This is a genomic window from Janthinobacterium sp. 61, from assembly GCF_002846335.1.
GTDB lineage: Bacteria > Pseudomonadota > Gammaproteobacteria > Burkholderiales > Burkholderiaceae_D > Janthinobacterium.
Window position 1 is genome coordinate 5604560 of the sequence record NZ_PJMQ01000001.1, and the last position, 112567, is coordinate 5717126.

The following is a 112567-nucleotide window of genomic DNA, read 5'->3' on the forward strand; positions in this document are numbered from 1 at the left end:
TTTGCCAGTGCTGCAGGTCGCCGTCGAGCATGGCGCCTGTCAGTTGCGCGTAGTCCATGTGGCTGGCAGGCGGCAGGCCCAGATTGGCCTTGAACGCATCGGAGCAGGCCATGCTGCCGCTGCCCAGGTCGATCTCCCACGTGCCCATGCGGCCGCCCTTCATGGCCAGGCGCAACTGCTGCTCCGTCTGTCTTTGCTGCGTCACGTCGCAATGCGAACCCAGCCATTCAACGATGCTGCCGTCGGGCGCCAGCACAGGCAGCATGCGCACGACCATATTGCGGTAGGTGCCGCTGACGTGGCGCAGCCGGTATTCCGCTTCGAACACGCTGGTCAGGTGCGATGGCATGACGTAAGGCAAGTTGCGGTCATCCGGATGCAGGGCATTGAGCCAGCCGCGGCCCAACAGTTCGGCCTCGGTCTGGCCCGTGAAGGCGCGCCAGGAAGGCTGGTCGGCATCGAACTGGCCGAAGGTTTTCGTGCTCCAGACGATGTCGCAATGGGCGCCCAGCAGTAAATGTGCGGCCTGGGCGGCGGCGATGGAGGACGGGACGGCATTGCTGGGCTGGCTCGGTTCTGGCATGGAGGCGATCGACGATGGTGCGGGGTACCGCCGCCGCACTGGGATGGGGCGGCATGGCAGCTCAATTCTGGCGATATTACAACTATTTTTACGCTCTGGGCTGTCTTGCAGGATGCCCATTCTGCTTTCTGCAGGCCACGAGAAAAAATCGCGTCCTGCGGAAAATCTTCGGGTGAAACAGCAAGGCAAGGGCGCTATTGTGGCTGAATAACCACTAGTCGGGCCATTATGTTGATGAATGAATATTTTACATAACAATATTCTTGCAGCGCATAAGGCGCTTGAATTAAATTGGCGCCTTACTCAAAAGTTGGTGTTCATCAGACATCCCAGAGATGCGGCCAGACCGCTGTCAGCTTGGACGACAGCCAGGGCAGAGCCAGTGACGCCAGGTGCGGAGAAACATCCGCTCGCGCTGCTGCACCGTGATGGTGCATACGATCATCCAGCGCCGTACATAAGCCGGAGACAAGTTGGAAGACAGATTTCGCAATTCTTTTTTAAACTTCTGGGAAACAACATGATCAAGATGTCCAAGATGCACCAGCGTTTGTGCGCCAAAAGCGCCGCCATGCTGGCACTGTCCGCTGCCTTGCCTATCGGCTCGGCGTATGCAGATGAAGTCGCTGCTGATACGACCCCTGCCGCCAGCCAGCTGGAAACCGTGACCGTGACGGCGCAGCGCCGCAAGGAAAATATCCGCGATGTGCCCGTCTCCGTGTCGCTGTTGCGCGACGAAAAGCTCGACGTGCTGGTGTCCGGCGGACAAGACATTCGCGTGCTGGCTGGCAAAGTGCCTAGCCTGAACGTGGAATCGTCGAATGGCCGCACCTTCCCCCGCTTTTACATCCGCGGTTACGGCAATACCGACTTCAACATCTTTGCATCGCAACCTGTTTCCCTGATTTACGACGATGTCGTGCAGGAAAATCCTATTCTCAAGGGTTATCCGATTTTCGACGTGGCTGGCGTGGAAGTGCTGCGCGGCCCGCAAGGCACCTTGTTCGGCCGCAATACCCCTGCCGGCGTGGTCAAGTTCGAATCCGTCAAGCCGAACCTGGACAAGGTTGAAGGCTATTACAACGTTTCCACCGCCACGCACAACACCAGCAATTTCGATGGCGCCGTCAACGTGCCGCTGAGCAAAGAATGGGCGCTGCGCTTTTCGACCCTGCGCCAGCACCGCGACGACTACGTCGACAATACCTTTACGGGCCAGAAAAACGCGCTGGACGGCTACAACGAACACGCCGAACGCGTGCAACTGCTGTACGCACCGAACACCATGTTCAATGCCCTGTTCAATGTGCACCAGCGCAATACGACTGGCAGCGCGCGCATCTTCTATGCCAACATGATCAAGCAAGGCACGAACGACATCGTCGATGGTTTCGACCCGAACAAGTCGTTTACGAATGCACCGAACTTCCAGCGCCTGCGCACCAATGGCGCCAGCGCCCGCCTGAGCTGGGACCTGGACGGCGTCAAGCTGTATTCGATCACCGGCTTTGAACAGGTCGGCAATTACGTATCGCATGGCGACATCGATGGCGGCACGCCGACGGGCCCCGGCTTCATTCCTTTCCAGGTTGAAACGGCCGGCGGCATCACCAGCGTGAAACAATACTCGCAAGAATTCCGCGCCGAATCGAAGAATGCCGGTCCGCTCAACTGGCAGGCTGGCGTGTATTACTTCAATGAAGATGCCAACGGTTTCACCGACAACTTCAATACCAACACGCATGTGCTGACCACGCACCTGGCCAGCCGCCAGAAGAACTCGGCCTGGGCAACGTTTGGTTCCGTCAACTACGCCGTCAACGATGACTTCATGCTGCGCGCCGGTTTGCGCTATACCAAGGACAAGAAGGATTTCAACACGGTGGAAGCGACCAACATCGTGCAGGTCAACCCGACCAGCGCCGATGTCAGCAAAGCCAAGGTCAACTGGGACCTGAGCGGTACTTACAAGTACAACAAGGACGTGAACTTCTACGGCCGTATCGCTACCGGTTTCCGCGCACCAAGTATCGCCCCAGCCAGCACCAGCGTGCCTGTCACCGTGGCCGATGCGGAAACGATCACCTCGTTCGAAGCGGGTATCAAGGCTGACCTGTTCGAGCGCCGCGCCCGCGTCGCTTTCAGCCTGTACAACTACCAGGTGAAGAACCAGCAATTGACGGTGGTGGGCGGCACCTCGAACGTCACGCGTTTGATCAATGCAGCCAAGACGAATGGCCGTGGCGCGGAACTGGAACTGGAAGGTTTTGTTACGCCTAGCCTGAAGATGTCCCTGGGCGGCAGCTACAACTTCACGGAAATCAAGGATCCTAGCCTGTCGATCGCCACCTGCGCCCAAACGCGTTGCACCGTGACCGATCCGCTGACCACGGGCAACCGCGCCATCATCGACGGCAATCCATTGCCGCAAGCGCCGAAGTGGACGATCACCGCCACGGGCCGCTATTCGATCCCGATGGAAAACGGCGAATTCTTCGTCTTCACGGACTGGGCCTACCGCAGCAAGATCAATTTCTTCCTGTATGAAGCAACCGAGTTCACCGGCAAGCCGATGCTCGAAGGTGGCTTGCGCGTAGGCTACACCTGGGATGCCGGCAAGTATGAAGTGGCCGCTTTTGGCCGCAACATCACCGATACCCAGCGTATCACCGGCGCCATCGACTTCAACAACCGCACGGGCTTCATCAATGAGCCACGTCAATTTGGTGTGCAATTCAAGGGCAACTTCTAATTGCCCGATACCAGGCGCCGGCCCTTGCGGCCAGCGCCTGCTTCAACCCGCCCGGTTTGCGCCGCGGCGGGTTTTTTTATGCCCGCTCGGGAAGCTGCGCCAGCCGCTGCGCCCAGGCGGGAACGGCTTGCCGCCAGAAGTCTTCCAGGCTCTCGGCGCGCACGTCGAGGCCGAGGAAGCGGGCAGCCGGCAGCAGTGCCGATGCCAGCAGTTCGGCGGCATGCGTGCCCGTGTCGAAGGCGAGGGCGCCTGTCTGCTTCGACAGTTTCTCGCCGCTGTCATTGTTGACGACAGGCACGTGCAGAAAGCCCGGATGCGGCAAGCCCAGCACATCCTGCAGATACAGCTGGCGCGGCGTGGAATCGAGCAAATCCGCCCCGCGCACCACCTGCGTGATGCCCTGTGCGCCATCATCGACCACCACGACCAGCTGATACGCCCAGTAACCATCGCCGCGCAGCACGATGAAGTCGCCCACTTCGCCAGCCAGGTCCTGCTGCTGCTGACCATGCCAGCGGTCGGTAAAACCATACACGGCTTGCGTGCCCTCTGGCACGCGCAGCCGAAGGGCTCGCGCTGCCTTGCCCGGCGCCAAGCCGTGGCGGCAAGTGCCCGGATACACGGCGGCCCCGCCCTTGGGCGTGCCCGCCTGCACCACTGAATCGTGGATCTCCTTGCGCGAACAGCCGCACGCATACACGAGGCCATTATCCTGCAACTGCTTCAGCGCTGCCTCGTACAGCGGCAGCCTGCGGCTCTGCCACGTCGCCTCGCCATCCCACGTCATGCCGCAGCGTTGCAGGGTGGCCAGGATCGCCATATCGGCACCCTCGACATTGCGGTCATAGTCCAGGTCCTCGATGCGCAATAGCCACGTGCCGCGATGCACCTTGGCATCGAGATAGCTGGCCATGGCGGCAACGAGCGAGCCCATGTGCAGGGGACCGGAGGGGGAGGGGGCGAAGCGGCCGATGTAGGGTGCGGTGGACAGGGACATACGGATGAAGGTTGTTGACAGTAGTGATACGTGCTGGTGTGGCTATGAGCGATGACGCATCCAAGTATCGTTCAGAGTGATTTTCAAGTCAAATTACGGCCCTGTTTCATATGTGGCCAGAAATCGCTGGCCGACTGTAGCAATAGCGAACACAAGCGTTTCGTGCGGCCGCAAGGTGCCATCGATGGTGTGTTTATTCAGCGCGACGTAGGCGCCTGCACCGTGCAGTAGCAGGGCGTCGGGCAGGGCCGCGCGCACGGACGGTACGCCATTGGCAAACAGGCGCAGGCTGGAAAAACCCGGTTGACCCAGATGGTACTGAGCGCTGCTGCTGGTGAATTGAATGCTGAGCAAGGCGCTGGCGCCAGCATACAGGCGCAGGCCGGGCGGCGCATTGATGATGGGCGAAAAGTGCCGGCGCGAAATGGCCAGCGTTGCCAGCATCAGGTCATACGCGCTGGCAAACTCGCGCGTGTACTGGCGAAACAAACCCAGCTCGCGCTCGTAATACGGCAATAGTTGTTCCACGGTCGCGCTCTCCGCCAGCTGGAAAGCTCCATGCTGGCATCAGGCACGAGCGTGGGTGTTGATGCGTGACAATGATTCTTAGAAATGGTACTCCGCGCGTATCATCGGCGTCTTCGCCGTCTGGCCCACATTGCCCGTGGTGGCGGGCGAGTTGCCGAACTTGTTCTTCCAGTACTGGTATTCCAGGCCCACGCGGAAGGTGTTCTTGGCGCTGCCCAGGGCCGCGCCCACGTCGTACATCACTTGCATGTCGATATTCGTTTCCACCGCCGTGTCGCGTCCCACTTCATCCTTGCCTTTGGAATCGATGAGGTTAAAGAAACCTTCGAACGAGAACAGCGGCGACAGGGGAATGGCCCAGGCGCCCGCCAGCATGGCGTGCGTTTTATACGTGTAGCGTCCCGTCACTTGCGAGATGGGCGGGAAGGCGCCGCTGGGGGCATTGCTTTCACGCAGCAACAGCAGGCTGGTATTGAAGAAGCCGGGCACGTCCCACATCAGCGTGGGGCCGGCCACCAGCATGCGCTTGCGCGAGTTGTAGCCGACGTCATTTTTCGTGTTGACGTCAAAGCCCAGGGTGACGCCGATGCCGCGCACGGGGCCGAACTTGATGTCGCTGCCGCGCACCTTGCCGATGTCGATGGTGTTGCGGTACACCAGGTACGCCTCTTGCGCGCCGGAAGTCTTGCCCAGTGCGCCAGGGTCCTTGCTGTCGGACAGCAGGAAATCCAGGTTGACGAAGTTGCTGCCGTATTTGTAGCCGCTGGCATGCGTGATCGCAAAGATGTTTTTCTTGATGTCGTCCGGATTGAACGGCTCGCGGTAATCATTGCCTGCGCGCCAGCTCAGCGCGGTATCGCTCCATTCGGCAGCCTGGGCGGTCGCGCCCACGCCGAGGGTAGTAGTGAGGCAGAGCAACAGACACGGTATGGTTTTTGGCACTTTCGGCTCCTGATGGCGGTGTTGAAAAACGGATATTCGGGATGGCAGGGGGCGTAGCCCGCATGAAGCGCTGCGATGGAACATATTGCGCACCGTTCAATCCATGATGCGAGCATCGCCGCACCGGACGATATGTATTTTCTGCATAGTTACTATCATTTTCTGCATATAATCATCGCACCTTCTCGCCCTTGCGGGGCAAGGCGGCTGCTGTAAAGCTGATAATTTTTTTCAAAATTGTATACAGGTGTTGTTTTTTTGCGGAAATAGAAATGCGCGCCGCCACGCCCGCCCCCAAGCGCTGCGGATGCCGATACGATAGAGACACCAGCTTGATTTATCCTACCGGCGACGATGCCGGCGACCATGCAGCGAGGCACGAAAAAAACAATGACGGCACGCCTGGAATTACACGACATCAGCAAGCGCTATCCGTCCGTGGTAGCCAATGACGGCATCCACCTGACCGTGGCGCCAGGACAGATTCACGCCGTGCTCGGAGAAAACGGTGCCGGCAAATCGACTTTGATGAAAATCATTTACGGTGCCGTGCAACCCGATGGTGGCCGCATCCTGTGGAATGGCCGCGAGGTCGAGATCGCCAACCCGTCGGCTGCGCGCGCGCTGGGCATCGCCATGGTGTTCCAGCACTTTTCCTTGTTCGACACGCTCACCGTGACGGAAAACATAGCCCTCGGCTTGCCCGCCGGTACCAACATGGCGGAACTGGCGCAGCGCATCGAAGCGACGGCGCGCCAGTACGGCCTGGACCTGGAACCGCAACGCCACGTGCACACGCTTTCCGTCGGCGAATGCCAGCGCGTGGAAATCGTGCGCGCCCTGCTGGCCAAGCCGCAACTGTTGATCCTCGACGAACCGACGTCCGTGCTGACGCCGGGCGCCGTGGAGAAACTGTTTGGCACCTTGCGTCAGCTGGCGGCCGAAGGCTGCAGCATCCTGTACATCAGCCACAAACTCGACGAGATCCGCGCCCTGTGCCATACCTGCACGGTGGTGCGCTCCGGCAAGAACGCGGGCGTGTGCGACCCATCGCAAGAGTCTGCGGCCAGCCTGTCGCGCATGATGATCGGTGCCGAGCCGCCCGCAGTCAAGCGCGTGGCGCGCACGCCCGGTGCCGTCATGCTGAGCGTGCGGCAGCTGGACTTGCCGAAGAGCCATCCGTTCGCCACGCAGTTGACGGACATCAATTTCGACGTGCGCGCGGGCGAGATCGTCGGCATCGCTGGCGTGTCCGGTAATGGCCAGCAGGAATTGCTGGCCGCCCTGTCGGGCGAAGACATGCGCGCGGCCCCCGCCAGCATCGTCCTGAACGGCACGCAGGCGGGACGCTTGCCGCCGGGACGCCGGCGCGCCCTGGGCTTCGGCTTTGTGCCGGAGGAGCGACTGGGGCGGGGCGCCGTGCCCGACATGGGGCTGGCCGACAACGTGTTGCTCAGCTTGCAGACACCAGCCACCATCCGCCATGGCTTCGTGCGCCACAAGGTCATCGCGCAGCGGGCGGCGGCCATCATCGCCCGCTTCCAGGTGAAGGCGGGCGGGCCGCAAGCGCTGGCGCGCAGCCTGTCGGGTGGCAACTTGCAGAAATACATAGTCGGACGCGAAGTCATGCGCGAGCCCACCGTGCTGGTGGTGGCGCAGCCGACCTGGGGCGTGGACGTGGGCGCGGCCGCGCAAATCCGCGCCGAATTGCTGGCGCTGCGCGACGCGGGCTGCGCCCTGCTGGTGGTATCGGAGGAACTCGATGAATTGTTCGAGATCAGCGACCGCCTGCTGGTGATGGCGAAAGGAAAAATTTCACCGTCCCTGGACGTGGGCGACGCCAGCGTGACCCTCGTGGGGCAATGGATGAGCGGGCTGTGGCCGCAGGAGGTAGTCCATGGCTAAGTTCGCCTTGCGTCTCGAAGCCCGTCCCACACCGTCGCGGCTCATGTCGTGGCTGTCGCCCGTGCTGGCCGTGCTGCTTACTGTGCTGTGCGGCGCCTTGCTGTTTCTGGCGCTGGGACACGATCCGCTGGCCGGCCTTGCCGTCTTTTTTGTGGAACCCTTGCGCGACGCGCACGGGTGGTCCGAGCTGGGCCTCAAGGTGGCGCCCTTGCTGCTGATTGCCGTTGGGCTGGCCATCTGCTTTCGTGCCAATATTTATAACATCGGCGCGGAAGGGCAGCTGACTCTGGGCGCCATCTGCGGCGGGGCGGCGGCCCTGTACCTGGACGATGGCGTGGGAAGTGCGGCCATCATCGGCGTTTCCTTGCTGGCCGGTATGCTGGGCGGCATGGCTTGGGCGGGCTTGGTGGCGTGGTTGCGCGACCGCTATAACGCCAGCGAAATTCTCGTCTCGCTGATGCTGGTCTACATCGCGCAATTGCTGCTCAGCTATCTCGTGTACGGCGTGCTGCGCGACCCGGAAGGGTTTAACTTCCCTCAATCGAAACTGTTGTCGGACGGTTTGCTGTTGCCGATGGTGATCAGCGATACGCGCTTGCACGTGGGCATCGTGTTTGCCTTGCTGGCTTCCCTGGGCGGCTGGCTGTACTTATCCAGAAGCATTTCCGGCTTCCGCCTGCGCGTGGGCGGCATGGCACCTGCCGCCGCCCGGTACGCGGGTTTTTCTTCGCGCAAGACTTTATGGTCGTCCCTGCTGATCTGCGGCGCCCTGTCGGGCCTGGCCGGCGCGTGCGAAGTGCTGGGGCCGATGGGGCAGTTGACGCCCACCGTGTCGCCCGGCTACGGCTTTGCCGCCATCATCGTCGCTTTCGTGGGGCGGCTGCATCCCGTGGGCGTGATCTTCTCCAGCTTCGTCATGGCCCTGTTCTATATCGGCGGCGAACTGGCGCAATCACGCCTGGGCTTGCCCAGCGCGATCACGGGCGTGTTCCAGGGCATCTTGCTGTTCGCCTTGCTCGCTTGCGATGTGCTGATCCAATACAAACTGCGCTGGAGAAAACATGGATAACCTGGCCCTGACGATAGCGCCCTTGATTGCCGCCAGCATCAATGCGGGCACGCCGCTGATGCTTGCCGCGCTGGGGCTGCTCGTCAATGAAAAGGCGGGCGTGGTGAACCTGGGCGCGGAGGGCATGATGCTGGTGTCGGCCATCACGGGCTTTGCCGTGGCTGTCAACACGGGCAGCCCCACCCTGGGATTTCTAGCGGGGGCGGGCGCCAGCATGGTCTTGTCCGGCTTCTTTGCCTGGCTGACCGTGTGGCTGGGCACGAACCAGTATGCGACGGGCCTGGCCCTGTCGCTATTTGGTGCGGGCGCGTCCACGTACATCGGCCTGAACTATGTGGGCAACAGCTTGCACAACGGCCGCTTTGGCATCCCCTTCCTGGAAGACATTCCCGTGCTGGGGCCGGCCCTGTTCCGCCAGCATGCGATGGTGTATTTGTCCCTGTTGCTGTGCCTGGCCATCGCCTGGTTTTTGTACCGCACGCGGGCGGGCCTGGTGCTGCGCGCGGTGGGCGAGTCGCCAGCGTCCGCGCATGCGCTCGGTTACCCCGTGCGCCGCATCCGCCTGGCAGCCGTGCTGTTTGGCGGCGCCTGCTGCGGCCTGGCCGGCGCCTTTTTGTCGCTTGTCTACACGCCGCTGTGGGTCGAGGGCATGGTGGCGGGACGCGGATGGATCGCGCTGGCGCTGACCACGTTCGCCACCTGGCGCCCGGCGCGCGTGGTGGGGGGCGCCTATCTGTTTGGCGGCATCACGATATTGACCTTCCATGCGCAGGCGCTGGGCGTGCCCATTGCGTCGCAACTGCTGTCGATGCTGCCGTATGTGGCGGCCATCGTCGTGCTGGTATTGATCTCCAGCAATGCCAATTACATCAAGCTGAACATGCCTGCTTCACTGGGCAAGAATTTCAATCCGGGCAGCTAGCCCGTACCGTGCCCAGGCGCGCCGTCACTCCCCCGCGGCGCGCTGTCTTTTTTATTTTCGATGGGGGGCCATCACAAGGAAAACCATGTCCAAGAAACTATTGTGCGCCGCCGTATGCAGTGCTGTTTTGATGCCTGTCATGGCCGCTGCACCCGCCACTGCGCCGCTGAACGTCGGCTTCGTGTATATCAGCCCCATCGGCGACGCGGGCTGGACCACCCAGCACGACCAGGCGCGCAAGGAAATGGAAAAGGCGCTAGGTAACAAGATCAGCACCAGGTTTGTGGAAAATGTGCCGGAAAGCGCCGATGCGGAGCGCGTGATCCGCGACCTGGCGCAAACGGGCAGCAAGCTGGTCATCACGACCTCGTTCGGCTACATGAATCCCACCTTGAAAGTGGCGAAGCAATTTCCCAATGTGAAGTTCATCCACCTGACTGGCTACAAGACGGCGCCAAACGTGGCCAACACCAACGCCCGTTTCTACGAGGGCCGCTACCTGGCTGGCGTGTTGGCCGGCAAGATGAGCAAGACCCATGTGGCCGGCTACGTGGCGGCATTCCCCATCCCGGAAGTGTTGCAAGGAGTTAATGCCTTCACGCGCGGCATGCGCAGCGTCGACCCGAAGGCGGAAGTGAAAGTGGTATGGGTCAATAGCTGGTTCGACCCGGGCAAGGAACGCGACGCGGCCATCACCCTGATGGGCCAGGGCGCCGACGTGGTCACCCACCACACGGACTCGACCGCCGTGGTGCAGGCGGCGGAAGAGAAGGGCAAGTTCGCGATCGCCTACCACTCTGACATGAAAAAGTACGGACCGAAGGCGCAGCTGGCTGCCGTCACCCACCATTGGGGCGAGTACTACACGAAGCAGGCGCAAGCCGTGCTGGACGGTACGTGGAAATCCAGCAGCACCTGGGGCGGCATCAAGGACGGCATGGTCAAGCTGGAAGGCATCAACGCTGCCGTGCCCGCCGATGTGAAACAGTTTGTATTGGCGCGTGAGAAAGACTTGGTAGCTGGCAAGCTTAATCCTTTCAGTGCGCCGATCAAGGATAACGACGGCAAGATGCGCCTGGACAAAGGCGTGCTGGACGATGCAGCGCTGACGAAGATGGATTATTTTGTCGAAGGCGTGGCAGGGAAAGTTTCCGGAAAGTAATAGGTTTGCATATAAACTTGCTGTAATATTGCCGGAAACGGGAGTCGGGCCGGGGATACATGCGCATTCCCGGCCTACCCATAGAGCAGAGCTTGAACAAGCCCGTACCGGAGATCGACCCATGGATAGACTGGAAGTATTCAAGATTATCGCGCTGCAAGCGAGCAAGGGCGAACTGACGTTCCCCGCCAACGTCAAGGCCACCTTGAAGCTTCAGGAAGCGCTGGACGACCCCGATTGCCATATCGAAGCGGCCGCACGGATGGTCATGGCCGAGCCGTTGCTGTCGGCCAGGGTCGTGGCCTTGGCCAACTCGGCCGCCTACAACCGTTCCGGCAATGAAATCGCCAATGTGCGCGCGGCCGTCTCGCGCCTGGGCTTTGCCACCTTGAAGTCGATGGTGGCGTCCGTTATCGTGCGCCAGCTGGGCAGCCAGATCACGGACCCGCAATTGCGCGCCAAGTCCGCCAAGCTGTGGGAACACACGGCCCACGTGGCTGCGTTGAGCCAGGTCATCGCCAAAAAGGTCACGCATGTGGACGTGGAAACGGCCATGTTCGCCGCCATCGTGCATGAAGTGGGCGGCTTTTATCTGCTGTCGCGCGCCGAGGAATATCCTGGCTTGCTCGACGACAACACGGAAGACTGGATCGAATACGGCGAAAAACTGATCGGCCGCGGCGTACTGCGCCAGCTGCAAGTGCCCGACATGGTCTTGCAAGCCGTGGAAGGCATGTGGCATGGCGGCAGCCCGTTTCCGCCCCGCACCCTGGGCGCGACCCTGGTGCTGGCCAATGATTTGTCGCCCGTGGGCTCGCCCCTGCATCCGCCGGAAAGCGCCGCGCGGCGCCAGGCGGCGGCGAAGATCGACTTCGGCATCGGCGGCAGCACCCTGCACACCATCCTCGACGAATCGGCCGAAGAGATCGAATCCCTGGCCGCGGCCTTGCTGGTCTGACGCTCTTCTTTCTGCTATCCCCGCCTTTGCTGCGGGGATTTTTTTCGTCCGCATTTTGATGCGCTTGCCCCATGGCATACAATCGCCGGCCCGGCTATCCGCCGGACCGCTTTCCTCCTCTTACCCAAAGGATTTTATGCAGAAGCTGTTTTCTTCCCTGGCCGCCACCGCCCTCGCTTCCAACCTGGCGCTGGCATTTTCCGCGCAAGCCGCCGCGCCTGCCGCGCAGGGCTTGCCCATCGTGCAGGAAGCGCCGCTGCGCGCCCACCTGGCCTTCCTGTCCAACGATTTACTGGAAGGCAGGGGTACGGGCCAGCGCGGCGCCGACCTGACGGTGGCTTACCTGGAAGCCCAGGCACAGATGGCCGGACTGCAACCCGTGCGTGGCAACAGCTACCGCCAGAGTGTGCAAATTGCCGGCGTGAAGTCCTTGCCACAAGACAGCAGCCTGCAAGCCGTGGCGGGTGGCAAGAGCGTGCCGCTGGCATTCGGCCCGGACTGGGTCTGGGCCACGGGCGACTCCGTTGCCGCACATTCCTTTGACGCGCCGCTCGTGTTCGTCGGCTACGGCATCACGGCACCGGAAGAGGGCTGGAACGATTTCAAGGGCGCCGATGTCAAAGGCAAGATCGTCGTCATGATGGTCAACGACCCGCAGCCGACCAGTGCCGAGCCGAGCCGCTTCGCTGGCAAGGCGCTGACCTATTACGGCCGCTGGACCTACAAATTCGAAGAAGCCAAACGCCAGGGCGCCGCTGGCGTATTGCTGATCCACACGAAACCGTCCGCTTCGTACGACTGGAGCGTGGTGCAGAACAGCTGGAGCGGCAGCGAGCGCTTTCAATTGGCCGACCGCACCGCCGGCACGCCGCTGCAGGGTTGGATTGCAGAAGATGCGGCGCGCCGTCTGTTTGCGGCCGGTGGCCAGGACCTGGATGCCTTGCGCGCGCAAGCGGAAAGCAAGGACTTCAAGGCCGTCGCATTGAATGCCAAGCTGTCGGGCGAGATGAAGTCCGCCGTGCGCAAGGTGGAGCAGTTCAATATCGCCGGCATGGTGCCGGGCACCGATCCGACATTGAAGGATGAAGCCGTCATTTACAGCGGCCACTGGGACCACCTGGGCAAGCAAGGGGAGACTGGCGACACCATCTACAACGGCGCCGTCGACAACGCTTCCGGTACGGCCGGCTTGCTGGCCATGGCGCAGGAAGCCGTGAAAAAGCCGGCGAAGCGCACGCAGATTTTCCTGTGGGTAGCGGCCGAGGAACAAGGCTTGCTGGGCAGTGCCGCCTACGCGGCTGACCCGTTGTGGCCTTTGAACAAGACGGCCGCCGCGTTGAATCTTGACAGCCTGAACTTTGTCGGCGCCACGCACGACATCGGCGCGCAGGGCAGCGAGCGCACGGAGCTGGGCGCCATGGCCGCTACGGTGGCCAAAGCCATGGGCATGCACATTGCTGCCGCGCGTCCTGACCTGGCCGGCGGCTACTTCCGCAGCGACCATTTCAGCTTTGCCAAGGCGGGCGTGCCCGCGTTCTCCATCAATGGCGGACGCGAGTACATCAAGGACGTGGCAGCGTCGAAAGCCAAGGCGGCCGCCTACGGCCCCCGCTACCATCAAGTGACCGATGAGTACGACGCCAGCTGGGATTTGTCCGGCATGACGCAGCAGGCGCAGTTCACCTTGAACCTGGGGCAGGCCGTGGCGAACGCCGCCAGGATGCCGGCCTGGAAGGCGGGCGATGCGTTTGGCAAGGCGCGTGAGCAGGCCGCGAAATAAGACGTGGTCCGTGCATACAATGTTGTCGGATTACGCGCGGCCTCGCCGCGCTAATCCGACCTACGTCTGTTCGCTTGGAGCAAGTGCGTAGGTCGGGTTAGCGCGCCAGCGCGTAACCCGACAACATTGTTGGCGCCGCAGCGCCGGATCAAGCCGCCCGTTCCAGCCTGCGCTGCGTATGCCGGTACTTGCTCCACACCAGCAGCATCAACAGCGGCATGGCGCCGCCCACCATGCATAGCGCGGGCCAGCCGCCGGCGGCGAAGCTGGCGCTGGCCAGCGCCGAGCCTGCCGAAGCGCCGATGAAGCCACCCGCGATGAAGACGGTGGTCACGCGCGCCCGCGCATGCGGCGCCAGTTTGTAAATGATGGACTGGTGCGTCACTTGCAAGCCCATCACGCCCATGTCCAGCAGGACTATGCCAATCAGCAATAGTACCAGCGAATGGGCGCCAAAGCCGATCAGGGCCCAGCCCGCGATCGAGGCGACGGCCAGCAGCCAGGTGGCCTGGCGCGCGTAGCCGCGGTCGGCCATGCGGCCCGCCGTATTTGCGGCAAAGGCGCCCGTGGCACCGGCCAGGCCGAACAGGCCGATCTGCATTTCCGAATAGTGGTAGGGAGCGCCGCTGAGCAAGAAGGTCAGGCCCGTCCAGAACACGCTGAAGGTGCCCAGGCCCAGGCCCGAGAACAGGGCGCGCTGGCGCAGCAGGGGTTCCTGGCGGATGATGTCGGCCAGCGAGGCCATCAGCTTGCCATATTGCAGCTTGCCACGCGGCGCTTCGTTCGGCAGGATGCGGCGCAGCATGACGAGCAGGGCGGCCACGACGATGGCGGCCAGCACGTAGACGGTGCGCCAGCCGCCGCTGATCTGCGACACGGTGCCGGAGACGGTACGCGCCAGCAAGATGCCCAGCAACAAGCCCGTCATGACGGTACCCACCATGCGGCCCCGGCTGTGATCGGGCGCATACGAGGCCACCATGGCCGTGACCACCATCAAGGCGCTGGCCGTGATCCCCATCAAGACGCTGGCAATGGCAAAGACGATGATGTTCTGACTGGTGGCAGCCAGCAGCAGGGCGCCTATCTTGGCGATCAGCATCCACGTCAGCAACTGGCGGCGGTTCAGCACGTCGCTGAGCGGCACGAGAAACACGATGCCCAGCACATAGCCGATCTGCGTGGCCGTGACCAGGTAGCCCGCTTGCGGCACGCTCACGCCAAACGAGGCGGCCAGCATGGACGTGAGCGGCTGCACGTAGTACAGGCTGGCGACGAGCACGCCGGCGGACAGGGCGAACAGCAGGATGCGGGTGGCGCTCAGCAGGGTGCTGGCGTCGAGGGAAGGGGGGACTGCAGGTTTCATGCGATACAGCTTTCGAGTGATGCTTTTGGATCAGCATGATAGCGGGGCTGCGCATTTCTTGCCGGGCGCGGCCGATTTTTGCGGCGTGGCGGTGGACAAGACAGCAGGCAAAAAAATCCCGGCGATCGTTGCCGACGGCCGGGAAAAGGGTATAGGGGGATATACCGAGGGAGGAAAATGTCCGTTACTGCTGCTGCGCCAACTCCGCATGCACCTGCGCCGTAATTTCATACGAGCGCAGCCGGTGCTGGTGCTCGAAGATCTGCGAGGTGATCATCAGCTCGTCGGCACCCGTTTCGGCGATGAAGGCGGCCATCTTTGCCTTCACCGTCTCCGGCGCGCCGATGGCCGTGCAGGAAAGGACGGAGTCGAGCATGGCGCGTTCCTGCGGGCCCAGCTGTTCCAGATAGCCGGGCACGGGCGGCTGCAAGCGCGACGGGCGGCCCGTGCGCAGGTTCACGAAGGCTTGCTGCATCGAGGTGGCGCGCAGGTGCGCCTCGGCATCCGTGTCGGCGGCAAACACATTGAAGCCCAGCATCACGTACGGTTTGGCCAGTTGTTTTGAAGGCTTGAAGTGTTCGCGGTAATACGCCACGGCTTGCATCATCATTTGCGGCGCGAAGTGCGAGGCGAAGGCGTATGGCAAGCCCAGGTGCGCGGCCAGCTGGGCGCCGAACAGGCTCGACCCCAGTATCCACACGGGCACTTTCGCGCCCTTGCCGGGCACGGCCAGCACGCGCTGGCGCGGCTCGTCGGACATATAGTCGATCAATTCCAGCACGTCTTGCGGAAACTGCTCCGCGTCGGACTGCAGGTCGCGGCGCAGCGCGCGCGCCGTCGTCTGGTCGGAGCCGGGCGCGCGGCCCAGGCCCAGATCGATGCGGCCCGGGTGCAGCGCTTCCAGGGTGCCGAATTGTTCCGCGATGACCAGCGGCGAGTGGTTCGGCAGCATGACGCCACCGGCACCCACGCGAATGGTCTTGGTGCCGGCCGCCACATGGGCGATCACGACCGCCGTGGCGGCGCTGGCGATGCCGGGCATGCCGTGGTGTTCGGCCAGCCAATAGCGGTTGTAGCCCCAGCGTTCGCCGTGCTGCGCCAGGTCCAGCGTGTTCTTGAATGACTGGCTGGCGTTGCTGCCTTCAGCGATGGGCGCGAGGTCGAGTATGGAAAATGGAATCATGGTAGCGATATCGGGACGTGGTGGAAAATCACAATGGACGATTTGTCTATCCCCTGATGCTGGCAGGGTCACCCTGGACAGCGTGGCGGGGAAGACAGGCTGCGCACATGATAATGCGAATCGGGAATTTGCGTACTGATCGGTAAAAAACTCATGCTGATTGGAAATCGGTGCGGGCGATGCTAGAGTGGGCCTCCCCACTTTATGCACCCCGCCATGTTCAAGAAACCCCTCCTGCTGTCCCTGCTAGCCCTGATGCTGCAGCCCTCCGTTCACGCCGCCCCCGTCAGCTTGCAGGCGCAGGACACGGCACGCCATGCGCTGGCCACCTATCCCGAAGCGCTGATCGCCAGCCTGGCAAAAATGGTCAGTTTCAACACGGTGGCCGATCCGGCCGTGCCGTTTGCCGACAATCCCCAGCACACGGGCTTCAAGCGCTACCTGGCGGCCGAGGCGCAGCGCCTCGGTTTCGACTTCCACGATCATGGCCACGTACTGGTTATCGGCATGGGCAAAGGCAGCGAAAGGGTGGGCGTGATCACGCACGGCGACGTGCAGCCCGTCAATCCCGCCAAATGGGCCCGCTCACCGTTCGAACTGGACCGTACCAGCGAAGCTGGAAAACTGCTGGGACGGGGCACGGAAGACGACAAGGGCCCCATCGCCACGGCCCTGTATGCGATGAAAGCCATCCAGGACAAACAGATACCGCTGAACAAGCGCATCGAGCTGTACGTCTACATGGCCGAGGAATCGGACTGGGAACCGTTGAAACAGTTCTTGAAAACCCACACGCCGCCGCAGGTGAACATCACCATCGATGCGGAATATCCGGTGGTGACGGCCGAGAAGGGCTACGGTTCGATCAAGCTGGCCTTGCCGCCGCGCACGGCACTGCCAGCCGATGGCGGCCCCGTGCTGACGCGGCTGACGGGCGGCTTTTTCGGCAGCCAGATTCCGGAAGATGCAAGCGCCGTCATCGCGCACGCTCCGACGGCGCTGGAAGCGGCCATCCGCGCCCGTGCGCAGGGCCAGCAGGGCATGCGCTACAGCTATGCGCGCGCTGGCGACACCCTGACGGTGACGGCGCTGGGCGTGTCGGCCCACTCGTCGAAACCGGAAGACGGCGTCAACGCCATCAGCATGCTGGCCGACGCGCTGGCCGTGCAGCCTTGGCAGGGTACGCAGGCGGCCGACATGCTGTCATTCCTGAATGAACTGGTGGGTACGGGCATCTACGGCGAGCGCTTTGGCCAGATCGCTTACCGCGACGGTTTCATGGGGCCGATGACGGTGGCGCCTACCGTGCTCAAACAAGATGGCAGCACGCTGGAACTGAACATCAATTTGCGCCGTCCGCAAGGCAAGACGGCGGCCGTGCTGCAGCAGCAGGTGACGGCCGCCTTCGATGCCTGGAAGGCGCGGCGCCAGGTGCCGGCCGCGCTGCAGGTGCAGATCGGCGAGCCGTGGCTGCAGACGGGCGCGCCGCAGATTCCCACTTTATTGTCCGTCTTCGAGCATTACACGGGCATGGCGAATCCGCAACCGGTGGCGATTGGCGGCGGCACCAATTCACGGCTGTTTCCAAACGCCGTCAGCTTCGGCCCGGCCATGCCGCACACGGTGTATACGGGGCATTCCGAACACGAGTTCATCACGGAAAAACAGCTGCTGCTGAACTTGCAGATGTACACGGCCGTGCTGATCGAGCTGGCGAAATAGCTGCTTGCAAAAATAGAAGGAAGTCATAGACTGCAAGCCTGAGACGAATCCAGGCGCCGAACTTTTTATGCGCATGCCGGTCTTACGTCTGTATGCAGGAAGGGAGCAGCTATGCATGAACAACATGAGGCCCGGCAGGCGCCAGGCATGCCAGGCGGGGTGGTGCCGCGCCTGAACCCGAGTCAGGAGTGGTCATGAACTGGCCGCTGGAAATGGAAGTGGCGCACAAGCTGGCGCAGATGCGGGGCTGGCTGGAACAGGAGCGTGCCGGTGCCGTGCGCCTGCGCGGCGTGGACTGGTTTGCGTGGGCCACGGCGGGCGCGTCGAACAGCCATAGCCATACGGCCGAGTGCGGCTGCGCGGAAGTGCTGGTGACGCGCGACGCCGCCTACATCCTGACGGACGAAGCCGAAGCCATGCGCATGCGCGACGAGGAAGTGCGCGGGCCATGGACGTGGCAAGTGTCGCCCTGGATGCAGCCGCAGTTGTATGAATTGCGCGAGCATTTCGTGCAGCATGCGGCCGGTGGTGCGCCTGTATTGTCCGACCGGGCAGGCTTGCACGAACGCAGCCTGCCCGTGGCCTTGCGCGAAGAGCGGCTGGTGCTGCTGGAATCGGAGCAGCAGCGCTATCGCCAGGTCGGTCAGCTGGCCGCCGGGGCCGCCGCCGATGCGCTGCGCCAGGCCCGCCCCGACTGGAGCGAGCAGGAACTGGCCGCCGCCTGCGTGCGCGCCCTGTGGCTGCGGGGCTTGCAGGCCGTACACGTGCTGGTCAGCGGCGAGGCGCGCCAGCACCGGTATCGGCGCGCGCCCCCGGCCCAGCTGGTGCTGGGCAGGCAAGCCGTGCTGGCCCTGTGCGCACGGCGTTTCGGCCTGTGCGCCAGTCTCAGCCGTCAACGGCGCTTCGGCCCCGCGCAGCGTCGCGTTGATGGCGCGGCGGTGGCCATGGACGATGCCGATGCCGCCATGCTGGCGCTGGAAGCGGTGGCGCTCGACGCTTGCGAAACGGGCCATACGCTGAGCATGGTGTATCACGCGCTCGACAGCGCCTACGCGTATGCAGGCCAACCCGACGCAGTGCGCACCAGCAGGCAGGGCGGCATCCATGGCTACCTGGCGCCCGAAGTGGCGGCCGGCGCGCACACGGAAATCATCCTCAAGCGTGGCATGGCGCTGGCCTTCCACCCCAGCCTGCCCGGCAGCACGGTGGAAGACACCTTTCTGCTCGACGGCAAGCAATTGCACAACCTCACGCACGACCCGGCCTGGCCTTCGGCCGTGGTGCAGGGGCGCAGCCGGCCGCTGACACTGGCCATGGCCTGATGCGGCCATGTGCGCAGCGGCAAGCATCGGCAAGCCCCGGCATCGATCAATAGCGCTGCATCATGCCTTTTGCATGCTGACCCGGTCGTCGATCTGGAAGGCGAACCGGGTATTTTGCGTGAAGGTGCGCGTCGTGCCGTCGTCCAGGTGCAAGGTGACGCGGTACAGCCCATGCCCGCCACCCCCTGCGTGCTGCCGCCCGCGTGCATGCCAGGCAGGTCGGCAGCAGCGTTGTTTTCAATCTCAGCTTGGTCTGCTCATGGTCGAACACGCAGGATCGTCACCTGCGCTGATACGGATGGCAGCGATTGCTACATGAAGAGCATGGCGGCGCAGGGATGTTCGGCAGCCGTCATGAGCGATTGAGCTAGATCAAGCGTCTCATTGCTGTGCTTGGTATAAACGATGCTGGTAATCACTAGGTCGTGTGCCTGCACGTTTCCTCACTGTTGATTCGGGAGAAAAAATGTCATCTGGTCCTACCGCAAAACTGATCGATGAGTTGGTGCTGGCCGTAGTCGGCACCGCGCGCGATGCCCGTGCGCGCCATGTACTGGCCCAGGCCTTGCATGGTCTGGTGCGGCTGGCGCGTTCGGAGCACTTGCTGGACATGCAGCGTGATGCTGCACGCGCCGTGAGCGCCGGCAGCCGGCGCGAGACGCGCGCCCTGATGCGGCGCCTGGGCACGCGCAGCCAGGGGCAGTTGCCGCTGGCATTGCAGGATTGCGAAGCGGACCGTGCCTGACTGGCTGGCATTGCCCCAGTTCAGGTTCCAGGCTGCGCTGCGTCCTTGCCGAGGGCGGCGACGACCATTTTTGGCCAGAGGAAACACAGAGGCAGGCAGACCGCCGCTGCGGCCGTGATATCGACCACCCAGTCGCTGACGGCGCCATGGCGGTAAGGCAGGAAACTCTGGATGAATTCGTCCAGCGCGCCCATAACCGCCACCATCAGCACCGACAGCAGCGCCCGGCGGGTCATGCCGCCGCCCATGCCGCTGAACAGGATCAGGGCCAGCACGCCGTAGCCGAAGGAATGCAGTACGCCGCCCGAGGCATATTGGCCCACGTCAGCGCGCATGCCGGGTATGTCGCCGATCAGAATCACCAGCGAGTACAACACCAGGGCCGTGCGGTAGCGCAGGCGTGCGTGGCGGTCGGCAAAACAGAGTTCAAGCAAGGGTGCAGGCATGATGCGTCAGGACGGTGGAAAGGCAGTCACAATATCATGTGCATGGCGGAACCTTGTGTTTTTGCGCAGGAGCTTGTCTTGCAGGCAAAAAAAAGGCCCGCGGGGACGCGGGCCAAAAACCCAAATGAGTGGGTCAAGAGTTGAGAGTTGCTCGGTACTTACCATGTCGCGCACCTTGCCGGTGCCCGCCACGGTCATGAAAGGGGAGTGGTGTGCCATCGCAGCACACCTGTCTGTAGTCAGGCATATCGGTTGCCTGTACAGCAGATGAAGCAAGTATAGGGGGCGAACATGACGGGCTGATGACACGCCGCAACATTTTTTTGCGACAGGCAGAATGACTGGAAAGATTGGGTGGCATGGCAAGAATGGCCATGTTTCATGAGTGACAGCAAAAAAAAAGCCCGCTGGTGAAAGCGGGCTTAAAACTATTTTCTTGGAGGAGAATAGTGGAGACAGGTGCATTATGCTGCGTTGCACGATATGTGTCTAATGATCTTTTTAGATATGCGTTATTATTTTTTTATATAACTCCCTTGTTTCCCTCTCACTCCTTCACGGCCACCGTGTAGTTGAGCGCCATGCGTCCGCCATCGACATAGATGGTCTGGCCCGTCATGTAGGTGGCGTCGTCGCTGGCCAGGAAGGCGGCGATGCCGGCCACTTCTTCCGGCTCGCCGCAGCGGCCCAACGGCGTGCGCGACAAAATCGTGTGGCGCGCATGCGGGCTGGACAATACCGCCTGCTTGGCCAGTTCCGTCAGGATGGTGCCCGGCCCGATGCCGTTGACGCGCACGCCATGCGGCGCCAGGTTCAGGGCCATGACCTTGGTCAGCTGGTTGATCGCGCCTTTCGACACCACATAGGGCACTTGATTCGGGATCGCCAATTCCGCATTCACGCTGGACATGTTGATGATGCAGCCGCTGTTGCGCTTGACCATCTCGCGCGCTACGGCCTGGCCGCACAGGAACATCGATTTCAGGTTGATGCGCATGACCCTGTCGAAATCGTCTTCGCAGACATCGAGGAAATCGGCCGCGTGCGTGACGCCCGCATTGTTGATGAGGATATCGATGTGGCCGAACTGGGCCAGAGTTTCCTTCAGCATGGCATCGACGTCTGCCTTCTGGCTCACGTCGGCGCAAAAGAAGCGCGCTTGCGGGCCGAGGGCGGCCGCTGCCTGCGCGCCTTCTTCCTTGATGTCGACCAGCATCACTTGCGCCCCTTCGGCGATCAGGCGGGTGGCGCACGCCAGGCCGATGCCTTGCGTGGCCCCCGTGACGATGGCGGTTTGATTGATCAGTTTCATGCGGTCTCCTCGGCGGTATTAGGGGCCGCGCCCAGCTCGCGCGGCAATGGGCAGATTTTAATCCCTGGGCAGGAATTAGAGGAGGATGGGTTCGTTCGGTAACTGGTTGCCACGCGTGCCGCTGGCGGGGAAGTGGCTTTGCAACAAGGTATTCAGCTGCTGCAAGGCATCGAGCGTACTATCATGGAAATTACCCTCCTTGAAGCCTCCCGTCATGATGCGGCACACGGCTTGCCACTGTTCCGGCGTGACGCGCCGGCCCACGTTGCGGTCGGCCACGATATCGACCTGGTGTTCGGCCAGGTTGATATAGATCAGTACACCAACGTTATCTTCCGTATCCCATACACCATACTGGGCGAACAGTTCGCGTGCCCGCTCGCGGTTGCTCACGCCCTGGTAGGCCATGCCGGGTGTCAGGGCCGCCTCAACGATCAGGCGTACTTCCGCCTGGTGCATCGCCTCACCGTCGGCAATCGTCGTTTCGATGGCTTTCAGCGTGCGTTCAGGAAATGCCTGGCGCGCCGTTGCCGGCGTGCCGCGCAAATGCTTCAAGGCGCGTCCGCAGCGCTGTCCAAAGGTCAGTTGTTTCGTCATTACCAATCTCCCGAGGCGCCGCCGCCGTCAAAACCGCCGCCGCCGCCACCGAAACCACCGCCGCCACCGCCACCGCCAAATCCGCCACCGCCGCCGAAGCCGCCGCCGCCACGGTTGTTCAGCGCCTGGCTGAGGATGCTGCCCAGCACGACGCCCGTGGCGCCGCTGGACCAGTTGCTGCCGCGCTGCAGCCGCGTAGGTCCGCCGCGCGAGCGGAATACGGTCAGCAAGACGAGAAAGCCGAAGAACAGCAGCGGCAGCCAGAAGGTCAGGCCGCCCGCTTCCACGGTGGCCGGAGCCTTCTGCTGTGCGGGGGCGGGGAATTGCTCCTGGTTCAGCAGGGTGGCAATCGCGCCAATACCAGCGACCAGGCCACCGTAATAGTCATTTTGCTTGAAATGGGGCGCGATCACGTCCTGCAGGATGCGTTTCGATTGCGCATCCGTCAGCACGCCCTGCACGCCGCGCCCCGCTTCGATACGCAGGCGGCGCAGGGACGATGGATTGTCTTTCGCCACCATCAGCAACACGCCGTCATCGACGCCCTTGCGGCCCAGCTTCCAGGCATCCGTCACGCGGATGCTGTATTGCTCGATGGCTTCCGGTTCCGTGCTCTTGACCAGCAGTACGGCGATCTGGCTGCCCGTCTTGGCTTCGTAGTCGGCCAGCACGCCTTCCAACGCCGCTTTCTGCTTGGCGTCGAGCATGCCGGCGTTATCCGTCACGCGCGCCGCCAGCGGCGGCACGGCTTGCAAGCCCTGTGCGCTGGCGGGCAGGCTGGCGCACAGCAGCAGTGCCATCGCCAGCGCTGCCAGAGAAGACCAGGCTTTCATCTTATTTGCCGAAGTTGACGGTTGGCGCGGTCGAAATGGATTTTTCGTTTTCCACCGTGAACGAAGGCTTGACCTTGTAGCCGAACATCATGGCCGTCAGGTTGTTCGGGAAGCTGCGCGCATGCACGTTGTAATCTTGCACGGCAACGATGTAACGCTGGCGCGCCACGGTGATGCGGTTTTCCGTGCCTTCCAGCTGCGACTGCAAGTCGCGAAAGCTCGTATCGGCCTTCAAGTCAGGATACTTCTCGGACACCACCATCAGGCGCGACAGGGCCGACGACAGCTGTCCCTGCACTTGCTGGAATTTTTCGAACGCGGCCGGGTCGTTCAGCACTTCGGGCGTGATCTGGAAACTGGTGGCGGCGGCGCGCGCCTTGGTCACCGCTTCCAGCGTTTCTCGCTCGTGCGTGGCATAGCCCTTGACGGTATTCACCAGGTTGGGGATCAGGTCGGCACGGCGCTGGTACTGGTTGACCACTTCGCCCCAGGCGGCCTTGGTCGCTTCGTCCTTGGTCTGGAAGTCGTTGTAGCCGCAGCCCGTCAGGATACCGGCCAGGACGGTAACGCTCAGCGCCAGGCGCAGCCATTTGGTGAATTGATTGGTGATTTGCATGATGGGTTCCGTGCAGAGTAAAAGGGATGAGGCAAATATACCTGAAACGGCCCGGGATGTCGGTTTAATAAGCGCAGGCCGCCGCCCCTGGGGGGCTGTCTCCTGTCTTGTAAGGCCCGCGCCGCGTTACAATATGGGGTTTGCAACTGAATATAGAGAAGGTGTGCCGTGAATTTCATCAATAAATTATCCGCCGCATGGACGGCCAATAATTCCCTGCTGTGCGTGGGACTGGACCCCGACCTGGCGAAACTGCCGGCCGAACTGCGCGACTTGCCCGATGGAATCACCACCTTTTGCACGCGCATCATCGACGCCACGGCCGACCTGGCCTGCGCCTTCAAGCCGCAGATCGCGTATTTCGGCGCGCTGGGCGCGGAAAAGCAGCTGGAAGACATCTGCCGCTACGTGCGCGAGAATTACCCGCATATCCCGCTGATCCTCGACGCGAAACGGGGCGACATCGGCGCCACGGCCACGCAATACGCGCGCGAAGCGTTCGAGCGCTACGGCGCCGACGCCGTCACCGTGAATCCCTACATGGGCGAGGATTCGCTCGATCCCTACCTGGCGTGGAAAGACCGCGGCGTGATCATCCTGTGCCGCACCTCGAACCCGGGCGGCTCGGATCTGCAATTCCTCGACACGGACGGCGTGCCCCTGTACCAGCGCGTGGCGCGCCTGGTGGCCGAGAAATGGAACAAGAACGGCCAGTGCGCGCTCGTCGTCGGCGCCACCTTCCCTGAAGAACTGGCGCAAGTACGCGCCATCGTGGGCGACATGCCGCTGCTGGTGCCCGGCATCGGCGCCCAAGGCGGAGATATTGCCGCCACCGTCGGCGCGGGCCAGACGGCGAACGGCATGGGCATGATGATCAGCTCTTCGCGCGCCATCATCTACGCCACGCCGCAAGCGGGCGAAGACTTCGCCGATGCGGCGCGCCGCGTGGCAATCGAAACGCGCGATGCCATCAATCAACACCGCGCGTCTGATGGTGTCTGACATAAGCTACTGCGCGTCGCGATTTGCGGCCGGCGATGCTCACTGTGCGATCAATCAACACCGCGCAGCGTAGGTCGGATTAGCGGCGTAGCCGCGTAATCGGACACCAGCACGCTCGGGCCAACAATGTTGTCGGATTACGCGGGGCTTTGCCCCGCTAATCCGACCTACCCGGCCTGGTCCTTCAGTCGCGCATGGGCGCCACCATCTCCGCATAGTCGTACAGCTCACCGAGAATCTCTTCTCCCCGCTCATCCACGGACTCCGACAGCACGTCGATTTCCGTAAACAGCATCTCGATGGTGCGGGCGCCGCCGTCGCCGTCGAACAATCGGGCGGCGCGGTGCTGTTCCCAGCGCAGGCTTTCCGCTTCGCTCAGGGTTTGCGGGAAATTGCGGGCGCGGTAGCGGAACAGCAATTCCTGCAAGCGTTCGTCGGCAAACGAGGGGCGGGCCGTGGCCAGCTTGGCCGGCGTATCGCGGCGCAGGGATTCGAGCAGGCGGCGGTCGTCGTTGCTGACGAAACCATTGTACAAATCTTCATCCACATCCAGGGCGACATTCGCGCCCGGGCGCTGGAACACTTCGGCCCAGATCGCCTCCATGTTCGGCGCCGTGGCGGCCAGCTGCGCGTTGGCGCGCGCCGCTTCCACATCGATGCCCCATTGCGCGGCCATGGCGGGCGACAGGGTTTTCAGGTTGCCGACCAGCATGGGCGACTTGTTCAGGTGCACGCTTTTCACGGGCAGGCGCGTCATGCCTTCCGGCATGGCCTCCTTGCGCGTGAACAAACGCGTACGGATGGTGTCGGCATCCAGATTGAACAGTTCGCGCGGATCGTAGGCGCAGTCCCAGACGAGAATTTCATTTTTATTGCTCGGGTGCGTGGCCAGCGGCCAGACGATGCCCAGGCAGCCCCGTTCGGCGGGGAACATGCCGGACACGTGCAGGAAGGGCTGGCGCTCGCCGGCGGCCAGGTGCATGCCCATTTCACTGGCGACCCTGTCTTTCTTGTGCAGGGCCAGGCAGAATTCGAACAGTTTCGGCTGCCTTTCACGGATCAGGCGGGCCAGGGCGATGGTGGCGCGCACGTCGGACAGCGCATCATGCGCCGCTTCGTGGGCCAGGCCATTGGCCTTGCTCAAGTGTTCCAGCCTGAAACTGGTCTGGCCATCGTCGCGCTTCGGCCATTGAATGCCTTCCGGGCGCAGCGCGTGCGTCATGCGCACCACGTCGAGAATGTCCCAACGGCCGCAATGGTTCTTCCATTCGCGCGCATACGGGTCGATCAGGTTGCGCCAGAACAGGAAACGCGTGACTTCATCATCGAAACGGATGGTGTTGTAGCCCACGCCGATGGTGCCCGGTTCCGAAAAGGCCGCTTCGATGGTGGCGGCGAACTGGTGTTCGGGCACGCCCAGCTGCAAGCATTGCTGCGGCGTGATGCCCGTGATCAGGCACGATTGCGGGTCGGGCAGGAAGTCATTTGCAGGCTGGCAATACAGCATGATCGGGTCGCCGATCTCGTTCAGGTCGGCATCCGTGCGGATGGCTGCGAACTGGGCCGGACGGTCGCGGCGCGGCTGGGCGCCAAAGGTTTCGTAGTCGTGCCAAAGGAAAGTCTGGGTAGTCATTGATGGTCGTTGATGGTCGTTGCTTAATTGGTTATCCGGGCCGCTAAAAGTGCCACTGCTACAGTTTTCTGAAAACCTGCCGATACTACACGAGAGCATGGTCATCATTGCGTTTCCCGCATGGTGGCATATATTGCCCGTTCAAGGAGGTCTATCGTGTCAATTCCCATCGCCGCAAGCGGCAATTCCACCCCTTCCGTGACTTCCGTCAGTACCGGCGTTGCCGGCAAGGACGATAAAGTCCAGCAAAAGGACGGCGTCAAGACTGAAATGAGCGTGAATGACCGCAGCAAGCTGCAGTTGAACGCCTCCATCATGCAGGCGTCGCTAAATGTCTCGATCGGTTCGGAAAACGAGCCGCTGGCGCTGCTGTACAAGACGGCCATCACGAATATCAATGAAGCGCTGAAGGGCCAGTACGGCGACGACGCCATCCAGAACGCAGCCTCGCAGGACAATAGCGCCGAGGCGACGGCAAGCCGCATTGTATCGCTGTCGACGGGGTTTTTTGACGCGTTCAAAAAACAGAACCCCGGCCTTGATGACGATACGGCCCTGACCAAGTTCATGGACACCATCAGCGGCGGCATGGAAAAAGGCTTCAAGGAAGCGCGCGACATTCTGGGTGGCTTGAAAGTGCTGAATGGCGATATCGCCGGCAATATCGACAAGACGTATGAACTGGTGCAAAAGGGCTATGCGGATTTCATCGCCGCGCACAGCAGCAAGAAGGATGAGACCGCCAAGCCGGCCGACAGCAAGGCCAGCTGATCCTTATTACGCCGGAAGCGCCGGAGAAAATGTCCAGGGCGAGGCGCATTGCCGAAGGCAGTACGAATGTACGACGAGGCAATGCAACGACGCCATGGGCTTTTTATCAGGTGCTTACGCGGTTGCGCCCGCCGGCTTTGGCGCGGTACAGCGCCGCATCGGCCGCCGCGATCAACGCTTCGTCGTCCTGTTCCGCCTCCAGCCTGGCCACGCCGAACGAGCCCGTGATGTGCGGCAGCGCGCTGCGCATGTCGGCGAAGATGACGGCGTGCTCCATGCGCTCGCACAGGCGCTCGGCCACCCGCAAGGCGACGTGTTCGTTGGTATCTGGCAAGATCACCATCATTTCCTCGCCACCATAGCGCACGGCAAAATCCGTGGGCCTCAGGGCTGCGCCCAGCACTTGCGCGGCGATGCGCAGCGCCTGGTCGCCCGCCTGGTGGCCGTGCGTGTCGTTGAAGCGCTTGAAATGGTCGAGATCTATCATCACCAGCGACAGCGGAGAGTTGCTGGCGTGAGCGGTGATGATCATGTTCGGCAGTAAATCGGTCAGCCAGGCGCGGTTGTACAAGCCCGTCAGGCTGTCGACCATAGACAGCTGGCGGTAGAATTCGCCCAGTTTCTGGCGCCTGCGCAGCAGGGCATTGGCGGCGCGGATGCGGAAGGACAGCAAGCGCAGCAGGTTGCGCGCCAGACCGTTCGATTGTTCGATCAATTCCCAGACGACGGCCGCGTCGATCACCAGCAAATCGGTTTCTTCCAGGGCAGAAATGGCGGCCAGGTTGCTTGCTTCATCGAGCACCGATTGTTCGCCCACGCTTTCGCCGGGCAAGACCTTGCTGACGGTGCCGTCATCCATACCCGTGTGGGTGTCGGCCGCCACGGCTAGCGAGCCGCGCAGGACGATGTACAGGCTGGTGCCCTTGCTGTCGGCAATGGCTTCGCCCGCTTCGAGGCGCATGACGGGGCAGGGCGCCAGCATGGCGGCCGTCTGGCTATCCGCAGCATCGCAAAATAGCTGTAAATCGCCGATGTTGCAGCCTGAAGCGCCGAAGTTGCCGATATGTTCCACAATCATACTTTCAAAAAGCCGACGCGCGCGAGCAGCGGGACGGTATCTTCATGATAGCGTAAAGCGGCCTTGGCTGTAACGGCAAAGGCTTGCTTGATGTCACTTACTGTGGGAAATACGACAATTATTTCAATGTCGCGTTAATCAGCGGGAATGCTGATGGTTTTGGCATTGTTGTTGCCGCGCGCGAAAGGCGGGCCGGATGTGCAAAGGCAGCCTTGAACGGCTGCCTTGGTCACTAGAGTACTGCGGTGGGTGGAGTTACTCGGCGGTTTCTTCCGCTTCGGCCGTATCGATCACGGCATTCTTGCCGGTGGCGTGGCGCTTGCTGTCTTGCAGGCGGCCCAGGGCGCTATCGATGGCACGTTTCAGCTTGTCGGTGGCGCCGGCCACGGATTGATGCACGGTGGCGTTCTGTTCGGTCACGGCAATCGGCTGATAGCCAGCAACGCGAGCTTCCATGACGCAGCGGATATCGTCGGCGCCGCCTTTCGGGCCGTTCGTATCGCTGATGTGGACTTCGATGCGGGTCAGGTTGTCGCGGAAGCGGTTGAGTGCGCTTTCAAGTACGGATTGCACATGTTCGTTCAGTCCAGCGGTGTTGGCGATGGTGCTGTCGGTATGAATATTGATTTGCATATGCTTACTCCTGTCAATTCAAAAAAAACCCATCTCAGGCGCCATGCACGGCAGCGGTCTATTCCACTGCGGGGGCGCGTCGGCGCCTGGTTCTTGCCTCATGCACTTGATCTCTGTGCATGACTTATCTTACTCCAGTTTCCACAATTTCAAGGGGTCTGCACGATTAAGATGCGCTTAACCCTTCAGCCAGATCAAGTTTCCTTGTGGAATCTTTTTGCCCTGCTGCTTATCCATTGATCAAGCCGGCGGCAATATTGATGGACAGTCCCAGCACGACCAGGTTGAAGAAAAAGCTCAGCACGGATTGCCCCAGCACGATCTGCCGCATCGATCGCGTCTGCACGCAAACGTCCGACGTTTGCACGGCCACGGCGATGGTGAAGGAGAAATACAAAAAATCCCAGTAATCGGGGTTTTGCTCGTCGTCGGGAAATTTCAGGGGACGTAGTGCGGGGTCGGCCTGGTAATACAGGTGGGCATAGTGAAAGCAGAACAGGGTGCCGACGAGAAACCAGGAGCCGACCAGCGTGAGGATCGTCAAGCCGTAATGCAGCGCGCGCTCGTCCGGCGCCATGTCTTTCATCGACGACAGTTGCGAGACGATGGCCACCAGGCTCATCACGGAGGCGACGGACAGGGCCGACAGGACCGTGGCGGCCCGCTCATCCTGGCGCGCCGCCATCACCTTCACCTTGTGATGGTTGGCGCGCATCATCATCCAGGCCATCGTCGCCAGGTAAAACCAGACGGCGACGTTCCACGCCGTCAGCAAACGCGTCATCAGTTGCCAGGACGAGGGCAGCAACAGGCCGGCTGCCACGCCGATGGCCGTGGCCATGCTCAGGTGGGGGCGGCTGCGGATGAAGCTGCGCAAGGGAAACGTGATTTTCATGGTGCGAGTTGGTCAGTAGCGATAGCGCATCTTAGCGCTTAGTGTGCGCTCGCGGTCGCCGTTCTGGCAGCCGCTTCCTTTTCGTGGTGGGGGAAGCGGTCCATGCGTGACAGCACGGGGAACAGCACGGCCCAGATGCCCGTCACGGCCAGGGTGGCGGCGCCGCCGAAGAGCACGGCGCGCACCAGGCCGAACCAGCCAGCCGTCAGGCCCGATTCGAATTCGCCCAGCTCGTTCGAGGCGCCGATGAAGACGGCATTCACGGCGCTGACCCGGCCGCGGATCTCGTCAGGCGTCTCGAACTGCACCAGCAGGTGGCGGATGTAGACGCTGACCATGTCGCCGGCGCCCATCAGGAACAGTGCCGCCAGCGCCAGCGGGAAATAGCTGGTGCTGCCCAGCACCAGGGTGCCCAGGCCGAAGACGGCCACGCCGCCGAACATCCAGGCGCCCACGCGGCGCGTGATGGGAAAGATGGCCAGCGCGATCGAGCACAGGGCGGCGCCGGCGCCCGGTGCCGTGCGCAGCAGGCCCAGGCCGCTGGGGCCGATATGCAGCACGTCATGCGCGAGCGCCGGCAGCAGGGCCGTGGCGCCGCCGAACAGCACGGCGAACAGGTCAAGTGAAATGGCGCCCAGCACGATGGGTTTCGACCAGACGAAGCGCAAGCCTTCGAGCAGGGTATGCCAGCTGACGGGTTCGCGCTTCACCACTTGCGGCGCCGGCGTGGTGGCGCGCATCAGCAAGACGGATACCACCAGCAGCGCGGACGAGATCAAATACACCACCTTGGGGCCGAAGTAATACAGCAAGCCGCCCAGGGTGGGGCCCAGGATGATGGCCACGTGCGAGCTCGATGAGCTGAGCGCGACGGCGCGGCTGAAGTGCTGCGTGGGCACCATGTTTACCAGCACGGCTTGCGTGGCCGGCATCATGAAGGCGCGCGCGCTGCCGAACAGCACCAGCACGGCAAACACGGGCCAGACGATGGAGAGTCCACTCAGCGTAAAGGCCAGCAGGGCCAGCGCGCAAGCGAGCTGCGCCGCCAGGCACCAGGCGATGATGTTGCGGCGGTTGTAGCGGTCGGCGACATGGCCGGCCGGCAGGATCAGCACGAGGAAGGGGGCGAACTGCGCCAGGCCGATCAGGCCAAGGTCGAACAGGCTGCCCGTGATCTGGTACACCTGCCAGCCGATGGCCACGCTTTGCATCTGCACGGCCACCGTGCCCAGTACGCGGGCGGACAGGTAAAAGGCGAAATTGCGGTGACGCAAGATACTGAAGCCGTTGCCGGCGGACGCGAGGGACATGAGATTTCCAGGGAGCAGCGGGGAGGGGGCAGCGGATGCCGCACCAGCAGCCCCCGCTGTCTGGATGCCTACTTGGCCAGGTCGGCTTCGGTGGTGAAGGCGTCCGCGTAGAACTCGTCGGCTGGAAGTTGACACAATTGCACGAAATCGCGGTTGGCCGACTCCACGACGATCGGTGCACCGCAGGCATACACCTGGTAAGCGGACATATCTGGCAGGTCGGCCATGACGGCCTGGTGCACGAAGCCCGTGCGGCCGCTCCAGGCGTCTTCCGGCAACGCGTCCGATACGACAGGCACATACGTAAATTGCGGCAGGTCAGCGGCCCACTGGCGGCACAGCGCATCCATGTACAGGTCGTGCGGGCGGCGCGCGCCCCAGTACAGGGTGATCGGGCGCGGGGATTGCTCGTTGATCATGTGTTCGACGATGGCTTTCAACGGGGCAAAACCCGTGCCCGAGGCCAGCAGCACGACGGGCTTGTCGCTGTCTTCGCGCAGGAAGAAGGTGCCCATCGGACCTTCGAAGCGCAGGATGTCGCGCTCTTTCATGCTGCCGAACACCTGGTCGGTGAACAGCCCGCCCGGCATGTGGCGGATGTGCAGGCTCACGGGGCCACCGTCGACGGGCGCACTGGCCATGCTGTAGCTGCGGCGCTTGTTGTCGCGCAGCATGATTTCGATATACTGGCCGGCGCGGTAGTGCAGGCGCTCGCTGGCCGGCAATTGCAGGGTCAGCACAACGACGTCAGGCGCGACTTTGTCGATGGTGGTCACGCGCGACGGCATTTTCTTGATCGGATAGTCGCTGCTGCCTGCCACTTCGCGCGCCTGCACCACCAGGTCGCCCTGGGGCACGGCGCAGCACAGCAGCGAGTAGCCGGCGGCCGCTTCATCTTCCGTCAGGGAGCGGGCCTGGTAAGGCTTATGCTGTACATTGCCGGACACGATCTTGCCCTTGCAGGAACTGCAGGCGCCGCTCTTGCAGCTATACGGCAAGCCCACGCCGGCGCGGATCGCTGCCGACAGAACGGTTTCGTCCGCTTCACAGCTGAATTGGTGGCCGCTGGGCTGAACAGTAATTTGAAAAGTCATACAATCCTTGAGATGAAAAATATGTTAATGCACTCTTTGCGCAAGCCGGTGGGTTTGCCGCGCCTGCTGATCCTGGGCTGCGGCGACGTCGGCATGCGTCTGCTGCCCCTGCTGCGCGCGCGTTTTCGCGTCTTCGCCGTCACCAGCCAGCCGGCGCGTTGCGCGCAGCTGCGGGCGGCCGGCGCCGTGCCCATCGTGGCCAACCTCGACGACCGCGCCAGTCTGAAGCGGCTGGCGGGACTGGCGAGTATGGTCGTGCATCTGGCACCGCCCCTGTCGTCGGGCTTGCTGGACCTGCGCACGCGCAATCTGGTCGCCATTTTACCCGAGCATGCCCGCATGGTGTATGTGAGTACCAGCGGCGTGTATGGCGATTGCGCCGGCGCCTGGGTCGATGAGACGCGGTCGACAGCGCCGGCGAATGCGCGGGCGAAGCGGCGCGTGGATGCGGAGCAGGTCTTGCGTGGCTGGGGCGCGCGCCGCGGCGCCAGCGTGGCCATCCTGCGCGTGCCGGGCATTTATGCGCACGACCGTCTGCCACTGAAGCGCCTGCGCGAAGGCACGCCGGCTCTGGCCGCTGGCGACGACGTGTACACCAACCATATCCATGCCGATGACCTGGCGCGCATCATCGAACGGGCCTTGTGGCGGGGCAAGCCGGGACGCGTGTATCACGCCAGCGATGACAGCGAACTCAAGATGGCGGACTATTTCGATGCCGTGGCCGATACGTTCGGCTTGCCGCGCCCGCCGCGCCTGCCGCGTGCCGAGTTGCAGCAAGTGGTCACGCCGATGCTGCTGTCGTTCATGTCCGAATCGCGCCGGCTGCACAATACGCGTCTCAAGCGCGAGCTGGGTGTGTGCCTGCGCTACGCGCGCGTGGCCGATGCCTTGCAGTCGCTGTCCGACGATGTGGCCGGCATCGGGTAAAATGGCCGGTTATCTGCGCACTTTGCTGGGCCGGCGCGCAGCGCGCCGTTGCGGCGGTGCGCCATTCACTTAAGGACTACAGCATGAGCACCCTCACTTACGAAGAATACCTGGACGAGGTCACCACCGTCCTGACGGAACTGTACGACCTCGACGACGATGCCGCCATCAAGCTGGTCGTGGCGGCGCAGGATGCCGAATTTTTTGTTCCGCACGATGCGCATGAGGAAATGCGTACCGCCGAGCAAGCCAAGAAAGATGCGGTCACCCTGTTCGAGCGCAAGCAGAATCGCCAGCAAACGCAGGAAAAACAGCAACAGCGCGTGCGCCAGCAAAAGAAATAAGGGCGGACCATCGGCTGCCTGGCCGCTGGCGCAGGGAACAGTGCGGGCTTCGGCGCAATGCCGGGGCTTGGCCATTTGATGCAGCGCAAGGGCATCATGGCGAACTGGCGATATGCTGAGCAAAGTCGTCACGCGTCCAGGTTATTTGTGGTGGGTTCTACGCAGCGCGACGCTGTTACCCGTCAGTAGGAGCGAGCCATGCGAACTGCGAGTTACCCCAGCAAGGAACAAGTACGCGCCTACATGCGCGGTCGCGAACATGCGCTGCGGCCACCGCCACCGCCCGATGAAATTCGCCGGCAACTGGCCTGGTGCCGCATGGATGCCTTCCCGGGCGCCTGTTTGCTGGCCATGCCGGTCGACGTGGCCGCGCACAGCTGGGTTTTATCGGCCGACATGGCCCGCCTGAGCACCCTCATGGCCATAGCTTGGCTCATGCACAGCGGTGTTCCTCATCGTAAAAATTGATGACTTGCAGCAAATTTTTCCGATTTGAGTTATCCTCTAGCACATTCCAAGTGCGTCAATTCTCTTCAATTATCACAATTTTGCTTTAAGTTACGCAAAAATCAACAATAGCGTGTATTATATTGTTTGTGGCTTAAAAGCCGCATAAGTGATGGCGCTTTTTAGTGTGTTTACCCTGAATTATTGCAGAAGAGACATTCGGTTTCTTTATGCATTAATACAACAAGTACGGATTTTTGATCATGTCTCTCAAACAAATTACTTCTTTGCCTACCTACAACCCGAATCGCGTCCTCGATGCGATCATCGACAAGCTGCAACTGAAAAACGATGCCGCCTTGTCGCGAGCTCTGGAAGTGGCGCCACCTGTTATCAGCAAGATTCGTCACAACACCTTGCCGATCGGCGCCACTATCCTCATCCGCATGCATGAAATCAGCGATTTCAGCATTCGTGAACTGCGCGAGTTGATGGCTGCCTAAGAGCGCCTGACAGACGGTAAACTGAGAGGTGCCGTCTGCGTAAGTCAGGCTTGCCGCGTGCGGCAGCCACAGCTGTTGTCTGCTTTTCTAATGCGGGTCGCGGTTCAGTACCGGACGATCGACATAGAAACGCCCCCTTTCCAGGCCAGTGGTGGACGACTTGACCACCGCTGCGGTCAGTGAGGCGGGCGCGCTGGAAAATGCGGTGTTGGCAGCCCCGGTCGCGCGGCCCGAATACGCCGTCGCCTGCACCGCCGCACTGGAAAACGCCGTTTGCACGGCCCGGCCCGAGTAGGCTGTCGCCTGCACTGCCGCACTGGAAAACGCCGCTTGCACGGCCCGTCCCGAATACGCCGTTTCTGCGCGGATATAATCTTCCCCGAACGTTTGCTCATACAGCTGCTTCATGCGCTCGCCCACGCGCTGGTGCGCCGCTTCGTCATCTTCGCCGCGCAAGCCGATGTACGGAAAGTGATGCAGGAAATAACCGAAGACCTGTTCGCAGTCCGCTGCATATTTCAGCGTGTCGAGGATGTGGTAATGCCAGAAGGTATCGACGTCCATCAGCGGCGCCGTTTCTTCTTCCGGAAACTGTTTCATCAGGATCAGGAAGCGCCGGTATTCGAACTCCACCGCATTCGCCTTCTCCAGGCTCCATCCTTCGCCTGACTCCCTGTGCATCAGCTTGACTTTGATCGCGTCCAAATTCAAATCAGCAATTGCCTTGAAACTGTCGTTCGTATCCATGAATGTCCTTTGGTAAAGAGCGTTGTGGGAAATACGGTGCAACAAGGGAGAGTGGTGGGTGTGTCCTCCTTGCAAGTAGTCGAGGAATGCCTGGTCCCTGGCGGGCAGGTGCCAAGTTGTTCTACATCAATATTGCATTTAATGACAAAATACGCAAGCTGAGCTTGCTTCATGCGGGACGTGCCTGTCAGGCGTTGACCCGGCTGTCTTCCTGGTAGGGAAATGCGGTGGCGTCCGCACCCAGCGGCACGCTGACATGCACGCTCATGCCAGCACCGGGGCTGCTTTCTATGTAGAAAGTACCTCCCAGTAGCTTGATGCGCTCCTCGATCCCCACCAGCCCAAATGAGCCCAGCTTGTTGCGTCCATCGATGGCCGCGCCCACGCCGTTGTCGCTGACGCACATCGACACGGTATCGCGGCACTTTTCCAGCTTGACTTGCACGCGGCTGGCATTGGCGTGCTGGGAGATATTGCTGAGCGACTCTTGCAGGATACGGAACAGGGCCGTGGCGCACTGGTCGCTCAAATAAATATCGTGATGGCTTTCGCTCACTTCGCAGGCGATGCCCGTGCGCTGGCGAAATTGCGCCACCTGCCATTCGACGGCCGCATTCACGCCGAGGTCCAGCACGGTTGGACGCAAGTCGTTGATGATTTGCCGTACGCTTTTAATCGTGGCGTCGATCTGCTCCAGGGTCGATCTGGCGCGGGCGTTCAGGCGCGGGTGACGGCGCTGCGTGCGCGAGGCCAGCATGTCGGCATCGATGCGCAGCACCAGCAGGTTCTGTCCCAGGTCGTCGTGGATTTCGCGCGCGATGCGCTTGCGCTCTTCTTCCTTGATCTGGTCGGCGTGGGCTGCCAGGCGGCGCAGTTTCTGGTGCGACAGCTGCAGGCGGATCTGGCTGGCGCGCAATTCCTCCGTCATGCCCGTCGCCAGCTGGATGGCGCGCCGGCGCGACGACGCCAGGGTGTGAAACAGCATGTACAGCAGCATGGTGCTGGCAAAACCGGTCAGCAGGGCCAGCCACGGCAGGAAGGCGCCGAAGCGCGTGTACAGGTCGCTCTTGCGCACACTGAACAGCGCTTGCCACGCGCGGCCATTGTGGTCGATCAGCATCGTGCTGCTCAGATACCGCCCCGAGTTGCCGGGCAGCCACCATGGTGCACGCATGCCCCACGTCGTGCTGTCGAAGATGGGGCGCATGTCGTGCGGCAAGTCCAGCTGCTCGCGCGCTTGCGGGCCGATATCGAACAGGGTCAGGCGGACATTGCGTACCGGCATGTCGGCCAGCGCGCTGCGCATCATCGTCACCAGATCGTAGCCGACGCCGACGGAACCCTGGTAGGCCGCGCGCCTTTGCCCCACCGTGCCGGTGGGCATGCCGAAGCGGTACACGGGCATGCGCATGGCCATGCCCGTCAGCTGCGGCCGCCCTTCCATCGGCACGGGCACGCCGGAATTGCTGATCTGCCCCGTATCGCGCGACTGTGCCAGCGCTTCGGCGATCAGGGGCCGCGAAGCGATGTCATAGCCAAACTTTTCCGGGGCGCTGGCAATCGGTTCGAGGTATACCATCACGGAGTAATGGGGGCGCGGCCCGGGCGGATGGATGGCAAACGCCGGATAGCCATCGCGCCCGGGCGGATGGTCGTGCTGCATGGCCGCTTCGAAGGCGGGGCGCTGCGACTCGTCGAGTTCCCGGCTGTAATTGAGATTCATCACCCCCGGATAGTTCTGTTGCAAGTCCATGTTCGCCACGTAGCGGTGGAATTGCTCGCGGCTCACGTGTTCGTTGGCGTGGAACAGGCTAGCCGTGCCGCGCAGCAAGTTGGCATACGACTTGATGCGCGACGCGATGTTTTTCTGGGTAGTGCGCGCCAGATTGTTGAACAGCTCGCTGGCATCGTTTTCGATCGACAGCGAGGCGGCCATGTAGAACAGCAGGCCCACCAACAACGACACCACGAAACCGAGCAGCCAGAGCGGTCTTTTTTCAGCAGATAAAGGGTGTTTGCCGGCAGTAGTAGACATCGCCATCCGCATCAGGAAGAGGAATCGGTGCCGCCCGTGTGCTGGAGGCTGTACCAAGTTGCACAAGCACTAATGACATTGCAAATTGTTCAATAGCTGCCTAATATACAAAATTATCGTGAATGTAGTCAACAGGCAATATTTCGCTGGTGACTATGTTGCTGAAAAGAAAAAAACCGCCGAAGCGGTTTTTTTGTGAGCAACATGACGGCTTATTTTGCCGGCTGCCAGCTGTCTTTCAGGGTGACGATGCGGTTGAAGACGGGCTTGCCAGGCTGGCTGTCGACCCGGTCGGCCGCGAAATAGCCGTGGCGCTCGAACTGGAAGCGCTGTTCCGGCTGGGCCAGTTCCGCGCCCGGTTCCAGCCAGGCTTGCACCACTTCCTTGGCCAGCGGATTCAAGGCCAGCTTGAAGTCCTTGCCGCCCGCGTCCGGCTGCGGGTCCGTAAACAGGCGGTCGTACAGGCGCACTTCGGCGGGAATGGCCGTCGGCGCGCTGACCCAGTGCATATTGCCCTTGACCTTGTAGTTGGCGCTGCCTTCCGTGCCCGACTTGCTGTCCGGGAAGTAGGTGCAATGCACGGCAATGACCTTGCCGTCTGCATCCTTGTCGTAGCCCGTGCATTCGATCACATAGCCATAGCGCAGGCGTACCTTGCTGCCCGGCTTGTCGGCTATCGGTGGATACAAACGGAAATAGCCTTTGTTCGGCACTTCCATGAAGTCGTCTTCCTCGATCCACAGCTCGCGCGAGATGGGGAAGGTGCGCAAGCCCCGTTCCGGGAAGTGCGGATGCACGGGCGCCGTGCATTCCACGCTCTCGTTTTCAGGGAAATTGTCGATGATCAGTTTCAACGGACGCAGCACGGCCACCGTGCGCGGCGCCTTCGGGTCCAGGTCTTCGCGCAAACAGCCTTCGAGAACGCTGTAGTCGATCCAGCCGTCGGATTTGGTCACGCCCGTGCGTTCGCACATCAGCTGGATTGCTTCCGGCGTGTAGCCCCGGCGGCGCATGCCCACCAGGGTCGGCATGCGGGGGTCGTCCCAGCCGTCGACGATTTTTTCTTCTACCAGCTGGCGCAGCTTGCGCTTGCTGGTGACGATGTAGGTCAGGTTCAGGCGCGAGAATTCGAACTGGCGCGGCACGGGCTGCTGGAAGAAGCCGCCGGCCGACAGGGTTTCCAGCAGCCAGTCGTAGAACGGGCGGTGGTCCTGGAACTCCAGGGTGCAGATCGAATGCGTGATGTTTTCCAGCGCGTCCGAGATCGGGTGCGTGTAATCGTACATCGGGTAGATGCACCAGGCGTCGCCCGTGCGGTGATGATGCGCATGGCGGATGCGGTAAATGGCCGGGTCGCGCAAGTTCATGTTCGGCGAACTCATGGCATCTTCGCTCATCTTCGCGCGCAGAATGTGCTCGCCATCCTTGAACTGGCCCGCCTTCATGGCGCGGAACAGGGCCAGCGACTCGTCGCGCGGACGGTCGCGGAATGGCGAATTCTTGCCAGCCTGGCCGAAATTGCCCCGGTTGGCAGCCATGTCTTCGGCGCTTTGGCTGTCCACATAGGCAAAGCCGGCCGTGATCAGGTATTCGGCCATCGCATACAGCTGGTCGAAGTAATCGCTCGCGTAGTGCAGGTGGCTCTGGCCATCGGCATGCTTCGGTTCCCAGTCAAAGCCCAGCCATTTCACGCTGTCCATGATGGTGTCGACGTATTCCTGTTCTTCTTTGGCCGGATTGGTGTCGTCGAAGCGCAGGTTGCACTGGCCGGCGTAATCGCGCGCCAGGCCAAAGTTGACGCAGATCGACTTGGCGTGGCCCACGTGCAGGTAGCCGTTCGGCTCTGGCGGAAAACGCGTGATCACCTGGGGCAGTCCGGGACGCACGTGGGCGCCGGCAGCCAGGTCGGCTTCGATGATGTTACGCAAGAAATTGGGCGCCAGCGCTGGCGCGGCGGTATTCGGTTTATCGTTGCTCATTGATCAATGCGGAAGAGTGACAGTAAAAAGCATTTTACCGTACCGCAAGCGCTTTATAAGCACGTATTTGACCCCATATCCCAGCATGCAAGGGACGCGGGCGCCGTTCTATAGGATAATCTGCCTTTAATTAGCAAACAAATCGTGACCCCGGAGCCATTTATGGAAAATTTATATAACGTCCTCGGTGTCGCGCCCAATGCCAGCGACGATGAAATCAAGAAGGTTTACCGTTCGCTGGCCATGCGCTTCCACCCCGACCGCAACCAGGCCCCCGGCGCCGAGGCGCGCTTCAAGAGCGTCACCAAGGCGTATGAAATCCTGGCCGACCCGGCCAAGCGCGCCGAATACGACCAGAGCGTGAATCACCGCATCATCATCGATCCGGAAGCGGAAGCCTATGCCTTGTGGTGTGGCGTGTTCCGCCTGCATGGCACCGTCCTGCCGGCAGATTAAGCCTGCTGGCGGCCGCCCGGCCAGCCCGAATGATTTGAAAAACAACAAACAATGGTGCTTTTGCTTTTAAGTAAAAGTGCCGCGCATCACATTGGAAAGCACAGCATGAGAAGAGTACACCCTGAATTCGCGTACCAGTCGCGCGAGCTGGAAGGCCAGATCGATGGCATCCTCGGCGACCCGCCTAACCGCAAGAATTATAAAAGCATGGTTGATGCGCTGGTCAGCGAGTACGCCAGCGGCGGCGGCATCGAAGACGTGAACATGCTGGCCTTCGCGCTGGTCGATCACATTACCTTCAGCGACCCGAAAGGCTTGCTGGCCGAAAGCGAAGACTACGAGTTTGGCGACCCGGCCCGCGTGTTCTCCATGGCCGCCTGCGCCGCGCCGGAAGCGGCCAAGATGTACGCCGCCATCGAAGAGAGCTTCCCCGACCTGGCCCGCCAGGCCATCATCACGGCATTTTTGCACAAGAATCCGCGCCTGTGGGACGACGACGACCAGTCGCTCGACCAGCTGGCTGCCAATGACGACGGCGACGACGATCACGACGAAGACGAAGCCACCGACGATTTCGCCCAGATGTTTGACCAGGATGGAGATGACCATGGCCGATAACAAGGATGAACAAAAAAGCAACCTGCCCGCGCTGACCAAGCAGGTCACGGAATTGGTGCTGTCCGGTTCGCTGGGCCACGCCGAGCAGGCGTTTGCCGACGCGGCCGACCAGTATGGCGATCTTGCCGTGGTGGAAGTGCTGAGCGCCATCCCGCCGCAAGTGACGGCCCTGCACCTGGCCGGCTTTGACGGCGGCAAGATGTCGCTGGCTACCTTGCTGGTACCGCCGAAGGCCTGGGCCGACAGCCTGGCCTTCATCGCCGCCACCTGGAGCGACGACCAGATCGAGGATGATCCGGAACGCATCGCCGAGTCGCTGTTCGCGCACATCCACGGCGTGGTGTTTTCCACCGACGATGCCGAGCGCCGCCGCGAGCTGCTGCTCGAAGCGTCCGCCACCGACTGGGGCGCCACGGCGTTCGCCATTCTGTTCTCGATGGCGCCGAAGGAAATCCTTGAGGTGGCGGGTGAAATCGTCATCAAGGGACCGTATGTGACGGGCGTGACGTCGTCCGACAACGACGTCGTGCCGCTGGCTATTGAGCTGGCGCAAGCGAATGAAGACGGCTGGGACCGTTCGCTGTTCGAACTGTTCCCCGACTTCCGCCACAGCGCCGACCTGGCCGATGCCGAATACTCGGACGACCCGGACGAAGAACCGACCATGTTGCAGCGCAGTACCAAGGAATTGCTGTACCGCCTGCGCAAGCAAGTGCCGAGCACGCGCAGCGCACCGCGTTCCAGCACGCGCCGCAGCCTGGGCACCGGTATTTTCTCGTAATGAAAGCAGGGAACGTCTAATGCTGCCAGCAATTGTTGTAGAGAATCTTCCGCGCCTGGTGCGCGCCATCAAGCTGTTGCCGAACGACCCGCGCGAGGATGCGGCGCTGGACCTGGCCGATGAATTGACGGGCATCACGGCCATGGTGGCCGAGAAGTTCACGAATGAACGCACGGCCGACGGCATCCAGAAAGCGCTGTTCCTGACGGTGGGTGGCGTTTCGCTGGGCCTGGAGCAGGCCGTCACACATGAAGGCGACCAGGCCGCACTCGATTTCCTCGTCGAGCATGGCGCCGAGCACGCGTTCCAGGTGGGTTTCCGCCTGATCAAGGAGCTGTCGCAGTTGCCGGAAGACGCTCTTGTCGGTGAGTACGACCAGGACCCCGTCTACCTTGCGCGCCGCCTGCGCGAGCTGTTCATCGATATTTGCCAGGCCGACCCTAACCAGAACTGGGCCGGTTATGAAAAGTACGCGGTGCAGTTGCAACAGCGCAAGGAAGTGCAAGCCGTGGTGCGCCTGGCCAGCTGGCTGCGCCGCCACCACGACAACGGCCCTGTCAGCGATAGCGACTTGAATGCCGAGGGCGTCATTGCCGTGGCCATCATCTTCGCCATCGAAGGCGGCGGGCGCATCATGGCGCGCACGGGTCAAAAGGAGTTTGAACGCTTCGTGCGTTCCGTGCGCAAGAACAAGCCCGACTTCGAGGAAGGCTGGGCCGCCCTGGTGGCCAAGGTGCCGGTGCAGCATCACCCCGTGCTGCTCGACCGCATAGAATCCTACCGCCGCAGCTGTACCGTGGTGCATAAAATCCTTACGCGGGCCAGCATGAAAAGCCTGTTCGAGGACCTGGAAAATTATGCGGGTTCCGAGCTGGACGCGGATTATTCGTAATCCAACGCTGTTGTCGGATTACGCGGCGGCTTCGCCACCGCTAATCCGACCTACGACTCAACGTAGGCCGGCATGCGCCGGCCTATTCTTTTTCCTCCAGCGCCGCTGCCTCGGCCAGTTTGACAAACGCCGCCACCAGCGGCGACGATTCTTCTTCCCGTTGTGCCAATAACAAGCTGGTGCTCGCCTGCGGATCGGCGATGGGACGGTAACACACGCCATCCATGCGGATGCGGTCGAACGAGGCGGGCAGCACGGAAATGCCGCAGCCGGCCGCCACCAGGCCGATGATGGTCGACGCTTCGCCCGCTTCCTGCGCTACCTGGGGCACGAAGCCGGCCGCCTTGCACAGGCGGAAGATCTGCGGATAAATCCCCGTGCCCGCATCCTTGGGATACATGACAAAACTTTCGCCCGCCATGTCGGCAATGGCGATGGCATCCTTGGCCGCCAGCGCGTGGGCAACAGGCAGCACGAGGAACAGCGGGTCCTTGCGCAGTTCCGTCAGGCGGATATCGTCTGGATACGTCGTTTCCGGCGGGCGCACGAAACCCAGGTCCATCGTCCTGCCTGAGATCGCTTCGAGCTGATGCAAGGTCGCCATTTCGTGCAAGGTCAGGGTGACATGCGGGAATTGCTGGCGGTAGCGGTTGATGACGGTGGCGAAATACGGCGTAAATGGCGTGGAGAAGGTAAAGCCGATGCGCAATTCGCCCGCTTCACCCCGCTGCGCCCGCCGCGCCGTGACGGCCGCCTGTTCCGACAGAGCCAGGATGCGCCGCGCATCATCGAGGAAGAGTGCGCCCGCCTGCGTCAGCCGCACGGAGCGCTTGTTGCGCTCAAACAACTGCGCACCCAGTTCCCCTTCCAGCGCCTGGATCTGCTGGCTCAGCGGCGGCTGGCCGATATGCAGCCTTTCGGCCGCGCGCGTGAAGTGCAGCTCTTCGGCGACGGCGACGAAGTAACGCAGGTGGCGCAATTCCATTGTATGGTCCGATTCAGTAATCGTTTTAAAGTATGAGTTGGGCCTTAAATATATATTGGACGATATGAGTTGGCAATCCTAAGATGAAAACTCGCTTCTCTTTCGAAACATGGCCATGTCTGATTCATCGCTTGCTTATGCCTCCGCCGCCACCCCGGCGCTTACGCCTGTTGCTCCGGCCGCTCCCGCTCCCCGTTCTGCCATCGCCAAGGGGACGGCGGAATTCAAACGCAGCAACCGCGCCCTGTTCTTCGGCGGCTTTTCCACTTTCAGCTTGCTGTATTGCATCCAGCCCCTGTTTCCCCTGTTGTCGCAGCAGTTTCATTTGACGCCGGCGCAAAGCAGCTGGTCCTTGTCCGTGTCGAGCGGCTTGCTGGCCATCTCGCTGGTGCTGCTCAGTGCCGTCTCGGACCGCATCGGCCGCAAGCCGCTGATGGTGGCGGCTATGTTTTCCGCCGCAATACTCACCATTCTGTCCGCGTTTGCCCAGGATTATGCGCAACTGCTGGCCATCCGCGCCGCGCTGGGCGTGGCCCTGGGCGGCATGCCGGCCGTCGCCATGGCTTACCTGGGCGAGGAAATCGAGGGGCCATCCTTGGGCCTGTCGATGGGGCTATATATTGCCGGCAGCGCGTTTGGCGGCATGTCGGGACGCTTGATCGCCTCTTTGCTCAGCGATATCCTCTCGTGGCGCTGGGCCCTGAGCGTGCTGGGCGTGGCCGGTGTGCTGGCGGCGTTAGAGTTCTGGCGCAGCCTGCCCGCATCGAAAAACTTCGTGCCCAGTACCAAGGGGTGGAACGCCTTGCCGCATGCCATCAAACAGCATTTTTCCGACCAGGGTTTGCCGTGGCTGTTCTGCCTGGCTTTCGTACTGATGGGGTGTTTCGTCAGCCTGTACAACTACATCGGCTACCGCCTGCTGGCCGCGCCATTCGGCTTGCGCCAGAGTACGGTTGGCTTGCTGGCCTTTTTGTACCTGATCGGCATCTTCAGCTCCGTCTGGGCGGGCCGTCTGGTGGACCGCCTGGGGCGCCGGGGCGTGCTGTGGATCATGCTGTCGGTGATGCTGTCCGGCATTTTATTGACCCTGTTTGATTCCCTGCCGCTGATCGTCATCGGCATGGCGCTGGCCACGTTTGGCTTTTTTGCCTCGCACTCGATCGCCAGCAGCTGGGTCAGCCGCCGGGCGCGCGCGCCGCAGGCGCTGGCCTCGGCCTTCTACCTGCTGTTCTATTACCTGGGTTCAAGCCTGATCGGTTCCGCCTCGGGCATGATGTGGGGCTTCGACGGCTGGACGGGCGTCATCATCATGCTGGGCCTGTGCCTGGGCGGCGGCGTGCTGATCGCCTTGCGCCTGCGCCATCTGCAGCCGCTGGGCGCGCGCGAAGCGGTGGGCTGAGGCCGCTATTTGGGGCAGTTGCCGATCATCGTTTCCCCATTCTTGCCCGCGCGCGTGGTCACGCACAAGGTGCCCAGCGCGCTGGTGATCTTGTAGGTGCGGCTGCCCCTGGCCGCATTTGCGCCCACTTCCTCAATTTTTGACGCTTCATACCATTTCGGCGGCACGGCTGCGTAGGCCTCGGCAAAGCCTTGCTGCATGCGCTTGTAGCCTGTGTCGTCGAATTTCTCCCCGCCACGCTGTGGGAATTCCTTGCGCAAATCCCTGTCGATCTTGCCCACGTCGCGTTTGGCTTGTGCCAGGATCTCGGCCGCGCTGGGCGCTGGCGGCGCTGTGATCGCTTCTGGCGTTGCTGGCGCTGGCGCCAGTTCGATGCTGGGGGCGGGCAGGGGGCGGCTGGTTGGCGCCGCCACTGGCAGGCGTGGAGGGCGCACGGCGGCCGGTTTGATGCTGGGCAACGGTAGGGGCTTGGGCGGCGCGGGGAGCGTGTGGCGCAGCCAGGTGATGGCCGGACCCTGCGGCAGGTGCTCGTCACTGGCAAGGCGGGGCCGCGACTGCAGTATGACATATGCCAGCCCCGCGTGCAGCAGGACGATCAGCAGCAGGCCGGGCGCGCGGCGGGGCAGGATGGGCAACGAGGTCATGGCAGGCATGGTAGTTCGGGTACGCCAATGTATCTGAGGTATTTGATCATTATCTAAAATGTCACAAGCGCTTACAAAAAAGTGCCTCATGGAAATTGTGATGTCATGGCCGCGGGTGGGGAACCCTGCGCCAGCTTGGCGATCCAACCCGGATACCACGCGAACAGGAGATGATCATGATGCAGGCAAAGGAGGTGGCACGGCGCTTTGGCGCCATCGAACACGCGATCGGCCAAGCGGCCCAGCTGTGCGGCAAGCAGCTGGGCATGTCCGTGGACTTGAAGGATTGCATCGAGCAGCTGGACCAGCAAAAGAGTGCCGTGCGGCAAGCCATCGACACGCATGACGATGCGCGCATCCGCCAGGCCGTCGACCAGATGGAATCGCTGGGCGACCGCGTCAAGCGGGCGTGCGGCACGGCGTCCAGCGTGACGCCAGAACTGAAGAGCGCCGTGCTCAAGGTCCACGATGAACTGTCGGACCTGAAGCACCAGCTGCATTAGGCCTTGGCTCTTGAACGCCTTACATCTGGCGGAACAGATGGGCATATAAAGGACTGACGCGCAGCTGCGCAGGATGCTGGCGCAGGGTCAGTGACAGCTTGCCCGCCTCGTCGCGCACGGCCGTGGCGATGGCACTGGCATTGACGATGGTGCCCCGGTGGATTTGCCAGAACTGTTGCGGGTCCAGTTGGGGCAAGAGTTCCTTCAGGCTCGTGCGTATCAGCGCTTCGCTGTCCTGGCACACGACGTTAATGTATTTGTCCAGCGCCTCGAAATACACGACGTCGGCAAGCGCGATCATGCGCACGCTGTTGCCGACGGCCGCCCGTATCATTTGCAGGCGGGGCGCGGGCGGCAGCATGGCTTGCAGCTGGCTCAGCAAGCGGGCCATGTTGTCGTCGCTGGCGGACGCTGTTGTCTCCGTCGCCGCCATGGGCGCCGTCGTGGCGGCTGGCGCTGCCGCTGGGGTTGCTGTTGTTGTGCCGTTGCCGCTGTCGCGCAGGCGCTGCTGCAGGCGCTCCACCGTCTTGCCCAAGCGCGTATCGTTGACGGGTTTTAGTACGTAATCGGCGGCCGCATGCTCGAAGGCGGCCAATGCGTATTCATCATAGGCTGTGACGAACACGATGTGAGGAAACGCAATGCCGTCGGGCCATTGTTCCGCCAGTTCTTCGGCCGCTTCCAGGCCCGTCTTGCCTGGCATCTTGATGTCGAGAAATAGTATGTCGGGCTGCAGCGCCAGGCCTTGCCGCAAGGCTTCCACGCCATTGGGGCAGGTGGCGACGATGTCGAGTTCCGGCCACAGCCGCTGCAAGGCGTGGGCGAGGGCGGCGGCGAGGATGGGTTCGTCTTCGGCGATCAGGGCGCGTGGCGCACGCGCAGTGTGGTGGCTCATGTGAGGTGGCTCATGATGGTGGGTGGAAGGGGGAGTGTCAGGCGGGCGGTCGCGCCTGCCGGATGGTTGGGGACCAGCGACAGGCTGGCGGCATCACCATGCATGCCGCGCAGGCGTTCGCGGATATTCGCCACGCCCAGGTGCGTGCCCTTGGTCTGGCCCGGATGCCCGAGGCCCAGGCCATCGTCGCTGACGGTCAGCATCAGCACGCCGCCGTCCGTCGACGCCTGCACGTGGATATGGCCGCCTTCGATCTTCGGTTCCAGGCCGTGCTGGATGGCGTTTTCCACCAGCGGTTGCAGCAGCATGGGGGGCACCTTGATCTGGCGCAAGGCCTCGGGCAAGTCCAGCGTAAAGCGCAGGCGCGCACCCATGCGGATGGACATCAGGCCCAGGTAGGCTTGCATCAGGGAAAACTCCTGCTCCAGGGTGGTGAATTCGGCGCGCGAGGAAGAAAGGGTGGCGCGCAAATACTGGATCAGCTGATCGAGCAGCAACTGGGCGCGCTCAGTATCAAAGCTGATCAGGCCCTGCAAGTTGGCCAGGGTATTGAACAGCATATGCGGTTCGATTTGTGCCTGCAGCAGCTGCAGTTGCGCTTGCATGGCCTGGCGGGCAACGGATTCGGCACGGGCTTTTTCCTGGGCTGCCTCCATTTGCAGGCGTGCAATTTTTTCTCGGCTGCCAAAAAACAGGATGGCCGCCCCCGCCGCCGCCAAGGTGAAGACCGTCATGCTGACATTGCGCGGCGACATGGAGACGGGCGCGGGAACGTCGATATTGGCCAGCCAGCCGAACAGCATGGTGCCGCCTACTTGCGCCACGGCGGCGCTGACGATGATGAGGGCCGTGAAGGGGAGCACTGGGGCACGCCGTTGTTCGCCCCACCACGCCAGGCGGATGCCGTCGATGAGCAGGAAGGCGATGCTGCCGATGCACATGGACGCAAGCAGGTTGAGCCAGAAGCTTTGTCCGCCGCTCAGCACGTAGGTGATGAAGAGGGCGCACAGGACATTGAGCAATAGCGCATAGCGCGCATCGCCCAAGAGGCGTCGGTAGGGGAAGCCCTTCTTGCGGGGGGCGGTGTCTGTCGTGTGCATGCGGGACCGCTTTCGGATGGGCATTCTGGTTGGCAATGCGGCAATTATGGGCGGCTCTGCATGCGGGCGCAACGCCGCTGCGACGAAACAGGGCAGGCGTGGCGCCAATCGCCTGATCGCGTCCTTTACATGGTGGCGCTGGCACGCGATGATGGCAAGAGGTCTTGACCGACAACCTCCTCATGATAAAGGAACCCCATGTGGCCCTATCCACGCATCCTGGCGCACCGCGGCGGCGGCACCCTGGCGCCTGAAAACACCCTGGCTGCCCTGCGCTGCGGCCTGGCCTACGGCTACCGCGCCGTGGAATTCGACGTCATGCTGGCGTCCGACGGCGTGCCCGTCGTCGTGCACGACCCCGAGCTGGGCCGCACCGTGGCCGGCAGCGGCCATATCAACGATTACACGGCCGCGCAGTTGGCGGCCATGGAGGCGGGCGCCTGGTTCGGTGCTGCCTTCGTGGGCGAAGGCGTGCCCGCGTTTGACGCCGTCGTTGCGTATTGCAAGGCGCAGCGCATCTGGATGAATATCGAAATCAAGCCGGCGCCCGGCTTCGACGTGCAGACAGGGACGGCGGTGGCGCGGGCCACGCGCGATTACTTTGCGCAAGAAATCGCGGCTGGCCAATTACTGCCGCTGTTGTCGTCGTTCAGCATCGAAGCCCTGCAGGCGGCGCGCCAAACGGCGCCGGAACTGGCACGCGGCTGGCTGGTCGAAGCCATTCCCGCTGACTGGGAATGCACGGCGAAGGAACTGGGCGTGGTGGCCATCCATTGCGACCATCGGCAGCTGACGCCGGAACTGGCGCAAGAGGTAAAAGGGAGGGGATTTGGACTGTTTTGCTACACCGTCAACACGCCCGAACGGGCCAGCGAGTTGCTGGCCTGGGGCGTGGACGGCTTTTGCACGGACAGGATAGATTTGATCAAGGCTGGCCAAACTGAACCCTGAAAAGAATGGAACGCAGAGCCCCCGCAAAGTACGATCTAAGGCGTAGGTCGGATTAGCGGGGCAAAGCCCCGCGTAATCCGACAACATTGTTGATGTTATTGGTGTTGTCGGCTTACGCGCTTGCGCGCTAAGCCGACCTACGTTTCAAACAGCTTAGAAAGTTACGCGCATGCCGACCGTCACATTGCGCCCCGTCAACGGCGCCGCATTCTTGATGAAGGAAGTATGGCTGTACGCCAGTTCATTCGTCAGATTGTTCGCCTTGACGTAGAACTGGGCGGGCGTGGTACCGATGCGCGTGTCGTAGTTGGCGGAGAGGTTCAGCATGTTGTAGCCAGGGGTTGCCGTTTCGAACGCGGCGATTTTGTCCTGCTTGCCCACGCGGTAGAACTCGGCCACGCCGCTCCACGCCTGCCAGTTGGCGTCAAACTTCACGCCGAGGCGCTGGGCGGGGATGCGCGGCAGGTTGCCACCGCCGTCGGCCAGCTTGGCCCGCACATAGTCGCCGAACACGCTGGCGCCGAACATGGGGTTCAACTGCTGGCGGACTTGTCCTTCTACGCCTGTAAACGTGGCGTCGCGCTGGGCGTACTGGATCAGCTGGAAGCCTTCATGGCTGTCCAGCGTGCTGCCAAAGATGTAGTTATCTACCTTGTTGCGGTAGGCGCTGGCCGAGAATGTCGTGGCGCCCGCATATTTGCGCAAGGTCAAGTCGATATTGTTGGACGTTTCCTTGCCCAGGTTTTGATTGCCCAGTTCATACGTGGCCGTGGCCATGTGCACGCCGTGTGCATATAGTTCCTCGGCGCTGGGCAAACGGTGCGTGCGCGAGATGGTGGAACCGAGCGAATATTGCGGCGCGAATTTCCATACGGCACCCAGCGACACGGACGTGCCCTTGGCGCTGCGGTCCTGCAAGGTGGCGCTGTCGACCGTGATGTCTTGCCATTCGTGGCGCAAGCCCGCCTCGAAGCGCCATTGATCGAGCTTGTATTCCTCGACCAGGAAGGCGGCGTGTTTCTTCGTTACCGTGGGCGCCACGTAGGCTTCCTCGCCCAGGGCGGAGAAATCGCGCTTCGACGTTTGCAGGCCGACCACGCCGCGCCAGCCGAAGAGGGGATGGTGTTCCATTTCCAGGCGCGCGTCGTGGCCCTTGTTTTTAAACGTGGTGGCGATTTCCGCACCTTCGATTTCATCGTGCTTGTAGTCGGTGAACGCGGCGCGCAGGCGCAGCTTGGCGAAGCCGGGCATGGGATCGCGCAATTCGCCGCGCACGTCCCAGCGCTCGCTCTTCAGCTTCACGAACGGCACGCTGCCGTGCTCGTGGTCATGTTCCTCTTCAGCACCGTGGTCGTGGCCTTCGTGGCCGCCGCAATGCAGGTGCGCGCCGTGCGGGTGGCAGCTCTCGAATTCGTGGTTGTGGCCCGGCAAGCCGTATTGCGCATGCTGGCTGGTGAAGGCCAGGCCCAGGAAACCGCGAGATCCCACCCACGACACGCCCACGCTACCCGTATCCGTCTTGTTGTAGCTGCCGGCCACGTTGGAGCCGCCTTCCCAGCCGCTGCCGACCTTGTATTCTTTCGCGTCGCGCTTGACGCCTTCCGCGTGGAAGGCGATGTTGCCGGAGCCGCCAGTGACTTCAAAGGCGCCCGCCTTTTCGCGCGCAGCCGAGTTGGCGCGCACTTCCGCGCTGCCTTCAAAGCCTTTTGCCGGCACGCGTGTGGGGATTTTCTTGTCGATCACATTGACCACGCCACCGACGGCGCCGCCGCCGTAGGCCAGCGCTGACGGGCCACGCAAGACTTCAATCTGTTCCGACAGCATCGGTTCGGCCGCCACGGCATGGTCGGGGCTGATGGTCGAGGCATCCTGCACTTCGGCGCCGTCGGACAGCACCTTGACACGGGGGCCATCCATGCCGCGAATGATGGGACGGCTGGCGCCGGCGCCGAAATGGCTGGACGTGATGCCGGGCTGGCCGGCCAGGGTTTCGCCCAGGGTCGCCTCGCGGGCGCGCACCAGTTCCTCGCCTTCCAGTACGGTGACTGGCGTGCTCATGTCGTCGCTGCCCAGGGCCAGTGCGCTGGCCGAAACGGTGACGGCAGGCAAGGTGGCCGCCTGCTGCGCCAGGGCGCTGGCAGGGGCGGCAAAGGCCAGCATGATGGCCAGCGCGAGGGGAGTGGGTTGTTGAGGACGGACGGACATGGGCAAGAGTTCCTTTATCGGCTATCGGTGTTTGCGGGGTTTGGGCAGGCTGTTGCCGGATGGGGAGACTGCCCGAAGATGATAATGATAACCCATTATCATTACTGTGTGACAGTTTTTCCGGGTAGTGCAAGAAGGCGGATGGTGTATTCTGTCGGCTATGGAACGCACAACACGTCAAAAAACCGCTATTCAAGCCGCCATCGAGTCGGCCCAGCGCCCCCTGTCGGCGCAGGAAATCCTCGAACAGGCCAGCTTGCAGGTGACGCAGCTGGGCATCGCCACCGTTTACCGCAATCTGAAATCGCTGGTGCTGGAAGAAAAAGTGCACGTGGTGACCTTGCCGGGCGAAAACCCGCGCTATGAGTCGAACACGGCAGCCAATCACCACCACCACCATTTCCAGTGCACCACGTGCCAGCGTGTGTTTGACGTGCATGATTGTCCGGGCGACTTGAAACGCATGGCGCCACAAGGCTTTGTCGTCGAGCGCCACGAGCTGACCCTGTACGGCCGCTGCGCCGACTGCAATGCCGCCGCCGGCGCCAGTACGGCTTCCGCTGGCGCGGCCCCGCACGCCTGCGCCAGCGGCCACGACCCGGCCTGAGCGGGCAGGGCTGCATTGCTGGGCAGGCTTGCAACAATGCTGTCTGCCCGGCGTCAATTCCCGTACCCATATCACGTATAATCTTCCCTTTAAAGCTGCCGCCACTCTTTGCCAAAAAAACATGAAATCATCTGAAATCCGCGACAAGTTCCTCAAATTTTTCGAATCCAAGGGCCATTCCATCGTCCGTTCCAGCTCCCTCGTGCCAGGCAACGATCCGACCTTGCTGTTGACGAACAGCGGCATGGTGCAATTCAAGGACGTGTTTACGGGCACGGACAGCCGTCCGTACACGCGTGCCACCTCCGTGCAGCGCTGCGTGCGCGCCGGCGGCAAGCACAACGACCTGGAAAACGTCGGCTACACGGCGCGCCACCATACTTTCTTTGAAATGCTGGGCAACTTCAGCTTCGGCGACTACTTCAAGCGCGATGCGATTCAATACGCGTGGGAACTGCTGACCAAGGTGTATGGCTTGCCGGCTGAAAAGCTGACGGTCACCGTGTACATCGAAGATGACGAAGCGTACGATATCTGGGCGAAAGAAATCGGCGTGCCCGTCGAGCGCATCATCCGCATCGGCGACAACAAGGGTTCGCGCTACGCGTCCGACAATTTCTGGCAGATGGCTGACACGGGCCCATGCGGTCCATGCACGGAAATCTTCTACGACCATGGCGCCGACATTCCTGGCGGCCCGCCTGGCTCGCCTGATGAAGATGGCGACCGTTTCATTGAAATCTGGAACCTGGTGTTCATGCAGTTCAACCGCGACGAAGCGGGCGTCATGCACAAGCTGCCGAAGCCGTGCGTCGACACGGGCATGGGCATGGAGCGCCTGGCCGCCGTGCTGCAGCACGTGCATTCGAACTATGAAATCGACCTGTTCCAGCATTTGATCCGCGCCGCCGCGCGCGAAACGGGCGCCACGGACCTGGAAAACAAGTCGCTGCGCGTGATCGCCGACCACATCCGTGCCGCCGCCTTCATGATTGTCGATGGCATTATTCCGGGCAGCGAAGGCCGCGCGTATGTCCTGCGCCGCATCATCCGCCGCGCCTTGCGCCATGGCCACAAGCTGGGCCAGACCAAACCGTTCTTCTACAAGCTGGTGGCCGACCTGGCCCTCGAGATGGGCGGCGCCTATCCCGAGCTGGAAGAAGCGAAAGAAAACGTCGCCAACATGCTCAAGGCCGAGGAAGAGCGTTTCGGCGAAACCCTTGAAACGGGCATGAAAGTGCTGGAAGCGCAGCTGGCCAAGGATGCCACGGGCATCGACGGCGCCACCGCCTTCACCCTGTACGAAACTTACGGCTTCCCGCCAGACCTGACGGCCGACATTTGCCGCGAACGCAATATCAGTTTCGACCAGGTGGGTTACGACGCGGCCCTGAAGGAAAGCCAGGAACTGTCGCGCAAGGGCGGCAAGACGCACAAGGACAGCAAGGTCGAGTACACGGGCGAGAAAAACACCTTCGTCGGCTACGATCAATTGACGTTCAGCAGCAAGGTCGTGGCGCTGTACGCGGCCGGCACGCCCGTGCAGGAACTGAAAGCCGGTGAAGCGGGCATCGTCGTGCTCGACACCACGCCGTTCTACGCGGAATCGGGCGGCCAGGTGGGCGATCAGGGCGTGATCAGCTCGGGCGTGGGCAGCTTTGCCGTCAGCGACACCCTGAAAGTCCAGGCCGACGTATTCGGCCACCATGGCGTGCTGGAATCGGGCGTGCTGAAGGTGGGCGACGCCGTCTCGGCGCAAGTCGACACGGCCAAGCGCGCGCGCACCATCCGCAACCACTCGGCCACGCACTTGATGCACAAGGCCTTGCGCGAAGTGCTGGGCAGCCACGTGGCGCAAAAGGGGTCGCTGGTCGACCCCGACAAAACCCGTTTCGACTTCAGCCACCATGCGCCGATGACGGCCGAGCAGATCACCGCCGTGGAAACCATCGTCAACAAGGAGATCCTGGAAAACCGCGCCACCCAAGCCCACCTGATGTCGTTTGACGATGCCGTCAAGCATGGCGCAATGGCTCTGTTCGGCGAGAAATACGGCGACGAAGTGCGCGTGCTCGACATCGGCAGCTCGAAAGAGCTGTGCGGCGGCGTCCACGTGCAGCGCACGGGCGACATCGGCCTGTTCAAGATCATCGGCGAAAGCGGTGTTGCCGCCGGCATCCGCCGCGTGGAAGCGGTGACGGGCGAGGGCGCACTGGCGCTGGTGCAAACCATCAACCGCCGTCTGGTCGAAGCGGCCAACACCCTGAAGGCGCAGCCGGAAGAACTGACTGCCCGCATCGTCCAGGTGCAAGACCATGTGAAGGCGCTGGAGAAGGAACTGGCTGCGCTGAAATCGAAACTGGCTTCTGGCCAGGGTGATGAGCTGGTCACGCAAGCCGTCGATGTGAACGGCATCAAGGTGCTGGCTGCCGTGCTGGAAGGCGCCGACGTGGCCCGTTTGCGCGAAACCATGGACAAGCTGAAGGACAAGCTGAAAACGGCCGCCATCGTGCTGGCCAGCGTGACGGACGGCAAGGTCAGCCTGATCGCCGGCGTGACTGCGGATGCGACTTCCAAGGTCAAGGCGGGTGAGCTGGTGAACTTCGTTGCACAGCAAGTGGGCGGAAAAGGCGGCGGACGCCCCGATATGGCGCAGGCGGGCGGCACCGATGCCAGTGGTCTGGCAAATGCCCTGGCAGGCGTACCGGCCTGGGTCGGCGAACGCGCGAAATAAGGCGTAAGCTAGAGGACATGCGGGGTTTTCGCCCCACAGCCCCTTGAAAACGGCCCGCAGATGATGTTTGCGGGCCGTTTTTCCGTGTGGCATCTCGTTGTGACACCACAACAGCCGATGAACTATTTTGGTGCAGCGCGTCAATGCCCCTGATTTAGAGTAGTATGTCGAAAATCAGTGCAACAAAACAATGGTGGGATATTGATGATGAGCGACACACTACTTGATACCGAGATTATGGAATTTCACAAAGAACTCGACGCGCGCGGCTTGAATTGCCCGTTGCCGATTCTGAAGGCGAAAAAGGCTTTGTCAGAGCTGCAGAGCGGGGAAGTGCTGCGCATCATGGCAACCGATCCCGGTTCCGTGCGCGACTTCCAGGCTTTCGCCAAGCAAACGGGCAATGCCCTGCTGTCGCATGTGCAAACGGGCACCGAATTCGTCTTCCTGATGCAACGCAAATAATTCTGCCAGCCGGGGCCGCCGTGGCGCGGCCTGCTTGCTACCGTGCCGTGCAGTTTTTTCTTTATTTTCACGCCCTTTTGCTGCCCTGCAGCGTAGCGGCAAACTTCCCTGAAATACTCGAAGCTGGACAATTTAGATGGATTGCTCTAACAAAAAATCGCACGATCGTGCTTAAATTCGGTTCAGGATTCAAATTTCTCTTATAATCGAACGCACAATCAGCACTTGATCCGTCATTTTTATAATTTCCCAAAGGCATAGCTATGAAAGTCTTGGTACCCGTCAAACGCGTGGTCGACTATAACGTCAAAGTCCGCGTCAAGAGTGACGGCACTGGCGTCGATACCGCCAACGTCAAAATGTCGATGAACCCTTTCGATGAGATCGCGCTGGAAGAAGCGATGCGCCTGAAAGAAGCCGGCAAGGTCACTGAAGTGGTCGCCATCTCCTGCGGCGTGACGCAGTGCCAGGAAACCTTGCGCACCGCCATGGCCATCGGCGCCGACCGCGGCATCCTGGTGGAAACGACGACTGAACTGGAACCGCTGGCAGTGGCCAAGCTGGTGAAAGCCCTGGCCGAAAAAGAGCAGCCGCAACTGATCATCCTGGGCAAGCAAGCCATCGATGACGATAGCAACCAGACCGGCCAGATGCTGGCAGCCCTGCTGGGTTGGCCGCAAGCCACGTTCGCTTCGAAAGTCGTGCTGGAAGACGGCAAAGTGACCGTCACGCGCGAAGTCGACGGCGGCCTGGAAACGCTGGCATTGACCTTGCCAGCGATCATCACCACCGACCTGCGCCTGAACGAGCCACGCTATGTGACCTTGCCGAACATCATGAAGGCGAAGAAAAAGCCGCTCGAGACCGTCAAGCCGGAAGACCTGGGCGTCGACGTTGCGCCACGCCTGAAGACCCTGAAAGTCGTCGAGCCAGCCAAGCGCTCGGCCGGCATCAAGGTAGCGGACGTCGCTACCCTGGTCTCCAAGCTGCGTACCGAAGCCAAAGTCATCTAAGCGCGGCCCCGCCGTTCAAATCTATACCCGGGGTCGGTCCTTCAGGCCTGACTTCGGCAGTTGCATATACTATTAGGAATAATCATGGTCGCATTAGTTATTGCTGAACACGACAACGCTACCTTAAAGGGCAGCACCCACCACACCGTGACTGCGGCTGCCCAGTGCGGCGGCGACGTGCACGTGCTCGTCGCAGGTTCGAACGCATCGGCTGCCGCCGCTGCCGCCGCGCAAATCGCTGGCGTGACGAAAGTCATCGTGGCCGACGCGCCCTATTTCGCCGATGGCCTGGCAGAAAACGTGGCCGAGCAAGTGCTGGCCATCGCCGGTAACTACAGCCACATCCTGGCGCCAGCCACCGCCTACGGCAAGAACATCCTGCCGCGCGTGGCCGCCAAGCTGGACGTGGCGCAAATTTCGGAAATTACCAAGGTCGACTCGCCTGACACCTTCGAGCGCCCGATCTACGCCGGTAACGCGATTGCCACCGTGCAATCTGGCGACAAGATCAAGGTCATCACCGTGCGCACCACCGGTTTCGACGCCGCTGCCGCCACCGGCGGTTCGGCTGCCACCGAAACCGTCGCCGCCGTTGCCGACGCCGGCAAATCGGCCTTCGTGGGCCGCGAACTGGCCAAGTCCGACCGTCCTGAACTGACCGCCGCGAAAATCATCGTGTCGGGTGGCCGTGGCATGGGTTCGGCCGAGAACTTCCACATCCTGGAGCCACTGGCCGACAAGCTGGGCGCTGCCATGGGTGCTTCGCGCGCCGCCGTCGACGCCGGCTTCGTGCCGAACGACTGGCAAGTGGGCCAGACGGGCAAGATCGTCGCGCCTTCGCTGTACATCGCCGTCGGTATCTCGGGCGCGATCCAGCATCTGGCCGGCATGAAAGATTCGAAAACCATCGTTGCCATCAACAAGGATCCGGAAGCGCCGATCTTTGCCGTGGCCGACTACGGCATCGTGGGTGATCTGTTCGAGATCGTGCCGCAACTGGTCAAAGAACTGGGTTAATTTCAACCCGTCCCGGTTTTGTTACTGACAAAGCCACGCCGGCCCGCCCCACACGGCGAGCCGCGCGTGGCTTTTTTCTTGGAGAAAAGAAGATGAGCTATCAAGCCCCGCTGAAAGACATGTTGTTCGTCATGAACGAACTGGCCGGCCTGGCCGAAATCCACACCTTGCCGGGCTGCGAAGACGCCACGCCCGACACGGCCGAGGCTGTGCTGGAAGAGAACGCCAAATTCTGCGGCGGCGTGGTGGCGCCCCTGAACTGGCCCAGCGACAAGGAGCCGAGTTTCTGGCACGACGGTCAAGTCACCACCTCGAAGGGCTTCAAGGAAGCCTTCAAGGCCTATGGTGAAGCGGGCTGGCAGGGCGTGCAGCATCCGACGGAGTTCGGCGGCCAGGGCTTGCCCAAGCTGCTAGCCACGCCGTGCATTGAAATGCTCAACGCGGCCAGCATCTCGTTCGCCCTGGTGGCCCTGCTGTCCGATGGCGCCATCGAAGCCTTGCTGACGGCTGGCAGCGACGAGCAAAAAGCCACGTATCTTGAAAACCTGGTGTCGGGCAAGTGGACGGGCACCATGAATCTGACGGAGCCGCAAGCGGGTTCCGACCTGGCCGCCGTGCGCACGCGCGCCGTGCCGCAGGGCGATGGCACGTATAAAGTGTTCGGCACGAAGATTTTCATCACCTATGGCGAGCACGACATGGCGGAAAACATCGTCCACCTGGTGCTGGCCCGCACGCCGGACGCGCCCGCTGGCGTGAAAGGTATTTCGCTGTTTATCGTGCCTAAATTCCTCGTCAATGCCGATGGCAGCCTGGGCGCGCGCAATGACGCCCATTGCGTTTCGATCGAGCACAAGCTGGGCATCAAGGCCAGCCCCACGGCGGTATTGCAGTTCGGCGACCACGGCGGCGCCATCGGCACCCTGGTGGGCGAGGAAAACCGCGGCCTCGAATACATGTTCATCATGATGAACGCGGCCCGCTTCGGCGTGGGCTTGCAAGGCATCGGCCTGGCCGAACGCGCCTACCAGCACGCCGTGGCGTTTGCCAAGGACCGTGTACAGTCGCGCGACCTGGCGGGGTCCACGGGCCCCGTCTCCATCATCCACCACCCGGACGTGCGACGCATGCTGATGTCGATGCGCTCGCAGACGGAGGCGGCGCGCGCGCTGGCCTACGTGGGTGCGGCCATCAGCGACGTGGCGCATCACCATCCGGAGGCGGAAGTACGCGCGGAAAGCCTGGCGACCTATGAATACCTGGTGCCCGTCATCAAGGGCTGGTCGACGGAAATGTCGCAGGATGTCACGCGCGACGGCGTGCAAGTGCACGGCGGCATGGGCTTCATCGAGGAAACAGGCGCCGCCCAGCATTACCGCGACGCCAAGATTCTCACCATTTACGAAGGCACGACGGCCATCCAGGCGAACGACCTCGTGGGCCGCAAGACGGTGCGCGACGGCGGCGCCGTCGCGAAAGCCATCATCGCCCAGGTGCGAGCCACGGAAGCCCAGTTGGGTGAGCTGAGTGGCGCCGACTTCCAGGCCATGCAGCGCCACCTGGCCGAAGGCAGCGCGGCCCTGGAAGCGGTGGTCGAGTATGTGGTGGCGAACATGAAGACGGACATCAAGGCCGTGTTCGCGGGCAGCGTGCCCTACCTGAAGCTGGCCGGCATCGTGCTGGGCGGCTGGCAAATGGCGCGCGCGGCCGTGGTGGCGCAGCAAAGGCTGGGAGAAGGCAGCGGCGACGCCTCGTTCTACAAGGCAAAAATCGCCACGGCGCGCTTCTTTGCCGACCACATCCTCTCGCAAGCGCCAGGACTGCGCGCCACCATCATCGACGGCAGCGCCGGTGTGATGGCGCTGTCGGAAGAGCAGTTTTAACCTGGGTCAGACCCCCTCGTTCGCTAACGCCGAGCTTCGATGTTAGCGTTGGCGAGGGTCTGACCCCAGCAGTTTGCTGAAGGCAGGTTGAATGAAAAAAGCGCTGGAGATCACTCTCCAGCGCTTTTTTAACCCCAAACGTAAGTGCCGGGGTCAGACCCGCCGGGTCTGACCCCAGATTTACTCTGCGTTCTTATCGGCGGGCGATGCCGTTGCCCGAATTGCGTACCAGGTCGCCAGCCGCCAGGCCTGGATCCTGGTCAAACGCGAAGTCGGCCTTGGCGCCCGTTTCGTATTGCACGGTCACGGTCCAGGTCTTGGCATTCTTCATCTGGCCTTCGACTTGCTTGCCTGCGTAGGCGCCGCCGGCGGCGCCAGCCAGGGTGGCCAGGTCCTTGCCGCGTCCGCCGCCGACCTGGCGGCCCAGCAGGGCACCGGCCACGCCGCCGCCGATCAGGCCCAGGGCGCCCCCTTCCCCCGCTTTTTCAGTAACGTTGACTGCCAGCACCTTGCCGCAATCGGCGCAGATCTGATGCTGGGGCTGTTTGGATGGCTGGCTGGCGTAGGAATTGCCCGCTTTTTGCGCAGCCTTGGCGTTGATGATGGCCTGGTCGTATTCGCCCTTGGCGTCGCGCAGGCATTGCATGCGGGCTTTCGAGCTGGTTTCTTCTGCGCACAATTTCTTGTCGTCCGCATAGCGCGTGCTGGCTTGCTTCGTGTCGTAGGCGTATTGCGCCTTCGGCGACAGGTTTTGCGCGAAGGCGGATGTGCTGAACAGGGCCGTGATGGCCACTGCGAGGATGAGTGGGCGACGAATCATGATCTTCTCCTAGGGGGTGTTAAATGTGCCAGTAATGCCGGCATTGTGAATGCAGTATAGAGGAAAATCATGATTGCTTACCAACACTTACATGTGCGTGCGGGGCGCTGGAAATAATGCCATTTCCATACGGAAATTAACCGTAGGCGCCGCCTGTGTACAGCAAGTCGAACAGGCGCGCCATGGTGGCGATCAGCACGCCTGCGCCTAGCATCAAGGTAGCGACCAGCACCACGGCCAGGGGCCAGCCCGTGTCCGACAGGCGGCCGGAGGCGGCGTTGTAGCGCGCATCCCATTTGTCGTCCGGCATCAGGCCCAGTACCAGCGCTTCCAGGAAGCCGCACAGGGCGGACAGGGTCAGTGGCAATATCTGGTAAAACCAGTCGGACTCGGGAAGCAACTGGTGCAGCAGCAGGGTGGCGGGCAGGGCGGCCAGGTGTAGCCAGCCCCAGCGGTCCTTGGTGCCATGCAGGTAGAAGCGGTGCGCGCCAAGCATGCCCAGCAGGAAGGCTAGCAAGGCGGTGCATGCCTTGTTCTTGTGCGACTGTTGCAAAATGGTAGTGGTGGTCATGGGACTCCAGAGTTGCTCATCGGTAAAGATTGCCAGTATCGGTCATTGTCTCGCTCAACGATAGCACTTTCCTGTGGCGTTTATACAATGATTTAGCTTGAATTCAAGCCATGGCCGGCACGATAGGCGCAGACGCCTATTGCGTCTTCGGCCATGACTGGTCATAATGTTTGATTAGCCCAAATTACACGCCCGTCATCATAACGCTTGCTGCCTGGCGGTAAAGCGCGCTATAATTTGCGGCTTTTTCCGCCTCAGCACACTTTTTGGAAATATTATGGTCGTTATTCGTTTAGCTCGTGGAGGCGCCAAGAAGCGCCCGTTCTTCAACATCGTCGCTACTGATTCGCGCAATCGCCGCGATGGTCGCTTCATTGAGCGTATCGGTTTTTACAACCCGATGGCGCAAGGTGGCGAAGTTCCACTGCGTATCACCGCAGACCGTCTGGCCTACTGGCAAGGCGTTGGCGCACAATTGTCGCCAACCGTTGCTCGCCTGGTTGCCAGCAACAACAAAGCAGCAGCTTAATTAGATCACTGGTTTGACGGTCAAGACTGCATCCGGGGTGAAAGTCCCCGATGACCTGGTACAGGTAGGCTATGTCTCCGGTGCTTATGGCATTGCTGGCGGGGTCAGGATCACTCCTTTCTCCGACGACGCGGATGCATTATTAAGCGTCAAAACCTGGTGGTTTGATAAACCGACCTTGCATGATGTTCAAGTCAGGCAAGCGAAGTTACACGGCGGCGACGTCGTGGCCCAGCTGGTGGGTGTGGTCGGGCGGGATGCCGCAGAAGCGCTGAAAGGCGTCTCTGTGCAAATTCCGCGTAGCCATTTCCCGACGCTGACGGCCGATGAATTTTATTGGTCCGATTTGATCGGACTGACAGTTGAGAATTTGCAAGGCGAGTGCCTCGGCACAGTGCACGACATGATGAGCAATGGTCCGCAGTCGATCTTGCGCGTCACTCCTGTCGCCACTGCCGATGAGACCGTTGAAATGGCGCCTGAGCGCCTGATCCCGTTTGTCGGCCAGTTTGTCATTAACGTTGACAAGGCTGCCAACAAGATCACGGTTGACTGGGGCATCGATTATTAAACCGCCTGCGCATAATTTTGCGCCGGGCAAACTTTGCAGGATGGTGATCGATGCAATTTGATGTCGTGACCCTGTTCCCGGAAATGTTTGCCGCGCTGACGCAGTCGGGTGTGACCCGGCGCGCCTTCGAGCAGGGTAAATGTGGCTTGTCGCTGTGGAATCCCCGCGATTTCACGACCGACAATCACCGTACCGTGGATGACCGCCCGTATGGCGGCGGCCCCGGCATGGTGATGATGGCCCGTCCCCTCGAAGCGACAATTAACGCCGCGAAGCAACGCCAGAGCGCATTAGGCCTGGCGGCGCCCCGCGTGGTGTTCATGTCGCCGCAAGGCCGTCCGTTGACGCACGAGCGCGTCACGCAGCTGAAAGCCGAACCTGGTTTGGTGATCCTGTGTGGCCGCTATGAAGCCGTGGACCAGCGTTTGCTGGACCGTTGCGTCGACGAAGAAATCAGCGTCGGCGACTTTGTCTTGTCGGGCGGTGAATTGCCTGCCATGGCGCTGATGGATGCGGTGATCCGCCTGTTGCCGGGTGTCTTGAACACCGAGGCATCGGCGATCGAGGATAGCTTCGTCAATGGCTTGCTCGATTCGCCGCACTACACGCGGCCGGAAACATATGAAGGCATGACCGTGCCGCCCGTCCTGATGGGTGGTAATCATGCCGAGATCGTCAAGTGGCGCCGCCAGCGCATGCTGGAAGCGACCGCGACAAAGCGGCCTGACCTGCTGGTCAGTGCACGTGCCGCCGGCTTGCTCAGCAAGACCGACGAAAAATTCTTGGCCAGCCTGTAAGCCGTCTCCGGACGGCCGGCAGGGTGGCCAGTAGTGCCGGGCATGTTGCCCAAATTGTGTTACCCATCCTCTACCGGGCGGATACTTGCTATCCACAGTGCGCCGGCATGATGGTTTTCGGAGTTATAAAAATGGACTTGATTCAACAATTAGAGCAGGAAGAAATTGCTCGTCTGGGTAAAACCATTCCTGAATTCGCACCAGGCGATACCGTTATCGTCAGCGTCAACGTAGTCGAAGGTACGCGCAAGCGCGCCCAGGCTTACGAAGGCGTCGTTATCTCCCGTCGTAACCGTGGCCTGAACTCGAACTTCATCGTTCGTAAGATCTCGTCCGGCGAAGGCGTTGAGCGTACGTTCCAACTGTACTCGCCGCTGATCGCTTCGATCGAAGTGAAACGCCGTGGTGATGTTCGCCGCGCCAAGCTGTACTATCTGCGTGAGCGTTCGGGTAAATCGGCGCGTATCAAAGAAAAATTGCCAAATCGCCGCGTTGTGGCGAAAGCAAGCGCGTAATATCAGCGTCTGCGTTGGGAAAAGGGGTGCCTCTGATGGTGCCCCTTTTTTTATGGTGACACCTGGCCTAAGCTGCTGCGCGTCGGCATAGGTAGCCTGCGATGCTCACCGTACCAGAGTACGGTTGCGCGTCTCGGCCACCTCTTCCTTCCGCTCGCGACGGTTTTGCCAGGTGGCTTTAATCATGAGGGAGGGGCAATGGCCACTATTGCATTTGATCCCAAGCAACTAGCCATCGATTCGATCGCCGGTGAGGCGGCGCTGGACGCCGTGCGCCTGACGCCGGACTGGCTGCGCCAGCGCCTGGCCGAACAGCCCGACTGGCAGCCCGAGATTACCCAGGATTTTCTGTCCGTGCGCGCCGTGCCCGTGCGCGCGGCTGTGCTCATTCCCCTGGTGCAGCGTCCGCAGGGCTTGACCATCTTGCTGACCCTGCGCACGGAGCACCTGAGCAGCCATGCGGGCCAGGTCAGCTTTCCCGGCGGACGCAGCGAGCCGTTCGATGGCTCGCCCGTGGCCACGGCCCTGCGCGAAACGCAGGAAGAAGTGGGCCTGGCGGGCGAGCACATAGAAGTGCTGGGCTGCCTGCCCGACTACCTGACGGGCACCGGCTACCAGGTGACGCCCGTGGTGGGCCTGGTGACGTCGCCGTTCGAACTGCGCGCCGACCCGTCCGAGGTGGCGGAAATCTTCGAAGTGCCGCTGGCCTTCCTGATGGATGGCCTCAACCATCAGCGCCTGTCGGTGGAATTGCCCGGCGGGCGGCGCTCGTTCTATGCCATGCCGTACGAGCACTTCTACATTTGGGGCGCCACGGCCGGCATGCTGCGCAATCTGTTTCACCTCTTGCGCGCGTAAAATGGTGCCCCGCACGTAATAAGTTTGATTCCAGCACTGCACTGCGCTATCGTAGCGGGCATTGCGGTATTGCTGAAAAAGACAAAAAGGACGTTTGATGACATTTCTCTCCATACTTTGCGCATTGCTGATCGAGCAGCTCAAACCTTTGCGCGCGGACAATCCGATCTACGCCGAAATCAAGAGCCTGGCAATGCGCATGGAGACCTGGTTCAATGCCGGCCATGCCAACCATGGCCGTATGGGCTGGTTCCTCATGATCGGCGTGCTGATGGTGCCGACGGCAGGCATTTACTGGCTCTTGCAGCATTATCAGCTGACCCTGCTGGCTTTTGCCTGGAACGTCCTCATCGTTTACCTGACCTTGGGCTTCCGCCATTACAGCCACTACTTTACGTCCATCCAGCTGGCCCTGAGCGCTGGCGACGAAGCCACTGCCCGCACCTTGCTGGCCGACTGGACCAAGCTCGACACGGTGGGCATGGAAGCGAGTGAAATCGCCCGCATTGCAGTGGAAAAAGCCCTGATCACCACGCATCGCAATGTATTTGGCGTGTTCTTCTGGTTCCTGATGCCGCTGGGTCCTGCCTGCGCCGTGATGTACCGCGTGGCCGAATACCTGGCGCGTGCCTGGAACGAGCCAGAGCACATGCGCAATGAAGCCTTCGGCCAGTTCGCCGCGCGCGCCTTTTACTGGATCGACTGGATTCCCGTGCGCCTGACGGCCGTGGCATTTGCCGTGGTTGGCAATTTTGAGGATGCCATCTATGCCTGGCGCAATTTCGCCCAGCGCTGGCAGGACGAGGCTATCGGCATCATCCTGACGGCCGGCGGTGGCGCCATGGGTGTACGCCTGGGAACGCCAGCGGAAACGGCAGCCCGTGTGCTAGTGACCCCCGACATGGCCGTCGATGACAGCGACAGCGAAAGTGATATCCTGCCCGGCGAAGAGCCGGGCGCGCGCGCCTTGCAGAGCACGGTGGGCCTGGTCTGGCGCGCCTTGCTGCTGTGGATGCTGCTGCTGCTGTTGATGTCGGGCGCCGTTTTCCTCGGGTGATACGCGCGCACACGCGCCATCCATGCGCCTGGCGCGTGGAACAAGGTTAAAATAGGGGTTGGCGCGTTACGCGTGCCAGCCCCTGTTTGCATCCGCAGGGCAGATCGAGGTAGAACCCAAGTCTTCTATAAGATATAATACTGGCTTACCGCAGCAAACGTAGTTGAATTACCAGCCCGGCTTACCCGCCGGGGCCATTCACGCAATCCAGTCCCGACAAGCCACATGGCCGAGTTATCTCAAAAAACAGGGGAACTCTCAGACGAGTTCTTCATCCTTGGTCTCACCAGCAATGGCAAGCAATTCCGACCCAGCGATTGGGCCGAGCGCCTTTGCGGAGTGATGTCCTGTTTCAATCCCGAAGGTGGCGGGCGCAATGCGCACCTCCAGTATTCGCCCTACGTGCGCCCGACCGTCGTCAATGGCGTCAAGTCGGTGGTGGTCAACACCAAGCTGCGCGAGATCGAGCCGATGGCGTTTCACTTCGTGCGCGAGTTCGCCAAGGATAACGACCTGCAAATCGTCGAAGCCTGCTTCCTGCCGCCTCCCGAAGAAAAGTAAGGCCCGTTTCACTTGATATGGCGCAAAGCCCGCCACGGCGGGACGGCGCAGCATGGACAATCTGCCTCAAACGCAGTGGCGACATGCGTACTGGCGAAATCTGCAGCCTGCACACCATCCATTGCCAGCGTGACACGAGCGTGCAAGCAACTGCTGTTGATCCGCCAGCACACGCGGGCGACCTCATCGTGGCCGAACAGCCGAACAGCCGAACGGCGAGCGCCTGCCCGTCGGCATCCTCACCGACCGCAGCATCGTCAGCCCTGGACCTGGACCTGGACCCTGCCAGCCTGCTGGTGGAGCGCGCAACTGCTCACCGCCGGCGAAGACAAAGACGCCTGAGGCATCATCGAACACATGCGCGTCAACGGCATCCGCCGCTTGCCCGTGGTCAATACCCTGGTCGGCCTTTCCGGCATCCTCAGCATCGACGACCTGCTGGCCTTCCTGGCCCAGCAGATGGCCGGGCTGGCACGCATCAGCAGCGGCCAGCAGGTGCATGAAAAGCACTTGCGAAAGTAGGAGCCGGCTAGCTGTCCCGCATTGCGCAATTTCAGTCAAATCCCCTTCACCCGAAAATGCTACAGTCGCTGCTCGTTCAACGGGAAGCGTTCATGCACTATCTGGCCAAGGCACTCTGGTATATCGAATCGCATTACGCGGACAATATCTCGCTCGGCGATATCGCCCACGTGAGCGGCGCCTCGCCCTGCCACCTGACGCGCGCGTTTGGCCTGGCCACGGGCCACTCCGTGATGCGCTATGTGCGGGCGCGCCGGCTCAGCGAGGCCGCCCTCGTGCTGGCGCAGGGCGCGCAAGATATTCTTTCCGTTGCCCTGGAGTCGGGCTACAGTTCCCATGAAGCATTTACGCGAGCTTTCCGCGAACAGTTCCAGATCACGCCGGAACGAGTGCGGGAGCAACGCCACGTGGGCAAGCTCGCGCTGGTGGGGGCCATCAAAATGGATGTGGCGCCGGGCGTGCCCCTGGAGGCGCCCCGTTTCGAGCAGGCTCCCGCCTTGCTGCTGGCGGGCCTCGTTGAACGTTATCGCGCGGAAACATCTGCCGGCATTCCCGCCCTGTGGCAGCGCTTCCTGCCCCATGTGGTGCCCGGCCAGCTGGTGTATGGCGTGTGCTGCAACAATGACGACGCGGGCAATTTCGACTACCTGTGCGCCATGCCGGTGAGCGACTTTTCCCGGGCCCCCGACGGCTGGACGCGGCTGCGCATCGCGCCGCAACGCTATGCCGTGTTTCACCACCGCGGGCATATTTCCACCATTCGCGCCACCTGGCGCACGGTGTGGAACGAGTGGCTGCCCCAGTCGGGACTGGAAGTGGCCGACGCGCCCGATTTTGAACGCTACGACCAGCATTTCGATCCTGCCAGCGGCATCGGCGGCGTGGAAATCTGGCTCCCCTTGAAAGCCTGAGCATGTTCCCAAGCTTGTCTGCACCGACCCTGTTTGCCGGCGGCACAGCGCTGCACCGGCGCCTGTCGCAAATCGCCGCCGCGCTGGCGGCGGGCCTGCCCCTGTACTGGGTGCTGGGGCCGCAGCCGCTGGCCTGGCTCGCCTGGTGCGCGCCGCTGCCCGTGCTATGGCTGGCCCTGCGTTCGTCCCACCGCGATGCAGCCTGGATGACGTTCCTGGCCGCCATGCTGGGACTCTCATCCAACCTTGTTTATTTCCGCTTGCTCATGCCCTTGCCGGCCGTGCTGGCCGTGATGCTCTTCAAGGCACTGCTGTGGCTGCTGGTGGTGCTGGCTGCGCGGCGCCTCGTACTGCGCTACCGTTCCGGCTGGACAGTGCTGGCGTATCCCGTGCTGTGGGTCGCCATCGACACCCTGATGGCGGCTTTTCTGCCCGATGGCAACTGGGGCAGCCTGGCGTATTCGCAAGCCGATAACCTTGACGTCCTGCAAGTGGCGGCTCTGGCGGGCGTGCCTGGCCTGCTGTTTTTGCTGTGCCTGGCGCCCTCGGCACTGGCCTTGCTGCTGGCCGGTGGGCGCGCGTATGCGCCAGCGGCGGGCGCGACCGCGCTGTTGCTGCTCGCCGCGTGCGGGGCTGGCGCCTGGCGCGTGCAGGGCGCGCTAGCAGCAGGCGGGACGGCATCAGTCGGGCCGCTGGCGGGGCTGGTGGCCATCGATGACTTTATCGGCCCGGCCACGCCGCCGGCGCGCGCGCAAGCCGTCTGGGACCAGTACGCGCATCACGTCGAAGCGCTGGCCGGGCAGGGCGCCAGGCTGGTGTTGTTGCCGGAAAAGATAGCCGTGCTGGCGCCGGCGCAGGCGGATGCCGTGCGGCAGCGTTTCCATGCGCTGGCGCGCAGCACGGGCGCGTGGATCATTCTGGGCATCGGCGTGCAAGACACTGCCGGCCGGCGCAACCTGGCCTGGCTGTTTTCTCCCGATGGCGCCGCGCTCGTCAGCTACCAGAAACATCATCTGGCGCCGCCCGAGCGCGATTTTCTTGCTGGCAGCGCCTATGCCGTGCAGCCGGTGGCGGATCTGGCCATGGGCCTGGCCATCTGCAAGGACATGCATTTCGCGCCCTTGGGGCAAGCGTATGGCGCGGCCGGGGCGCAAACAATGCTGGTGCCGGCCTGGGATTTCCAGTTGGATGCCTGGATGGGCGCGCGCATGACCGTGGTGCGGGGCGTGGAAAACGGCTATGCAGTGCTGCGCGCGGCGCGCGAGGGCGTGCTGACGGTCAGCGATGCGTATGGACGGGTGCTGGCGGAGCGGGCCAGCAGTGCCATGCCGGGCAGCACCTTGCTGGCGCCCCTGCCGGCGCACACGCCTGTGGCCACCTGGGCGGGATGGCTGGGGCCGCTGTTCGGCTGGCTGTGCGTGGCGCTAGGCCTGGTTCTACCATGCCTGGGCCGCCGCGCCGCGCCACGCCCGCTTCCTGACAGGTAAGGCCACGCTTTGCTGCAATGCGCAAAACTGCATTGCGCCGCCCTTTTTAATATTATCTCCGAGGCTGCCACATAATCGCCACCGATTACTTCACCATTGCCTTGCATATATCTACGCGTTGACGGCATATATATTGCACTGCAATAAGTGGTGTTATCTGGTATTGAGAAATTCGGGCATCTGGTATTAATTGGTACTTAATTCGGCCACGAAGTCATACATATCGCCGCGGAAGTAGGAGCGGCAAAATTCCACGGCGCGGCCATCGCGTAAAAAACCCAGCCTTTCCACCGACAGGCCCGCGTCGCCTTCCTCCGCCTGCAGCAGGCTGGCCTGTTCCCCCGTCAACAACAAGGCACTGAGGCGCTGCAAGGCGCGCACGGGCCGGTTGCCCGCCTGTTCCAGCGCGTCGTACATGGACACGTCGACGGCGTCGAGCGCCGGCAGGCAGCTGGCGACGATGGTCGCGTATTCCAGGCACATCGGTATCTCGTCCGCATAGCGGATGCGGTGGAAGCGGTACACGGGCGCGCCCGGCGACAGCCGCAGGCGCAAGGCCTCTTCCGGCGTGACGGTGCCTTCTGCCCGCTTGAGCCACACGCTGCGTGGCGTGCGTCCGCGCGCGCGCATGTCCTCGGAAAACGAGGTCAGCTTGGCAAAATTCTTCTCGATGCGCGTATTGATGAAATTGCCCGAGCCGGGCCGGCGCACCAGCAAGCCCTCGTTGACCAGGCCATCGATGGCCTTGCGCACGGTGATGCGAGAGACGGACAGGTCGCTGGCCAGTTGGCGCTCGGCTGGCAGGGCTTCCTCGGGGCCGAGGATGCGCTTGTCGATCGCTTCGCGCAGCGCGCGCTGCAGTTGCTGGTACAGGGGCAGGCTACTCGTCTGCCCCAGGCCTTGCATGATGTGAGCCAGGGTTGTCATACGCTGAGGGTCTCCGTTACGGCGCGTTGCAGACGCGCTCTGTATCTGTTTTGTGTCGCTGGATAATACCAAAAAAGGCCGTTATAAAACCAATTTGAATTATCAGTCCAGCAATTTATGCCTGGCTTCGCCGGTATTTAGGCTACGCATACGGGCTACAGATTGATTTAGCTGAAGTGGTCTGTGTGATTCAAACAACGTTATAAAAAAAAAGTTGCAACTGGTAGTGTTCTGGTATTGGATAGTAGTATATTGGCGTTGAATTGGTTTTGTAAGTGGTTGTGCCGAAGGGTCTGCAGCATGCCGGCGAGATAGGGCGGGCTGGAAAGAAGACCTACGTTAAAAATGAAAAGGTTCCAATCCTGGAGCCTAAATCAAGGGGGAGTACATGAAACGCAATTTGACACCTGCAGCTGCCGTCGTGAAATCCGGATCGCGTAGCCGTACGCCGATCGCTACGGCCGTTGCCGTGATGGTCGCTGGTCTGGCCTTTTCGGCGCAGGCGCAGGAAGCACCCGCCGACGACGTACCCACCGTAGTGACGGTGACCGGCGTGCGTGCTTCGCTGGAAAAATCGCTGAAGCAAAAACGTAATGCGGATTCCGTGGTGGAAGTGGTCACCGCCGAAGATATCGGCAAGATGCCAGACCGTAACGTGGCTGACGCGATCCAGCGCCTGCCAGGTGTGAATACCCAATCGTCTGCCGGTGGCGAAGGCGGCTTCGGCGAAAACGACCGCGTCAGCCTGCGCGGCACCAGCCCGAGTTTCCAGCAAACCCTGTTCAATGGCCACGCCATCAGCACCGGCGACTGGTTCGTCTTGAACCAGTTCGGCGGCAACGTTGGCCGCAGCAGCAGCTTTTCCTTGCTGCCATCGGAACTGGTAAGTTCCGTCGTCGTGCACAAGAGCGCCACGGCCGACCTGCCCGAAGGCGGCGTCTCGGGTGTGATCGACGTGATTACCCGCCGTCCGCTGGAATTCAAGAATCAGATCACGGCCGAAGGTTCGATCCAGGCCTTCCATAATGACTTGGCGGGCAAGACCGATCCGCAGTTCTCCGGCCTGGTGAACTGGAAAAACGACACGAACACCCTGGGCATCATGGTGCAGGGTTTCTCGCAAAAATCGACCGTGCGTCGCGATGGCCAGGAAATCCTCGGCTACACACCGATCCTGGCCAACAGTGCCGCAGCGCTGGCCCATCCTGAACTGGCTGGCGTGAAAGTGCCGACCTTTATCGGCGCGAGCCTGTTCGAACAAAAGAAAACCCGCGAAGGCGGCGCGTTCGACATCGAACTCAAGCCGAACAAGGACTTGACCCTGGATGTGAACGGCTTCTATTCGCAGCTGAAGGCGCCACATCAAAATACCAACTGGCTGGCCGCACCGGCGAACTCGATCAACAGCGCCAACCAGGTTCCGACCAACTACACGGTCAAGAGCGGTACCCTGACGGCTGCCACGTTTGCCACCAACTCGGGCGAGGTCGACAATATCTACCGTCCTGACGCAGGCGGCGAATCGTACTACCTCGATTTCAACTTCAAGTACCGCGCCACCAAGGACCTGACCCTGAGCGGCAAGCTGGGTAAAACCCACGGCGTGGGCTATGACCGCGACGATGTGTACTACCAGAATAACGTCGACGGCGGCATGGTGTACCAGTTGAACGGCATGAGCCCGGCCAACGTGTCCTATCCAGGCGGCACCACCACCAAGCCAGGTTCGACGGCATGGGCGGGCGGTGGCGAATCGCGTTCCGTCGACCAGGAAAAATATGCCCAGATCGACGCCGAACTGCGCCTGTCCTCGGGCATCTGGGACTCGATCAAGTTCGGCGGCCGTCTGACCGACCACAAGCGCGCTGCCGAGCATCCGTTTGAAACCCGTCCGGGTGCACTGGGCTTCTCCAATCCGGGCCCCGTCTGGAATGGCACGATGTACCCGAGCGACTTCGCCAGCAACCTGGGCGGCAACCTGTCGAGCAACTACTTCAAGTACGACGGCGCGGCACTGGGCGCCTGGGGCGCGGCCAACGGCAACCGCCTGTTCGACTACGTGCGTCGCCACAACTGGACGGACGAATTCAAGCTGCAGGAAAAAACCTCGGCAGTCTATGCCATGGCCAACCTGACGGGCGACAACTGGAGCGGTAACTTCGGCCTGCGCGCCGTGCACACCGAGCAGTCGACGCTGGTCAACCAGGCCGGCGGCCCGATCACCGGTTCCGACTGGGGTCCGTACTCGCAGCACCTGTACGAGCGCAGCTACAATGACTTCCTGCCTAGCGCCAACATCAAATTCGATGTACGCAATGACGTAGTGGTCCGCGCGGCCATCGCACGCACCATCGCCCGTCCTGACTACAGCGCGCTGGGCGGCTCCGTCTCGCTGAACGACGATGCATTGAGCGGTGCAGGCGGCAACGTGAAGCTGAACCCGGTCAAGTCGGATAACGCCGAAGTCAGCGCCGAATGGTATTTCGCGCCGAGGTCGGCCGTTTCGGCGGGCCTGTTCTACATGGACTTGAAATCGGTCGTGTCGAACGGTACCACCAGCGCCACTTACTTCAACAGCAAGCGCAATGCCAATGCCGTGTACCTGATCACGTCGCCCTTCAACACCAGCGGCAAGAACAAGGGCGTGGAATTGAGCTATCAGCAACCGCTGTTCGGCGATTTCGGCATCCTGGCCAACTACACCTATGCCGACGGCAAGCTCGACAATGGTGACGAGCTGGTCAACGCATCGCGCAACACGTACAACCTGACGGCCTTCTACGAAGCCAATGCCCTGAGCGCACGCCTGGCCTACAACTACCGTTCGTCCTACAAGGCGGGTGTGGACCGTGGCGCCAGCCAGCACGTCGAAGGTGCGGGCGGCCTGGCCGGTTCGCTCAATTACAAGATCAACGAACACTTCACGGTCACGTTCGATGCGCTTAACCTGACGAACACGACCATCAAGATGTACGCTGAAAACCGCGATCAGCCACGCGCGTTCTACAGCAATGGCCGTACCTTCTACCTGGGCTTGCGCGGCAAGCTGTAAGCAAGACGATCAGGCCTGATGCGCCCGCATCAGGCCAGGTCTTCCTCGGTCTTTCAAGCAAGTTCCTGCTTCAGGGGCTTGCTTTTTTTTTGCGCTCACCGGCAGGGCCGTTTCTGTCTTTTTTACGCCAGGGCTGTCCCCGCCGGTCGCCAGCATGACTTGCGCCCGCTAAGTTGGTAGCCGGCGGCGTAAGGTTTTCTGCCGCCTCCTTGCCGCAAGCAGGAAGGCGGTTTTTCTCATTTGGAATTGTTTGATCATGACTATTGCATCTCAACGCTACCTCGCCCTCGACGTCCTGCGCGGCCTGACCGTGGCCCTGATGATCGTCGTCAATACGCCCGGCGACTGGGGCAGCGTGTATGCGCCGTTCCTGCATGCCGAGTGGCATGGATTCACCCTCACGGACCTGGTCTTCCCCAGCTTTTTGTTTGTCGTCGGCAATGCGCTGGCCTTTGCGCTGGGGAAATATGAGTACCTGGGGCATGGCGCCGTGCTGGCCAAGCTGTGCAAGCGTAGTGCGCTGATCTTTTTATTGGGCTTCCTGCTGTACTGGTTCCCCTTCTTCAAGATCGACGACGCGGGCCAGTTCGCCTGGTCGCCGCTGTCTCACACGCGCATTCCCGGCGTGCTGCAGCGCATCGCCGTGTGCTACCTGGCCGCCGCCCTGATCCTGCATTACTGGAAGACACGGGGCGCGCTGGTCTTTAGCGCCTGCGCCTTGCTGGGCTACTGGGTCATCCTGGCATGCTTTGGCGACTACAGCTTGCACGGCAACGCGCCGGCCAAGCTGGATCTGATCTTGCTGGGCGACAGCCACCTGTACCACGGCGAAGGCATCGCCTTCGATCCGGAAGGTATCCTCGGTACCTTGCCCTCCATTGTCAACGTGATTGCCGGCTACCTGGCGGGCAGCTTGCTGCGCCAGACGGCGCCGGCGCAGCTGCGCTCCCGCCTGGTTCAATTGCTGCTGGCCGGCGTCATTTGCATGGCCGTGGCCCTGTGCTGGAATGAGGTGTTTCCGATCAACAAGAAACTGTGGACCAGCTCTTATGTGATGCTGGGCATCGGCCTGGATTTGCTGCTGCTGGCGCTGCTGATGTTCATCATTGACGTGCGTCAAATGAGGGGCTGGACCTATTTCTTTGAAGTCTTCGGCAAGAACACGCTATTCATCTACCTGCTGTCGGAAGTGCTGGTGATCATCGCATTTACCGTGCGCATCGGCGGCGATAAGCTCTACCAGTGGGTGTACCAGCAGTGGTTTACGGGCTGGGCGCCGGCGCGGCTAGGCTCGCTGCTGTTTGCCATCAGCTTCATGCTGCTGTGCTGGCTGATTGCCTGCGGCATGGACAAGCGCAAGATCTACATCAAGGTCTGACACGCCACATCAAGCTGCGCCGCGTCGACAGGGCAGCGATGCCCACCGTTTGCTGGACGGAGGCAAGGTCGAAAAAAAAGCAGCCCCGGCCTGAGCCGGGAACCGCTTTGCGCATGCTTGAGAGGGAGGAATTACTGTGCCGCTGCTGCCGGCGCCGCCGCTGCCGTGGCAGGACGGTTCAGCCACAGGATCCAGTAGCGGGCCAGGTCGCCCACGCCGTCGCTGCCCTTGACCGTTTCCAGGACCTTGATGGCGTCGTCTTTCTTGCCGGCCATGGCGTAGGAATAGCCTAGGCGCAGTTTGGCGTCTTCTGGACGCTTCAAGCCGCCCTTGGCGATGCCCTTCTGGATCAGGTCGATACCTTTGTCGAACTGGTCCATCGTCACGAAGGCGTAGCCCAGGTTGATCAAGCCCGTGCCATCCTTGCTCTTCATGGCCGAAGCTTCGCCGCTGGCGATGCTTTTCGCATCGTCGGCGGCCGCCTTGTTGGCCTGGTCGCGCAGTTTCTTGTGCTTGGCGGCATTCGCACCCGTGCCCAGCACGCCCTTTGCAAAGCCCGCGTCGAGGACTTTTTTCGCTTCCGTCGGGAAGGCGTTCTGCAAGGCGATTTCAGCCATGTCGCTGTAATCCTGTGGCGGCATGGTGCCTACGGCCTTGAATTGCAGGCGCAGCACGTCCAGCGCGAAGCGGTCCGAATAGCCGGCCTTGCCCTGCAGACGGCCCAGCAGGTCGGTCCAGTAGTCGTCCGACGGGTAGTAGCGCACGAGGTTTTCCATGGCGACCAGGTAGGTGGCCGGATCCTTGCTCTTCGAGCCCGTATTGGCCAGCAATTGCAGTTCCTCGAGGGTCGGCGTCTTGCCTGCTTGCTGCTTGGCCGTCAGGTCGGCCATCAGTTCCTGTTTCGCGCGCGCGAAATCGTTGCTGAAGTAATAGGCGCGGATGATGTAGGGACGCACGCTGCTCACGTCGCCTGTTTCCGTCTGGTAACGGGTGAACCATTTGATGGCGTTCGGGTAATCCTTGGCGTTGTAGTGGTAGTTGGCCAGTGCCTGGATGAAGTCGCCCTGGGCTTTCTTGTCCAGCTTGCCCGATTCGATCACTGCTTCCAGCGCCGTCATGGCCATAGCCGCATTGTTGGTGGTCGACGCCAGCGCCACGCGCAGGCGGTTCAGTACGAACAATTCGTAGGGCGTCAGGGCGGGAATGGCCGCTACCTGGTCGATGCGGCTTTGCACGTCGGCGTAGTTTTTTGCGTCCATCGAGGTCTTCACTGCGGTTGGATCGAGCAGTTTGAACACTTCAGGACGCACCGTGTCGGCAGGGGCGGCGGCGGGCGCACCGGCGGCAGCGGCTGGCTTGGCATCCTGCGCGTGCGACAGGGCTGGCAGGACGTTCAGGCCGATGGCGGCCAGGATCAGGCTGAGACGGGCAAGACGGAATTGGGACATGGTCAATCCTTCAATCAATAACAAAAATACGCACCGGCACTGGCTGCCGCAGCATCGCGCAGCGGCATCGCAAAGGGGCAGGGAATCTTAAAAAACACACATTCTGCCATTCCGCCCGTATAAGTCCAAGGGCGGCAGCATGATAAACAGCGGCTATTGTCACATAAACGGCTAAGCGGGTGCGGCAAACGTGCGCGCCAGTGCTTGCCCTGCGGCATCGAACAGCAGGCAGCGCTGCGGCGGCAGATGCAGGCGCATGGCGTCGCCCGCCCGGCGCAAGCCATCCTCGGCCGGCAGCTTGACGGCCAGCATCTCCGCCACGCCCGGCATGCTGGCGTAAACGATGGCCACGTCGCCAAGGTATTCGACATGGCTGACGGCCGCGTCGAGCACGTTGTTTCCCGCATGGCTGTCCGCATCGTCATGCTTGCGCAGGCTGACATGCTCGGCGCGCACGCCCAGGGTCAGCTGCTGGCCCGGCGCCACGGCGTCGCCGTGCGCCTCGACCTCGACCACGGCGCCGCCAGGCAGGCGCACGGCCACCGTGCCGGGGCTCGCCGCGACGGCCTCGCAGGCGATAAAGTTCATCTTCGGCGCGCCCAGGAAGCCGGCCACGAACAGGTTGCCGGGATGGTTGTACAGCTCGTGCGGACTTCCCACCTGCTCGATGCGTCCGCCGTTGAACACCACGATGCGCTCGCCCAAGGTCATGGCCTCGACCTGGTCGTGCGTGACGTAGATCATGGTGGTCTTCAGTTCCTGGTGCAGGCGTGAAATTTCCACGCGCATCTGCACGCGCAGCGAGGCGTCGAGGTTCGACAGCGGTTCGTCGAACAGGAATACCTTGGGCTTGCGCACGATGGCGCGGCCGATGGCCACGCGCTGGCGCTGGCCGCCCGACAAGTCCTTCGGTTTGCGCTTGAGCAAAGGCGTGATCTGCAGGATCTCGGCCGCGCGCTCGACGGCGGCGCGCACCTCGGCCTTTTTATGTCCGGCCAGGGAGAGGGCGAAAGCCATGTTCTCGAACACCGTCATGTGCGGATACAGGGCGTAGCTCTGGAAGACCATGGCCAGGCCCCGCTCGGCCGGCGCGATATCGTTGGCCAGCCGGCCGTCGATGTGCAGCTCGCCGTCCGTGATGTCTTCCAGCCCGGCGATCATGCGCAGCAGGGTTGATTTGCCGCAACCTGAAGGCCCCACGAAGACGATGAATTCGCCGTCGCCGATAGCGAGGTCGATACCGTGGATGACGGGATGCTTGTCGTCGTACAGCTTGACGATATTCTTTAAGACGATATGTGCCATGTGGTGGTTCTGTCCTAGTTGGCGCTGGCTGGCGCCTGGGGGGAATCGGCCTTGTTCAGGTCGGGTTTGCCGGCATCGGCCTTGGCGCCGATGCGCATGAAGCGCGACAGGATCAGGACGGGCAGGGCCGACACCAGCACCCACAGGAAAAAGGTCTTGTAGCCGAGCGCCGTCTGGATGTCGCCGCTGATCATCTTGAACAGCACGAAACCCAGCTGCATCACCCCTGTGGCGAACGCATAGTGGGCCGTCTGGTATTTGCCGACGGAAACCACCTGCATCATGAACAGGATCAGGCCGACGAAGCCGAAGCCATAGCCGAACATTTCCACGCTGAGCGCGGCCGTGATCAGGGTCAGGTCGGTGGGCATGCTGTGGCTCAGGTAATAGAACACCAGGTTCGGCAAGTTCATGGCCAGGATCAGGAAGAACATGGCGCGTTTCAGGCCCAGCCACGAAGTGAAGTAGCCGCCGCCTATGCTGCCCAGCAAAAAGGCGACGGTGCCGGCCGTGCCGTATACTGCGCCCACTTCCGTCGTCGACAGGCCCAGGCCGCCCAGTTCGCGCGCTTCGCGCAGGAACAGAGGGCCGATGGTCTGCACTTGCGCCTCGCCGGCGCGAAACAGGATGATGAAGGCTATCATGCCCCAGATGCCGGGCTTTTTCAGGAAGTCCACCAGCACGTCCCACAAGGTGCGGCTGATGCCGGCCACGCTCTTGTCGGCCACGGCCGAGTTGCGCACCTGCGGCAGGGCCCACAGGTGATACGTGGCCAGCGACAGCATCATGGCGCCGATGATCAGGAAGATGACCGACCAGGCGGGCTTGATGCCGATTTTTTTCTCCAGGTAGCCGGCCAGGATCACCAGGCCGCCCAGCGAGATGAATTTGCCGGCGTTGAAAAAGGCGCCTTGCCAGCCCGCGTAGGCCGCCTGCTGCTTGTCCGACAGGCTGGCGATATACAGGCCGTCGCAGACGATGTCGTGCGTGGACGACGCCAGCGCGGCGACGAACAGCACGGCGATGCAGGCGGCAAACCACAGCGGCGTTTGCAGCGCCAGTGCGATCAGGCCCAGGCTCAGGCCGCCAAGGAACTGGAACAGCACCACCATCGTCTTCTTGCTCGATGCCAGCTCCAGGAAAGGGCTCCACAGCGACTTGAAGACCCAGGCAAAGCCGATCAGGCCCGTCCAGCGGGCGATCTGGTCGTTCGGCACGCCCATGCTCTTGAACATCAGGCCGGCCACCAGGGCCACGGCGTAGAACGGCAAGCCCTGGGCGAAGTACAAGGTGGGCACCCAGGAAATCGGGCTGCGGACGCCGCCCTTGCTACTGTTGCTGCTGATGCTTTTCTCGTTCATGGATGCTTCCTCGGGTCGTCTTGAAAGTCGGGTATTGCGTTCGGTGCGAAGGCGGCGGTCACTGGCAGCGCCGCCTGGCCTCTGCCATGATGATGCGGTCAGCCGCCTCCTGCGCGTACACGCCGGCGCCGGCCGGGTAGCGTGCGGCCGTGGCCGCCAGGCGCTGCAGCCGCGTTCCCACGGCCTGCAGCGGCAAGGCGCCCGACGCCAGCGCGGCGCTGACGTCGTCCAGTGCGGCCGGCAGCTGCGTGGCATCGGCCAGCAGGGCCATGTCGGCGCCGGCGGCCAGGGCGCGCGCGCCGACATGCCCGCCCTGCGCGTCGATGCCGGGCGTGAGCAGCACGCCGCCGTAGCCCCACTGCTGGCGCAGCAAGCCATGCATCACCGCGTGCGACAGGCTGGCGGGCTGGTGTGCGTCGAGGGCTGGATACACCACGTGCGCGCTCATCATCGAGGCCGTCTGCGTGGCGGCCTGGCGAAACGGCACGAAATCGTGTTCTTCCAGTTGAGAGCGGGTCTTGCCGACGCTGGGGAGCTGGCCGCCGGCGCCGTGCTGCGGCAGGTACAGCCGCGCGCAGCACGCCACGCCCTCGGCCTGGCAGCCCGCCGTCCAGGCTTGCGCCATGGCGGCGGCTTGTTCCGGATCGCCCCCAAAGGCCTGCGCCGCGCCAGGCGCCTGTCCGGCACCGGTGACAAGATTGATCAGGGGGGCCAGCAGCCAGTTGATACCCAGTGCGCGCAAGCCGCGCGCCGTCGCCGCGCCCGTGCCGTTGGCCAGCTCCGCGTCACCATGGGCGCACAGGTCCATGGCGCCCGGTGGCTGCGGCAGCCAGGCCGGGTATGCCGGGGGGATGCCGGCCGGGTCGATGGCGATCAGGACCTGTGGACCCAGGGCGCGCCGCAAGTCCGTGCTCAAGCGGGCCAGCTGCGCCGCATCGCGCAGATTGGCCGCGCGCAGGCACACGGCGCGCACGCCGTTGTCCTGCAGCCATTGCGCGCCTGCCGCATCGAGTTCGGTACCGGGCATGCCCGTCATCAGCAGCTGCCCGGCGAGGCGGCGCAGGTCGGTGGCGATGGTGGCGCTCATTTGACCGCGCCGTCCATGCCGCGCATGAAGAAGCGCTGGGTAAACAGAAAGGCGAGCAGGGTCGGCACGATGGTGATCAGGGTGCCGGCGGCGATCACGCGGGTGCTGCTGCCGAAGGTGCCGCGCAAATATAGCACGCCCACCGAGAGGGGGAATTCATCGGGCTTACTCATGACGATGGAGGGCCAGATATACTCATTCCACGATTCGACGGCCGTCAGGATGCCGACGGTGGCCAGCCATGGCGTAATCAGGGGCAGCATGATGCGGCTGAAGATCACCCACTCGCTGGCGCCATCGACCCGCGCCGCGTCGATCAGGTCTTGCGGCACTTCCTCGAACGCTTGCTTGAGCAGCAAAATGGCCACGGCCGTCACCACGTTGGGCAGGATCACGCCCGTGTAGGTGTCGACCAGGCTCATTTGCGTGATAGTGATGAAGTTGACGAGGAAATTGACTTCCGACGGCAGCACCAGGGTGGCAAGGATCAGGCCGAACACCAGCTTGCGGCCACGAAATTTCAGGCGCGCCAGCGGATACGCGGCCAAAGAGCACAGCAGCAGTTTCCAGAACACGGTGAATACGGCGATCAGCACCGAGTTCTTGAAAAACGACCAGATGGGGATGGCCTGGAACACTTCGATGAAGTTGTCGAAGGACGGCGCCTTTGGCCAGAAGGTGGGCGGGAAGGCGAAGATATTGCCCTCCGTGGAAATGGCTGTCACCAGGGTCCACCAGAACGGGAAGACGCAGACGACGGCGATCGCGCACAGCACGGCATAGTGGCCCAGCATTTGCAGGCGCGTTTTCAGGGGGCGGGAACGGGTTGTCATGGTCATTGCCTGTCAGCGGTGCTTGGGTTTCAAATAGCGCAGGCAAAGCAGGGCGATGGCTATGCAGAACAGCGAGACGACGAAACTGGCGGCCAGCGCGCGTGGCAGTTTCAAGTGTTTGAGGCCCTGGTCGTAGGCGTAGTACAGCGCCGTGAAGGTGGAATTCATCGGCCCGCCCTGGGTCAGCACGTCGACTTCCTGGTAGGCCTTCAGGGCCGCCAGCACGGACAGGATGGAGCACAGCATGATGGTCGGGCGCAGCATCGGTACGGTGATCTTCCAGAAGCGCTGCCAGCGGTTCGCGCCATCGAGCATGGCCGCTTCCTGCATGTCCGACGGGATAGCTTGCAGCGCCGCCAGGTACATCACCATGTACCAGCCCAGGCCGCGCCACAGGGTGACGAACATGACGGCAAACAGGGCCAGGCTGTCGTTCGTCAGCCAGCCCACGGGGGCGTTCACGAGTTTCAGGGTCATCATCACGTAATTGAGCGCGCCCTGTTCGTGGAACATGAAGCCCCACATGATGCCGACCACGGAAACGGTGGTCACCACGGGCACGTAGAAGGCGGCGCGGAACAAACGGATGCCGGGCAGGCGGTTGTTCACCAGCACGGCCAGGGTGATGGCGCCCACCTGCACGAAGGGCACCATCAGCAGGAACAGCAGCGAGTTTTTCAGGCCAGAGACGAACATCTCGTTGTTGAAGATGTAGCGGAAATTATCGAGGCCGACGAAGCGCGTTTCGCGTATCAGGCTGTAATCGGTGAACGCCAGTACGGAGCCGTAGCCGACAGGCCAGAAGGAAAAGGCGGCCAGCAGCAGCAGTGCCGGGGCGAGGAATAGCCAGGCTTGCAGGGTGTGGCGATGGGCGAGTTTCATGGTGTCCTCAGTGGCGCGGCAGGGTGGCCAGCTTGCGGTTCCAGATGGCGACGGCCTGGTCCAGCGCCTGCTTGACATCCTGCTTGCCCGTCACGCCCGCCTCGACGGCTTTCACCAGCGAGCGGCGCAGTTCGTCGTAGTCGTCGATGCCGGCCACGTACAGGGTGCGCGAGTGGCCCATCGACAGGGCGCCAGCGGTCACCGCCTTCTCGGCGGCGCCTGCGTTCTTCGGCGTGGCGAGGAAAAACGGGTCGGCCGCCGCCTTGACGGTGGTGGGGAAAACGCTGGCCTGGCGCGCGAAGGCCAGCTGGTTGTCGTCGTTCGTCAGGAAGCGGGCGAACTTGCCCACCGAGGGCAGCAGGCGCGCCGGTACGCCTTTCGGAATCGCGAAGTGCACCAGCCAGCCGCCGTCGGCAATGCCGGTGGGGCCCAGCGGCGCTGGCGCCACGTCGGTGATGGCGTAGATGTCTTTCGCATCGCCGCGGATGCGCTGCATGGCCGTCGGCGGCGCCAGCAGCATGCCCAGGCGGCCGCCCTTGTAGGCGTCGATCACGGCCGGGAAGTTATCTTCGGCGAACAGGCTCTCTTTCAGCAGGCCGCCGACTTTGTACGTGTCGGCCAGTTTCTGCACCAGCGCCACGTGCTGCGGCGAATTGAAGACGGCGCGGTTGTCGGTAATGACGGCCAGGCCCTGCTGCATGAACAGGCCGTCGATCTTCGACAGGGCAGGGGCGATGCCGGCCTTGCCCGTGCGTTGCGCGATCTGGCGCGCGAACGCCAGCTGTTCGTCGAGGCTGGCGGGGCCGCGCGTGAGGCCCGCCTGCCTGAAAATGGCGGTATTGAAGGCGATCACCGCGACATTGCTGTACATGGGGAAGCCGTAAGTGCGGCCCTTGAAGCGCAAGTCGTCCAGGGCGCTGGGAATGTAGCTGGCGCGCGCCTCCGCGATCAGGCCATCGACGGGCGTGAGCAAGCCGTCGCGCGCATATTCATCGGCCCAGGGCACGTTCAGGCTGACCAGCGCGGGCGGCGTGCCGGCCACGATGCGCGTGACCAGCTTGGTCTGGATGACGTCCCACGGGAAGTCGATCCATTCGATCTTGACATCGGGATTCTGCGCCTCATAGCGCGCCACCACCGCATTGAAATACGGCGTGAACTTGGGCTTCATGCTGAAGGTCCAGAATTCGATTTTCTCGGCAGCCCATGCCTGTGGCGCGAGCAGGCCCGCGCAGGCAAACACTGCCAACAGTCTCTTGATCGTCATTTTTATCCTGGAGCGTGGCGCTCCAATGTCCATGAGTCCGCGGCGCGGGTACATGCCCTTGCCGTCTCTTATATTCGGGTACTGCTGCCGGCAGTCGCGCCCCGTGCCGGGGGCGCAGCTGCCGGATACTGCTTACATACTGCTTAGTTGGTCTTGGTGACCTTGCTCAGGTGGCGCGGCGCATCCGGGTCCATGCCGCGCGCCGCCGACAACTTGGCCGCCATCACGTAGAAGGACTGGATGGCGACGATCGGATCGAGATCCGGCGTGGCGGCCACGGGTAGGGTCAGGTCGCGTTCGGCCACATCGGCGGGGGCCGCCAGCAAGACCTTGGCGCCGCGGCCGCGCATTTCCGTGGCCAACTGCAGCAGGCCGGCCTGGGTCGGGCCGCGGGTGGCAAAAATCAGCAGTGGGTAGCCGTCTTCGATCAGGGCCATCGGGCCATGCTTGATTTCTGCGCCGCTGAAGGCTTCCGCCTGCAGGGCCGATGTTTCCTTGAATTTCAGTGCTGCTTCCAGCGCCACGGGGAAGCTGATGCCGCGCCCCACGACCATGATGTTGCGGGCCGGGGCCAGCACGTCGATGGCGGGCGACCAGTCCACGCGGGTCGCTTCAAGCAGCGCTTCGGGCAGCGCTTCCAGGCCTGCCTGCAGCTCGGGGTCGTTCTGCCACTGTGCCACCATGCGCGCGCCGGCGACCAGGCTGGTGATGAAGCTTTTCGTCGCGGCGACGCTTTGTTCCTTGCCCGCGCGCAGGGGCATGGCCCACTCGGCGGCGTGCGCCAGCGGCGACTCGATATCGTTGACGAGGGCCACGGTGGTGGCGCCACCGTCGCGGAAGTAGCGGATCGGCTCGACCACGTCGGGACTCTGGCCCGATTGCGAGATCGAAATGGCCAAAGTATCCCGCGTCACCAGCGGCGACTTGTTCAGGGTCACCAGCGACATCGGCAGCGACGCGACGACACGGCCCAGGCGTGCCATGATCAGGTAGGCGACGTAGTTGCAGGCGTGGTCCGAGCTGCCGCGCGCGATGGTCAGCGCGGTCGAGAACGAGGTGCTCCTCAATTTGCGGCCCAGTTCCGCGTAGCGTTCCGTGTCGCTGTCCAGTTGCAGGGCGACGCATTCGGCGGCGGAAATGGCTTCTTTAAGCATCATTGAGGTCACAGATTTCTCCTTCTATATACACAGCTTTGAGTTTGAGATCGCGATCGAGTACCACCAGATCGGCGTAAGTGCCGGGGGCCAGCCGGCCGCGTTCTTCCAGGCCCAGGTAATCGGCGGCGTTGGTCGACACGCGCTTGGACGCGTCGGCCAGGTCCAGTCCCAGTCCCACCAGATTGCGCAGCGCCTGGTCCAGGGTCAGGGTGCTGCCCGCCAGGGTGCCGTCGGGCAGGCGCACGCCGCCCATGCATTTCTGCACGGCGTGGCGGCCCAGCATATATTCGCCGTCCGGCATGCCGGTGGCGGCGGTCGAATCGGTGACGCAGTACAGGCGCGGAATGGCGCGCAGGGCCACCTTGATGGCGCCCGGATGCACGTGCAGCAGGTCGGGGATCAGTTCGGCGTATTCGGCGTGCGCCAGTGCGGCGCCGACCATGCCCGGCTCGCGGTGATGCAGGCCGCTCATGGCGTTGAACAGGTGCGTGAAGCCCATGGCGCCATGCTCCAGCGCTGCCACGCCATCTTCATAGGAACCGAGCGTGTGGCCGATCTGCACGCGCACGCCGGCGTCAGCCAGGGCGCGCACCAGGTCCAGGTGACCGGCGATTTCCGGCGCCACGGTGATGACGCGCAGTTTGGCCAGGGTTTGCAGGCGTTCGATTTCGGCCAGCGTGGCGGCGCGCGCGTAGTTGGGCTGCGCCCCGAGCTTGCCCGAATTGATGTATGGGCCCTCCAGGTGGGCGCCCAGCACGCGCGCCGTGTTCGGGCGGCGGTTGTTGGCTGCGATGCCGATGGCCGTCAAGGCCATGTCGATATCTTCCGGTGGCGCCGTCATGGTGGTGGCCAGCAGGCTGGTAGTGCCGTGGCGCGCATGGATGGCGGCGATGGTGTAGACGGCTTCGCCGCCTTCCATGATGTCCTTGCCGGCGCCGCCATGCACATGCAGGTCGATGAAGCCGGGCAGGATGTAATCGTCGCTATTGCTCGACGGGTGGAGGGAATCGCCCGTGATGCTGTCGACGCGTTCGCCGAAGGCGATGGCGCCGTGGATCCAGCCGCCGGGGGTAAGGATATTGCCTTTGATAGTGCTGCTCATCTGCGCGACTCCGCTACGAATTCATAATAATCACTGCGGCAATACGAGTGGGTCAGTTCCACCGCTGCGCCGTTGTCGAGATAACTGACACGGGTGATGTGCAGCATGGCTTCACCCGTCTTGATATTGGCCAGCTTGGCCTGTTCCGCCGTGGCGTTGACGGCGCGGATATGCTGCAGCGCGCGCATCGGGATGGTGCCGCGCGACTCCAGGTAGCCGTACAGCGAATCGGTCACCTGTTGCGGGTCCGGCATGTACAGCGCGGGGATGGTGGTCGTTTCGATCGCCATCACCACTTCATCGGCCGTGCGCAGGCGGCGCAAACGCGCCACCGGCATGTGCGGCGACAGGCCCAGCGACAGCAGTTCCAGCGGCGCGGCCGCGCCGATATCGCGCTGCAGCCAGCGCGAACCGGCCGTAAAGCCCCGCTGGCGCAATTCTTCCGAAAAGCTCGTCAGGCGCGACAGCGGCTGTTCCAGCTTGGGCGTGATGTAGGTGCCCGAGCCGCGCTTGCGCGTCAGCATGCCCCGGTCGCACAGCATGTCGATGGCCTTGCGCGCCGTCACGCGCGAGATTTCCAGGATCTCCGACAGCACGCGCTCCGAGGGCAAGGCCTGGTTGGCGCGCCAGTCGCCGCTGGCGATACCGTCCGACAGCATGTTCGCCAGCTGCATGTAGAGCGGCGTGTCGCTGGCGGGATTGGGTTTGAAGGCGGACAGTTTGGCCAGCATGGTCATTGCTCCTGCAAGTGCTTGCGTATCAGGCGCAGGCCGCCTGCGGCCGAGTCGCCCTGTGCCGGCACGACCAGTTGCAACAGTGCCGCCGGCAGGTAGCTTGACAAGGGCGCCGCCAGGCCGCCGCACAGGGCCACGGGCAAGGTGCCGGCTGGGTCCAGCGCCCTGGCGATGAGGGCGATCTGCCGGCCCGCTTCGTTCAGGATGCCATGTGCCACGGCATTGCTGGCCGCGTGCTCGAGTACCAGCCGCGCCAGTTGCGCGAAAGTGGTCTGGCTGGCGGCGGCCAGCCACACCTGCATGGCGTCGCGCTGGCCGCCGCAGGCGTCGATGATGGCCGTGGCGAAGGTGCTGCCGGGTACGCGCCCATCGACCACCTGCTGCGCGTGGTTGACGGCGCGCATGCCGATCCAGGCGCCACCTGCTTCGTCGCCGGAAGGAAAACCCCAGCCGCCCACTTCGTGACGGCTGCCATCGGCGTGCAGCACTTCGCCCACGCTGCCGGTGCCGATGGCAACGATGACGCCCGGCTGGCCCGCGTGGGCGCCCAGCAGGGTGGTCAGGGCATCCGATTCCAGTGCGACGGCGGCATAGCCGGGATTGTGTTCGACAAAGCTGGCAGCCCACTGTTTGTTGTGCACGCCGGCCAGGCCGAGGCCGATAGCCATGCGCTGCAGGGACGGCTGTTCCAGGCCGGCGGCGCGGAAGGCCAGCGTGACGGCATGCGCCACGGACGTCCAGGCCCGTTCGATGCCCAGTCCCAGGCCGGATGGGCCGCTTTGTCCCTGTGCCAGTTCCTGGTTATCAAGGCGCGCCAGGCGTACGCGGGTGCCGCTGCCCCCGCCGTCGACGCCGATTATGTATTCGATCATGTTGTGCAGCCCCGCATGTGGTTGATTGCGCCTGTCTCGTTTTTTTATTTGTCGGGCGGAGAAAAAGCTGAAGGCACTATATTGTCGCCTCGATGGCTTGTCAACAGGTATTTAAGTGGTATTAATAAATGCCTTGCGCGATGCCGCACCGTACCCGAGGCGGCTATTGCAAGTTACTGTTAGTAAAGGGTTTTTTGTGTATCGTGAATGGTATTGAAATTGGCCTTGTTCAATGCCAATTTTTACCGAGTGGTCTATGTCTGGTGTTGCGCTATTGCTTGTATGCATGCTTGGCAAGGCGCGCCATGAAGAGTAAAGTCCGCCTTTTACACCTGAGTTGGAAGAGCATGATGAACGACAAGGCAGCAAAGAGCGAGTACTGGGACGACTGGCAGCAAGAGGCGCTTGCCGCCGGCGTGTCGGCGCCGCTGGCCGCGCTGGGCATGGAAATGATGCGCACGCACCGCAAGAACCGCTGGCCGAAGGATTTCCTGGGCCGCGAAAGCGATGGCCCGGTCATGATCGAAATGTGCCTGGAAGACGAGGCGGAAACGGAATTGTTCTTTATCGAGAACCTGTATCCCTACGATGCGGCGTTGATCGAGAAGACGCGCCGCCGCCTGTGCCTGCACTAGGCTGAGATGCCCGCGTGACTGGAACGGCCGCCTTGTGCGGCCGTTTTGCTTTTCGGGTGGCATTTTCATGGGGGAGTGTCATAATGGCCCAGGCATTTCCGCCCAAGTATGGAGTAGATGATGAGCAAGGCACAGGACAGCAAGAAAGAAGCCAAGAAGGAACCGGCCAAGAGCATGAAGGAAAAGAAGGAAGCCAAGAAGGTCAAGAAAGAAGAGCGCAAGCGCTGATCATGCGCGTGCGCCGTTCATTGACGCGCCCGTGGCGTGCGCCGGCCGTGCTGGCGGCGTTCGCCCTGCTGGCCTTCGGTGTTCCCGTGTCCGGCGTGCTGGCGCAGCAAAAGGCGCCGCCGTCCACCTTCGGGCAAGTGGTGGGCAATGCCGTGCTGTGCATCGACCAGATCGACAACAAGGCCTTCTATGCCTATTTGCTGACGGCTTTCGGTCCTGCCTACAAGCATGAAGGCGGCGCCTACTGGTTCCGCACGGACGCCACCTTGTGGGGCGCGAGCATTACCGACGTGATCGTCAGCGACGACACCAGCCCCCTTGTCTTCATGGGCGTGGTGGCCGATTCGACGCCGGAAAAGCTGGAACCGGCCATCCGCAGCGCCTCTGGTCTGCGTTTCAATAAACTCGACAATTCCGCCTTTCCTGTCCGTGGTTCCGTGCCCGGCAGTAAAATCGTCTACTTCCGTAGCAAGGCGAAAGTGTATTGCGCCAAATACAAACCGTTGCCGCCCGCCCGCACCCGATGAGGGTACCGGCTTGCCGCCGCGCATTTTGATTGTTTCATCCGCAGGGTCTCCATGTACACGCATTATTTCCAGCTCAAGCAATCGCCGTTCTCGATCGCCCCCGATCCCCGCTACCTGTTCATGAGCGAACGTCACCGCGAAGCACTGGCGCACCTGCTGTATGGCGTGGGCAGCGGCGGCGGCTTCGTGCTGCTGACGGGAGAAATCGGCGCCGGCAAGACTACCGTGTGCCGTTGTTTCATGGAGCAGATTCCGGAAAATTGCCAGCTCGCCTACATTTTCAATCCGAAACTGTCCGTCGAAGAATTGCTGCTGTCGATCTGCGAGGAATTCCGCATCGCCTTGGCGCCCGGTGTGGCCAGCGTGAAAGGCTATGTCGACGCCATCAATGCGCACCTGCTGGCCAGCCATGCGCAGGGCAAGAACAATGTGCTGATCATCGACGAAGCGCAAAACCTCTCCGCCGCCGTGCTCGAACAATTGCGTTTGCTGACGAACCTGGAGACGAGCGAGCGCAAGCTGCTGCAGATCATACTCATCGGCCAGCCGGAATTGCGCGTCATGCTGGCCCGTCCCGAGCTGGAACAGCTGGCGCAGCGCGTCATTGCCCGTTATCACCTGGGTTCGCTGACAGCCGAGGAAACGGCCAGCTATATCCGCCACCGCCTGGCCGTGGCCGGCAGCACGGCGCAGACGCCGTTCGCCCCACGTTTGATGGCGCAGATCCATGCCATGAGCCACGGCGTGCCGCGCCGCATCAACCTGCTGTGCGACCGCGCGCTGCTGGGCGCCTACGTGGAAAACCAGCCGCAGGTGACGCGCCAGATATTGCGCCGTGCCGCCGAGGAAGTGTTTGCGGAAGAGGGTAGGCCGGCGGCCGGACGGGGCTTGCGCTGGCCACATGTGGCTGGCGGCGTGCTGGCCGGCGCCGTGGTGACGGCCGCGCTGGCCTGGCAGTTCATGCCGCGCCCTTCCTCTGTGCCCGCTGTATCTGCCGTGGCCGCCTCGCAGCCGGCCGCATCCGCCGTGGCGGCTGTCGCCGCATCCGCGCCCGCGCCGGCCAGCGTGCCAGACCGTAACGCCGTGCTGCGCCAGCTGGCCGCCCTGTGGGGCGAGCAGTTGCCGGCCGGCGATGCTTGCCAGGCGGGTGCGCGCGCCGGACTGCGCTGCCTGCACAGCCGGGGCGGCATCGCCGAACTGCGTGTGCTGGACCGTCCAGCCATGCTGGCCTTGCGCGATGGGCAAGGAGTTGAAAAGCTGGCGCTGCTGACCCGGCTGCAGGGCGAGACCGCCACGCTGATGCTCGATGGCAAACAGCAAGGCCTGCCCCTGGCCCAGCTGGCGCAGCGCAGCGATGGCAGTTTCACTACCTTCTGGCGCGCCCCACGCAATTGGCGCGACGAAGTGCCGCTGGGGGGGCGTGGCGCCGACGTGGACTGGCTGGCGCAGCGCCTGGCGCAACAGCGGGGTTTGCCGGCACCGGCCGCCAACCTGCCGCTCGATGCCGAAATGCAAGGCCAGCTGCGTGCTTTCCAGCAGAGCCAGAACCTGCGGGCCGATGGCCTGGCGGGTCCGAAAACGTATATACGCCTGATGCAACTGGGTGACAATGCGGAGCCGCGCCTGAGCAGCGCAGCTTCTGCCGTGGCAGCACCCGCTGCGACGGCGATGGTGGCGGGGAAATAAGATGTCTTACATACTAGAAGCACTGAAAAAATCGCAGGCCGAGCGCCAACTGGGCGAGTTGCCCTCGATTCACGCACCGCAAGTGCAGCTGCACGATGCCGCCGCGTCCTCTGCTGCGCGGCGCGCACCCGTCTGGCTGGCGCTGGGCGGCGTGGGCGTTGCCGTGGCTGCCGCGTTGCTGCTGTGGCAGCCTTGGCGGGCGGGCGCGGCTGCGCCTGTCGTCCCTGCCGTGCTGGCCCAGGCTGTGCCCGCGCCCGTGGCTGCCTTGCCAGCGGCTCCTGCGCCCGCGCCTGTGGTGGCCTCCGTGCCGCCAGCGGCCATCGCCGCACCCGTGCACCATGCCAGGCCTGTGGCGGAACCGAAGCAGGAGATGCCCGGTCAAACCGTGCCGCCGCCCGTTGCGGCCCCCGCGCCTGCGGCCACCGCGCCTGCGGCGCCGCCCACGCCCGCCGTAGAGGAAACGGTGGCTGGCATGCGCGACCTGCCCGAGCCGATACAGCGGCAAATCCCCGCCATCGTCATCGGCGGCTATATCTATTCAAAGAATCCGGCTGACCGTCTGTTGCTGATCGACAAGGTCCTGCGCCACGAGGGCGAGGAGCTGGCGCCGGGCCTGGTGCTGGAGAAATTACAGCCGAAGGCTGCCATCTTCAGTTTCAAGGGCTACCGCTACCGCGTGCCGTATTGACTTGTTGCGCATCAGGGCCGGGCCGCCATGACTGAACCAAACTGGCTTTGCCTGCTCGAACCAGGGTCGCTGCGACCGTGTGCGCGGTCGGGGAGCTGCAATGATTGCTGCCACCACTGCTGGTGAGGGTGTTCTTGATGCGACTGGCTTGGGAAAGATGGCGCGTATCGATCATATCGTCGTGCTGATGATGGAAAACCGCTCGTTCGACCACATCCTCGGCTACCTGGGCCTGGAAGGCGGGCGCGCCGGGCCAGCCATGCCAATGTGCATGTAGGCGTGGCTTACCCCGTGCATTATGTGCGGCGCACGGCCTTCGCTCCGCAGCAAGACCCGTCGCATACGGGCCTGTCGGTGGCGCAGCAATTACAAAACAATAACGGCAGCTTCATCGGCGACTATGGGCAAACGCATCCGGGTGATTCCGACATCGATCTGGTGCTCGGTTACTACAATGGGGACGATTTGCCCGGGCAATGATTTCCTGGCGCAGGACTTCGCCCCGCTGGCGCTGGCGGGCGAGCTGGCTGCCGTTGCCCCCGTGCCCGTGCAATCGGAGGCCGAAGCGGGTGTGATCGCCGCACAGCGGCATGTGGCGCGCCCGGCCAGGAATGCGCAGGCGGCGCATGGCAAGACAGCGCCCCGGCCGGCGGGCCGGTGCTGGCGGTAGGGTGGCAAGCTGGCTCCCGCCGATGCCGGGAGTGGCGGAAAATCCGCACGCGCCCGCGCCAGGCGCTGGCGCCGGTGGGGCTGCGTATAATCATTCCTTCTCAATCAAGGAGTGACCATGCACGATGCGATGCCCACCCACCCGGTACTGGGGGTGATCGGCCGTTCCGGTAGCGGCAAGACGACCCTGCTGGAATTTGTGGTGAAGGAACTGGCGGCGCGGGGCTTGCGCGTCAACCTGGTCAAGCACAGCCACCATGACCTGGCGCTGGAGCCGCCGCAGAAAGACAGCGCCCGCTTGCGCCTGGCCGGTGCGGCCGAAGTGCTGGTGGCGTCGCCGTATCGTTTTGCCATCGTGCATGAGCTGCGCGGCGCACCCGAGCCTAGCCTGGCGCAGCAATTGGGCCGCATGGGGCCGGCGGACCTGACCCTGGTGGAGGGTTTCAAGACGGACCCCATCCCCAAGCTGGAAGTGTTCCGCCCGGAAGTGGGGCAGGCGCCCCTGTATCCGCATGATCCGCATGTGATCGCCGTCGCCTCCGACAGCCCGGCGCCGGCCGACCTGCGCGAGGGCGTGCAATGGCTGGACTTGAATGTACGCGAGCATGTGCTGGCATGGTTGCTGCACAGGCTGGAAAAATAAGCTAAAGGTTTGCCGGCAGCATCCGTTAACAAGGGTAGAACCTCATTGGAGAAACGTATGGACGTCGGAAGCATTGCTCAACTATCAACTACGATGGCGGAGACAGGCACGCGGCAAGCCGTCGGCTTGACTGTCCTGAAAAAAGCCCAGGATATCCAAAGCTCGACTGCCACAGCCTTGCTGGCAGCCCTGCCACCGATACAGGCCGCGCCTAGCCTGCCGGCTCACCTCGGTAACCGCATCAACACGACAGCCTGAGCGCAGTCCCGCGGCGCCAGTCCGGCGCTCGCCATTGCCATGCCCACACCACCGTCGCCGACGGCGGCGCGTGGGCATTTTTGTTTGCCTTCTTGCCTGCCTTCCTTCCGCCATCTTTCCCGCACCTGTCAAATGAACTCATTGATCATGGTTCGCCATGGCGCGGCCGATTCAGTAAAATGATGTGCATTAGCGCGCGTTGTCCATCGTGCAGTCTGCGGCGTGCCATGATTTGCCGCTGATGTACGATGACTTACCGATTACTTTGACCCATGCAAGAGGATTATCCATGAACAAACGTCAAGCTCTCATCGCCGCCGCCCTCGCGGGCCTCTGTGCCGGCACCACCGTCCATGCTGCCGCGCACGATGGCCCCGCCCCTGGCGACAAGGAAAAATGCTACGGCGTGGCCAAGGCAGGGCAGAACGACTGCGCCTCGTCCGACGGCGCGCATTCCTGCGCGGGCCAGGCGGAGGCAGACAACTTGCCTACGGAATGGACCTATGTTGCCAAGGGCACGTGCGAACAGGCGGGCGGCTCCGTCAAGCCCATCAAGGCCGGCAAGGCCGCCAAGCCAGCCACCCAACCGTAAGCGTCCGCAGCCTGCCCATGCCGCCAGTTCCCGCGCTTGCCGGCGCCGGCGTCGGCTTGCGCGCCGCGCACTACCGCGACTTCCTGGCGCGCCGGCCTCGCGTGGGCTGGCTGGAAGTGCATACCGAAAATTATCTGCAGCCGTCGGGCTGGGATAGTCATGTGTTGTGTGCCCTGCGCCACGATTACCCGCTCAGCCTGCATGGCGTGGGCCTTGGCCTGGGTTCCGCGCGGGGCTTTTCCGAGGCCCATTTGCAGCGCGTGCGCGGCGTGGTGGAGCGCGTCGAGCCGGCCCTCGTGTCGGAACACCTGTGCTGGGGCGCCGTGGCGCAGCAGCAACTCAATGATCTGTTGCCGCTGGCCTTGAATGGCGCCGCCCTGGATTTGTTGTGCGCAAGAGTGGGGCGGGTGCAAGATGTGCTGAAAAGGCCGATCTTGCTGGAGAATGTATCCACTTACCTGCGTTTTGCCGACGATGCCATGAGCGAGGCGCAATTCCTGGCGGAGCTGGCGCGTCGCAGCGGTTGTGGACTGCTGCTCGATATCAATAACCTGTATGTCAACCAGTGCAACCACGGCGAAGATGCCCTGCTAGCCATGCAAGCCATCGCGCCGGGCAGCGTGGGCGAACTGCACCTGGGCGGCCATCTGCTGACGCCGCAGGCCGTGATCGACCACCATGGCGCCGCCGTCGCCGATCCCGTCTGGGACTTGTATGCGGCCGCGCTGCTGCGCTTTGGCGCCGTGCCCACCCTGGTCGAATGGGATACGCATTTGCCGCCGCTGGATATCCTGTTGGGTGAGGCGGACAAGGCGCAGGCCATGCTGGCGCGTCAGGCGCCACAGGCGCCATGGCTGGGAGCGGCGGCGCCGCCGGCCGCCACTGCCGCTCCCGCCGAAACACTGGCGCAGCAGCAGCAAGCTTTTGCCACGGCCCTGTTTGATCCCGTGGCGGCCCTGCCATCCTTCGCGGGGGCGGCGGTGCAGGAGCGCTTTGCACTGTATCGTGGCAATGTGAGCGCCACCTGGCGCCGCACCCTGGGTCAGGCATATCCTGTCGTGCTGGCGCTGGTAGGCGAGGATTTCTTTGCTGGCCTGGCACGCGCGTATGGCCGGAAGATGCCATCCGATAGCGCGGATTTGAACCAGTTTGGTGCCCGTTTCGCCGATTTTCTCGCTGCTTTCCCGCCTGTGGCCGCATTCCCCTATTTGCCGGACATGGCGCGCCTGGAATGGGCCTTGCACCTTGCCCATTACGCGGCCGATGCGCAGGCGCTGGCGCCCGAGTCGCTGGCCGCCTTGCATCCTGATCAGCTGGAAGTGCGCCGTTTTACCTTGCATCCCGCTTGCGCCTTGCTGGCATCGAACTGGCAAGTGGCGGCCTTGTGGCAGGCGCATCAGGAGGGTGAAGGGCAGGGGATGTTTCCGCAGGATATGCAGGTGGCGAGCTGGGTGCTGGTATGTCGGCCGCGCTGGAAGCCGCAGGTGCAGGTAGTGGATGCGGCCGCGCACGCGGCCTTGCTGGCCTTGCAGCAAGGAAAAACGTTTGGCGCCGCGCTCGACGTGGCATTCGAGCAGGACCCGGCATTTGACCTGGCGGCACACTTGCGCCAGTGGCTGGCGCATGCGGTGCTTGCAGCGTAATGGCCTACTCGAAGGCCCGCAGCACGCGCGCTTCGCCCGTCTGATCGCGGTACAGGGCATTTGCGGCCAGGGTGGCGTCCATCATGCGCGTCACTTGCTCTTCTTCGAAGCGGGCGAGTTCGGCAATGGCCGCGACGAGGGCCAGTTCCAGCCTGGCGCGCGCGCTCTGGTACAGGCTGCTAGTGTATTTGTCTGTGTTACGCAGTAATTCTTCCGCGTTTTCTATCACTTGGCGCAAGTCGCCGATCAGGCGTTCCTGGCTGCGCGTACCTTGTTCGGGATGGTCCATGGCGCTTCCCTTCTGCAATCGATATTTATATGACAATAACGACATGTTGCAGCTTGATCCGGGCAGCCGGGCTGGCAGGCATGCTGGCTGGACGCATGGGGCTGCTTTCGCGCCCCATGCCGGCGTCAGACAGGAGCGACGACCGTGATACGGATATCGCCCACGCTGACGACCTGACCGGCGCGGATCTTGGCAGTCTTGCGCAATTCCTTCTTGCCATCGACCTTCACCACGCCGCTATCGACCATGACCTTGCCAGCGCCACCACTGTCGCACAAGCCCACCAGCTTCAACAGCTGGTTCAGCTCGACGAACTCGGATGTTAAATCAAAGCTTACTTTTTGCATTGTATCCCTTATTGCAATGATGTGTTTTAAACACTTGGTGACGGCATCAACTAAGGTCATAGTTTACATGAAGCCAGGGATAATGCAGGCTGAGCTTTAACTTTTGTTGGGTCGCGTCATCTCCAATGGCACGATCCATGCACTGAATTGCTCTTCCGTCACAAAGCCCAGGGCCAGAGCCGCTTCCTTCAATGTCGTGCCTTCGTGCTGGGCCTGCTTGGCAATTTGCGCCGCCTTGTCGTAGCCGATGTGGGGCGCCAGCGCCGTGACCAGCATCAGGGAGCGCTCCATCAGTTCGGCGATGCGACCACGGTTCGGCGCGATGCCGTGTGCGCAATGCTCGTCGAAGCTGCGCATGCCGTCGCCCAGCAGGCGCGCGCTTTGCAGGAAGTTGTGCGCGATCAGGGGCTTGAAGACGTTCAGTTCGAAATTGCCCGAGGCGCCGCCCACCGTGATGGCGACATCGTTGCCAAACACCTGGCAGCACAGCATGGTCAGTGCTTCGCACTGGGTAGGATTGACCTTGCCCGGCATGATGGAGCTGCCCGGCTCGTTTTCGGGGATGGTGATTTCACCGAGGCCGGAACGGGGGCCGGAGGCCATCCAGCGCACGTCGTTGGCGATCTTCATCAGGGCCGTGGCCAGGGTTTTCAGCGCGCCATGGGCAGCCACCAGTGCATCATGGGCGGCCAGGGCAGCAAACTTGTTGCTGGCTGTCTCGAACGGCTGGCCCGTCAGGCGCGCCAGTTCCGCGGCGATGCGGTCCGCAAATTCCACGTGGGTATTCAAGCCCGTGCCCACGGCCGTGCCGCCGGCGGCCAGTTGCAGCAGCGGCGGCAACGATGCAGTGATGATGTGCTCGGCAAAGTCCAGCTGCGCCACATAGCCGGAAAATTCCTGGCCCAGGGTCAGCGGCGTCGCATCCTGCAAATGGGTGCGGCCGATCTTGACGATGTCGGCAAACTCCGTGGCTTTTGCGTCGAGCGTGGCGCGCAGCTGGCGTAGCGGCGGCAAGACTGTATTGGCGACTGCCAGGGCGGCCGCCACATGGATGGCGGTCGGAAAAATGTCATTCGAGGACTGGCCCAGGTTGACGTCGTCGTTAGGATGCAGCAAGCGCTCTTCTCCCCGCAAGCCGCCGATCAGCTCGGAACCGCGGTTGGCCAGCACTTCGTTCATGTTCATATTGCTTTGCGTGCCAGAGCCCGTTTGCCAGACGGCCAGTGGAAATTCAGCGTCATGCTTGCCTGCCAGTACTTCGTCGGCTGCTTGCGTGATGGCGATGGCTTTCTTGCCATCCAGTAATCCCAGGTCCAGGTTGACGTGGGCGGCCGCGCGCTTGACGGTGGCCAGGGCGGCGATCAGTTCGGGCGGCATCTTTTCCGTGGAGATATGGAAGTGCTCAAGCGAGCGCTGCGTTTGCGCTCCCCAAAGCCGGTCGGCGGGTACGTCGATCGGGCCGAAACTGTCGCGTTCGATTCTGCTACTCATGGCATCCCTTTCATCGATGGAGGTGGATCGAGTGTACTCCAGGCGTCCAAAAGACACAGGATGATGCTGTATTGCATCATTTTTGCCATGGCTCATCTATATTTTTGCGATTTCCTGCCGTTAAAGACAGACGAGTTCCCCTTATTTATCTTGTTATCAAAGCGATCAGTCCATGCAAAGCAGCATTGTTCCCCGTTGGTCCCTGATCGCTTGCGCCGCCGCCAGCCTGGCCTTGGCGCCTGTTATGGCGGCCGAACTGGGCGAGATGGCGGTGCTGTCCCATGTGGGCCAGCCCCTGCTGGCGGAGATCGAATTGACCGCCCTGGCGCCCGAGGAGGCCAGCGGCGTGGCCGTGCGCCTGGCCTCGCCCGATGTGTACCGGGGCGGCGGTATCAGCATGGACCCGGCCCTGCAAACCTTGACGATCAGCCCGCTGGAGCGGGGTGGGCGGCAGTATGTGCGCGTGGCTACCCGGCAAGCGATCCAGGCAGGCCACGTCCATCTGTATTTATTATTGGGCAATGGTAGCGGCGCCGTCGTGCGCCTGGGCACCTTGTGGCTGACGCCGGCACCGCCAGCACCGCCAGCCGTTGCCAGTGCGCCAGTCAGGCCCGTCATTCCGGTGCCCGTGCCTGTGCCGCTGGCACAGCCACTGCCACTGCCGCGCGCGGTGCCCGGCGCGCCGCCGGCCGATGCCGCCGCGCTGGCGGCGCGCGCGCGCGCCGAGGGCCTGGTGCGTCCGGCACGCGTGTTTGTGCCACCGCCCGTCGCGCCCACGCCATCTGCCCCGGCGCTGCGCCCGGCGCCGTTGCGCCGCGCCACTGCGCCCGTGGCAGCCTGCGCGCCGCAGGCCAATATGGAGCAGGCGCAAGCATGCGTGGCGCTGGACCAGAAAAACGCGGCCCTGAATGAAAAGCTCGGCGAATTGGAGGGCAAGATCGGCGCCTTGCAAAAGGCGCTGGCGCTGCCCGTCGTCACCGCACCAACCGCTCCACCGGCTGCCATACCGGCTGTGGCGGAAGCGCCGCATGCCAAACCCAAGCCCCTGCACGCGGCGCCGGCAGCCGACAAGGAAAAGAAAGCGGGCGGCAATGGTTTGATGTGGCTGCTTATCGGCACCCTGGCCTTCCTGCTGCTGACGGCGCTCGTCGTGTATGCCGTGCGTAAGCGCAGGCAAGCGGCGGGGGCGGGCACGCCGTCGAAATACTGGGTCTTGCTGCGCAAACCGTTCAGCCGCAAGAAGAAGGATGTGCCGGTGCTGACGGAAGCGCTGGAAGAGGACGCGGCCGAGGCGGAAGCGGAGCCGTTCTCGCGTTAACGCTGCTGCAAGGCCGCGCCCAGATTTGATATAAAAAAAGATATTGAAAAAAGATAGAAAGTGCCTGTCTATCGTGTTGCCTATTTCTTAAAGATGGTGATATGATTAATTCAGTGGACTTGCTCTACGATAAAACAGTCCCAGCCTGGCGCAGTCACCAACGATAGTGTGGCGCGGCAAACAGGTGTAGCGTTGCATAAACGCCTGGGTCTGGAAGCGGTTTGCGATGCCGACGATGTGCTCGCGAACGCCGGATGCAACCGGCAGCGAGGCGACGCCAGGAGATACCTGGGGCTCGCCTTCCAAATTCCCCTTCCTTGCTTTTCGGACGCCGCAAATGCAGCGCTCCGCGGCACGGCGGCAGACGTAAAAAAAGCACCCACAGGTGCTTTTGTTGTTTCTGGCGCGGCAATGTTGACCTACATGTGGGCGCGCGATCCCTGCATGGCGTTCGGCAGTTGCGTCATCCACGGTTCCGTGATGGCGCGGATTTCGCGATCATTGGCCAGGATTTGCTTGAGCAAGTCAATCTTGCGCTGGCGCGTAGCGCCGGCCAGGGCAGGCACTTTGCCCGTCATGGTCGTGCTGGCGGCGCTGGCGCACTGGTTTTCCAGGGTGTCCAAGCCATCCCAGTCGCTCGAACGTGCGGCGACGACCATTTTGTTGGTCATTCCTGCAATATTTTCATACATCGAGAGAACGTCGTTGGAGGTCATGAGCACACCCGTAACTAGTGAATGGATTACCGCTTGTCTAGATTAGCGGCAGGTTCAGCGGGAACTTGAGGGTGTTTTTGAAAAAAAAGTGAAAATAATTTGGATGGTTGTGGCTGGCTGCCGGAATCTCCCGCCGAGCCGTTGTTCCGCATGCGAAAAAGGTATGATTCTCAGGCTATGATTTTGCTTATTTTCATCGAAAGGATCGCCATGCACGGTTTGCGTTTTTCCTGGTCCCGGACGCCAGTCCAGGCTGCCATCGCCCTCGCCCTGGCCGGCGCCACCGTGGCCTATGTACCGGCTCAAGCGCATGGCCAGCAAGCGGCCACCAGCGCCGCTGTCCCCGCTGCCGCCACGGCGTCGCCCGGCGACGACTTCTATGACTACGTGAATGGCGACTGGCTGCGCAGCACGGAGATTCCCGCCGACCGCAGCAGCTGGGGCTCGTTCGCCATCCTCGCCAACTCGACCAACGAGCGCATCATCGGCCTCGTCGAAGGCCTGGCGGCGGCGCCGCAGGCGGATGCATCCGCACGCCAGGTCAGCGATTTTTACCGTTCCTGGATGGATGAATCGGCTATCGAAGCGAAAGGCTGGGCGCCGATCAAGCCCTTGTTGAGCAAGATCGATGGCATACGCGACCAGGCGGGACTGGCACGCGCGCTGGGCGAGAGCTTGCGCGCCGATGTCGATCCGCTCAACGCCACCAATTTTTATACGGAAAACCTGTTTGGCCTGTGGGTGGCGCAAGACTTGAACGACACCACGCGCAATGTGGCCTATCTGCTGCAGGGCGGGCTGGGCTTGCCCGACCGCGCCTTCTACCAGGACGACAGCGCGCGCATGCAGGGCTTGCGCACTGGCTACCAGGCGCATATCGCCGCCATGCTCAAGCAGGCTGGTTACCGCGATGCGCCAGCCCGCGCCGCGCGCGTGTTTGCGCTGGAGCAGAAAATTGCCGCCAGTCACGCCAGCCGCGAAGAGTCGGCCGATGTCGTCAAGGGCAACAACGCGTGGCGCGCCGCCGACTTCGCCAGCAAGGCGCCTGGCCTGGACTGGAAAGCCTTCTTCCAGGCGGCAGGCCTGGGCAGGCAGGCCGATTTCATCGTCTGGCACCCGACGGCCATGACGGGCAGCGCGGCGCTGGTGGCGAGCGTGCCGCTGGCGACCTGGAAGGATTTCCTGGCTTTCCACGCGATTAACCATTTCAGCACCACCTTGCCGAAGGCGGCCGCCGATCAGCGTTTTGCCTTTTACGGCAGCACCTTGAGCGGCACGCCGCAGCAGTCACCGCGCAGCAAGCGCGCGTTGGCCGCGACGAACGCGGCCCTCAGCGACGCCGTCGGCAAGCTGTACGTGGAGCGTTATTTCCCGCCTGAATCGAAAGCCCGCGTGCAAGACATGGTGGGCAATATCGTCGCTGCCTTCTCGCGCCGCATCGACAAGCTGGACTGGATGGCGCCGGCCACCAAGGCGCAGGCGCAGGAGAAACTCCAGACCCTGTACGTGGGCGTGGGCTATCCGGAACGCTGGGCCAGCTATGCGGGCTTGCGCGTGGTGCGCGGCGACGCGCTGGGCAATGTGCAGCGGGCGGAGCAGTATCATTACCAGCAGGAACTGGCCAAGCTGGGCCAGTCGCCTGACCGCAAGGCCTGGGCCATGCCGGCGCAGCTGGTCAACGCCGTCAACTTGCCGCTGCAAAATGCGCTGAACTTCCCAGCTGCCATCCTGCAGCCGCCTTTCTTCGACCCGCAAGCCTCCGACGCGGCCAATTATGGCGGCGTTGGCGCCACCATCGGCCATGAGATCAGCCACAGCTTCGACGACCAGGGCGCGCAGTTCGACGCTCAGGGCAAGCTGCGCGACTGGTGGACGCCGGCCGACCTCGCGCATTTCCAGGCGGCGTCCCAGCAACTGGTGGCGCAGTTCGCGGCCTATAAACCGTTTCCCGATCTGGCCGTGAATGGCCAGCTGACCCTGAGCGAAAACCTGGCCGATCTGGCTGGCGTGGCGGCCGCGCATGACGCGTTCACCTTGTCGCAGCAAGGCAAGCCGGCGCAGCCGGGCGCGGACCGCGCATTCTTCACGGGTTACGGCGTCAGCTGGCGCAGCAAGGCGCGCGAAGCGGCGGCGCGCCAGCAAATCCTCACGGATGGCCATGCGCCGGCGCAATACCGTGCCGCCACCGTGCGCAATCTCGACGCCTGGTACCCGGCCTTCGACGTCAAGCCGGGCCAGCAGCTGTACCTGGCGCCGGAACAGCGCGTGCGCGTCTGGTAGTCATGGCCGGTGCCAGCGCGTAGCGCGCTGGCACCGTAAAATGGGGGAACATATCGATAGGACCGCCATGATGCCAACCCCGCCGCAAGACCCCATCCACGCCATCACGGGCCGCACCCTGGCCCATTACGACGCCAGTGCCGAGCAGTTTTTTGAAGGCACGCGCGACCACGACGTCAGTCAGAACATCAACGCGCTGCTGGCCGCCATCGACAGGCCCGCGCCCTTGGCGATCCTTGATCTGGGCTGCGGCCCTGGCCGCGATCTGAAGACGTTCACGGCCATGGGCCACCATGCCACGGGCGTCGATGGCTGCCCCCGCTTCGTCGAGATGGCGCGCGCCTACAGCGGCTGCACCGTATGGCAGCAGGATTTCGTCGACCTCGAGCTCCCCGCTGCGCACTTCGACGGCGTGTTCGCGAATGCCGTGCTGTTCCACGTGCCCAGCGCCGTCTTGCCCGGCGTGCTGCGTGCTTTGTACGCGTGCCTGAAGGAGGGCGGCGTACTGTTCAGCTCGAATCCGCGCGGCCAGAACGAGGAAGGCTGGAGTGGCGCGCGCTATGGCAGCTACCACGACGAAGCAACGTGGGCCGCCTACGTTCAGGCGGCCGGTTTTACCCTGATCGAACAGTATTACCGTCCACCGGGCTTGCCGCGCGAACAGCAGCCGTGGCTGGCCACTGTCTGGCGCAAGGGCGCGTAATCGATGATGTCGGCGCTGTGTTAGGAACCGTACAGAGCCTTTGATCTTCCCTGGGTACTATGGACACATCGACACGCATGAAGCAGTTTGCAACAGCGTGTGAGCCGCAGTCCCGGCCCTGATGGGCCGGACAACAGATGCACCAACTACAGTGAGGATCCATCATGAACAAAGATCAAGTCGAAGGTAAACTGAAGGAAGTCGGCGGTAAAATCCAGGAAGCCGCTGGCAAAGTCGTCGGCAGCGAAGAACAGCAAGCCAAGGGCCTGGCAAACCAGGTCGAAGGCAAAGTGCAGAAGAAGGTCGGCGATGTGAAAGATGCAGTCGACACCATCACGCGCAAACCGTAATTTGCCGTACGCATAAAAAAACCGCCGCCTGTCGCAAGACAGGCGGCGGTTTTTTATTTGAGACTGGTCAAACTTATTTCGCTGGATTGGCCAGGTTTTGCTTGAAGAACATTTCAATTTTCTTGTACACGTGACGCTGGCCCGCGCGCGACGAGATACCGTGCTTGGCGCCCGGATACGTCATCAGGTCGAACTGCACGCCGCGGTTCACCAGCGCGTCGATCAAGCGCGTGCTGTTGCTGAACAGCACGTTATCGTCGGCCATGCCATGCACCAGCAGCAGCGGCGACTTCAAGCCGTCGAGGTGGGCGAACACGGTGCTGTCCTTGTAGCCCTCCACGTTCTCTTTCGGCATGCCGAGGAATTGCTCCGTGTAGTGGGTATCGTACAGCGACCAGTCGGTCACGGGCGCTACCGAAACACCCATGGCGATCTTGTCGGAGGCTGCCGACAGCAAACGCAGGGTCATGAAGCCGCCATAGCTCCAGCCGAACACGCCGATGCGTTTCGCGTCGACGAAGCTTTGCTTGCCCAGCCAGTCGATGCCGACCAGTTGGTCGGCCACTTCGGCTGCGCCCAGCTTGTGATAGATGGCGTCCGTGAACGCGCGCTCGCGGCGCGACGAGCCCCGGTTATCGAGGCGGAAGACGACAAAGCCTTGCTGCGCCATATACTGATCGAAGTTATTGCCCCAGCGGCGAGCCACGTGCTGCGAGTGCGGGCCGCCATACGTCGACAGGTAGACGGGATAGCGCTTGCTCGCGTCGAAGTTCGACGGCTTGACGATGGAGTAATACAAGGTCTGGCCATCGTTGGCTTTCAGGGTGCCATACTCCGTCGGCAGGTGGTCCGCCTTGTATCTGGCGTACGGGTGGCTCGCGTTCAGCGCGTTTTCTTCCAGCCAGCCCAGCATGGCGCCGTCAGGACGGTGGATGCTTACCTGCGGCGGCGTGGCCGGGTCGGAATAGGTGTCGACAAACACTTCGCCATTGCGCGAGAACGTCGTGTCGTGCCAGCCGTCCGCTTTCGTCACGCGCTGCGGCTTGTCGGCGGTACTGCCGTCCAGCGCCAGAGCGTAGGTCTGCTTGTCGATCACCGCGTCGCGGTTAGACGACACATACACTTTGCCGGTTTTCTGGTTCACGGCCAGCACGCTGTCGATGCCCCATTCACCGGAAGTGACCGGGTGCAGCAGCTTGCCGCTCATGTCGTACAGGTACAAATGGTTGCGGCCCGTGCGCTCGGACGACCACAGGAACTGGCCGTTGGCGAGGAAGCGCAGGTCGTCATGGATGCTGACCCAGGTCTTGGCCGTTTCCGTCAGCAGGGTGCGTTGCGCCAGCGTCGCTGCATCGACGGCGACCAGGTCGAGGGTCTTCTGGTCGCGCGACTGGCGCTGATATACCAGCGACTTGCTGTCCGCGCTCCAGTCGGCGCGCACCAGGTAGATGTCCGCGTTCGTGCCCAGGTCCACCTGGCGTTGCGCGCCCGTTTCCGGCGAGACGATCAGCAGCTGCACCAGCACGTTCGGGTCGCCGGCGGCAGGGTAGCGCTGTTCGACGACGTCGGTGCGGTCGGCAAAGATTTCAAAGCGGCGCACGACGGGCACGGGTGCTTCGTCGTAGCGTTTGTAGGCGATGGCGCTGTCGTCGGGTGCCCAGTAGTAGCCGGTGCGCTGGCCCATTTCTTCCTGCGCCACGAATTCGGCTTCGCCGTTGTGGATCGTGCCCTTGCCATCCGTGGTCAACTGGCGTTCCTTGTTCGTCTTGAGGTCGATCACAAAGATGTTTTGATCGCGCACAAACGACACATAGCGGCCTTTCGGCGAAATTTTCGGGTCCAGTACATTGCCCTTGGCGACCAGGCGCGCCTTGTCCGGGTTGGCCGCATCGACCAGGTACAGATTGCCGGCCAGCGGTACCAGCAGCTGCTTGCCATCGGGCGACCAGCTGTAGCTGAGAATGCCGTTCAGGCTGGCCGTGCGCTCGCGTTCGCGGCGCGCCTGCTCTTCGGGCGAAATCGTTTCATTCGGCACCAGCGCCTTGGAGTCGATCAGGCGGTGCGTGCTCTTGTCCTTGAGCTTGAATTCCCACAGGTCGAGCTGGAACTGGTTGTCGGCGCGGCCGCGCAGGAACGTGACGCGCTCGCCATCGGGCGAGACCTTCAGGTTGCGCACGCCGGGGCCGGCCAGCGCCGGATCGGCGTGGATGCGTTCCAGGGTCAGCTTTTCAGCCGATGCGGGAACGCTGGCCATCGCGGCCAGAAAACAAAGAATAAAACGCATGGATGTCTCGGTAGTTGGAAGAATGAATAACGCTGCATGCCAAACAGGGCAGGCAGGATCGAGCGTTGCCTAAGCGTAAGACGATACCAGAGCGTGCCTGTTTATGCGATAGCCCCGGCCACGGAATAAGACGTTCCTGGCCGTATTTCCTTCGTCAAAAATATCCAACAGCCGCCCATTCCATGGCACTTTACTTGGTTCAGGCCAATATCGTACCTTCTATCACGGTCAGGCATGCGCCGCCTATCCAGGCGTGGCCATCGCGGAAATTGACGGATACGCGGCCGTCGCGCTGCAGGCAGGTGCCCTGGCGCACGCGGTAGTCGGCGCCCGCCAGCAGGTGCGCGATGCAGGCGTTGGCGCTGCCCGTGACGGGATCCTCAACCAGTGCGCCGTGCTCGCTGAGCAGCGCACGCACTTCGTAATCGGCCGGCCCGCCGGCGCCGTGCGCGCCATAGAGGGCCAGTCCGTCAGCCATTGACGCGGCCAGCAATGCCGTCAGGGCCGCGATGTCGGCATGGACGGCCAGGCAGGCCGCGGCGCTTGGCAGCGGCACGCACAGCCAGCGGATGCCCATGTCGACGACAGTGCCGCCAGCGACCGCCGCGTCGTCCAGCGCCGTTTGCAGCAGCGGCAGCAGCGCGGGGGCGAGCGCGCGCGTGGTGCAGGGCGGCGCCTGGAACGCCAGTACGCCGCCGGCGCCGCGTTCTATCTGCACCAGGCCGACGCCGCATTCCTGCACGATGCGCGCGCCCTTGGGCCGCATGCCCGCATCGAGCAGGGCGTGCGCCGTGCCCAGGGTCGGGTGGCCGGCGAACGGGAATTCCATCTCGGGCGAAAAAATCCGCACGCGGTAATCGGCGGCGGGATCGCGCGGCGCCAGCACGAAGGTGGTTTCCGACAGGCTGGTCCAGCGCGCGATCGCCTGCATCTGCGCGTCATCGAGGCCATTCGCGTCGAGTACCACGGCCAGCGGATTGCCCAAGAAAGGCATCGTGCTGAAGACATCGACTTGCCGGAAGGGGCGTTGTTGCGGCATGGCGGTTTCCTTGTTGGCTTATCGGGCGGCGCGCAGGCGTTGCAGCGATAAATGGTTCAAATACCAGGTCAGCAGCACGGCAGCCACCGTCAAGCCCGTGACCAGGCCGATCCAGAAACCGGCAGCGGCCATCGGCTCGGCCGGGGACCAGGGGAAACCGGCCGGCGCGAGGCCCAGCACATAGCCGATCGGCAGCGAGAAGCCCCAGAAGGCCAGCAGCTGGATCAGCATGGGCTGGCGCGTCACCTTGTAGCCGCGGATGGCGCACGAGGTGGCCACTTGCGTGGCGTCGGACAGCTGGAACAGGGCGGCAAACAGCAGCAGCTGCGCGCACAGGGCCTGCACCTGCGGATCTGACGTATAGGCTTGTGCGATCTGGTGGCGGAAGACGGTGATGACGGTGGCCGACACGATGGCCGCCGTCAGCGACATGGCCACGCCCACCCACGAAATGAAGCGGGCGCGGCGCAGATTGGCTTCGCCCACGGCATGGCCCACGCGCGTCACCAGCGCGATGCCGAAGGTGAGCGGCACCATGAAGACGACGGACGAGAAATTCAGGGCAATCTGGTGCGCCGACACCTGGATCACGCCGAAGCGCGCCACCAGCAGGCTGATGACGCCAAAGGCGCTCACTTCGGCGAAGTAGGTCACGCCGATGGGCAGGCCCAGGCGCAACATGGGGCCGATGGACGACAGCTGCGGCCATTCCCAATGCGTGAATGGATACGTGGCTTGGTAGGCGGGCGCGATCCTGATCCAGACCAGCATGGCCAGCAGCATCATCCACACGCAGCAGGTGGTGGCCACGGCGCAGCCCACGCCGCCCATCTTCGGCATGCCCCAGTGGCCGTAGATCAGCAGGTAGTTGACGAGGATATTGAGGCCCAGCGCGGCCAGCGCGATGACCATCACGGGCTTGGTCTGGTTGATGCTGGTGCTGTAGCCGTACAGCGCGCGGTAGGCGGCGAACGGCGGCAGCGCACAGCTGATGATGTGCACGAACAGCTTGGCCTTGGCCGCGACGGCGGGTTCGAGCATCAGGTGGTCGAACACCAGCGCCGCCATGTTCGTCAGCAGGCAAGCCACCAGGCCCACGAGCAGCGCTTTCCATAGCGACTGGCGCACGATGTGCGGCACCTGGTCGTGGCGCGCGGCGCCGATTTCATGCGCCACCAGGGTATTGATCGCCATCATGATGCCGCTCACGGTGACCAGCACGATGGACCAGATGGCCGCGCCCAGCGACACGGCCGCCAGTTCCTCGGGATTCGTATGTCCCGTCATCGCCACGTCGGCCGCGCCCATGCCGACGGTGGCCAGCTGGCCGATCAGGATAGGCCAAGCCAGCTTCCACAGCGAAGAAATTTCAGTACGGACGGCAGGCAGGGTGAACGAGGTGGTGTGTGGCATAGGCGGCAACCTTAACTAAACACAACATTCTACTGGCATTCGCCGTGTTTGTCCGCCGAGGCATTCCTGACGCCGGGCGCGGTAATCATTTGTTACAGCTAAGTGGGCCAGTCGCGGATAGACTGCGCGCTCTATTTGGCAAAATGACCAAATAGTCACACCGCATTATCCTGACTATGGAGTAAGACCATGTTGAAGAAAGCCTTGAACTGCGCCCTGCTGTTGGGCGCCGCCATGACGGCCGAGCTGGCCGGCGCCGGCGAACTGACTCTGTATTCGCGCGACGATTATCACGGCCGCTCGCAGACCGTGCGCGACGCCGTCGCAGACCTTGAAGACGTTCGTTTCAACGACACGACGCAAAGCATCCGCGTGCGCTCGGGCCGCTGGGAAGCGTGCGAGGAAGCCGATTTCCGCGGCGACTGCTTCCTGCTCGAAGCGGGCGACTATCCCTCGCTCGATGGCCGCGCCAACAAAATCACGTCGCTGCGCGAAGTGCGCGGCGGCTGGGACCGTGGGCGGGACCGGGAGCGCGAGCGAGATTGGGATGAACACCGGGATCGTGGCCGCGAGCGCGGCCATCTGCCGGGCCGCGCGCTGGGCGGCGAACTGACCTTGTACACGCGCGACGACTTCGTCGGCCGCAGCCTGAGCGTGCGCAATGGCGCGGCCGACTTGCGCGAACGCGACTTCAATGACACGGCGCAAAGCGTGCGCGTGCGCGCCGGGTACTGGGAAGTGTGCGAGGACGTGGGCTTCCGCGGCCGCTGCCGCACGCTGGGTCCCGGCGAGTACGCGAGCCTGGAACGCATGAGCAACCGCATCTCGTCGGTGCGCGAAGTGCGCTGATGCGGGGCAGTTAGTACGCCAAATGGCAATAACCGGCTCTCGCAGGGCTTGTTATTGCTTTTGGTAACAATTTATTGTGCTTTTCCCATACTTTGTTACACCGTTTTTTCTACGGATGGCTACACTGACATCAGTTGTCATGTCGATCACTTGGCTTTGCCGCCGCCGGAGACCGCCCCATGAATCGCCCGTTCGCCTTTGCTCCGCTGTGTGTCAGTTCGCTGTTTGTCCATCTTGCCGCGCAGGCGGGCGAGATCCGCTTGTACACCGATGATAATTTCAAGGGGCGGGTGGTGGTCTTGCGCGAGACGAGGGATGACCTGTCGCGCGTCAATGTCAATGACACCGTCTCGAGCATCCAGGTCGATTCGGGCAGCTGGGAAGTGTGCGCGAGGAGAACCGTCCGCAAAATGACGCGGGACTGGTGGTGCTGTATGGCCGCGCGTTACTGAAGGGACGGGGGCTGCAGGTGAACCGCGACGTCAGCGACCTGGTACTCCTGAACTTCAACGACCAGGCCGTATCCATCGCCATCAACGAAGGCACCTGGGAAGTCTGCACGAACTCGCAGTTCAACGGCAGCTGCGAGCGCATGGGGCCGGGCAAGCATGAAGTGCTGAACACGGCGCTCGACAAGCGCGCTTCCTCGCTGCGCCGCCTCTACTGAGCGCATGACCGGGCCTTTGCCGTGGCCTTGTATTTGTTACACTAGCATCCTGGCGCAACAGCCAGGCAAATCATCACCAAAGAATGAAGAATGGAGTTAATCATGACGGGCCCTTTCAAACACACGCTGGCATGCGCGGCTACCTTGCTGCTTTCGCTGGGCGCCCATGCGACCGCCCATGCAGGCGATATCACCCTGTTCGAAGACGTTGATCTGCGTGGCCGCGCAGTGAACCTGCGCGAGACGACGGACGATCTGTCGCGCTTTGGATTCAACGACAAGGTGTCGAGCATCCTGGTGCGTTCGGGCACCTGGGATGTATGTACCGATGCCGGTTTTCGCGGCAATTGCCGTACTCTGGGGCCGGGCGAATACCGTTCGATGCCGGGCATGAACGACGCCATCAGTTCGGTGCGCGAGTCGGGCCGCGGCGATGGCAACAATCCGGGGCGCCCTGGGCGCGATCCCGACCGGGGGCATGGCGGCGGCTATGGCCGTGGCGGCACCCTGGAAGTGTATTCGGGCGCAGGCCAGAATGGCGGCTCGGCGCGGCTGAACCGCGACACGGACGATTTCGTCAATATCGGTTTCAACGACCGCACCACCAGCATCGTCGTTTATAACGGCTACTGGCAGCTGTGCAGCGATTCGAACTATAACGGCGTGTGCCGCATCTTCGGCCCCGGCCGTCACGACGACCTTGGACGCGGCCTCGATGGGCGCGTTTCGTCGGCGCGCATGGTCGACGAGCGCGAAGCGCGGCGCCAGCAGCAATACGACCGGCCGCAGTATGAACAGCCGCAATATCCACAGTACCAGCAGCGCGGCGCCGTCCTGCTGTTCCCCGAAGCGGGCATGCGCGGCGAACCGCTGGCGCTGGACCGCAATGCGGAAGACCTGGTGCGCTACAACTTCAATGACCGCGCCTCGTCCATCGTCGTCAATGAGGGCCAGTGGGAAGTGTGCAGCGATTCGAATTTCCATGGCCGCTGCGAAGTGATCGGGCCGGGCGAATATGGTCGCCTGAACGGCATGGAAAACCAGATTTCCTCGCTGCGCCGCGTGCGCTGATTTTCACCAGCACACATGCTGACAGGCCGCCTGCCGGGTTGATCCCGCCGGGCGGTTTTTACATTCGCTGCCGTGCGCTGACATTTGCTTGCTCTTTGTTACACTCGCCGCCTGCCGCCCGGACTACACTGGCGAAAATGTAAACAGTATTGGAGTTGTCATGGTTCGATCTTTCCGCCCCGCGCTGCTGTGCGCCGCCACCTTCCTCGCCCCCCTTGCCGCATCCGCGGGCGAAATCACCCTGTTCGAGGACGCCGGTTTCCGGGGCCGCCCGGTCACTTTGCGTTCCGATATGGGCGACCTGTCGCGCATGGGTTTTAACGACAAGACCTCCAGCATCATCGTGCGCTCGGGCACCTGGGAAGTGTGCAAGGACGCCAATTACCGGGGCAGCTGCCGTGTGCTGCAGCCTGGCCGCTACGACAGCATGCCGGGCATGAACGACGCCGTTTCTTCCGTGCGCGAAGTGGGCCGCCCGGGCCATGGCGGCGGCGATCACCGTCCCTATCCGCCGCGCCCTCCGCGTCCGGAGCCGGAGCGTCCTCATCCCGGTTATCCAGGCCATGGCGGCGGACACCGTCCCGACATGAATGGCGCCGTGCTGATGTTTCCTGATGTTGGCATGCGCGGCCGGCCAGTGCGCCTGGACCGAGAAGTGCGCGACTTGAGCCGCTATGGCTTCAACGACCGCGCCGAATCGATCGTCGTCAACTACGGCCGCTGGGAATTCTGCGTCGATGCCAACTTCCGTGGCCGCTGCGTGGTAATGGGGCCAGGCAGCTACGGCCGCCTGCACGGTGGCCTCGACCGCCGCATATCCTCGCTGCGCCGCGTGCGCTAGGCTTTTTTCGCTGCCACTTTAAGCGCCCGCGCGACCTGTGTCCCGCGGGCGCTGTTGTATTGTGCGCACGCTATGTCGCCGCCAATTCGTGTACTCTTCCCATAGGCAGTTCAACCATGGGGAGCAAGCACGGTGGAATACAAGGACTACTACAAGGAGCTTGGCGTCGAAAAGACGGCGACCGAGGCCGAGATCAAGAAGGCCTACCGCAAGCTGGTACGCAAATACCACCCCGACGTGAGCAAGGAGCCGGACGCCGACAAGCGCACCAAGGCCCTGAATGAAGCTTATGGCGTGCTGGGCGACGCGGAAAAGCGCGCCGCCTACGATGAACTGGGCCGCAACCAGGGCGCGCAGGGACAGCCCTTCCGTCCGCCGCCAGACTGGGGTTCGGGCTACGAATCGTCGGGAGCCGACGACAGCGACTTCTTTGCCGACCTGTTTGCCCACGTGGGCGGGCGCCGCCGCGCCGGCGGCAGTTTCCAGATGCAGGGCGAGGACAGCCACGCCGCCATCACCATCGATTTGCACGACAGCTATCACGGCGCCAAGCGCCACATCGTCATGCGCATGCCCGAAGCTGACGCGCAGGGCCATGTGGTGACGCGCGAGCGCACCCTGGAAGTGACGATACCGAAAGGCGTCACGGAGGGCCAGCAGCTGCGCATGAAGGGGCAAGGGAACCCGGGCAGCGGCGGTGCGCCGGCCGGCGACCTGTATCTGGAAATCCGCTTCCAGACGGATGCGCGCTACAAGGTGGAAGGGCGCGACGTGTTCGAGACGGTGCCCGTCACGCCATGGGAAGCGGCGCTGGGCGGCGAAATTGCCGTGCCCACGCCATCGGGCACGGTGGCCGTCACTGTGCCGCCCAATTCGCAGACGGGGCGCAAGCTGCGCCTGAAAGGGCGTGGCATTCCCGCCGCCCAGCCGGGCGACCTGTATCTGCTGCTGGAAGTGGTGCTGCCGCCGGCGAACGATGACAAGGCGCGCGAACTGTATGCAACCATGGCGCGCGAGATGGCTTTTAATCCGCGCCAGAAGCTGGGAGGGTAAATCATGACAAACAAGGTAATTGGCGAACTGCTCGAAGATCGTGCCCTGAGCCTGGAGGAACTGGCGCGCGCCTGCGCCGTGGAGCCGGACTGGGTGGTGCAGCATGTGCAGACGGGTGTGCTGCTGCAAAATGGCCCGCCAGCGGGGCAGCTGACTGCCTGGCGCTTCACCAGCCTGGATCTGGTGCGTGCGCGCCGCCTGCACGAAATCGAATCCGTGTTCGATGCGAACGCCGAACTGGCCGCGCTGGTGGTCGATTTGTCGGAAGAAGTGGCGCGCCTGCGGCGCCGCCTGCACGTGCTGGGCGTCGATTAGACCATTAGCCCTTATGCCGGCTCGCCGTGGCGTGTCACGGTGAGCCTGGCTATATAAAACTGCCCGTCGACGACCACCCGGTGCGGGATGCCGGCCACGTCGAAGCCTGGGCCACCGTCTTCCATCCATTCCTGCGCTAGCGAGTCGAACTGCTGCGGCGTCATGCGCAGCATCTGCGCCGTGATGACGAAGCGCGCGCCAGGTTTTTGTTTGTTGACGAAGTCGTCGATGCCGGCCATGTGAATCTCTTCAAGGTTGTGTCTGAAATCGGGGTCAGACCCGACGGGTCTGACCCCAGCAGTTGTTTGGGGTTTGCTCAGGCATGATACCCGTCCCCGTGCGCTTCTAAAACCCCTGTTCCAGCAGCGGCAGCTGCTCCGCAAAGCGCTCGGTCAGCCACTTGCCCGCCTGGCCGGGCGGCGTGTCGGCGCGCTGGATCAGGTAAATCGGATAATTCTCGCCCTTGTCGACGGCCAGCGGCAGGTGTACCAGGCGGCCTTCTGCCAGATCGTCGCGCACCATCGCTTCGGGCATGTTGCCCCAGCCCAGGCCCGCACGCAACAAGGCGTGCTTGGAACCGAGGTCGCCCAGGCGCCAGTTGCGCAATCCCAGCACCCCGAAATCCTGGCCCTGCGTCAGGTCGCTTCGGTCGCTGAGCACCAGCTGCACGTGTTCGCGCGCCACGTTGGAGGCAATCGGCCCTTCCAGCTGCGCCAGCGCGTGGCTGGGCGCGGCCACGGGAATCAGTCGCACGTGGCCCACGGCCAGGCGCTCGAAGACGCTGGCCGTGGCAGTCATCCAGCCACCGAGGCCGATGTGGCAGCTGCCATCCATCACCAGCTGCGCCACGGCGCCCATGGCTTCAATGCGCAGGCGCAGGGCGACGGTGGGGAACTGCGCCTGGAACGATTCCAGGACGCGCACCAGCACGCAAGTGGGAAACATGACGTCGACCACCACCGACACTTCCGCCTCCAGCCCGCCGGCCAGGGCCTTGGCGCGCGCGCGCATGCCGTCCACTTTCAGGGCCACTGCGCGCGCGTCGGCCAGCAGGGCCTTGCCCGCATCCGTCAGGGTGGGCTTGCGCTTGCCGCGGTCGAGCAGCACCACATTCAGTTGTTCTTCCAGGTTGGCGATGGTGTAGCTGATCACCGACTGCGTGCGGTGCAGCTGGCGCGCCGCGTGGGCGAAGCCGCCCGCGTCGATGACGGCGACGAACACGCGCAACTGGTCGAGCGAAGGTTGGCCCGGTTCTCTCATGGGAACTCCCTATCTAAAATTTCGATGCTAAACATTTATATTTATACGGTTTCATCGATGGTAGACCCGAACTATGCTGTGTGCAAGGGCTGCGACGTGGCCCATCCCGTCATCCATCTCCATAGGAGCAATTCATGAGCAAGGTCTTGTACATCAATAGCAGCGTGCGCAACAGCGGTTCCCTGTCGCGCCAATTGTCCGGCGAATTCGTGGCGAAACTGGCCGCGCAAGGGGCCAGCGTCGTCGAGCGCGACCTGGCCGCGCAGCCCGTGCCGCACCTGACGGAAGAGGTGATGGGCGCCTTCTTCACGCCGGCAGAGCAGCGCAGCGCGCATGCAGCAGCGGCGGTGCAATTGTCCGATACCCTGGTCGATGAATTGCTGGCCGCCGACGTGCTGGTGCTGGCCGCGCCCATGTACAACTTTTCCGTACCTTCGACCCTGAAGGCGTGGATCGACCACGTGGCGCGCGCGGGCCGCACTTTCCAGTACACGGCGACCGGCCCCGTCGGCCTGGCCACGGGCAAGAAAGCTGTTATTTTCACGGCCAGCGGCGGCGTCTACAGTGCAGGCCCCGGTGCCGCGTATGACTACCTGAGCACCTATCTGCGCACGGCGCTGGGCTTCATCGGCATTACCGACATCGAGTTCGTGCAAGCCGAAGGCGTGGCCATGGGCGAGGATGCCGTCGCCAGCGCGATTGCCAGGGGCCGTGCCTCGATCGAGGCCCTGGTCACCTGACTAGGTCTTCAGGGGGATTGCCAATCTGCCATGGTTGACATAAGCTTGCCGGCGGCACGCCCCGTGCCAGGCCGGCGAACGGTTCGCCATGAAAGTCCCCCATGCACAAGTTGGCAAGCGCAGTATTGTTCGGGTGTTCCCTGCTGGCGGCAGGCATTGCGCAAGCGCAAACTGGGCCAGTGGCGCCGCCTCACGTGGGCCGCCACGCCTCCGCGCCCGAAGATATCCGCGCCATCGAAAAAGTCGTCGCCGACTTCCAGGCGGCCCTGATCGCCAAGGATGTCAAGCTGCTGTCGTCGCTGATGCTGCACACGAACATTTTGTTCGCCTCGCCGGCTGACGATGCTTTCATCAAGAAGATGCGCGACACGACGGACGTCCACTTCGACGGCGTCGGGGCGGCCGGCTACGTCGGTTTCGCCAATTACATCAAACGCGAACCGCAGCGCACGGAAGAAAAATTCTACAACGTCAAGATCACCCAGGACCGCCATGTGGCGTGGGTCAACTTCGACTATGAATTCCTCGTCGGCGGCACATTGTCCAACTATGGCGTGGAAGCGTGGCAATTGGTCAAGCGCGACGGCGAATGGAAAATCCTCAGCGTTGTCTGGTCCATGCATCCCGCTGCCGAGGCAGGAAAGTAGGCCCCAGCCGTGACGCGTCAGTCGCGCGGCAGTGCGCGGATTGCCACCGGGCCAGCTGCGTTCAGTACGGAGTTGCCCAGTAATAATTTTTTCGCATCGTCTATACTTTCAGCTTGCACACGTAGTTAGCCTGACAAGTGTGCTGTCACCGGCCTGGCTGGTGCAAGCAGATGCTTGTCTGTCGTCATGCATGAAGATGATGTAGTCATGCATCCCTTTTCTCCTGTGCCGCGTGATAAAAAGAGAGCTGAATTGAGTATCCTGATCAATCGCGAGCGCATGGTTTTACCCTTTACCGCGTCAGTCCGTAGAGACAAGCTGTCCGGCCATGTCATTTTTGGAGCGCACATCGTGCCGATAAAGTATGTTGATTTTTATGAGGTGAATTACACGGCAGAGCGCCTGCGCGGCTGCAAGCTGTGGGGCGCCTAC

General features: G+C 62.6%; 115 protein-coding genes (2 of these 115 cut by a window edge). 66 read left to right on the forward strand and 49 right to left on the reverse strand.

Annotated elements, in window-relative coordinates:
- Window positions 1–583 carry the 5' end (the start) of a PAS domain-containing protein gene (locus CLU92_RS25375; RefSeq protein ID WP_180338583.1) on the reverse strand. Its footprint begins 2093 nt before the window's first position, so 583 of the gene's 2676 nt are visible here — the first part of the coding sequence; the start codon lies at window positions 581–583; its stop codon lies off the left edge, out of view.
- A 520-nt stretch (window positions 584–1103) separates the two neighbouring features.
- Between CLU92_RS25375 and CLU92_RS25380 the strand changes: the two genes are divergently transcribed.
- Window positions 1104–3335 (forward strand): TonB-dependent receptor, encoded by a 2232-nt coding sequence (locus CLU92_RS25380; protein WP_101484120.1) that lies wholly within the window; start codon window positions 1104–1106, stop codon window positions 3333–3335.
- A gap of 76 nt (window positions 3336–3411) precedes the next feature.
- Here CLU92_RS25380 and gluQRS read toward each other — a convergent pair whose 3' ends face one another.
- The 4 genes from gluQRS to CLU92_RS27570 form a co-directional block, all read right to left on the reverse strand.
- On the reverse strand, window positions 3412–4332 hold the full coding sequence (gluQRS, locus tag CLU92_RS25385) for a tRNA glutamyl-Q(34) synthetase GluQRS (RefSeq protein WP_101484121.1): 921 nt from the start codon (window positions 4330–4332) through the stop codon (window positions 3412–3414).
- A gap of 93 nt (window positions 4333–4425) precedes the next feature.
- A complete protein-coding gene (locus CLU92_RS25390; RefSeq protein ID WP_180338584.1) occupies window positions 4426–4860 on the reverse strand; it encodes a type VI secretion system baseplate subunit TssF in 435 nt (144 codons plus the stop codon).
- A gap of 78 nt (window positions 4861–4938) precedes the next feature.
- Window positions 4939–5751: an outer envelope protein gene (locus CLU92_RS25395; protein WP_101484122.1), complete on the reverse strand. Its 813-nt coding sequence runs from the start codon at window positions 5749–5751 to the stop codon at window positions 4939–4941.
- 206 nt (window positions 5752–5957) lie between these two features.
- A complete protein-coding gene (locus CLU92_RS27570; RefSeq protein WP_143452647.1) occupies window positions 5958–6170 on the reverse strand; it encodes a hypothetical protein in 213 nt (70 codons plus the stop codon).
- A 22-nt stretch (window positions 6171–6192) separates the two neighbouring features.
- On the opposite strand from CLU92_RS27570, the gene CLU92_RS25400 reads away from it, so the two are divergent.
- From CLU92_RS25400 to CLU92_RS25425, 6 genes are all read left to right on the forward strand, one after another.
- A complete protein-coding gene (locus CLU92_RS25400; protein ID WP_101484123.1) occupies window positions 6193–7707 on the forward strand; it encodes an ABC transporter ATP-binding protein in 1515 nt (504 codons plus the stop codon).
- Entirely contained in the window at window positions 7700–8776 is a 1077-nt protein-coding gene (locus CLU92_RS25405) for an ABC transporter permease (protein ID WP_101484124.1), read from the forward strand. Before CLU92_RS25400 ends, CLU92_RS25405 begins: the two co-directional genes overlap by 8 nt.
- Window positions 8769–9698: an ABC transporter permease gene (locus CLU92_RS25410; RefSeq protein WP_101484125.1), complete on the forward strand. Its 930-nt coding sequence runs from the start codon at window positions 8769–8771 to the stop codon at window positions 9696–9698. Before CLU92_RS25405 ends, CLU92_RS25410 begins: the two co-directional genes overlap by 8 nt.
- An 85-nt stretch (window positions 9699–9783) precedes the next feature.
- Complete coding sequence (locus tag CLU92_RS25415) at window positions 9784–10860, forward strand: BMP family ABC transporter substrate-binding protein (RefSeq protein WP_101484126.1); 1077 nt, start codon at window positions 9784–9786, stop codon at window positions 10858–10860.
- Between the two features lie 121 nt (window positions 10861–10981).
- Window positions 10982–11818: an HDOD domain-containing protein gene (locus CLU92_RS25420; RefSeq protein WP_101484127.1), complete on the forward strand. Its 837-nt coding sequence runs from the start codon at window positions 10982–10984 to the stop codon at window positions 11816–11818.
- A 136-nt stretch (window positions 11819–11954) separates the two neighbouring features.
- A complete protein-coding gene (locus CLU92_RS25425) occupies window positions 11955–13598 on the forward strand; it encodes a M28 family peptidase (protein WP_101484128.1) in 1644 nt (547 codons plus the stop codon).
- A 148-nt stretch (window positions 13599–13746) separates the two neighbouring features.
- Here the strand turns inward: CLU92_RS25425 and CLU92_RS25430 are convergent, their stop codons facing one another.
- The gene (locus CLU92_RS25430; RefSeq protein ID WP_101484129.1) at window positions 13747–14964 is read right to left on the reverse strand and encodes an MFS transporter; all 1218 of its coding nucleotides are present in this window, start codon (window positions 14962–14964) and stop codon (window positions 13747–13749) included.
- A 184-nt stretch (window positions 14965–15148) separates the two neighbouring features.
- Window positions 15149–16147 carry an LLM class flavin-dependent oxidoreductase gene (locus CLU92_RS25435; RefSeq protein WP_101484130.1) on the reverse strand — a complete coding sequence of 333 codons (999 nt, stop codon included), beginning with the start codon at window positions 16145–16147 and terminating at the stop codon, window positions 15149–15151.
- A 216-nt stretch (window positions 16148–16363) separates the two neighbouring features.
- On the opposite strand from CLU92_RS25435, the gene CLU92_RS25440 reads away from it, so the two are divergent.
- The 3 genes from CLU92_RS25440 (at window position 16364) to CLU92_RS25450 (ending at window position 19936) form a co-directional block, all read left to right on the forward strand.
- Complete coding sequence (locus tag CLU92_RS25440) at window positions 16364–17869, forward strand: dipeptidase (protein ID WP_101484131.1); 1506 nt, start codon at window positions 16364–16366, stop codon at window positions 17867–17869.
- Window positions 17870–18063: 194 nt separating this feature from the next.
- A complete protein-coding gene (locus CLU92_RS25445; protein WP_101484132.1) occupies window positions 18064–19191 on the forward strand; it encodes a M24 family metallopeptidase in 1128 nt (375 codons plus the stop codon).
- A 466-nt stretch (window positions 19192–19657) separates the two neighbouring features.
- The gene (locus CLU92_RS25450) at window positions 19658–19936 is read left to right on the forward strand and encodes a hypothetical protein (protein WP_101484133.1); all 279 of its coding nucleotides are present in this window, start codon (window positions 19658–19660) and stop codon (window positions 19934–19936) included.
- A 20-nt stretch (window positions 19937–19956) separates the two neighbouring features.
- On the opposite strand, the gene CLU92_RS25455 is transcribed toward CLU92_RS25450, so the two are convergent.
- From CLU92_RS25455 to CLU92_RS25475, 5 genes are all read right to left on the reverse strand, one after another.
- Window positions 19957–20382, reverse strand: a complete 426-nt coding sequence (locus CLU92_RS25455) for a VanZ family protein (protein ID WP_257561902.1) — start codon at window positions 20380–20382, stop codon at window positions 19957–19959.
- A 547-nt stretch (window positions 20383–20929) separates the two neighbouring features.
- A complete protein-coding gene (locus tag CLU92_RS25460; protein WP_101484134.1) occupies window positions 20930–21694 on the reverse strand; it encodes an SDR family NAD(P)-dependent oxidoreductase in 765 nt (254 codons plus the stop codon).
- Window positions 21695–21769: 75 nt separating this feature from the next.
- A complete protein-coding gene (locus tag CLU92_RS25465; RefSeq protein ID WP_101484135.1) occupies window positions 21770–22291 on the reverse strand; it encodes a TPM domain-containing protein in 522 nt (173 codons plus the stop codon).
- Window positions 22291–23124 carry a YgcG family protein gene (locus tag CLU92_RS25470; RefSeq protein ID WP_101484136.1) on the reverse strand — a complete coding sequence of 278 codons (834 nt, stop codon included), beginning with the start codon at window positions 23122–23124 and terminating at the stop codon, window positions 22291–22293. Before CLU92_RS25470 ends, CLU92_RS25465 begins: the two co-directional genes overlap by 1 nt.
- 1 nt (window position 23125) lies before the next feature.
- On the reverse strand, window positions 23126–23740 hold the full coding sequence (locus CLU92_RS25475) for a LemA family protein (RefSeq protein ID WP_101484137.1): 615 nt from the start codon (window positions 23738–23740) through the stop codon (window positions 23126–23128).
- Window positions 23741–23908: 168 nt separating this feature from the next.
- Between CLU92_RS25475 and pyrF the strand changes: the two genes are divergently transcribed.
- A complete protein-coding gene (pyrF, locus tag CLU92_RS25480; RefSeq protein WP_101484138.1) occupies window positions 23909–24742 on the forward strand; it encodes an orotidine-5'-phosphate decarboxylase in 834 nt (277 codons plus the stop codon).
- A 184-nt stretch (window positions 24743–24926) separates the two neighbouring features.
- Here pyrF and sbcB read toward each other — a convergent pair whose 3' ends face one another.
- The gene (sbcB, locus tag CLU92_RS25485) at window positions 24927–26375 is read right to left on the reverse strand and encodes an exodeoxyribonuclease I (RefSeq protein WP_101484139.1); all 1449 of its coding nucleotides are present in this window, start codon (window positions 26373–26375) and stop codon (window positions 24927–24929) included.
- Window positions 26376–26531: 156 nt separating this feature from the next.
- Here sbcB and CLU92_RS25490 point away from each other — a divergent pair, with 156 nt between their 5' ends.
- Complete coding sequence (locus CLU92_RS25490) at window positions 26532–27146, forward strand: DUF5610 domain-containing protein (protein ID WP_257561910.1); 615 nt, start codon at window positions 26532–26534, stop codon at window positions 27144–27146.
- A 106-nt stretch (window positions 27147–27252) separates the two neighbouring features.
- Here the strand turns inward: CLU92_RS25490 and CLU92_RS25495 are convergent, their stop codons facing one another.
- The 5 genes from CLU92_RS25495 to CLU92_RS25515 form a co-directional block, all read right to left on the reverse strand.
- Entirely contained in the window at window positions 27253–28218 is a 966-nt protein-coding gene (locus CLU92_RS25495) for a GGDEF domain-containing protein (protein WP_101484890.1), read from the reverse strand.
- A gap of 261 nt (window positions 28219–28479) precedes the next feature.
- Window positions 28480–28857: an HPF/RaiA family ribosome-associated protein gene (locus CLU92_RS25500; RefSeq protein WP_034781728.1), complete on the reverse strand. Its 378-nt coding sequence runs from the start codon at window positions 28855–28857 to the stop codon at window positions 28480–28482.
- Window positions 28858–29086: 229 nt separating this feature from the next.
- On the reverse strand, window positions 29087–29752 hold the full coding sequence (locus CLU92_RS25505) for a DUF1345 domain-containing protein (protein ID WP_101484140.1): 666 nt from the start codon (window positions 29750–29752) through the stop codon (window positions 29087–29089).
- Window positions 29753–29790: 38 nt separating this feature from the next.
- Window positions 29791–31062 carry an MFS transporter gene (locus CLU92_RS25510; protein WP_101484141.1) on the reverse strand — a complete coding sequence of 424 codons (1272 nt, stop codon included), beginning with the start codon at window positions 31060–31062 and terminating at the stop codon, window positions 29791–29793.
- A gap of 68 nt (window positions 31063–31130) precedes the next feature.
- A complete protein-coding gene (locus tag CLU92_RS25515; RefSeq protein ID WP_101484142.1) occupies window positions 31131–32156 on the reverse strand; it encodes a CDP-6-deoxy-delta-3,4-glucoseen reductase in 1026 nt (341 codons plus the stop codon).
- A 12-nt stretch (window positions 32157–32168) separates the two neighbouring features.
- Between CLU92_RS25515 and CLU92_RS25520 the strand changes: the two genes are divergently transcribed.
- The 4 genes from CLU92_RS25520 (at window position 32169) to CLU92_RS25535 (ending at window position 34380) form a co-directional block, all read left to right on the forward strand.
- A complete protein-coding gene (locus CLU92_RS25520; protein WP_101484143.1) occupies window positions 32169–33086 on the forward strand; it encodes an SDR family oxidoreductase in 918 nt (305 codons plus the stop codon).
- Between the two features lie 83 nt (window positions 33087–33169).
- Entirely contained in the window at window positions 33170–33430 is a 261-nt protein-coding gene (locus tag CLU92_RS25525) for a hypothetical protein (protein ID WP_070257479.1), read from the forward strand.
- 198 nt (window positions 33431–33628) lie between these two features.
- Window positions 33629–33898: a hypothetical protein gene (locus CLU92_RS25530; protein WP_101484144.1), complete on the forward strand. Its 270-nt coding sequence runs from the start codon at window positions 33629–33631 to the stop codon at window positions 33896–33898.
- A gap of 242 nt (window positions 33899–34140) precedes the next feature.
- A complete protein-coding gene (locus CLU92_RS25535) occupies window positions 34141–34380 on the forward strand; it encodes a hypothetical protein (RefSeq protein ID WP_029496207.1) in 240 nt (79 codons plus the stop codon).
- An 87-nt stretch (window positions 34381–34467) separates the two neighbouring features.
- Here the strand turns inward: CLU92_RS25535 and CLU92_RS25540 are convergent, their stop codons facing one another.
- From CLU92_RS25540 to CLU92_RS25550, 3 genes are all read right to left on the reverse strand, one after another.
- A complete protein-coding gene (locus CLU92_RS25540) occupies window positions 34468–35127 on the reverse strand; it encodes a glycine-rich domain-containing protein-like (RefSeq protein ID WP_101484145.1) in 660 nt (219 codons plus the stop codon).
- Window positions 35128–35314: 187 nt separating this feature from the next.
- A complete protein-coding gene (locus CLU92_RS25545) occupies window positions 35315–37096 on the reverse strand; it encodes a CHASE domain-containing protein (RefSeq protein WP_257561946.1) in 1782 nt (593 codons plus the stop codon).
- A 278-nt stretch (window positions 37097–37374) separates the two neighbouring features.
- The gene (locus tag CLU92_RS25550; protein WP_101484146.1) at window positions 37375–39141 is read right to left on the reverse strand and encodes a glutamine--tRNA ligase/YqeY domain fusion protein; all 1767 of its coding nucleotides are present in this window, start codon (window positions 39139–39141) and stop codon (window positions 37375–37377) included.
- Window positions 39142–39303: 162 nt separating this feature from the next.
- Between CLU92_RS25550 and CLU92_RS25555 the strand changes: the two genes are divergently transcribed.
- The 4 genes from CLU92_RS25555 (at window position 39304) to CLU92_RS25570 (ending at window position 41888) form a co-directional block, all read left to right on the forward strand.
- Window positions 39304–39597 carry a DnaJ domain-containing protein gene (locus CLU92_RS25555; protein ID WP_010395442.1) on the forward strand — a complete coding sequence of 98 codons (294 nt, stop codon included), beginning with the start codon at window positions 39304–39306 and terminating at the stop codon, window positions 39595–39597.
- A gap of 105 nt (window positions 39598–39702) precedes the next feature.
- Window positions 39703–40215 (forward strand): hypothetical protein, encoded by a 513-nt coding sequence (locus tag CLU92_RS25560; protein ID WP_101484147.1) that lies wholly within the window; start codon window positions 39703–39705, stop codon window positions 40213–40215.
- A complete protein-coding gene (locus tag CLU92_RS25565; RefSeq protein WP_101484148.1) occupies window positions 40205–40996 on the forward strand; it encodes a hypothetical protein in 792 nt (263 codons plus the stop codon). The genes CLU92_RS25560 and CLU92_RS25565 overlap by 11 nt, the downstream gene beginning before the upstream one ends.
- 19 nt (window positions 40997–41015) lie before the next feature.
- Entirely contained in the window at window positions 41016–41888 is an 873-nt protein-coding gene (locus CLU92_RS25570) for a hypothetical protein (protein WP_101484149.1), read from the forward strand.
- Window positions 41889–41970: 82 nt separating this feature from the next.
- On the opposite strand, the gene CLU92_RS25575 is transcribed toward CLU92_RS25570, so the two are convergent.
- Window positions 41971–42873: a LysR substrate-binding domain-containing protein gene (locus tag CLU92_RS25575; RefSeq protein WP_101484150.1), complete on the reverse strand. Its 903-nt coding sequence runs from the start codon at window positions 42871–42873 to the stop codon at window positions 41971–41973.
- 115 nt (window positions 42874–42988) lie between these two features.
- Between CLU92_RS25575 and CLU92_RS25580 the strand changes: the two genes are divergently transcribed.
- Window positions 42989–44272 carry an MFS transporter gene (locus CLU92_RS25580; protein WP_180338585.1) on the forward strand — a complete coding sequence of 428 codons (1284 nt, stop codon included), beginning with the start codon at window positions 42989–42991 and terminating at the stop codon, window positions 44270–44272.
- A gap of 5 nt (window positions 44273–44277) precedes the next feature.
- Here CLU92_RS25580 and CLU92_RS25585 read toward each other — a convergent pair whose 3' ends face one another.
- Window positions 44278–44925: a hypothetical protein gene (locus tag CLU92_RS25585; RefSeq protein WP_101484151.1), complete on the reverse strand. Its 648-nt coding sequence runs from the start codon at window positions 44923–44925 to the stop codon at window positions 44278–44280.
- A 167-nt stretch (window positions 44926–45092) separates the two neighbouring features.
- Here CLU92_RS25585 and CLU92_RS25590 point away from each other — a divergent pair, with 167 nt between their 5' ends.
- Window positions 45093–45419 carry a hypothetical protein gene (locus CLU92_RS25590; RefSeq protein WP_101484893.1) on the forward strand — a complete coding sequence of 109 codons (327 nt, stop codon included), beginning with the start codon at window positions 45093–45095 and terminating at the stop codon, window positions 45417–45419.
- A 19-nt stretch (window positions 45420–45438) separates the two neighbouring features.
- Here CLU92_RS25590 and CLU92_RS25595 read toward each other — a convergent pair whose 3' ends face one another.
- Entirely contained in the window at window positions 45439–46314 is an 876-nt protein-coding gene (locus CLU92_RS25595; RefSeq protein WP_101484152.1) for a LytTR family DNA-binding domain-containing protein, read from the reverse strand.
- A complete protein-coding gene (locus CLU92_RS25600) occupies window positions 46311–47414 on the reverse strand; it encodes a sensor histidine kinase (protein ID WP_180338586.1) in 1104 nt (367 codons plus the stop codon). The genes CLU92_RS25595 and CLU92_RS25600 overlap by 4 nt, the downstream gene beginning before the upstream one ends.
- A gap of 198 nt (window positions 47415–47612) precedes the next feature.
- Here CLU92_RS25600 and ugpQ point away from each other — a divergent pair, with 198 nt between their 5' ends.
- On the forward strand, window positions 47613–48365 hold the full coding sequence (ugpQ, locus tag CLU92_RS25605; RefSeq protein WP_101484154.1) for a glycerophosphodiester phosphodiesterase: 753 nt from the start codon (window positions 47613–47615) through the stop codon (window positions 48363–48365).
- Between the two features lie 153 nt (window positions 48366–48518).
- Here the strand turns inward: ugpQ and CLU92_RS25610 are convergent, their stop codons facing one another.
- Window positions 48519–50570, reverse strand: a complete 2052-nt coding sequence (locus CLU92_RS25610) for a TonB-dependent receptor domain-containing protein (protein WP_101484155.1) — start codon at window positions 50568–50570, stop codon at window positions 48519–48521.
- 160 nt (window positions 50571–50730) lie between these two features.
- Here CLU92_RS25610 and CLU92_RS25615 point away from each other — a divergent pair, with 160 nt between their 5' ends.
- The 6 genes from CLU92_RS25615 (at window position 50731) to CLU92_RS25640 (ending at window position 58289) form a co-directional block, all read left to right on the forward strand.
- On the forward strand, window positions 50731–51177 hold the full coding sequence (locus tag CLU92_RS25615) for a Fur family transcriptional regulator (RefSeq protein WP_101484156.1): 447 nt from the start codon (window positions 50731–50733) through the stop codon (window positions 51175–51177).
- A gap of 121 nt (window positions 51178–51298) precedes the next feature.
- A complete protein-coding gene (gene alaS / locus CLU92_RS25620) occupies window positions 51299–53911 on the forward strand; it encodes an alanine--tRNA ligase (RefSeq protein ID WP_101484157.1) in 2613 nt (870 codons plus the stop codon).
- A 237-nt stretch (window positions 53912–54148) separates the two neighbouring features.
- Window positions 54149–54376 (forward strand): sulfurtransferase TusA family protein, encoded by a 228-nt coding sequence (locus tag CLU92_RS25625; RefSeq protein ID WP_010395510.1) that lies wholly within the window; start codon window positions 54149–54151, stop codon window positions 54374–54376.
- A 263-nt stretch (window positions 54377–54639) separates the two neighbouring features.
- Complete coding sequence (locus CLU92_RS25630; protein WP_101484158.1) at window positions 54640–55389, forward strand: electron transfer flavoprotein subunit beta/FixA family protein; 750 nt, start codon at window positions 54640–54642, stop codon at window positions 55387–55389.
- A gap of 84 nt (window positions 55390–55473) precedes the next feature.
- Complete coding sequence (locus CLU92_RS25635; protein WP_034759881.1) at window positions 55474–56406, forward strand: electron transfer flavoprotein subunit alpha/FixB family protein; 933 nt, start codon at window positions 55474–55476, stop codon at window positions 56404–56406.
- 92 nt (window positions 56407–56498) lie between these two features.
- Window positions 56499–58289, forward strand: a complete 1791-nt coding sequence (locus tag CLU92_RS25640) for an acyl-CoA dehydrogenase (protein WP_101484159.1) — start codon at window positions 56499–56501, stop codon at window positions 58287–58289.
- Between the two features lie 193 nt (window positions 58290–58482).
- Here CLU92_RS25640 and CLU92_RS25645 read toward each other — a convergent pair whose 3' ends face one another.
- Both CLU92_RS25645 and CLU92_RS25650 read right to left on the reverse strand, forming a co-directional pair.
- Window positions 58483–59109: a glycine zipper 2TM domain-containing protein gene (locus tag CLU92_RS25645; protein WP_101484160.1), complete on the reverse strand. Its 627-nt coding sequence runs from the start codon at window positions 59107–59109 to the stop codon at window positions 58483–58485.
- Between the two features lie 136 nt (window positions 59110–59245).
- The gene (locus tag CLU92_RS25650; RefSeq protein ID WP_101484161.1) at window positions 59246–59680 is read right to left on the reverse strand and encodes an NINE protein; all 435 of its coding nucleotides are present in this window, start codon (window positions 59678–59680) and stop codon (window positions 59246–59248) included.
- Window positions 59681–59957: 277 nt separating this feature from the next.
- Between CLU92_RS25650 and rpsP the strand changes: the two genes are divergently transcribed.
- The 10 genes from rpsP to CLU92_RS25700 all read left to right on the forward strand — a co-directional run bounded on the left by rpsP (window position 59958) and on the right by CLU92_RS25700 (window position 67488).
- Window positions 59958–60209: a 30S ribosomal protein S16 gene (gene rpsP / locus CLU92_RS25655; protein ID WP_010395524.1), complete on the forward strand. Its 252-nt coding sequence runs from the start codon at window positions 59958–59960 to the stop codon at window positions 60207–60209.
- Window positions 60210–60222: 13 nt separating this feature from the next.
- Complete coding sequence (gene rimM / locus CLU92_RS25660) at window positions 60223–60780, forward strand: ribosome maturation factor RimM (RefSeq protein WP_101484162.1); 558 nt, start codon at window positions 60223–60225, stop codon at window positions 60778–60780.
- 50 nt (window positions 60781–60830) lie between these two features.
- A complete protein-coding gene (gene trmD / locus CLU92_RS25665) occupies window positions 60831–61577 on the forward strand; it encodes a tRNA (guanosine(37)-N1)-methyltransferase TrmD (RefSeq protein ID WP_101484163.1) in 747 nt (248 codons plus the stop codon).
- Window positions 61578–61708: 131 nt separating this feature from the next.
- Window positions 61709–62092, forward strand: coding sequence for a 50S ribosomal protein L19 (gene rplS, locus CLU92_RS25670; RefSeq protein ID WP_010395528.1), 384 nt, complete (start codon window positions 61709–61711; stop codon window positions 62090–62092).
- Window positions 62093–62290: 198 nt separating this feature from the next.
- Window positions 62291–62950, forward strand: coding sequence for a CoA pyrophosphatase (locus tag CLU92_RS25675; RefSeq protein WP_101484164.1), 660 nt, complete (start codon window positions 62291–62293; stop codon window positions 62948–62950).
- 97 nt (window positions 62951–63047) lie between these two features.
- Entirely contained in the window at window positions 63048–64007 is a 960-nt protein-coding gene (locus tag CLU92_RS25680) for a CobD/CbiB family protein (RefSeq protein ID WP_101484165.1), read from the forward strand.
- A 225-nt stretch (window positions 64008–64232) separates the two neighbouring features.
- Window positions 64233–64568 carry a DUF3579 domain-containing protein gene (locus CLU92_RS25685; protein ID WP_029496213.1) on the forward strand — a complete coding sequence of 112 codons (336 nt, stop codon included), beginning with the start codon at window positions 64233–64235 and terminating at the stop codon, window positions 64566–64568.
- A gap of 357 nt (window positions 64569–64925) precedes the next feature.
- Window positions 64926–65090, forward strand: coding sequence for a hypothetical protein (locus CLU92_RS28365; protein WP_257561970.1), 165 nt, complete (start codon window positions 64926–64928; stop codon window positions 65088–65090).
- Between the two features lie 92 nt (window positions 65091–65182).
- Entirely contained in the window at window positions 65183–66001 is an 819-nt protein-coding gene (locus CLU92_RS25695) for an AraC family transcriptional regulator (RefSeq protein WP_101484166.1), read from the forward strand.
- Window positions 66002–66003: 2 nt separating this feature from the next.
- A complete protein-coding gene (locus CLU92_RS25700) occupies window positions 66004–67488 on the forward strand; it encodes a carbon-nitrogen hydrolase family protein (RefSeq protein ID WP_101484167.1) in 1485 nt (494 codons plus the stop codon).
- Between the two features lie 186 nt (window positions 67489–67674).
- On the opposite strand, the gene CLU92_RS25705 is transcribed toward CLU92_RS25700, so the two are convergent.
- Complete coding sequence (locus CLU92_RS25705) at window positions 67675–68415, reverse strand: GntR family transcriptional regulator (protein ID WP_035825427.1); 741 nt, start codon at window positions 68413–68415, stop codon at window positions 67675–67677.
- Between the two features lie 388 nt (window positions 68416–68803).
- On the opposite strand from CLU92_RS25705, the gene CLU92_RS25710 reads away from it, so the two are divergent.
- Entirely contained in the window at window positions 68804–71467 is a 2664-nt protein-coding gene (locus CLU92_RS25710) for a TonB-dependent receptor (protein WP_101484168.1), read from the forward strand.
- A gap of 256 nt (window positions 71468–71723) precedes the next feature.
- Window positions 71724–72845 carry an acyltransferase family protein gene (locus CLU92_RS25715; RefSeq protein WP_101484894.1) on the forward strand — a complete coding sequence of 374 codons (1122 nt, stop codon included), beginning with the start codon at window positions 71724–71726 and terminating at the stop codon, window positions 72843–72845.
- Window positions 72846–72976: 131 nt separating this feature from the next.
- Here CLU92_RS25715 and CLU92_RS25720 read toward each other — a convergent pair whose 3' ends face one another.
- The 11 genes from CLU92_RS25720 to CLU92_RS25770 form a co-directional block, all read right to left on the reverse strand.
- Entirely contained in the window at window positions 72977–74293 is a 1317-nt protein-coding gene (locus tag CLU92_RS25720; protein ID WP_101484169.1) for a hypothetical protein, read from the reverse strand.
- 171 nt (window positions 74294–74464) lie between these two features.
- A complete protein-coding gene (locus CLU92_RS25725) occupies window positions 74465–75598 on the reverse strand; it encodes an ABC transporter ATP-binding protein (RefSeq protein WP_101484170.1) in 1134 nt (377 codons plus the stop codon).
- A gap of 14 nt (window positions 75599–75612) precedes the next feature.
- Entirely contained in the window at window positions 75613–76959 is a 1347-nt protein-coding gene (locus CLU92_RS25730) for an MFS transporter (RefSeq protein WP_101484171.1), read from the reverse strand.
- A 58-nt stretch (window positions 76960–77017) separates the two neighbouring features.
- The gene (locus CLU92_RS25735) at window positions 77018–78046 is read right to left on the reverse strand and encodes a glycoside hydrolase family 3 N-terminal domain-containing protein (protein WP_101484172.1); all 1029 of its coding nucleotides are present in this window, start codon (window positions 78044–78046) and stop codon (window positions 77018–77020) included.
- Entirely contained in the window at window positions 78043–78879 is an 837-nt protein-coding gene (locus CLU92_RS25740; protein ID WP_101484895.1) for a carbohydrate ABC transporter permease, read from the reverse strand. The genes CLU92_RS25735 and CLU92_RS25740 overlap by 4 nt, the downstream gene beginning before the upstream one ends.
- A 12-nt stretch (window positions 78880–78891) precedes the next feature.
- The gene (locus CLU92_RS25745; RefSeq protein ID WP_101484173.1) at window positions 78892–79761 is read right to left on the reverse strand and encodes a carbohydrate ABC transporter permease; all 870 of its coding nucleotides are present in this window, start codon (window positions 79759–79761) and stop codon (window positions 78892–78894) included.
- A 7-nt stretch (window positions 79762–79768) separates the two neighbouring features.
- On the reverse strand, window positions 79769–81028 hold the full coding sequence (locus CLU92_RS25750) for an ABC transporter substrate-binding protein (protein ID WP_101484174.1): 1260 nt from the start codon (window positions 81026–81028) through the stop codon (window positions 79769–79771).
- 143 nt (window positions 81029–81171) lie between these two features.
- Window positions 81172–82185 carry an SIS domain-containing protein gene (locus CLU92_RS25755; RefSeq protein ID WP_101484175.1) on the reverse strand — a complete coding sequence of 338 codons (1014 nt, stop codon included), beginning with the start codon at window positions 82183–82185 and terminating at the stop codon, window positions 81172–81174.
- The gene (gene nagA / locus CLU92_RS25760; RefSeq protein WP_101484176.1) at window positions 82175–83287 is read right to left on the reverse strand and encodes an N-acetylglucosamine-6-phosphate deacetylase; all 1113 of its coding nucleotides are present in this window, start codon (window positions 83285–83287) and stop codon (window positions 82175–82177) included. Before nagA ends, CLU92_RS25755 begins: the two co-directional genes overlap by 11 nt.
- Entirely contained in the window at window positions 83284–84018 is a 735-nt protein-coding gene (locus tag CLU92_RS25765; protein ID WP_099374772.1) for a GntR family transcriptional regulator, read from the reverse strand. The genes nagA and CLU92_RS25765 overlap by 4 nt, the downstream gene beginning before the upstream one ends.
- A 2-nt stretch (window positions 84019–84020) precedes the next feature.
- Window positions 84021–84893 (reverse strand): BadF/BadG/BcrA/BcrD ATPase family protein, encoded by an 873-nt coding sequence (locus CLU92_RS25770; RefSeq protein ID WP_101484177.1) that lies wholly within the window; start codon window positions 84891–84893, stop codon window positions 84021–84023.
- 347 nt (window positions 84894–85240) lie between these two features.
- On the opposite strand from CLU92_RS25770, the gene CLU92_RS25775 reads away from it, so the two are divergent.
- The 11 genes from CLU92_RS25775 (at window position 85241) to CLU92_RS25820 (ending at window position 92462) form a co-directional block, all read left to right on the forward strand.
- Window positions 85241–85528: a hypothetical protein gene (locus CLU92_RS25775; protein ID WP_034759823.1), complete on the forward strand. Its 288-nt coding sequence runs from the start codon at window positions 85241–85243 to the stop codon at window positions 85526–85528.
- Window positions 85529–85758: 230 nt separating this feature from the next.
- Window positions 85759–86283 carry a hypothetical protein gene (locus tag CLU92_RS25780; RefSeq protein WP_101484178.1) on the forward strand — a complete coding sequence of 175 codons (525 nt, stop codon included), beginning with the start codon at window positions 85759–85761 and terminating at the stop codon, window positions 86281–86283.
- Between the two features lie 51 nt (window positions 86284–86334).
- The gene (locus CLU92_RS25785) at window positions 86335–87969 is read left to right on the forward strand and encodes an ExeA family protein (protein ID WP_101484179.1); all 1635 of its coding nucleotides are present in this window, start codon (window positions 86335–86337) and stop codon (window positions 87967–87969) included.
- A 1-nt stretch (window position 87970) separates the two neighbouring features.
- On the forward strand, window positions 87971–88657 hold the full coding sequence (locus CLU92_RS25790; protein WP_101484180.1) for a general secretion pathway protein GspB: 687 nt from the start codon (window positions 87971–87973) through the stop codon (window positions 88655–88657).
- A 157-nt stretch (window positions 88658–88814) separates the two neighbouring features.
- A complete protein-coding gene (locus CLU92_RS27575; RefSeq protein WP_257561999.1) occupies window positions 88815–88934 on the forward strand; it encodes an alkaline phosphatase family protein in 120 nt (39 codons plus the stop codon).
- A 2-nt stretch (window positions 88935–88936) separates the two neighbouring features.
- Entirely contained in the window at window positions 88937–89137 is a 201-nt protein-coding gene (locus tag CLU92_RS25795) for a hypothetical protein (protein WP_143452649.1), read from the forward strand.
- The gene (locus CLU92_RS25800) at window positions 89112–89327 is read left to right on the forward strand and encodes a hypothetical protein (RefSeq protein ID WP_101484182.1); all 216 of its coding nucleotides are present in this window, start codon (window positions 89112–89114) and stop codon (window positions 89325–89327) included. The genes CLU92_RS25795 and CLU92_RS25800 overlap by 26 nt, the downstream gene beginning before the upstream one ends.
- A gap of 117 nt (window positions 89328–89444) precedes the next feature.
- Window positions 89445–89969 carry a molybdopterin-guanine dinucleotide biosynthesis protein B gene (gene mobB, locus CLU92_RS25805; protein ID WP_101484183.1) on the forward strand — a complete coding sequence of 175 codons (525 nt, stop codon included), beginning with the start codon at window positions 89445–89447 and terminating at the stop codon, window positions 89967–89969.
- A 57-nt stretch (window positions 89970–90026) separates the two neighbouring features.
- Entirely contained in the window at window positions 90027–90227 is a 201-nt protein-coding gene (locus tag CLU92_RS25810; RefSeq protein WP_034759798.1) for a YjfB family protein, read from the forward strand.
- A gap of 289 nt (window positions 90228–90516) precedes the next feature.
- Window positions 90517–90819 (forward strand): DUF2282 domain-containing protein, encoded by a 303-nt coding sequence (locus tag CLU92_RS25815; protein WP_101484184.1) that lies wholly within the window; start codon window positions 90517–90519, stop codon window positions 90817–90819.
- A gap of 17 nt (window positions 90820–90836) precedes the next feature.
- Window positions 90837–92462 (forward strand): DUF692 family multinuclear iron-containing protein, encoded by a 1626-nt coding sequence (locus CLU92_RS25820; protein ID WP_101484185.1) that lies wholly within the window; start codon window positions 90837–90839, stop codon window positions 92460–92462.
- Between the two features lie 4 nt (window positions 92463–92466).
- On the opposite strand, the gene CLU92_RS25825 is transcribed toward CLU92_RS25820, so the two are convergent.
- The 3 genes from CLU92_RS25825 to fumC all read right to left on the reverse strand — a co-directional run bounded on the left by CLU92_RS25825 (window position 92467) and on the right by fumC (window position 94589).
- On the reverse strand, window positions 92467–92751 hold the full coding sequence (locus CLU92_RS25825) for a hypothetical protein (protein ID WP_101484186.1): 285 nt from the start codon (window positions 92749–92751) through the stop codon (window positions 92467–92469).
- A gap of 125 nt (window positions 92752–92876) precedes the next feature.
- Window positions 92877–93098: an RNA-binding S4 domain-containing protein gene (locus CLU92_RS25830; protein WP_035825476.1), complete on the reverse strand. Its 222-nt coding sequence runs from the start codon at window positions 93096–93098 to the stop codon at window positions 92877–92879.
- A 96-nt stretch (window positions 93099–93194) separates the two neighbouring features.
- Complete coding sequence (fumC, locus tag CLU92_RS25835) at window positions 93195–94589, reverse strand: class II fumarate hydratase (RefSeq protein ID WP_101484187.1); 1395 nt, start codon at window positions 94587–94589, stop codon at window positions 93195–93197.
- A 172-nt stretch (window positions 94590–94761) separates the two neighbouring features.
- On the opposite strand from fumC, the gene CLU92_RS25840 reads away from it, so the two are divergent.
- Window positions 94762–95907, forward strand: a complete 1146-nt coding sequence (locus CLU92_RS25840; RefSeq protein ID WP_101484188.1) for a FimV family protein — start codon at window positions 94762–94764, stop codon at window positions 95905–95907.
- 419 nt (window positions 95908–96326) lie between these two features.
- Here CLU92_RS25840 and CLU92_RS25845 read toward each other — a convergent pair whose 3' ends face one another.
- Window positions 96327–96578, reverse strand: a complete 252-nt coding sequence (locus CLU92_RS25845) for a flagellar protein FliT (RefSeq protein ID WP_257562010.1) — start codon at window positions 96576–96578, stop codon at window positions 96327–96329.
- A gap of 255 nt (window positions 96579–96833) precedes the next feature.
- Here CLU92_RS25845 and CLU92_RS25850 point away from each other — a divergent pair, with 255 nt between their 5' ends.
- The 3 genes from CLU92_RS25850 (at window position 96834) to CLU92_RS25860 (ending at window position 99956) form a co-directional block, all read left to right on the forward strand.
- Window positions 96834–98903 (forward strand): M13 family metallopeptidase, encoded by a 2070-nt coding sequence (locus CLU92_RS25850; RefSeq protein WP_101484896.1) that lies wholly within the window; start codon window positions 96834–96836, stop codon window positions 98901–98903.
- A gap of 70 nt (window positions 98904–98973) precedes the next feature.
- Window positions 98974–99606, forward strand: coding sequence for a bifunctional 2-polyprenyl-6-hydroxyphenol methylase/3-demethylubiquinol 3-O-methyltransferase UbiG (locus tag CLU92_RS25855; protein ID WP_101484897.1), 633 nt, complete (start codon window positions 98974–98976; stop codon window positions 99604–99606).
- 164 nt (window positions 99607–99770) lie between these two features.
- Window positions 99771–99956: a CsbD family protein gene (locus CLU92_RS25860; RefSeq protein ID WP_101484190.1), complete on the forward strand. Its 186-nt coding sequence runs from the start codon at window positions 99771–99773 to the stop codon at window positions 99954–99956.
- A gap of 73 nt (window positions 99957–100029) precedes the next feature.
- Here CLU92_RS25860 and CLU92_RS25865 read toward each other — a convergent pair whose 3' ends face one another.
- The 3 genes from CLU92_RS25865 to CLU92_RS25875 all read right to left on the reverse strand — a co-directional run bounded on the left by CLU92_RS25865 (window position 100030) and on the right by CLU92_RS25875 (window position 104692).
- On the reverse strand, window positions 100030–102240 hold the full coding sequence (locus CLU92_RS25865) for a S9 family peptidase (protein ID WP_101484191.1): 2211 nt from the start codon (window positions 102238–102240) through the stop codon (window positions 100030–100032).
- A gap of 199 nt (window positions 102241–102439) precedes the next feature.
- Complete coding sequence (locus CLU92_RS25870) at window positions 102440–103279, reverse strand: PhzF family phenazine biosynthesis protein (protein WP_101484192.1); 840 nt, start codon at window positions 103277–103279, stop codon at window positions 102440–102442.
- Between the two features lie 18 nt (window positions 103280–103297).
- On the reverse strand, window positions 103298–104692 hold the full coding sequence (locus CLU92_RS25875; protein WP_101484193.1) for an MATE family efflux transporter: 1395 nt from the start codon (window positions 104690–104692) through the stop codon (window positions 103298–103300).
- A gap of 189 nt (window positions 104693–104881) precedes the next feature.
- Between CLU92_RS25875 and CLU92_RS25880 the strand changes: the two genes are divergently transcribed.
- The 7 genes from CLU92_RS25880 (at window position 104882) to CLU92_RS25910 (ending at window position 109488) form a co-directional block, all read left to right on the forward strand.
- Window positions 104882–105541: a beta/gamma crystallin-related protein gene (locus CLU92_RS25880; protein WP_101484194.1), complete on the forward strand. Its 660-nt coding sequence runs from the start codon at window positions 104882–104884 to the stop codon at window positions 105539–105541.
- Between the two features lie 179 nt (window positions 105542–105720).
- On the forward strand, window positions 105721–105993 hold the full coding sequence (locus CLU92_RS25885; RefSeq protein ID WP_101484898.1) for a beta/gamma crystallin-related protein: 273 nt from the start codon (window positions 105721–105723) through the stop codon (window positions 105991–105993).
- Entirely contained in the window at window positions 105927–106208 is a 282-nt protein-coding gene (locus tag CLU92_RS25890; RefSeq protein WP_180338587.1) for a beta/gamma crystallin-related protein, read from the forward strand. The genes CLU92_RS25885 and CLU92_RS25890 overlap by 67 nt, the downstream gene beginning before the upstream one ends.
- A gap of 102 nt (window positions 106209–106310) precedes the next feature.
- Window positions 106311–107279: a beta/gamma crystallin-related protein gene (locus tag CLU92_RS25895; protein WP_180338588.1), complete on the forward strand. Its 969-nt coding sequence runs from the start codon at window positions 106311–106313 to the stop codon at window positions 107277–107279.
- Window positions 107280–107439: 160 nt separating this feature from the next.
- A complete protein-coding gene (locus tag CLU92_RS25900) occupies window positions 107440–108120 on the forward strand; it encodes a beta/gamma crystallin-related protein (protein WP_101484197.1) in 681 nt (226 codons plus the stop codon).
- Between the two features lie 132 nt (window positions 108121–108252).
- Entirely contained in the window at window positions 108253–109173 is a 921-nt protein-coding gene (locus tag CLU92_RS25905; protein ID WP_101484198.1) for a DnaJ C-terminal domain-containing protein, read from the forward strand.
- 3 nt (window positions 109174–109176) lie between these two features.
- Window positions 109177–109488 carry a MerR family transcriptional regulator gene (locus CLU92_RS25910; protein ID WP_099665182.1) on the forward strand — a complete coding sequence of 104 codons (312 nt, stop codon included), beginning with the start codon at window positions 109177–109179 and terminating at the stop codon, window positions 109486–109488.
- Window positions 109489–109499: 11 nt separating this feature from the next.
- On the opposite strand, the gene CLU92_RS25915 is transcribed toward CLU92_RS25910, so the two are convergent.
- Window positions 109500–109727, reverse strand: coding sequence for a hypothetical protein (locus CLU92_RS25915; RefSeq protein WP_101484199.1), 228 nt, complete (start codon window positions 109725–109727; stop codon window positions 109500–109502).
- 106 nt (window positions 109728–109833) lie between these two features.
- Window positions 109834–110748: a LysR family transcriptional regulator gene (locus tag CLU92_RS25920; protein WP_101484200.1), complete on the reverse strand. Its 915-nt coding sequence runs from the start codon at window positions 110746–110748 to the stop codon at window positions 109834–109836.
- Window positions 110749–110882: 134 nt separating this feature from the next.
- Between CLU92_RS25920 and CLU92_RS25925 the strand changes: the two genes are divergently transcribed.
- From CLU92_RS25925 to CLU92_RS25935, 3 genes are all read left to right on the forward strand, one after another.
- On the forward strand, window positions 110883–111488 hold the full coding sequence (locus tag CLU92_RS25925) for an FMN-dependent NADH-azoreductase (protein WP_101484201.1): 606 nt from the start codon (window positions 110883–110885) through the stop codon (window positions 111486–111488).
- A 101-nt stretch (window positions 111489–111589) separates the two neighbouring features.
- Window positions 111590–112135, forward strand: coding sequence for a nuclear transport factor 2 family protein (locus tag CLU92_RS25930; protein WP_101484202.1), 546 nt, complete (start codon window positions 111590–111592; stop codon window positions 112133–112135).
- 351 nt (window positions 112136–112486) lie between these two features.
- Window positions 112487–112567, forward strand: the 5' portion of a protein-coding gene (locus CLU92_RS25935) for a hypothetical protein (RefSeq protein WP_143452650.1). The gene runs 174 nt beyond the window's last position; only the first 81 of its 255 coding nucleotides appear in the window; it begins with the start codon at window positions 112487–112489; its stop codon lies beyond the right edge, outside the window.

Coding starts and splice junctions, on each gene's coding strand:
- CLU92_RS25380 (WP_101484120.1), top strand. CDS start 1,104: ATGATCAAGATGTCCAAGATGCACCAGCGTTTGTGCGCCAAAAGCGCC.
- gluQRS (WP_101484121.1), bottom strand. CDS start 4,332: ATGTCCCTGTCCACCGCACCCTACATCGGCCGCTTCGCCCCCTCCCCC.
- CLU92_RS27570 (WP_143452647.1), bottom strand. CDS start 6,170: ATGGTCGCCGGCATCGTCGCCGGTAGGATAAATCAAGCTGGTGTCTCT.
- CLU92_RS25400 (WP_101484123.1), top strand. CDS start 6,193: ATGACGGCACGCCTGGAATTACACGACATCAGCAAGCGCTATCCGTCC.
- CLU92_RS25405 (WP_101484124.1), top strand. CDS start 7,700: ATGGCTAAGTTCGCCTTGCGTCTCGAAGCCCGTCCCACACCGTCGCGG.
- CLU92_RS25410 (WP_101484125.1), top strand. CDS start 8,769: ATGGATAACCTGGCCCTGACGATAGCGCCCTTGATTGCCGCCAGCATC.
- CLU92_RS25415 (WP_101484126.1), top strand. CDS start 9,784: ATGTCCAAGAAACTATTGTGCGCCGCCGTATGCAGTGCTGTTTTGATG.
- CLU92_RS25420 (WP_101484127.1), top strand. CDS start 10,982: ATGGATAGACTGGAAGTATTCAAGATTATCGCGCTGCAAGCGAGCAAG.
- CLU92_RS25425 (WP_101484128.1), top strand. CDS start 11,955: ATGCAGAAGCTGTTTTCTTCCCTGGCCGCCACCGCCCTCGCTTCCAAC.
- CLU92_RS25430 (WP_101484129.1), bottom strand. CDS start 14,964: ATGAAACCTGCAGTCCCCCCTTCCCTCGACGCCAGCACCCTGCTGAGC.
- CLU92_RS25435 (WP_101484130.1), bottom strand. CDS start 16,147: ATGATTCCATTTTCCATACTCGACCTCGCGCCCATCGCTGAAGGCAGC.
- CLU92_RS25440 (WP_101484131.1), top strand. CDS start 16,364: ATGTTCAAGAAACCCCTCCTGCTGTCCCTGCTAGCCCTGATGCTGCAG.
- CLU92_RS25445 (WP_101484132.1), top strand. CDS start 18,064: ATGAACTGGCCGCTGGAAATGGAAGTGGCGCACAAGCTGGCGCAGATG.
- CLU92_RS25450 (WP_101484133.1), top strand. CDS start 19,658: ATGTCATCTGGTCCTACCGCAAAACTGATCGATGAGTTGGTGCTGGCC.
- CLU92_RS25455 (WP_257561902.1), bottom strand. CDS start 20,382: ATGCCTGCACCCTTGCTTGAACTCTGTTTTGCCGACCGCCACGCACGC.
- CLU92_RS25460 (WP_101484134.1), bottom strand. CDS start 21,694: ATGAAACTGATCAATCAAACCGCCATCGTCACGGGGGCCACGCAAGGC.
- CLU92_RS25465 (WP_101484135.1), bottom strand. CDS start 22,291: ATGACGAAACAACTGACCTTTGGACAGCGCTGCGGACGCGCCTTGAAG.
- CLU92_RS25470 (WP_101484136.1), bottom strand. CDS start 23,124: ATGAAAGCCTGGTCTTCTCTGGCAGCGCTGGCGATGGCACTGCTGCTG.
- CLU92_RS25475 (WP_101484137.1), bottom strand. CDS start 23,740: ATGCAAATCACCAATCAATTCACCAAATGGCTGCGCCTGGCGCTGAGC.
- sbcB (WP_101484139.1), bottom strand. CDS start 26,375: ATGACTACCCAGACTTTCCTTTGGCACGACTACGAAACCTTTGGCGCC.
- CLU92_RS25500 (WP_034781728.1), bottom strand. CDS start 28,857: ATGCAAATCAATATTCATACCGACAGCACCATCGCCAACACCGCTGGA.
- CLU92_RS25505 (WP_101484140.1), bottom strand. CDS start 29,752: ATGAAAATCACGTTTCCCTTGCGCAGCTTCATCCGCAGCCGCCCCCAC.
- CLU92_RS25510 (WP_101484141.1), bottom strand. CDS start 31,062: ATGTCCCTCGCGTCCGCCGGCAACGGCTTCAGTATCTTGCGTCACCGC.
- CLU92_RS25515 (WP_101484142.1), bottom strand. CDS start 32,156: ATGACTTTTCAAATTACTGTTCAGCCCAGCGGCCACCAATTCAGCTGT.
- CLU92_RS25520 (WP_101484143.1), top strand. CDS start 32,169: ATGAAAAATATGTTAATGCACTCTTTGCGCAAGCCGGTGGGTTTGCCG.
- CLU92_RS25525 (WP_070257479.1), top strand. CDS start 33,170: ATGAGCACCCTCACTTACGAAGAATACCTGGACGAGGTCACCACCGTC.
- CLU92_RS25530 (WP_101484144.1), top strand. CDS start 33,629: ATGCGAACTGCGAGTTACCCCAGCAAGGAACAAGTACGCGCCTACATG.
- CLU92_RS25535 (WP_029496207.1), top strand. CDS start 34,141: ATGTCTCTCAAACAAATTACTTCTTTGCCTACCTACAACCCGAATCGC.
- CLU92_RS25540 (WP_101484145.1), bottom strand. CDS start 35,127: ATGGATACGAACGACAGTTTCAAGGCAATTGCTGATTTGAATTTGGAC.
- CLU92_RS25550 (WP_101484146.1), bottom strand. CDS start 39,141: ATGAGCAACGATAAACCGAATACCGCCGCGCCAGCGCTGGCGCCCAAT.
- CLU92_RS25555 (WP_010395442.1), top strand. CDS start 39,304: ATGGAAAATTTATATAACGTCCTCGGTGTCGCGCCCAATGCCAGCGAC.
- CLU92_RS25560 (WP_101484147.1), top strand. CDS start 39,703: ATGAGAAGAGTACACCCTGAATTCGCGTACCAGTCGCGCGAGCTGGAA.
- CLU92_RS25565 (WP_101484148.1), top strand. CDS start 40,205: ATGGCCGATAACAAGGATGAACAAAAAAGCAACCTGCCCGCGCTGACC.
- CLU92_RS25570 (WP_101484149.1), top strand. CDS start 41,016: ATGCTGCCAGCAATTGTTGTAGAGAATCTTCCGCGCCTGGTGCGCGCC.
- CLU92_RS25575 (WP_101484150.1), bottom strand. CDS start 42,873: ATGGAATTGCGCCACCTGCGTTACTTCGTCGCCGTCGCCGAAGAGCTG.
- CLU92_RS25580 (WP_180338585.1), top strand. CDS start 42,989: ATGTCTGATTCATCGCTTGCTTATGCCTCCGCCGCCACCCCGGCGCTT.
- CLU92_RS25585 (WP_101484151.1), bottom strand. CDS start 44,925: ATGCCTGCCATGACCTCGTTGCCCATCCTGCCCCGCCGCGCGCCCGGC.
- CLU92_RS25590 (WP_101484893.1), top strand. CDS start 45,093: ATGATGCAGGCAAAGGAGGTGGCACGGCGCTTTGGCGCCATCGAACAC.
- CLU92_RS25595 (WP_101484152.1), bottom strand. CDS start 46,314: ATGAGCCACCACACTGCGCGTGCGCCACGCGCCCTGATCGCCGAAGAC.
- CLU92_RS25600 (WP_180338586.1), bottom strand. CDS start 47,414: ATGCACACGACAGACACCGCCCCCCGCAAGAAGGGCTTCCCCTACCGA.
- ugpQ (WP_101484154.1), top strand. CDS start 47,613: ATGTGGCCCTATCCACGCATCCTGGCGCACCGCGGCGGCGGCACCCTG.
- CLU92_RS25610 (WP_101484155.1), bottom strand. CDS start 50,570: ATGTCCGTCCGTCCTCAACAACCCACTCCCCTCGCGCTGGCCATCATG.
- CLU92_RS25615 (WP_101484156.1), top strand. CDS start 50,731: ATGGAACGCACAACACGTCAAAAAACCGCTATTCAAGCCGCCATCGAG.
- alaS (WP_101484157.1), top strand. CDS start 51,299: ATGAAATCATCTGAAATCCGCGACAAGTTCCTCAAATTTTTCGAATCC.
- CLU92_RS25625 (WP_010395510.1), top strand. CDS start 54,149: ATGGAATTTCACAAAGAACTCGACGCGCGCGGCTTGAATTGCCCGTTG.
- CLU92_RS25630 (WP_101484158.1), top strand. CDS start 54,640: ATGAAAGTCTTGGTACCCGTCAAACGCGTGGTCGACTATAACGTCAAA.
- CLU92_RS25635 (WP_034759881.1), top strand. CDS start 55,474: ATGGTCGCATTAGTTATTGCTGAACACGACAACGCTACCTTAAAGGGC.
- CLU92_RS25640 (WP_101484159.1), top strand. CDS start 56,499: ATGAGCTATCAAGCCCCGCTGAAAGACATGTTGTTCGTCATGAACGAA.
- CLU92_RS25645 (WP_101484160.1), bottom strand. CDS start 59,109: ATGATTCGTCGCCCACTCATCCTCGCAGTGGCCATCACGGCCCTGTTC.
- CLU92_RS25650 (WP_101484161.1), bottom strand. CDS start 59,680: ATGACCACCACTACCATTTTGCAACAGTCGCACAAGAACAAGGCATGC.
- rpsP (WP_010395524.1), top strand. CDS start 59,958: ATGGTCGTTATTCGTTTAGCTCGTGGAGGCGCCAAGAAGCGCCCGTTC.
- trmD (WP_101484163.1), top strand. CDS start 60,831: ATGCAATTTGATGTCGTGACCCTGTTCCCGGAAATGTTTGCCGCGCTG.
- rplS (WP_010395528.1), top strand. CDS start 61,709: ATGGACTTGATTCAACAATTAGAGCAGGAAGAAATTGCTCGTCTGGGT.
- CLU92_RS25675 (WP_101484164.1), top strand. CDS start 62,291: ATGGCCACTATTGCATTTGATCCCAAGCAACTAGCCATCGATTCGATC.
- CLU92_RS25680 (WP_101484165.1), top strand. CDS start 63,048: ATGACATTTCTCTCCATACTTTGCGCATTGCTGATCGAGCAGCTCAAA.
- CLU92_RS25685 (WP_029496213.1), top strand. CDS start 64,233: ATGGCCGAGTTATCTCAAAAAACAGGGGAACTCTCAGACGAGTTCTTC.
- CLU92_RS28365 (WP_257561970.1), top strand. CDS start 64,926: ATGCGCGTCAACGGCATCCGCCGCTTGCCCGTGGTCAATACCCTGGTC.
- CLU92_RS25695 (WP_101484166.1), top strand. CDS start 65,183: ATGCACTATCTGGCCAAGGCACTCTGGTATATCGAATCGCATTACGCG.
- CLU92_RS25700 (WP_101484167.1), top strand. CDS start 66,004: ATGTTCCCAAGCTTGTCTGCACCGACCCTGTTTGCCGGCGGCACAGCG.
- CLU92_RS25705 (WP_035825427.1), bottom strand. CDS start 68,415: ATGACAACCCTGGCTCACATCATGCAAGGCCTGGGGCAGACGAGTAGC.
- CLU92_RS25710 (WP_101484168.1), top strand. CDS start 68,804: ATGAAACGCAATTTGACACCTGCAGCTGCCGTCGTGAAATCCGGATCG.
- CLU92_RS25715 (WP_101484894.1), top strand. CDS start 71,724: ATGACTATTGCATCTCAACGCTACCTCGCCCTCGACGTCCTGCGCGGC.
- CLU92_RS25720 (WP_101484169.1), bottom strand. CDS start 74,293: ATGTCCCAATTCCGTCTTGCCCGTCTCAGCCTGATCCTGGCCGCCATC.
- CLU92_RS25725 (WP_101484170.1), bottom strand. CDS start 75,598: ATGGCACATATCGTCTTAAAGAATATCGTCAAGCTGTACGACGACAAG.
- CLU92_RS25730 (WP_101484171.1), bottom strand. CDS start 76,959: ATGAACGAGAAAAGCATCAGCAGCAACAGTAGCAAGGGCGGCGTCCGC.
- CLU92_RS25735 (WP_101484172.1), bottom strand. CDS start 78,046: ATGAGCGCCACCATCGCCACCGACCTGCGCCGCCTCGCCGGGCAGCTG.
- CLU92_RS25740 (WP_101484895.1), bottom strand. CDS start 78,879: ATGACAACCCGTTCCCGCCCCCTGAAAACGCGCCTGCAAATGCTGGGC.
- CLU92_RS25745 (WP_101484173.1), bottom strand. CDS start 79,761: ATGAAACTCGCCCATCGCCACACCCTGCAAGCCTGGCTATTCCTCGCC.
- CLU92_RS25750 (WP_101484174.1), bottom strand. CDS start 81,028: ATGACGATCAAGAGACTGTTGGCAGTGTTTGCCTGCGCGGGCCTGCTC.
- CLU92_RS25755 (WP_101484175.1), bottom strand. CDS start 82,185: ATGATGCTTAAAGAAGCCATTTCCGCCGCCGAATGCGTCGCCCTGCAA.
- nagA (WP_101484176.1), bottom strand. CDS start 83,287: ATGAGCAGCACTATCAAAGGCAATATCCTTACCCCCGGCGGCTGGATC.
- CLU92_RS25765 (WP_099374772.1), bottom strand. CDS start 84,018: ATGCTGGCCAAACTGTCCGCCTTCAAACCCAATCCCGCCAGCGACACG.
- CLU92_RS25770 (WP_101484177.1), bottom strand. CDS start 84,893: ATGATCGAATACATAATCGGCGTCGACGGCGGGGGCAGCGGCACCCGC.
- CLU92_RS25775 (WP_034759823.1), top strand. CDS start 85,241: ATGATGAACGACAAGGCAGCAAAGAGCGAGTACTGGGACGACTGGCAG.
- CLU92_RS25780 (WP_101484178.1), top strand. CDS start 85,759: ATGCGCGTGCGCCGTTCATTGACGCGCCCGTGGCGTGCGCCGGCCGTG.
- CLU92_RS25785 (WP_101484179.1), top strand. CDS start 86,335: ATGTACACGCATTATTTCCAGCTCAAGCAATCGCCGTTCTCGATCGCC.
- CLU92_RS25790 (WP_101484180.1), top strand. CDS start 87,971: ATGTCTTACATACTAGAAGCACTGAAAAAATCGCAGGCCGAGCGCCAA.
- CLU92_RS27575 (WP_257561999.1), top strand. CDS start 88,815: ATGGCGCGTATCGATCATATCGTCGTGCTGATGATGGAAAACCGCTCG.
- CLU92_RS25800 (WP_101484182.1), top strand. CDS start 89,112: ATGGGGACGATTTGCCCGGGCAATGATTTCCTGGCGCAGGACTTCGCC.
- mobB (WP_101484183.1), top strand. CDS start 89,445: ATGCACGATGCGATGCCCACCCACCCGGTACTGGGGGTGATCGGCCGT.
- CLU92_RS25810 (WP_034759798.1), top strand. CDS start 90,027: ATGGACGTCGGAAGCATTGCTCAACTATCAACTACGATGGCGGAGACA.
- CLU92_RS25815 (WP_101484184.1), top strand. CDS start 90,517: ATGAACAAACGTCAAGCTCTCATCGCCGCCGCCCTCGCGGGCCTCTGT.
- CLU92_RS25820 (WP_101484185.1), top strand. CDS start 90,837: ATGCCGCCAGTTCCCGCGCTTGCCGGCGCCGGCGTCGGCTTGCGCGCC.
- CLU92_RS25825 (WP_101484186.1), bottom strand. CDS start 92,751: ATGGACCATCCCGAACAAGGTACGCGCAGCCAGGAACGCCTGATCGGC.
- CLU92_RS25830 (WP_035825476.1), bottom strand. CDS start 93,098: ATGCAAAAAGTAAGCTTTGATTTAACATCCGAGTTCGTCGAGCTGAAC.
- fumC (WP_101484187.1), bottom strand. CDS start 94,589: ATGAGTAGCAGAATCGAACGCGACAGTTTCGGCCCGATCGACGTACCC.
- CLU92_RS25840 (WP_101484188.1), top strand. CDS start 94,762: ATGCAAAGCAGCATTGTTCCCCGTTGGTCCCTGATCGCTTGCGCCGCC.
- CLU92_RS25845 (WP_257562010.1), bottom strand. CDS start 96,578: ATGACCAACAAAATGGTCGTCGCCGCACGTTCGAGCGACTGGGATGGC.
- CLU92_RS25850 (WP_101484896.1), top strand. CDS start 96,834: ATGCACGGTTTGCGTTTTTCCTGGTCCCGGACGCCAGTCCAGGCTGCC.
- CLU92_RS25855 (WP_101484897.1), top strand. CDS start 98,974: ATGCCAACCCCGCCGCAAGACCCCATCCACGCCATCACGGGCCGCACC.
- CLU92_RS25860 (WP_101484190.1), top strand. CDS start 99,771: ATGAACAAAGATCAAGTCGAAGGTAAACTGAAGGAAGTCGGCGGTAAA.
- CLU92_RS25865 (WP_101484191.1), bottom strand. CDS start 102,240: ATGCGTTTTATTCTTTGTTTTCTGGCCGCGATGGCCAGCGTTCCCGCA.
- CLU92_RS25870 (WP_101484192.1), bottom strand. CDS start 103,279: ATGCCGCAACAACGCCCCTTCCGGCAAGTCGATGTCTTCAGCACGATG.
- CLU92_RS25875 (WP_101484193.1), bottom strand. CDS start 104,692: ATGCCACACACCACCTCGTTCACCCTGCCTGCCGTCCGTACTGAAATT.
- CLU92_RS25880 (WP_101484194.1), top strand. CDS start 104,882: ATGTTGAAGAAAGCCTTGAACTGCGCCCTGCTGTTGGGCGCCGCCATG.
- CLU92_RS25885 (WP_101484898.1), top strand. CDS start 105,721: ATGAATCGCCCGTTCGCCTTTGCTCCGCTGTGTGTCAGTTCGCTGTTT.
- CLU92_RS25895 (WP_180338588.1), top strand. CDS start 106,311: ATGACGGGCCCTTTCAAACACACGCTGGCATGCGCGGCTACCTTGCTG.
- CLU92_RS25900 (WP_101484197.1), top strand. CDS start 107,440: ATGGTTCGATCTTTCCGCCCCGCGCTGCTGTGCGCCGCCACCTTCCTC.
- CLU92_RS25910 (WP_099665182.1), top strand. CDS start 109,177: ATGACAAACAAGGTAATTGGCGAACTGCTCGAAGATCGTGCCCTGAGC.
- CLU92_RS25915 (WP_101484199.1), bottom strand. CDS start 109,727: ATGGCCGGCATCGACGACTTCGTCAACAAACAAAAACCTGGCGCGCGC.
- CLU92_RS25920 (WP_101484200.1), bottom strand. CDS start 110,748: ATGAGAGAACCGGGCCAACCTTCGCTCGACCAGTTGCGCGTGTTCGTC.
- CLU92_RS25925 (WP_101484201.1), top strand. CDS start 110,883: ATGAGCAAGGTCTTGTACATCAATAGCAGCGTGCGCAACAGCGGTTCC.
- CLU92_RS25930 (WP_101484202.1), top strand. CDS start 111,590: ATGCACAAGTTGGCAAGCGCAGTATTGTTCGGGTGTTCCCTGCTGGCG.